We start from the raw sequence: 115,343 nt of genomic DNA, 5'->3' as shown, positions 1-115,343 counted from the left end.
ACCCCCACCGGGCTCGCCGCCCACCTCCTCGCCGAACTCCTCGACGAGAACGGCGACGTACGCCTGCCGGCCGCCGTGGCCACCGGAGCGGCCGACGACCCGATCGCGATCGTCGGCATGGCCTGCCGCCTGCCCGGCGGCATCGACTCGCCCGAAGACCTGTGGGACCTCGTCCTCGAAGGCCGGGAAGGAATCGCCGACTTCCCCACCGACCGCGGCTGGGACCTGGACACGCTCCTCGGCGCCGGCAGCGGCCCGGACGGCCGGGGCCGCAGTGCCACCGCCAAGGGCGGATTCCTCCACGGGGTCGCCGAGTTCGACGCCGGATTCTTCGGGATCTCGCCGCGCGAGGCCCTCGCCATGGACCCCCAGCAGCGGCTCCTGCTGGAAACCTCCTGGGAGGCCGTCGAGCGCGCCGCCATCGACCCGGGCACCCTGCGCGGCAGCGCGACCGGCGTGTTCGTCGGCACCGGCGGCCAGGACTACCTCACCCTCGTGATGAACTCCCCCGAGGACATCGAGGGCCACGCCGGCACCGGCCTCGCGGCCAGCGTCGTCTCCGGCCGCGTCTCCTACACCCTCGGCCTCGAGGGCCCGGCCGTCACCGTGGACACCGCCTGCTCCTCCTCCCTCGTGGCCATCCACCTGGCCGCCCAGTCCCTGCGCACCGGCGAGTCCTCCCTCGCCCTCGCCGGCGGCGTCACCGTGATGTCCTCCTCCCTGGGATTCCCCGGCTTCACCCGGCAGGGCGGCCTCGCCACCGACGGGCGCTGCAAGGCGTACGCGGACGCCGCCGACGGCACCGGCTGGTCCGAGGGCGTGGGCGTCCTCGTCCTGGAACGGCTCTCGGACGCCCGCCGCAACGGGCACCGGGTGCTGGCTCTCGTACGCGGCTCCGCCGTCAACCAGGACGGCGCCTCGAACGGCCTCACCGCCCCCAACGGGCCGGCCCAGCAGCGGGTCATCCGTCAGGCCCTCGCCAACGCGGGCCTGACGGCCGCAGACGTCGACGTGGTCGAAGGGCACGGCACCGGTACGACCCTCGGCGACCCCATCGAGGCGCAGGCGCTGCTGGCCACCTACGGCCGGGAGCGCGGCGAGGGCGGCCGGCCGCTCCTCCTCGGCTCGCTCAAGTCGAACATCGGGCACACCCAGGCCGCCGCCGGTGTGGCCGGAGTGATCAAGATGGTCATGGCCATGCGGCACGAGACCGCCCCTCGGACCCTGCACGTGGACGCACCCTCCACCCACGTCGACTGGTCCGCCGGAGACGTGCGGCTGCTCACGGAGGCCACGCCGTGGCCATCCGTCGGCAGGCCGCGCCGGGCCGCCGTATCGGCGTTCGGCATCAGCGGCACCAACGCCCACACGATCATCGAGCAGGCGCCGCCGACAGACGCGCCGGACGCGGACGCCTCCGCGCTGCCCGCGGTCGCGCCCTGGGTGGTGTCCGGCACGTCCGAGACCGCCCTCGACGCGCAGATCGACCGGCTGACCGCCCACGCCGGCGCCCTGCCCGCCCTGGACGTCGCGTACTCGCTGGCGGCGGGGCGCCGCGTGTTCGAGCACCGGGCCGTCCTCGTGGACGGAGCCGAGATCGCCCGCGCAGCAGCCGTGGACGGTCGTCTTACGGCCGTGCTCTTCTCGGGACAGGGCTCCCAGCGGCTCGGCATGGGCCGCGAGCTGTACGGCCGCTTCCCGGTGTTCGCCGAGGCCTTCGACGCCGTGTGCGCGGCCCTCGACGAGCACCTCGACCGTCCCGTCCGCACGGTCGTGTGGGGTGAGGACGAGGACGCGCTGAACGGCACCGCGTACGCGCAGGCGGGCTTGTTCGCCACCGAGGTGGCGCTGTACCGGCTGGTCGAATCGCTGGGTGTGGAACCCGAGTTCGTCGCGGGGCACTCGGTCGGCGAGATCGCCGCCGCGCACGTCGCCGGGGTCTTCGGCCTCGCCGACGCCTGCGCGCTCGTCGCGGCGCGCGGCCGGCTGATGCAGGCCCTCCCCGACGGCGGAGCCATGATGGCCGTGCAGGCCACGGAGGAGGAGCTGCGGGCGCTGCTCGACGCGGACACGCTGCCGGACACGGTGTCGATCGCGGCCGTCAACGGGCCGTCCTCGGTGGTCGTCTCCGGCGCCGCCGACGCGGTCGCGCGGATCGGGGCGCACTTCGAGGCCGCGGGCCGCAAGGTCACCCGGCTGCGGGTGTCGCACGCCTTCCACTCCCCGCTGATGGACCCGATGCTGGACGGGTTCCGGGCGGTGGCGGCCCGGATCGCCTACGCCGAGCCGCAGCCGGCACTCGTGTCGAACCTGACGGGTGCGGTGGCCGGCCCGGGCCTCGTCACCACCCCCGACTACTGGGTGCGGCACGTCCGCGAGACCGTCCGCTTCGCCGACGGGATCGGCGCGCTGCGCGAGGCCGGAGTCTCCGCGTTCCTGGAACTCGGCCCCGACGGCATCCTCACCGCAGCCACCCGGACCGCCCTCGGAGTCCAGGACGACGTCTGCGTCGCCGTGCCCGCGCTGCGGGCCGGCCGGCCGGAGGAGCGGGTGCTGGTCGAGGCGCTCGCCCGGCTGCACGTCAACGGCGTACGCGTCGACTGGACGCGGCTCTTCGACGGCACCGCCGCCCGGACCGTCGACCTGCCCACCTACGCCTTCCAGCGCACCCGCCACTGGCCGCAGACCGGCACCGCCGTCCCCACCGCCGACACCACCCGCGCCGATTCCGCCGACGCGGAGTTCTGGACCGCCGTCGAGAGCGGGGACCTGGCCGCCCTGGCCACCGACCTCCGCGTGGACGGCGACGCGCTCGGCGCCGTGCTGCCCGCCCTGTCGGACTGGCGCAGGCACCGCCGCGACCAGGCGCTGCTCGACGCCCTGCGGTTCCACGAGACGTGGCAGCCGCTGGGCGCCGTGGCGGACGGCACGCCCGCCGGGACCTGGCTCGTGGTCGCGCCCGCCGAGGGCGCGGACGACGGCTGGACCGCCGCCGTACGGGAAGCGGCCGGCCCCGACGCCCTGCACCTCACCGTGGAAGCGGGAACGGACCGGGCCTCGCTGGCCGCCACGCTGCGACGACTCACTCACCCCGCGGCGGGATTCGCGGGCGTGCTCGCGCTGCCCGCCCCGGCTCCGGCCGAGGCCGCCGCGGCGACGGCCGTGCTCTTCCAGGCCCTGGCCGACGCCGGGATCACCGCACCCCTGTGGTGCGCGACCCGCGGTGCGGTCGCCGTCGCCCGGACCGAGGACCTGCCGTCCCCGGCCCAGGCCGGCATCTGGGGACTCGGCCGGGTCGCCGCCCTGGAACACCCGCAGCGCTGGGGCGGGCTCATCGACCTGCCCGAAACGCTCGGCGCGCGGGCCGCCCGGCGGCTCAGCGCCGTCCTGGCCGGCCTGGACGGCGAGGACCAGATCGCGGTGCGCGACTCCGCCGTGTACGCACGACGGCTGGTGCCCGCGCCCGCCGGGTCGCCGGACGCGGGCTGGCAGCCCGCCGCCGCACACGCCGACGGCACCGTGCTGGTCACCGGCGGCACCGGCGGCCGGGGCAGCCGTACCGCCCGCTGGCTCGCTGCCGCGGGCGTACGCCACCTGCTGCTCGCCGGCCGGCGCGGCCCCGCCGCTCCCGGCAGCGCCGAACTCGTCGCCGAACTGCGCGCCCTGGGCGCCGAAGCCACCGTCGTGGCCTGTGACACCGCCGACCGGGACGCCCTGGCCGCCGTACTCGCGGCCGTCCCCGCCGAGCACCCGCTCACGGCCGTGGTCCACGCGGCCGGCATCGTCGACGACGGGGTGCTGGACGACCTGACCCCGCAGCGGCTGACCGCCGTACACCGGGCCAAGGCGCTGACGGCACTCCACCTGGACGAGCTGACGCAGGGCCTCGACCTGTCCGCGTTCGTGCTCTTCTCGTCCGTGGCCGGTGCCGTCGGCACCCCCGGCCGGGCGGCCGCCGCCGCCGCGAACGCCGTCCTCGACGCGCTCGCCCAGCAGCGCCACGCGCGCGGCCTGCCCGCCACCTCCCTGGCCTGGGGCGCCTGGATGGACGGCGAACCGGCCGCCGGTGAACCCGTGGAGCCCGGCACGGCCGACCGCGGCCCGGCCTCCGCCGAGGCCGGCGCGCCGGGTGCCCGCCGGGCGGCGGTTCCCGCCGTGCACCCCGAGCTGGCGCTCGCCGCCCTGCGGCAGGCCGTCACCCGGCCGGCCCCGACCCTGATCGTGCTCGACCTGCGCCAGCCGCAGATCCTCGACACCCTCGTGGGACTGCGCGGCAACCCGCTGCTGGCCGGACTCCCGGCCGCCCGGCAGGCCCTCGCCGCCGCCGAGACGGCCCGCGAGGACATCAGCTCGCAGGCACACGAACTCACCCTGCGCCTGCGGGCCCTGCCCTCCGCCGACCGCCCGACCCTCGTCACCGACCTGGTCCGCACCCACGTGGCGGCGGTCCTCGGCCACACCGGCAAGGCGGCTGTCGCCGCCGACCGCAAGTTCCGCGACCTCGGGTTCGACTCGCTCACCGCCGTCGACCTCTCCGCCCGCCTCGGCCTCGCCACCGGCGTCAAGCTGTCCGCCACGGCCGTCTACGACTACCCGACCGCCACCGCCCTCGCCCGGCACCTCCTCGGCGAACTGCTCGACGAGCAGCAGCCGGACGGCACGGACGCCGCCGCACCCCGCACCGCCGCCGACGACGACCCGATCGCCATCATCGGCATGGCCTGCCGCCTGCCCGGCGGGGTCCGCACCCCCGAGGACCTGTGGCAGCTGGTCGCCACCGGCGGAGACGGCATCGAACCCTTCCCCACCGACCGCGGCTGGGACCTGGCGACCCTCCGCTCCGGCGACCGCGACGGACGGGGCCGCAGCGCCACCCTGGAAGCCGGATTCGTCCCCGGCGTAGCCGACTTCGACGCCGGCTTCTTCGGGATCTCGCCCCGTGAGGCGATGGCGATGGACCCCCAGCAGCGCCTGCTGCTGGAAACCTCCTGGGAGGCCGTCGAGCGGGCCGGTATCGCACCCGACTCCCTGCACGGCAGCCGCACCGGCGTGTTCGTCGGCACCAGCGGCCTCGACTACGCGACGCTGATGATGAACTCCCGCGAGGACATCGGCGCCCACGCCGGCACCGGCCTCGCCTCCAGCGTGCTGTCCGGGCGCGTCTCCTACGTCCTCGGCCTCGAAGGCCCCGCCGTCACCGTCGACACCGCCTGCTCCTCCTCCCTGGTGGCCCTGCACTCGGCCGGACAGGCGCTGAGGGCCGGCGAATGCTCGCTGGCCCTCGCCGGCGGCGTCACCGTCATGGCGACGCCCGTCGGCTTCACGGGCATGACCGTCCAGGGCGGCATCGCCGCCGACGGCCGCTGCAAGGCGTACTCGGACGCCGCCGACGGCACCAACTGGTCCGAGGGCGTCGGCATGCTCGTCCTGGAACGCCTCTCCGACGCCCGGGCCAACGGGCACGAGGTCCTGGCGCTCGTACGCGGCTCCGCCGTCAACCAGGACGGCGCCTCCAACGGCATCACCGCCCCCAACGGCCCCTCCCAGCAGCGCGTCATCCGCCAGGCCCTCGCCGCGGCCGGACTGACCCCGGCCGACGTGGACGCCGTCGAGGGCCACGGCACCGGCACCGCCCTCGGCGACCCCATCGAGGCGCAGGCACTCCTGGCCACCTACGGCCAGGGCCGCGACCCCGAGCGGCCGCTGCTGCTCGGCTCGCTGAAGTCCAACATCGGGCACACCCAGGCCGCCGCCGGCGTGGCCGGCGTGATCAAGACCGTCCTCGCGCTGCGGCACGGCCTCCTGCCCAAGTCCCTCCACATCGACGAGCCCTCGACCCACGTCGACTGGACCGCCGGCGCCATCGACCTGCTCACCGAGGCCCGTCCGTGGCCCCGGACGGACCACCCCCGGCGGGCCGGCGTGTCCTCCTTCGGCATCAGCGGCACCAACGCCCACACGATCATCGAGCAGGCCCCGTCCGGCGCGACCCCGCCCGCCGGGACCCCGGCGGACGCACCGCCCGCGGCACCGCTCGTGCGGCCCTCCGCCGTGCCGTGGCCGGTGTCCGGCGCGACCCCCGCGGCCCTGGACGAGCAGCTCACCCGCCTCACGGCACACGCCGAAGGCCGTGACCCGCTCGACATCGGCCACTCCCTCGCCACCACCCGCAGCACCTTCGCGCACCGCGCCGTCCTCGTCGACGGCACGGAGGCCGCCCGGGGCGAGGCCGCCGCCCGCACCACCGCCTTCCTCTTCTCCGGGCAGGGCGCGCAGCGCCTCGGCATGGGCCGCGAACTGTACGGCCGGTTCCCGGTGTTCGCCGACGCCTTCGACGCCGTGTGCGCGGAACTCGACCCCCGCCTGGAACGGCCGCTGCGCGAGGTCGTCTGGGGAGGCGACGCCGACACGGCCGACCGGACGGAATACGCCCAGGCCGGGCTGTTCGCCGTGGAGGTCGCCCTGTTCCGGCTCCTCACCTCGCTCGGCGTACGCCCCGACTTCGTCGCCGGCCACTCCGTCGGCGAGATCGCCGCGGCCCACGTGGCCGGGGTGCTCACCCTCGCCGACGCGTGCACCCTGGTCGCCGCCCGCGGCCGGCTGATGCAGGCCCTGCCCGAAGGCGGCGCGATGGCCGCCCTCCAGGCCACCGAGGACGAAGTCCGCCCGCTGCTCACCGCGCGGGTGGCCGTCGCCGCCGTCAACGCGCCGTCCTCGGTCGTCGTCTCCGGCGCCGCGGACGCGGTGGAGGCCGTACGGGACCACATCGCGCGCATGGGCCGCAGGACCAAGCGGCTGCGGGTCTCCCACGCCTTCCACTCCCCGCTGATGGACCCGATGCTGGACGAGTTCCGGGCCGTCGTCACCGGCCTGGCCTTCGCCGAGCCGGCCGTCCCGCTCGTCTCCACCCTCACCGGCGCCCAGGCCGGAGCCGAACAGCTCCGCGACCCCGCCTACTGGGTCCGGCACGTGCGCGAAACGGTCCGCTTCGCCGACGCCGTGCGCGCCCTGCGCGACGCCGGAGCCTCCGCCTTCCTGGAGGTCGGACCCGACGGCACCCTCGCCGCCCTGGCCCCCCAGAGCCTCGGCGAGGACACCGGCCACTGCGTCTGCGTGTCCAGCCTGCGCGCGGACCAGCCCGAGGAGAGCGCCCTGGTCACCGCCCTGGCCCGGCTGTACGTCACCGGCGTGGCAGTCGACTGGCCGCGGATCTTCGACGGCACCGGCGCCCACACCACCGCCCTGCCCACGTACGCCTTCCGGCACGACCGGTACTGGCCGCGCCCCGCACCCCTGTCCGGGGACGTCACCTCGGCGGGCCTCGTCCCCGCCGCACACCCGCTGCTCGGCGCCGCCGTCCCGCTCGCCGGATCCGACGGCGTGCTCTTCACCAGCAGGCTCTCCCTCCGCGTCCACCCCTGGCTGCTCGACCACCGCACCGGCGGCGCCGCCCACTTCCCGGCCACCGCCTTCCTCGAGCTCGCCGTCCAGGCGGGCGACCAGGTCGGCTGCGGACACCTCAAGGAGTTCACCGTCACCGCACCGCTGCCGCTCGACGGCGGCGCCGAACCGGTCGTCCAGGTCTGGGTCGGCGCACCCGACGAGGACAGCGGGGACCGTTCCGTCGCCTGCTACGCGCGCCCCGGCGACGCGGCCCCCGAAGAACCCTGGACCCGGCACGCCACCGGCACCCTGACCGCCCAGCCCTTCACCCCGCCGCAGGCCCCGATGGTCTGGCCGCCCGCCGGCGCCGCGGCCGTCGACCTCGACGGCTTCTACGGCGACGGCACACCCGGACCCGTCTTCCAGGGCCTGCACGCCGCATGGCTGCACGGCGAGGAGGTGTTCGCCGAGGTGCGGCTGGCCGGTGAGACCGCCGACGACGCCCGCTGGTTCGGCCTGCACCCCGCCCTGTCCGCGGCGGCCCTGCACGGCGCCGCCCTGCTCGGCCTCGGCGACGAGGACCGGCTGCCGCAGCCCCGGGCCTGGCAGGGACTCACCCTGCACGCGGGCGGCGCCTCCGTGCTGCGCGTCCGCCTGACCCGCTCCGGCGAGGACACGGTCGCCATCGGCGCCTACGACGCCGAGGGCGCCCCCGTCCTGTCCGCCGCCTCGGTCACCCTGTCCGCCGCCGCCGAAGCCGGCACCGGCACCGCCCGCGCCACCGACCGCGAGCCGCTGTTCCACATCGAGTGGATCCCGGCCGACACGGACGGCACGTCCACCGCGGCACCCGACGCCCGCGCCCTCGGCGCGGACGACCCGTACGGCCTCGGCTCCCGCACCGCCACCCTCGCCGAACTCGCCGCGCCCGGCACGCACGTCCCGGACCTGGTCGTCGTACGCCTGCCCGAGTGCACCGGCGGCGACGTGCCCGCGGCCGTACACGCCCTGACCGGACAGGTCCTGGCCCTGGTGCGGGAGTGGCTGGACGGGGAGCGGTTCGCCGCCTCCCGGCTCGTCTTCGTCACCCGCCGGGCGGTCCGCGCCACCGGCGGGGACACCGTCACCGACCTCACGGGAGGCGCCGCCTGGGGCCTGGTGCGCTCGGCGAACTCCGAGCACCCCGACCGGTTCGTCCTCCTCGACACCGAACGGGACACCGACGTCACCGCCGCCCTCCGCCTGCTCGCCGGCCCGCTCGCCGCAGGCGAGGCCCAGTTCGCCGTACGCGACGGGGTGCTGCGCGTCGGCAGGCTCGCCCGGCTGGCCACCGCCCCGAGCCTGCTGCCGCCCGCCGGACAGGCATGGCGGCTGGCCCTGGCCGACGGCGGCGCGGCCGGCGACCTGCGGCTGGAGCCCTGCCCCGACGCGGCACGGCAGCTCGCCGACGACGAGGTACGCGTCGCCGTCGCGGCCGCCGGACTCACCGGCGAAGCCGCCGACGGCCCCGCCGCCCGGATCGCCGGCACCGTCATCGCCACCGGCCCCGGCGTGCGCGGTCTGCGGGCCGGCGACCGGGTGACGAGCCTGCGGGCGGTGCCCGCCGGACCCGTCGCCGTCCTGGAGGAGAGCGGGCTCGCCCCCGTCCCCCACGGCCGGACCTGGGAACAGGCCGCCGCCACCCCCGCCGGCCACGTCGTCTCGTACGACATCCGGCACGCCCGGGCGGCCCTGCGCGCCCGCACCCCGGAGGGCGGGCCCCTGGACGGCACGGTGCTCACCATGCCGCCCGTGTGGGACCCCGAGGGGACCGTCCTGGTCACCGGTGGCACCGGCGCGCTCGGCCGGCACCTCGCCCGCAGGCTGGCCGCCCGCGGCGTCCGGCACCTGCTCCTCACCAGCCGGCGCGGCCCCGCCGCACCCGGCGCCGCCGACCTGGCCGCCGAACTGGAGAGCCTCGGCGCAGACGTCACCGTCGCCGCCTGCGACACCGCCGACCGGGAGGCAACCGCCGCCCTGATCGCGGCCGTCCCGGCCGCCCACCCGCTCACCGCCGTGATCCACACGGCCGGTGTCCTGGACGACGGCGTCGTCACCTCGCTGACGCCCGCACGGCTGTCGGACGTCCTGCGCCCCAAGGTCGACGCGGCCTGGCACCTGCACGAACTGACCCGGGGGCTCGACCTGGCCGCCTTCGTGACGTTCTCGTCCATCGCCGGCGTCATGGGCAGCCCCGGCCAGGGCAACTACGCGGCCGCGAACTCCTTCCTCGACACCCTCGCCGACCACCGTGCCGCGCTCGGACTGCCCGGCACCTCGCTGGCCTGGGGCCCGTGGGTCCAGGACGACGGCATGACCAGCGAGCTCAGCGACACCGACATGCGGCGCATGCAGTCCGGCGGCATGCCCCCGCTCTCCATCGACCAGGGCCTCGCCCTGTTCGAGGCCGCCCTCGGCTCCGCCGAACCGCTCGTCATCCCGATCGGGCTGACCGGCGCCGGCATGCGCCCGCAGGGCGAGGTCCCCCCGCTGTTCCGCGGCCTGGTGCGCACCGCCCGGCGCACCGCAGCCAACAGCGCGGGCGGCAAGGACGCCGCCGCCGACCTCGCCCGCCGGCTCCTCGCGCTCGGCGAGAGGGACCGCCTCCGGTACCTCACCGATCTGGTGCGGACCGAAGCCGCGACCGTGCTCGGCCACGCATCCGCCGACGCCGTCGAGGCCGACCGGGACTTCTACGAGCTGGGCTTCGACTCGCTGACCGCCGTCGAACTGCGCAACAAGCTCGCCGCCTGCACGGGCATGCGGCTGTCCGCGACGGTCGTCTTCGACAACAAGACGCCCGCGGACCTGGCCGGCTGGCTGCGCGGCGAACTCGCCCAGCAGGCCAGGGCCGAGGACGGCACGGGTACCGGCGCCACCCTGGCCCTGCCCTCGGGCGAGGCGGACCCCGGATCCCTGGAGAACCTGTTCACCAGCGCCCTCGCCGACGGTAAGGAGGCCGAGGCCCAGCGCATGCTCGTCGCCGTCGCCGCGCTCCGCCCCAGCTTCGAGGCATCGGCCGAACTGGAGGACCTGCCCTACGCGTCCACCCTCGCCGAGGGCCCGGCCGCCCCCAAGCTGATCTGCATCAGCGCGCCCACCGCCAACGCCGGCGTCCACCAGTACGCCCGACTGGCCGCTCACTTCCGCGGCAAGCGGGAGGTGGCGGCGCTGCCCCTGGTCGGATTCGAGACCGGGGAACGACTGCCCGCCACCCCGGAGGTCGCCACCCGGGTGATCGCCGAGAGCGCCCTGCGGGCGGCCGAAGGCAAGCCGTTCGCCCTCGTCGGCCACTCCTCCGGCGGCTCCTTCGCCTACGCGGCGGCCGGACTGCTGGAACACACCTGGGGCATCAGGCCCGCCGCCGTGGTGCTGCTGGACACGTACAGCTTCCAGCACAAGGACGACGAAGGCATCGACTACCAGGGCATGATGCGGCTCAACTTCGGCGCCACCGGCCCGCAGGCCCGTGCGGACGAGGGCCCCGTCGTCCGGCTCAGCAGCGCCCGGCTGTCGGCCATGGGCCGCTGGATGGTCCTCCTCAGCCGGCTCCAGGTGCAGCACACCAGCGCCCCCGTGCTCCTGGTGAAGTGCGCCAAGCAGCTGTTCGGAGCCGATGACCGGCCGATCGAACAGCAGCCTTCGGCCGAGCGCGCCCCTCTCGTCGCGGGAGCGCACGAGCGGCCCGTGGACGCCGACCACCTGTCGGTGATCCGCGAGGACTCGGCGCAGACCGCACAGATCATGGAGGAGTGGCTCACCGCGCACGCGCGCACCGACCGCGGCTGACACGGGCCGACCTCCCCGGACCGGCGCACCGGACACCCCTACCCAGGGGTCCGGTGCGCCGCCGTGTCCCGCCGCCGCGGCACGCCTCTAGGGAAAACCGCAGTCGGTGCTGGTGAGACTGGGCGGGAAACCCCGGCATCTCACCTCGAGAGGTTGACACCCTGATGTCGAACGAGCAGAAGCTTCGCGACTATCTGAAGCGGGCCATCGCGGACCTTGACGAGACGCGCGAGCAGCTGCGAGAGGTGCAGGAGAAGAGCCGGGAGCCCATCGCCATCGTCGGCATGGCCTGCCGCTACCCCGGCGGCGCCGACACACCCGAGCAGCTCTGGGAGCTGGTACGCGGCGGAGTCGACGCCGTCTCCGCCTTCCCCGCCGACCGCGGCTGGAACCTCGAAGACCTCTGCGGAGGCGCCGAAGCCGAGGGCGGGGACGGCGCCGCGTACCCGCGCGAGAGCGGCTTCCTGCACGGCGCGGGCGATTTCGACGCCGACTTCTTCGGCATCTCCCCGCGCGAGGCCCTCGCCATGGACCCGCAGCAGCGGCTGATGCTCGAGACGGCCTGGGAGGCCGTCGAACGTGCCGGCATCTCGCCCCACGCCCTGCGCGGCACCCACACCGGCGTGTTCATCGGCGCCGGACACGGCGGCTACGACACCGCGGCCACCGCCGGTTCCGGCCGGATCCGCGAAGAGGTCGCCGGCCACGTACTCACCGGCAACACCGTCAGCGTCGCCTCCGGGCGCATCTCCTACGTCCTGGGCCTGGAAGGCCCGGCCGTCACCGTCGACACGGCCTGCTCCTCGTCCCTGGTCGCCCTGCACCTGGCCGTGCAGTCGCTGCGGCGCGGCGAGTGCACCCTCGCCCTGGCCGGCGGTGTCACCGTCATGTCCACCCCGCAGATGTTCGTGGAGTTCGGCCGCCAGCGCGGCCTGGCCGCCGACGGCCGCTGCAAGCCGTTCTCGGCCGCCGCCGACGGCACCGCGTGGAGCGAGGGCGCCGGCGTCATCCTGGTCGAGCGGCTGTCCGACGCGCTGCGGGCCGGGCACCCGGTACTGGCCGTCGTACGCGGCTCCGCCGTCAACCAGGACGGCGCCAGCAACGGCCTGACCGCACCGAACGGGCCTTCACAGCAGCGCGTCATCCGGCGGGCGCTGGCCGACGCCGGACTCGCCGCCACCGACGTGGACACGGTCGAGGCGCACGGCACCGGAACCCGGCTCGGCGACCCCATCGAGGCCACCGCCCTGCTCGCCACGTACGGCCAGGGGCGCCCGGCGGACCGGCCGCTGCTCCTCGGCTCGATGAAGTCCAACATCGGCCACACCCAGGCCGCGGCGGGTGTCGCCGGCGTCATCAAGACCGTGCTCGCCATGCGGCACGGCATCCTCCCCGCGACCCTGCACCTGGACGAGCCGTCCCCGCACGTGGACTGGACGGCAGGCAGCGTACGGCTGCTCACCGAGGAGGCCGCCTGGCCGGCGCACGAGGACCGGCCGCGACGGGCGGCCGTCTCCTCGTTCGGCGTCAGCGGCACCAACGCCCACGTGGTCCTCGAACAGCCGACGACTGCGCCGCCGGCCGCAACGGGCGGCGGGACCGACGCCTCCGGAGTGCTGCCGTGGGTGCTCTCGGCGAGGACCGCCGAGGCCCTGCGCGCGCAGGCGGCACGGCTTGCCGCACACGTACGTGACCACGCGGAGACGAACACAGCCGACATCGCCTTCTCACTCGCCACCACCCGCGCCGCGCTGGAACACCGGGCCGCCGTCGTGGGCGGGGACCGCGCCGACCTGCTGAGCGGCCTCGACGCACTCGCCGACGGCGAGGGCGCGACCGCACGCGCGGCCAAGGGGCCCCTGTCCGTGCTGTTCACGGGTCAGGGCTCGCAGCGGCTCGGCATGGGCCGGGAGCTGTATGCGCGTTTCCCGGTGTTCGCGCAAGCCTTCGACGCGGTGTGTGCGGAGCTGGACGTCCCGGTGCGGGACGTGGTCTGGGGTGAGGACGCGGAGGCGCTGAACCAGACGATGTTCGCGCAGGCGGCTCTGTTCGCCGTCGAGGTGGCGTTGTTCCGGCTGGTCAAGTCGTGGGGTGTGAAGGCTGATTTCGTGGCCGGTCACTCCATCGGTGAGGTGGCTGCGGCGCATGTGGCGGGGGTGTTCTCCCTCGCCGATGCGTGTGCGCTGGTGTCGGCGCGGGGCCGGCTGATGCAGGCGTTACCGGAGGGCGGTGCGATGCTCGCCGTCCAGGCGGCGGAGGACGAGGTCCTGCCGCTGCTGGGCGCGTCGGTGTCGATCGCGGCGGTCAACGGCCCCTCGGCCGTGGTCGTCTCGGGTGTCGAGGACGCGGTGGAGTCCGTCCGTGCGCATTTCGAGGGGCTGGGGCGCAAGACGACCCGTCTGCGGGTCTCGCACGCCTTCCACTCGCCGCTGATGGACCCCATGCTGGACGACTTCCGTGCGGTGGTGTCGGGGCTGTCCTTCGGCATACCCGCCATCCCGCTCGTCTCCAACCTCACCGGACAGCTCGCCTCCACCCGCGAACTGTGCACCCCGGACTACTGGGTGCGCCACGTCCGCGAAGCGGTCCGCTTCGGGGCCGGCATCCGTACCCTCGCCGACCTGGGCGTGACCGCCTACCTGGAACTCGGCCCGGACGGCGTGCTGTCCGCCCTGGCCGCCGACACCGCGGGCGGTGACGGCGCCGTCCTGGTACCCGCCCTGCGCAAGGGCACGGACGAGGAGACCTCGCTCGTCCGCGCGCTCGCCCGGCTCCACGTCCACGGCGCCGAGGTCGACTGGTCCGCGTTCTACGCCGACACCGACGCCCGTCCGGTCGAGCTGCCCACCTACGCCTTCCAGCACCAGCGCTACTGGCTCCCGAACAGCGGAACGGACCTGTTGCCCGGCGGCAGTTCCACGACCCCCGCCGACACGGTGGAGACCGCCTTCTGGGAGGCCGTCGAACGCGGTGACCTCGACGCCGCCTCTGCCGCACTCGGCATCGAGGGGGCTCCCGTCCAGGCGTCGCTCGACGACCTGCTCCCCGTCCTCGCAACCTGGCGCGCCCACCGTCGCACCCGCGCCGCCACCGACGCCTGGGCCTATCGGACCACCTGGACCGCCGCCCCCGACGGTTCCGCGACCGCGCTGCGCTCCGGCTCCGGCTGGCTGGCCGTCGTCCCCGACCACTCGGCGGACGACGAGGCACTCGCCGCGCTGCTCTCCGCCCTCACCGGTCTCGGCGCGCGCGTCGAGCGCCTCGTCGTGCCCGCCGCCGCAGGCGCCGACTCCCTGGCGGCGTCGGTCCGTACGGCCCTGGCCGACGCCACCGCCACCGGAGCGGTGTCCGGCGTCCTGTCGTTCCTCTCGTTCGACGAGCGCCCGCACCCCGCCCACCCGGCGGTCCCGCGGGGACTCCCCGCCACCGTCGACCTGCTGCGCGCACTGGAGGCGTCCGGATCGGGGGCGCGCCTGTGGTGCCTGACCCGCGGCGCCGTGTCCGTCGACGCGGCGCAGCCGCCCGCCGCCCCCGTCCAGGCCCAGACCTGGGGGCTGGGCCGGGTCGCGGCGCTGGAGTACCCGCAGCGCTGGGGCGGGCTGATCGACCTCCCCTCGGCCCTCGGCGGCCACGACCTCGCGGCCCGGGTCACCGGCGTGCTGGGCGCGGGCACGGCCGAGGACCAGATCGCCGTACGGCCCTCCGGCACGTACGTGCGGCGCCTCGCCCGCGTCGTGCCCGCCCACGACACGGAGCCGTGGACCGCCCCGCGCGGCACCGTCCTCGTCACCGGCGGTACGGGCGCCCTGGGCGGCCGTGTCGCCCGCTGGCTGGCCGGAGCCGGCGCCGAGCACCTGCTGCTGACCAGCCGGCGGGGCCCGGCGGCCGACGGCGCGGCCGAACTGGCCGCCGACCTGGAGGCATCGGGCGTCCGCGTCACCGTCGCGGCCTGCGACACCGCCGACCGCGACGCGCTCACCGACCTCCTCGCGGACCTCCCCGCCGAGCTCCCGCTGAGCGGTGTCGTGCACGCCGCCGGTGTCCTCGACGACGGCGTGCTGGACGCGCTGACCGGCGAGCGCTTCGAGACCGTACTGCGCGCCAAGGCGGAATCCGCCCGGCTGCTGGACGAACTCACCCGTGACCCGCAGGGCGGGTCGCAGCTGTCGATGTTCGTGCTGTTCTCCTCCGTCTCCGGCGTGCTCGGCAACGCCGGACAGGGCAACTACGCCGCCGCCAACGCCTACCTCGACGCCCTCGCCGAACAGCGCCGCGCCGCCGGGCTGCCCGCCACCTCCGTGGCCTGGGGCTCGTGGGCCGACGCCGGCATGGCCGCCGGCAGTGACGCCCTCGCCGACCGGATCCGCCGCAGCGGCATCGTCCCGATGGATCCCGAACTCGCCCTCGCCGCCCTCCAGCAGGCCCTGGCCCGCGGCGCCGCCTGCGTGACCGTCGCCGACATCGACTGGGACACCCTCGCCCCGGCCCTGACGGCCGCGCGGCCCAGCCCGCTCATCGGCGACCTGCCGGAGGTGCGCCGCGGGCCGGAACGGATCGCGGAGAAGGACGGCGGGAAGACCTCGCCGCTGCGTGAGCGCCTGCTCGGCCTGGCGACGCCCGCCGAACAGGAACGCGCCCTGACCGACCTGCTCCGCGAGGAGATCGCCCGCGTCCTCGGGCACGCCACCGCGGGCACCGTCGACGCCAACCGGGCGTTCCGCGAACTCGGCTTCGACTCCCTGACGGCCGTGGAGCTGCGCAACCGGCTCACCGCCGTCACGGGTGTGCCCCTGCCCGCCACGCTCCTCTTCGACCACCCGACCACGGCCGCCGTGGCCGCGCACCTGCGCGCCGAGCTGCTGGACGGGCACACCGCCGTCGCGGCCGACGCCGTCGCCGTACGGGCGGAGGCGGACGAACCCATCGCCATCGTGTCGATGGCCTGCCGCTTCCCCGGCGGCATCGGCTCACCGGAGGAGTTCTGGGAGCTGCTCGCCCGGGGCGGCGACGGCATCTCGGACCTGCCCACCGACCGGGGATGGGACACCGAAGGGCTCTACCACCCGGACCCGGAACACCAGGGCACCAGCTACGTCCGCGAAGGCGGCTTCCTCACCGGCCTGGCCGGCTTCGACGCCGACTTCTTCGGGATCTCGCCCCGCGAGGCCCTCGCCATGGACCCGCAGCAGCGGCTCCTGCTGGAGACCGCGTGGGAGACCGTCGAGCGGGCCGGCATCGCCCCCGACACCCTGCGCGGAACCGCGACCGGTGTGTTCGTCGGCTCCAACTTCCAGGACTACCAGCAGGTCCTCGGCACCGCCCCGGACGACGTCACCGGGCACCTGATGACCGGCAACGCGGCCAGCGTGGTCTCCGGCCGCGTGTCATACGCCTTCGGCTTCGAGGGCCCCGCCGTCACCGTCGACACCGCCTGCTCCTCCTCGCTGGTCTCCCTGCACCTGGCCGCGCAGGCACTGCGCCGGGGCGAATGCACCCTCGCCCTAGCCGGCGGCGTCACCGTCATGTCCACCCCGCAGGTGTTCGTCGAGTTCTCCCGGCAGCGCGGCCTCGCCCCCGACGGCCGCTGCAAGCCCTTCGCGGGAGCCGCCGACGGCACCGGCTGGGCCGAAGGCGCGGGCCTTCTGCTGGTGGAGCGCCTCTCCGACGCCCGCCGCAACGGCCACACCGTCCTCGCCGTGCTGCGCGGCTCCGCCGTCAACCAGGACGGCGCCTCCAACGGCCTGACCGCCCCCAACGGCCCCTCCCAGCAGCGCGTCATCCGCCAGGCCCTCGCCGACGCCGGACTCGGCGCCGACGAGGTCGACGCGGTCGAGGCACACGGCACCGGCACCCGCCTCGGCGACCCGATCGAGGCGCAGGCCCTGCTCGCCACATACGGGCAGGGGCGCCCGGCGGACCGGCCGCTGCTCCTCGGCTCCGTCAAGTCCAACATCGGCCACACCCAGGCCGCCGCCGGCGTCGCCGGTGTCATCAAGATGATCCTGGCCCTGCGCAACGGTCTGCTGCCGCAGTCCCTGCACATCGACGAACCGTCCCCGCAAGTGGACTGGTCGGCGGGCGCGGTCGAACTCCTCGCCGCCCCCGCCGCCTGGCCCGCCGTGGACCGCCCGCACCGGGCGGGCGTCTCCTCCTTCGGCATCAGCGGCACCAACGCCCACGTCATCCTCGAGGCGGCCGATCCGATGCCGCTCGCCGCCTCCACGGCGCCGGACGGGCAGGGCGCCGCCACGGCGGCCGACGCCGACGCCGCGACCGAAGCCGGGACCGCGCCCGCGGCCTCCGGTGAGGCCGGCCGGACGCAGCCGTCCCCCGCCCTGCCCTACGTACTGTCCGCCAAGTCCCCGCAGGCGCTGGCCGCGCAGGCCGCACGGCTGGCCGCGCACCTGCGGTGCGCGGGGGCCGCCGCCGAGCCGGCCGCTGTCGCGCACGCGCTGGCGACGACCCGCACCACCATGGAACACCGCGCCACCGTCGTCGCGGACGCCGACGCCGCCCTCCTCGCCGGCCTGGACGCCCTCGCCGAGGGCCGCGGCCAGGCATCGCCCGCCGTCCTCGAAGGCATCGCAGACAGCGACGGCGACACCGTCTTCGTCTTCCCCGGGCAGGGCTCCCAGTGGCCCGGCATGGCGCTCGAACTCCTCGACGCCGCACCGGTGTTCGCCGCCCGCATGGCGGAGTGCGCCGCAGCCCTCGACGCGTACACCGACTGGTCCCTCATGGACGTGCTGCGCGGAGCCGAAGGCGCACCCGGCCTCGACCGCGTCGACGTGGTGCAGCCCGTGCTGTTCGCCGTGATGGTGTCCCTCGCCGAGCTGTGGCAGGCGCACGGCGTCCGCCCGGCCGCGGTCGTCGGCCACTCACAGGGCGAGATCGCCGCCGCCTGCGTGGCCGGCGCCCTCACCCTGGACGACGCCGCCCGTGTCGTCGCCCTGCGCAGCCGGGCGCTGACCGCCCTGTCCGGGCAGGGCGGCATGGTCTCCGTGGCCCGGCCCGCCGACGAGGTCCGCGCGCTGCTGGCCCCCTGGGGCGAGCGGCTCTCCCTCGCCGCCGTCAACAGCCCGTCCTCCGTCGTGGTCTCCGGCGAGCCCGCCGCCCTGGACGCCCTCCTCGACGCCTGCGACCGGGACGGGATCCGCGCCAAGCGGATCCCCGTCGACTACGCCTCGCACTCCGCGCAGGTGGCCCGCATCGAGGCGGAGCTGGGCACCGTCCTCGCGCCCGTCGCACCCCGCGCGGCGCGCATCCCCCTCTACTCCACCGTCACGGGCGCCCCCGTCGACACGACTACGCTCGACGCCGCCTACTGGTACGCGAACCTGCGCGGAACCGTCGAGTTCGAGCAGGCCACCCGTGCCCTGCTCGACGCGGGCCACCGCGTGTTCATCGAGGTCAGCCCGCACCCCGTCGTCACCACCGGAGTCCAGGAGACCATCGAGGCCGCCGGCTCCGCCGCGGCCGCCACCGGCACCCTGCGCCGCGGCGAGGGCGGCCCCGCCCGGTTCATGCTCTCCCTCGCCGACGCCCGCAACCACGGCACCCGCATCGACTGGGACGCCTTCTTCGAGACCGTCGGGACCCCGCGCCCCGGTACCCCGGCACCCCTGCCCACGTACGCCTTCCAGCACCGCCGCTACTGGCCGCGCCCCGCCACCGGCGGCGCCGCGGACGTCGCCTCGGCCGGACTCGGCTCCTTCGACCACCCGCTCCTCGGAGCCGCGCTGCCGCTCGCCCTCGGCGACGAACTCGTCGCCACCGCCCGCTGGTCGCTGCGCAGCCACCCGTGGCTCGCCGACCACATGGTCGGCGGCGCCGTCATCGTGCCCGGCGCCGCACTCGTCGAGGTGGCCGTCAGGGCCGGTGACGAGCTCGGCTGCGGCCGGATCGAGGAGCTGACCCTGCACGCGCCCGTCCTGCTGCCCGAACACGGCGGCATCCGGGTGCAGATCGCGGTCGGCGCCGCCGACGCCTCCGGGCTGCGGACCGTCACCGTCCACACCCGCCCCGACGACGAGCCGGAAGCGGAGTGGACCCGCCACGCCGACGGCACGCTCGGCGCGCCCGGCGCGGAACCCGCCGGCGAGGTGTTCGCCGCCTGGCCCCCGCGCGGGGCCGAGCCCGCCCCGGAGATCGACGGCCACTACGCGTCGCTGCGCGCCGAGGGCTACGCGTACGGCCCGGTGTTCCAGGGCCTGCGGGCGGCCTGGCGGCTCGACGCGGACGTGTACGCGGAAGCCGCCCTGCCCGAGGCGGCCCTGGCAGACGCCGCCCGCTTCGGCATCCACCCCGCCCTGCTGGACGCCGCGCTGCACGCGGCCGGACTCGGCCCGCTCAGCAACGCCGAGGGCAGCACCGGCCTGCCCTTCTCCTGGACCGGGGTCACCCTCCACGCCACCGGGGCGACCGCCCTGCGGGTCCGCCTGAGCCCCGCCGGGCCGGGCGCGGTGTCGGTCCTGATGGCCGACCCGCTGGGCCGCCCGGTCGCCACCATCGACGCCCTGGCGGTACGGCCGATCGAGGCCGCCGCGCTCGGCGCTGCCGACGCTGACTCCCGTACGGTCCGCGAAGCCCTGTTCCACCTGGACTGGACCCCGCTGCAGGCGGCCTCCGCGCCCTCCACGGCGCAGACCGGCCCGGCCGGGATCGCCCGCTGGGCGCTCCTCGGCTCCGAGACCGGGCAGGCCGCCGCCCTCACCGAGGGCGGCGCGGCCCTGGCCCGCTGGGACAGCCTGGCCGACCTGGCGGCCGCGCTGCCCGCGACAGGCACCCCGGACGCGCTGCTGCTCACCGCCGAAGCCGGCGCGGGCCCCGCGGCCGATCCCGCCGCACGGGCCGCCGCCGTCCTGGAAACGGTGCTCGCCACCCTCCAGGACTGGCTGGCCGACGAACGGTTCGACACGACCCGGCTGGTCGTCGCCACCCGGGGCGCCGTCACCCCCGACCCCGGCGGTGACGTCACCGATCTGCCCGGCTCGGCCCTGTGGGGCCTGCTGCGTTCGGCCCAGTCCGAGAACCCCGGCCGGATCGTCCTCGCCGACCTCGACGACGACCCCGCCTCCTGGCGGGCCCTGCCCCAGGCGGTCGCCGCCACCGGCGAGCCGCAGCTGGCGCTGCGCCAGGGCGCCGCGTACGCACCCCGCCTGGCCCGCACCCACGCCTCGGGAGCACTCACCGCGCCCGAGGGCACGGCCGCCTGGCGGCTGGACATCCCCGAGAAGGGCAGCCTCGACCACCTGGCCCTGCTGCCCGCCCCGCAGGCGTCCGCGCCGCTGGCACCCGGGCAGGTCCGGATCGAGGTCCGGGCCGCCGGACTCAACTTCCGCGACGTCCTCAACGCCCTCGGCATGTACCCCGGAGGCGCCGAGTTCCTCGGCTCCGAGGCCGCCGGCGTCGTCGTCGAGACCGCCCCCGACGTCACCGGCCTGAACGTCGGCGACCGCGTCTTCGGCATGGTCGCGGGCGGCTTCGGCCCCCTCGCCGTCGCCGACGCCCGCGTCGTCACCCGGATGCCGGCCGGCTGGACCTTCGCCCAGGCCGCCGCCGCGCCCGTCGTGTTCCTCACCGCGTACTACGCGCTGCGCGACCTCGCAGGCCTCACCGAGGGCGAAACCGTCCTCGTCCACGCCGCGGCCGGCGGAGTCGGCATGGCCGCCACCCAGCTCGCCCGGCTGTGGGGCGCCGAGGTCTACGGCACCGCGAGCGAGCCCAAGCAGCGCCTGCTGCGGGCCGCGGCCGACGGCCTGCCCGCCGGCCGCCTCGCCTCCTCCCGCACCCTCGACTTCGAGGAGGCCTTCCGCGCGGCGAGCGGCGGCCGCGGAGTGGACGTGGTCCTCAACTCCCTCGCCGGCCAGTACGTCGACGCCTCACTGCGCCTCCTGGCGCCCGGCGGCCGACTCATCGAGATGGGGAAGACCGACATCCGCGACGCCGCCGACGTCGCCCGCGACCACGACGGCGCCTTCTACCGGGCCTTCGACCTGATCGAAGCCGGCCCCGAGCGGATCGGCGAGATGCTCACCGAACTCGTCACCCTCTTCGAACAGGGCGCCCTGCGCCCGCTCCCGGTCACCGCCTGGGACCTCACCCACGCCCCCGACGCCTTCCGGTACGTCTCCCAGGCCCGCCACACCGGCAAGGTGGTCCTCACCGTGCCCCGCCCGTGGAACCCCGACGGCACCGTCCTCATCACCGGCGGCACCGGCGAACTCGGCCGCGCGCTCGCCCGCCACCTCGTCACCGCACACGGCATGCGGCACCTGCTGCTCGCCGGCCGCCGCGGCCCCGACAGCCCCGGCGCCGCCGAACTCCGCTCCGAACTGGCCGAACTGGGCGCCGAGGTCACCCTCGCCGCCTGCGACACCGCCGACCGGGCGGCGCTCGCCGCGCTGCTCGCCTCCGTCGGCGCCGACCACCCGCTGACCGCCGTCGTCCACGCCGCCGGCGTGCTCGACGACGGCGTGGTCGCCTCCCTCACCCCCGAGCGGCTGGCGACCGTACTGCGCCCCAAGGCGGACGCGGCCTGGAACCTCCACGAACTGACCCGCCACCTGGACCTCGCCGACTTCGTGCTGTTCTCCTCGGCGGCGGGAACCTTCGGCAACGCCGGGCAGGGCAACTACGCGGCCGCCAACACCTTCCTGGACGGACTCGCCCGCCACCGCCAGACCGCCGGCCTGCCCGCCACCTCCCTCGCCTGGGGCCTGTGGGCCCAGGCCAGCGGGATGACCGGACACCTCGACGAGGGCGCCCGCAGCCGCGCCCGCTCCACCGGCGCGCTGCCGCTCGCCACCCGCGACGGGCTCACCCTGTTCGACGCGGCGCTCGCCGCCCGCCGGCCGCTTCTCGTACCCCTGCGCCTGGACGGCGCCGTCCTGCGCCGCCGCGCCCCCGAGTCCCTGCCGCCGATCCTGCGGACCCTGTTCCGGGGCACGGCCGCCCGGCGCGCCGCCGAGGCCGGACCGGGCACCGCCGTCCCCGGCGGAGGCCTGCGGCAGCGGCTGGCCGCACTGCCCTCCGCCGAACGGCAGACCGCACTGGTCGAGCTGGTCACCACGTACGCGGTCGCCGTGCTCGGCCACGCCGACCCCGGCCTGATCCACGCCGGGAAAGCCTTCCGCGACCTCGGCTTCGACTCGCTGACCGCCGTCGAGCTGCGCAACCGGCTGGGCACCGCCGCCGGGCTGCGGCTCCCCGCCACCCTCGTCTTCGACCACCCGACGCCCGTCGCGCTCGCAGAACACCTCGGCGGCCTGCTGGCGGACGCCGCACCCACGGCCGAAGCGGCCGCCGCACAGGTGACCGCCGCCCCGGACGAGGACCCGGTCGTCATCGTCGGCATGGCCTGCCGCTACCCGGGCGGCGTCCGCTCGCCCGAGGACCTGTGGACCCTGCTGGCCGACGGCACCGACGCCATCGGCGGCTTCCCCGCGGACCGGGGCTGGGACCTGGAGCACCTCTACGACTCCGTCCCCGAGCACCCGGACGCCTCCCGCACCCTCGAAGGCGGATTCCTGCACGACGCCGCCGAGTTCGACGCCGACTTCTTCGGCATCAGCCCCAACGAGGCCACCGCCATGGACCCGCAGCAGCGCCTGCTGCTGGAAACCGCGTGGGAGGCGGTGGAGCGGGCCGGCATCGACCCGAGGTCCCTGCGCGGCAGCCGCACCGGCGTCTTCGCCGGACTGTCCTCCAGCGACTACATGTCCCGCGGAGCCGACGTCCCCGAGGCGCTCGCCGGATACGTCAACACCGGCAACGCCGTCAGCGTCGTCTCCGGCCGCGTCTCCTACGCCCTCGGCCTGGAGGGACCGGCCGTCACCGTCGACACCGCCTGCTCCTCCTCCCTGGTGGCCCTGCACATGGCCGCCCAGGCGCTGCGGGCCGGTGAGTGCTCGCTCGCCCTGGCGGGCGGTGTGACCGTCATGTCCTCCCCGGCGATCATCGTGGACTTCTCGCGGCAGCGCGGGCTGGCCGCCAACGGCCGCTGCAAGCCCTTCTCGGCCGACGCCGACGGCACCGGCTTCTCCGAAGGCGCCGGCCTGCTCGTCCTCGAACGCCTCTCGGACGCCGTACGGGCCGGCCACCAGGTGCTGGCCGTCGTCCGCGGCTCGGCCGTCAACCAGGACGGCGCCTCCAACGGGCTGTCCGCCCCCAACGGGCCCTCCCAGCAGCGGGTCATCCGCCAGGCCCTCGCCAACGCCGGCCTGACCGGCGCCGACGTCGACGCGGTCGAGGCCCACGGCACCGGCACCCGGCTCGGCGACCCGATCGAGGCCCAGGCCCTGCTCGCCACCTACGGCCGGGAACGGGACGCGGACCGGCCGCTGCGGCTGGGCTCCGTCAAGTCCAACCTCGGGCACACCCAGGCCGCGGCCGGTGTCGCCGGCGTGATGAAGATGGTGCTCGCCATGCGCCACGGCACGCTGCCGAAGTCGCTGCACGCCGGCGAGCCGACCCCGCACGTGGACTGGCCGGCCGGCGCCGTACGCCTCCTGGACGAGGCGGCCGCCTGGCCCGCCTCGGACGACCGCCCGCGCCGGGCCGGAGTCTCCTCCTTCGGCATCAGCGGCACCAACGCCCACGTGATCCTGGAACAGGGCCCCGACGCGGCGAGCGGCTCGGCCGCCGCCGGCGGGTCCGGTGAGCTTGGGAAGGCGGAGCCGGCCGGCTCCGAGCCCCAAGCCCCGCCGGCCGCGGTGCCCGGCACACCGGAACCGGCCGCGGCCGCCGCTGCCGGCCCGGCCGCCCCGGCCGAAGCCGCCGACCGGCCCCTGCCCTGGCTGCTGTCCGCGCGGAGCGCACCCGCGCTGCGCGGGCAGGCCGCCGCCCTCCTCGCCCACCTGGACACCCCCGCCGGACGGCGCAGCGCACCGATCGACCTCGCCGCCTCCCTCGCCACCCGGCGGGCCCTCCTCGAACACCGCGCGGTCGTCACCGCGGCCGACCCCGCAACCCTGCGGAGCGCACTGGCCGGGCTCGCCGACGGCACCCCCGCTGCCGGACTCGTCCAGGGCCGGCACACCTCCGGCCGCGACCGCAAGACCGTCCTGGTCTTCCCCGGCCAGGGCTCCCAGTGGGCCGGCATGGGCGCCGGACTCCTCGACACCTCGCCGGAGTTCGCCGCCCGCATCGCCGCCTGCGAGCAGGCCCTCGCCCCGTACGCGGACTGGTCTCTGACCGCCGTACTGCGCGAGGAGCCGGGCGCCCCGCCGCTGGACCGCGTCGACGTGGCCCAGCCCGCCCTCTGGGCGGTCATGGTCGCGCTCGCCGAGGTCTGGCAGGCGCACGGCGTCCGCCCGGCCGCGGTCGTCGGCCACTCCCAGGGCGAGATCGCCGCCGCCTGCGTGGCCGGCGCCCTCTCCCTGGAGGACGGCGCCCGCGTGGCCGCCCTGCGCAGCCGCGCCATCGCCGCCCACCTCTCCGGCCGCGGCGGCATGGTCTCCGTCGCCGCGTCCCACGAGGACGTCCTCGCCCGCCTCACGGCCTGGGAAGAGCGGATCTCCGTCGCCGCGGTCAACGGCCCCGGCTCCGTCGTGGTCTCCGGCGAGCCGGACGCCCTCGACGCCCTCGTCGACGCCTGCGCCCGGGACGGCGTACGCGCCAGGAAGATCCCCGTCGACTACGCCTCCCATTCGGCGCAGGTCGAACGCATCCGCGAGACGGTCCTCGCCGACCTCGCCGGCATCGAGACCGGCGAACCCCGCATCCCCTTCCTCTCCACCCTCACCGGACAGTGGATCGGAGCCGGCACCGCGCTGGACGCCTCGTACTGGTACGAGAACCTGCGCCGCACCGTCCGCCTCGAGGACGCCCTGCGCACCCTCCTCGCCCAGGGCCACGACGTCTTCGTCGAGTCCAGCCCGCACCCGGTGCTGACCGCCGCCATCGAGGACACCATCGCCGCCGCCGGGGCGGACGCGCGGACCCTCGGCTCGCTGCGCCGCCAGGACGGCGGACCGGAGCGGATGCTGGCCTCGCTCGCCGAGGCGCACGTCCAGGGCGTACGCGTCGACTGGAGCGGCCTCCTGGGCGGCCGCCCGGCGGCCGACCTGCCCACGTACGCCTTCCAGCGCAGCCGCTACTGGCTCGACGCGGCCCCGGCCGCCGCGGCCGCCGGCCCGGCGGACCCCGCCGGCCTCGACGGCGTCGTCCGCCTCGCCGACGGGGACGGATCCCTCGTCCTCACCGGCCGGATCGGAGCCGCCACGCACCCGTGGCTGGCCGACCACACCGTGCACGGCTCCGCCGTCGTCCCCGCGACCGCGCTGCTCGACTGGGCGGTCCGGGCCGCCGACGAGGCCGGTTGCACGACGGTCGAGGACCTCACCGAACTGGTCCCGCTGGCCGTCCCCGAGGATGGCACCGCAGAAGTCCAGCTGACCGTGGCAGCCGCCGAGGCGGGCACCCGCCGGCTGACCCTCCACGCCCGGACCGGAGCCGACGAGGACTGGACCCGCCACGCCACCGGCACGCTCTCCCGGGCGGCCGTACCGGCCGGCGAGCCGTTCGACACGACGGACTGGCCGCCGCACGGCGCCCGCCCGGCCGACACCGAGGAGCTGTACGCCGTCCTCGCCGAAGGCGGCTACGACCCCGGACCGCTCCACCGCACCGTCCGCGCACTCTGGACGACCCCCGACGGCGACACCCTCGCCGAAGTGGCCCTGCCCCAGGAGCAGCACCCGGCCGCGTCCGCCTTCCGGATCCACCCGGCCCTGCTCCAGACCGTGCTGGCCATGGCCGCCGGCCGGTCCGGGCGAGCCGAACTGCCGACCGCCTGGCACGCGGTGAACCTCACGGCCACCGGCGCCGCCCACCTGCGCCTACGGATCACCCGTACCCGGGACGGCGCCCTGTCCCTGACCGCGGCGGACGCCACGGGCGCTCCCGTCCTCACCACGGGCGCCGTCACCACCGGCGCGCCCGCGGCCGCGGCCCGGCACCCCCAGGCACTGTTCGAAACCGCCTGGACGGAGCCGGACTGGGCCCCGGCCGCCGAAGCCCTCGCCGAACCGGCCACCGGCACCCGGTCCTTCACCGGCCTGCCCGCCCTGCTGGAGGCCCTCGGCACGGAAGGCGCGGACGCCTTCGCCGACACGGTGCTGCTGCGGCTGCCCGCGGCCGGCGACGCCGCAGACCCGGAGGGCCCCGCCGACAGCACCCCCGTACGGGAGATGCTGCACCTCGCCCAGACCTGGCTGGCCGATCCGCGCTGCGCGGACTCCCGGCTGGTCCTCGTCACCGCGGGCGGCGGCGCCGCGCTCACCGACGCCGCCGTCCACGGACTCATCCGGTCCGCGCAGGCCGAACACCCCGGCCGGTTCCTGCTCGTCGACACCGACGGCGACCCGGCTTCCGAGCGCGCACTGCCGGCAGCCGTCGCGGCCGCCGCAGCCGCCGACGAAGCCCACCTCTCCCTGCGCGCCGGCACGGTGACCGTACCCAGGCTCCGGCGCGCCGCACCCCCACAGGACCCCTCGGGCCTCCCCGCCTGGGAATGGGACGCGCACGGCGACGGCACCGTCCTCATCACCGGCGGCACCGGAACCCTCGGCGCGCTCGTCGCCCGGCACCTGGTCACCCGACACGGCGTCCGGCACCTGCTGCTCACCGGCCGCCGCGGCCCCGCCGCACCGGGCGCGGCCGAACTCCGCGACGAACTCACCCGCCTGGGTGCGACCGTCACCATCGCCGCCTGCGACGCGGCCGACCGCGACGCCCTCGCCGGAGTGCTCGCCGCAATCCCGGCCGGACACCCGCTCACTGCGGTCGTCCACGCGGCGGGCGTCCTCCGGGACGGCCTCCTGGAGAACCTCACCGCCGAGGACCTCGACCACGTGTGGCGCCCGAAGGCGGAAGCCGCCTGGCACCTGCACGAGCTGACCCGCGACACCGAACTGTCCGCCTTCGTGCTCTTCTCCTCCTTCGCCGGAGTCATCGGCGGCCCGGCCCAGGCCAACTACGCCGCCGCCAACTCCTTCCTCGACGCCCTCGCCCACCGGCGCCGGGCCGAGGGGCTCACCGCGGTCTCCCTCGCGTGGGGATACTGGGGAGATTCCAGTGAAATGACGTCCAAGCTGGGCCCCGTGGATGTCGCCCGTTTCGCCCGCTCAGGAATGCTGCCGCTCTCGGCAGGCCAAGGACTCGGCCTGCTCGACGCCGCCGCGGCCCTCGACCGCGCCCTCCTGGTCCCCGTACGCCTCGACCCGCGGGCCTGGTCGGCCGCCGGCCGTGCGCCGGCACTGCTCCGCGCGCTCGCCCCCGTACCGACCGTCGTACGGAGGTCCGCGAGCACGCCCGGAGCCACCGCCCCGGCGGACGGGACCCGGCACGACGGCGGCTTCACGGAGCGGCTGGCCGGACTCGGCGAGGCCAAGCGCGAAGAGCTGCTGCTCCAACTGGTCACCGGGCATGCCGCCACCGTCCTCGGCCACGGCTCGCCCGCCTCGATCGACGCCGAACGGGGCTTCCTCGACCTGGGCATGAGCTCCCTCACGGCCGTGGAACTGCGCAACCGCCTCAACGCCGAGACCGGCCTGCGGCTGCCGACGACAGCGGTCTTCGACCACCCGACCCCGCTGGCCCTCGCCCGGCACCTGCGCGCACAACTGGCATCCGCGGGCGGCACGGAGCCGGACGGCTCCCTCCTGCCCGGCCTCGACGAGCTGGAGCGGGCCCTGACGGCCGGCGCGGCCTCCGCACTCGACGCGGACAGCCGCGCCCGCCTGACCGCCCGCGTCAAGGCACTGCAATGGAAGCTCGACGACACCGTCCGCGGCGTGGCCGACCACACCGGCGAGGGCACCGGCGGGGACGCGGACGGCACCGGTGCCGACGCCGACCTGGAAGCGGCCTCGACGGACGACGAGATCTTCGACCTGATCGACAAGGAACTCGGCCTCGCCTGACCGAGCCGGCCGGCCGGGCGCACCGGGCAGGCCGATCACCGCACCACGCGTACCACCCTTTCCCGACTGCGAGGTTTTCCCACCCATGGCACCCAAGGCCGGCCCCTCTTCGGAAGACAAGCTCCGCGACTACCTCAAGAAGGTCACCGCAGACCTGCGGCGCACCAAGCAGAGGCTGGAGTCCGTCGAGGCCAGGGACAACGAGCCGATCGCCATCGTGGGCATGGCCTGCCGGTTCCCCGGCGGAGTCCGTTCCCCCGAGGACCTGTGGCGGATGGTCGCCGACGGCACCGACGCCGTCGGCGACCTGCCGGAAGACCGCGGGTGGGACACCGCAGCGCTCTACGACCCCACCCCCGGCACCCCGGGGAAGAGCTACGTACGCCACGGCGGCTTCCTCGACACCGCCGCCGAGTTCGACGCCGACCTCTTCGGCATCGCCCCCCGCGAGGCCCTCGCCATGGATCCACAGCAGCGGCTGCTGCTGGAAACCGCCTGGGAAGCCGTCGAACACGCCCGGATCAGCCCCGCCGCCCTGCGAGGCACCGAGACCGGCGTCTTCATCGGCGGCGCCGACACCGACTACGGCTCCCTCGCCAGGCAGACCGCCGAAACCGAAGGGCACCTGCTGACGGGCGGAGCGGTCAGCGTCCTCTCCGGCCGGATCTCCTACACGTTTGGCCTGGAGGGCCCGGCCGTCACCGTCGACACCGCCTGCTCCTCCTCCCTGGTCGCCCTGCACCTGGCCGTACGCGCCCTGCGGGCCGGCGAATGCACCATGGCCCTGGCCGGCGGCGTCGCGATCATGCCGACCCCCCGCCTCTTCACCGAGTTCTCCCGCCAGCGCGGTCTCGCCGCCGACGGCCGCTGCAAGCCCTTCGCCGAGGCCGCCGACGGCACCGGATGGGCCGAGGGCGTCGGCGTCCTCCTCGTGGAACGCCTGTCGGACGCCCGCCGCAACGGCCACCGGGTCCTTGCCGTCGTCCGGGGCACGGCCGTCAACCAGGACGGCGCCAGCAGCCGCCTCACCGCCCCGCACGGCCCCTCCCAGCAGCGCGTCATCCAGGCGGCCCTCGCCAACGCACAGCTGGCCGCCGACCAGGTCGACGCCGTCGAGGCCCACGGCACCGGCACCACGCTCGGCGACCCGATCGAGGCCCAGGCCCTGCTCGCCACCTACGGCCGGGGCAGGCCGGCGGACCGGCCGCTGCTGCTCGGCGGCATCAAGTCGAACATCGGGCACGCACAGGCCGCGGCCGGAGTCGCCGGCGTCATCAAGATGGTCATGGCGATGCGGCACGGCGTCCTGCCCCGGACCCTGCACGTGGACCAGCCGACCTCCCACGTGGACTGGAGCGCGGGCGCCGTCGAACTCCTCACCGAGCGCACCGACTGGCCCGCCACCGGCCGCCCGCGCCGCTCGGCGGTCTCCGCCTTCGGCATCAGCGGCACCAACGCCCACGTCGTGCTGGAACAGGCCGAACAGGCCCCGGCGGAGCCGGAGGCCGGGACGGACGGGCTCGCGGCGGCGCCGGGAGCGCTGCCGTGGGTCCTGACCGGCCGCACGGAACAGGCGCTGCGGGACCAGACCGCGCGCCTGCACGCGTACGTGGAGCAGCACGGGCCTCGCCCGCTCGACGTCGCCCTGACCCTGGCGGCCGGCCGGTCCGCCCTCGGTCACCGCGCGGTGCTGCTGGGCGGCACGCAGCCGGTGGCGGAGGGCGTGGCGCGGAGCGGCAAGACGGCGTTCCTGTTCACGGGTCAGGGCTCGCAGCGGCTGGGGATGGGCCGGGAGCTGTATGCCCGCTTCCCGGTGTTCGCTCAGGCTTTCGACGCGGTGTGTGCGGAGCTGGATGTTCCGGTGCGGGAGGTGGTCTGGGGTGAGGACGCGGAGGCGCTGAACCAGACGATGTTCGCGCAGGCGGCTCTGTTCGCGGTCGAGGTGGCGTTGTTCCGGCTGGTCGAGTCGTGGGGGGTGCGGCCGGACTTTGTGGCCGGTCACTCGATCGGTGAGGTGGCCGCTGCTCATGTGGCGGGGGTGTTCTCGCTCGCCGACGCGTGTGCGCTGGTGTCGGCGCGGGGTCGGCTGATGCAGGCGCTGCCGGAGGGCGGTGCGATGCTCGCGGTCGCCGCGACGGAGGACGAGGTCCTGCCGCTGTTGGGCGCGTCGGTGTCGGTCGCCGCGGTCAACGGTCCCTCGGCCGTGGTCGTCTCGGGTGCCGAGGACGCGGTGGAGTCTGTCCGAGCCCACTTCGAGGGGCTCGGGCGCAAGACGACCCGTCTGCGGGTCTCGCACGCCTTCCACTCGCCGCTGATGGATCCGATGCTGGACGGGTTCCGTGCGGTGGTGTCCGGTCTGTCGTTCTCCGCGCCGGTGATCCCGATGGTGGCGGGTGCCGAGCAGGTCTGCGACCCGGAGTTCTGGGTGCGGCATGTCCGCGACGCGGTGCGTTTCGCGGACGGTGTGACGGCCCTGCGCGAGCAGGGCGTGACGCGGTTCCTGGAGCTCGGCCCCGACGGGGTCCTGTCCGCCATGGCCGCCGCATGCCTGCCGGAGGACGGAGACGCCGTTCTCGCTCCCCTCCTGCGCAAGGGCGTCGACGAGGAGGCGGCCGCGCTGACGGCCGCGGCCCGCATGTTCGTCGACGGTGCGGCCGTCGACTGGACGGCGGTGCTCAGCGGTACGGGCGCCCGACTCATCGACCTTCCGACCTACGCCTTCCAGCATCAGCGCTACTGGCCGACGCCCGGTGCGGAACCGGCCGGTGATGTCGAGGCCGCCGGTTTCGACGCGGCCGGACACCCCCTCCTCAGCGCCTCCGTCGAACTGTCCGACGCCGAAGGCATGCTGTTCACGTCCCGCCTCTCCCTCCAGTCCCACCCCTGGCTCGCCGACCACGTCGTCCGCGGCTCGGCCCTCCTGCCCGGGACCGCCTTCCTGGAGCTCGCCATCCGCGCGGGCGACGAGGTGGGCTGCGGCACCGTCGAGGAACTGACCCTCGCCGCTCCGCTCGCCCTCCCCGAGGAGGGCGGCGTACAACTGCACCTGCGGGTGGCCGCCGCCGACGTCAACGGCCGCCGTGCGGTGACCATCCGCTCCCGCCGTGAGGGCGCCGAAGACCAGGCGTGGCTCCAGCACGCGACGGGCGTACTGACGACCGGCGAGCGGACCGTCGCCCTCGACGCCCCGGGCGCTGCGTGGCCCCCGGCCGGCGCCGAGCCCGTCGACCTGACGGGCCTCTACGAGCGCATGTCCGAGGCCGGATTCGACTACGGCCCGGTCTTCCAGGGCCTGCGGGCCGCCTGGCAGCGCGGCGAGGACGTGTACGCCGAAGTCGCCCTTCCCGAGGGCGTCGACGGCGGCTCCTACGGCCTGCACCCCGCACTGCTCGACGCCGCGCTGCACGTCACCGCGTTCAACGGGGTTCCGCAGGGCGTCGTGCCGTTCGCCTGGGAAGGCGTGTCACTCCACGCCTCCGGTGCTTCGTCGGTCCGGGTGCGGGTCACCCGGACCCGGGAGGAGGCGCTCACCGTGGCCGTGGCCGACACGGCCGGCGATCCGGTGGCATCGGTGGAATCGCTGGTGCTGCGTCCGGTCGATTCCGCCCGTACGGCGGACCCGGACGTGGTGTACGGCGTGGAGTGGACGCCGGTCCGGACGGCGGAGCCGGTGCGGGTCGCCCCGGACACGGTCATGGCGCGGTTCTCGGGCGACGAGGACGACGCGGACGTGGTGCGGTCGGCGCACGCGCTGTCGGCGCGGGCGCTGTCCCTGGTGCAGGAATGGCTGGCGGAGGAGCGGTCCGCCGACGCCCGGCTGGTGTTCGTCACCCGCGGCGCGACGTCCGGCGAGGACCTGGCCGCGGCTGCGGTCTGGGGTCTGGTGCGTTCGGCGCAGTCGGAGCACCCGGGCCGGTTCGTGCTGGTGGACCTGGCCGGGCAGGAGCCCGAGACCGGACTCCTGGAGACCGTGCTGGCCGTGGACGAGCCCCAGGTGCTCGTCCGCGACGGCAAGGTGCTGGCCGCCCGGCTGACACGGGCCGGCACGCTTCGGGAAACGGCTCCGGAGTGGGCCGGTGAGGGCACGGTCCTGGTCACCGGAGGTACCGGTGGCCTGGGCCGGGTGATCGCCCGGCACCTGGTGGTCGAGCACGCGGTGCGCAGCCTCCTCCTGGTCAGCCGGAGCGGCCCCGCCGCCGAAGGCTCCGCCGAGCTGGTCGCGGAACTGGCCGAGCTGGGCGCCGCAGCCGTCGTCGAGGCCTGCGATGTCGCCGATGCGACAGCGTTGACCGGGCTGCTGTCCCGTCACGCGGTACGCGCCGTGGTCCACACGGCGGGGGTGATCGACGACGGCGTGGTCGAGGCGCTGACGCCCGAGCGGCTGTCGGCGGTCCTGCGCCCCAAGGCGGACGCCGCATGGAACCTCCACGAGGCCACGCGCGAGCTGGATCTCGCCGCGTTCGTCCTGTTCTCCTCCGTCTCCGGACTCTTCGGCGGGCCCGGCCAGGCCAACTACGCCGCAGGGAACGCCTTCCTGGACGCCCTGGCGGCGCACCGGCGAGCCGCCGGACTGCCCGGCACCTCACTGGCCTGGGGCCCGTGGACCCAGGACGGAGGGATGACCGGCACCCTGTCCGAAGCCGACCTCCGGCGCATCTCCCGCACCGGCATGCCGGAACTCACCCCGGAACAAGGCGCCGAACTCTTCGACGCCGCGCTTCAGTCGGACGCGGCGCTGCTCGCCCCCGTACGTTTCGACTTCACGGCCCTGCGGGCGCAGGACGGCATCCCCTCCCTGCTCCGCGGGCTGGTCCGGACCCGCACCCGGAGCCGGCGTTCGGCGGCCGAGGGCGCATCCGATTCACCCGCCACGGCGGGCATTCTGCGCACCCTCTCCGCCCTCGGGGCCGACGAGCGGCGCGAGGTGCTCCTCGACCTCGTACGCGGACACATCGCCCTCGCCCTGGGGCACACCGACACCACCGCCGTCGAACCGGCGCGGGCCTTCCAGGACCTCGGCTTCGACTCCCTGATGGCCGTCGAACTGCGCAACCGGCTGGGCAAGGCAACAGGGCTGCGGCTTCCGGCGACTCTGGTCTTCGACCACCCGACGGCCGACGCACTGGTCGGCTTCCTGCTCGACGAGCTGTTCGGCGGCGACACGGCCGATGCGGCCGCACTGCTGCCGACGCGGGTCGCGGCGGACGAGGACGACCCGGTCGTGATCGTGGGCATGGCGTGCCGTTATCCGGGTGGGGTGGCGTCGCCGGAGGACTTGTGGCGGTTGGTGGCCGATGGTGTGGATGCCGTTGGTTCCTTCCCGGCGGACCGTGGTTGGGATGTGGAGGGCGAGTCGTTCGCGAGGGCGGGTGGTTTCCTCCACGAGGCGGCGGAGTTCGATCCTGAGTTCTTCGGGATGAGTCCGCGTGAGGCGCTCGCGACGGATGCCCAGCAGCGGCTGCTGCTGGAGACGTCGTGGGAGGCGATCGAGCGGGCGGGTATCGACCCGGTGTCGCTGCGGGGCTCGCAGACCGGCGTCTTCGCCGGTGTCATGTACACGGACTACCGAACCCTGCTGGACGGCAGGCGGTTCGACGGGTTCCGAGGCAACGGCAGCGCACCCAGCATCGCTTCCGGCCGCGTGTCGTACACGTTCGGCTTCGAAGGCCCCGCGGTGACCGTGGACACGGCCTGCTCGTCCTCCCTGGTGGCCCTCCACTGGGCCGCCCAGGCGCTGCGGTCGGGGGAGTGCTCCCTGGCGGTGGCGGGTGGTGTGACGGTGATGTCCACGCCGACGACGTTCGTTGAGTTCGCCCGTCAGGGTGGTCTCTCGTCGGATGGCCGGTGCCGGTCGTTCTCGGATTCGGCCGACGGTGTCGGCTGGGGCGAGGGTGTGGGCATGGTCGTCCTGGAGCGGCTGTCGGACGCGGTGCGCAACGGTCACCGCGTGCTGGCGGTGGTGCGGGGCTCGGCGGTCAACCAGGACGGTGCGAGCAACGGCCTGACGGCTCCGAACGGTCCTTCGCAGCAGCGGGTGATCCGCCAGGCGCTGGCCGGCGGTGGTCTGTCGACGTCCGACGTGGACGTGGTGGAGGCGCACGGCACCGGCACCACGCTCGGCGACCCCATCGAGGCGCAGGCCCTGCTCGCGACCTACGGCCGGGACCGCGACGCCGAGCGCCCGCTGCTGCTCGGCTCGGTGAAGTCCAACATCGGGCACGCGCAGGCGGCCGCCGGCGTGGCCGGTGTCATCAAGATGGTCATGGCGATGCGACATGGCATCGTGCCCAAGACGCTCAACGTCGACGCACCGTCCACGCATGTGGACTGGAGCGCGGGAGCGGTGGAGCTGGTGACCGACGGGACCGCCTGGCCGGAGTCGGGCCGGGTGCGGCGTGCGGGTGTGTCCTCGTTCGGTATCAGCGGGACGAACGCGCACGTGGTGCTGGAGCAGTTCGAGCCGGCCGAGGTGGAGGCGGCGGACGCGCAGCTCGTTCCGGGTGTGGTGCCGTGGCTGGTGTCCGGCAAGACGGAGGACGCGCTTGAGGCCCAGGTGGCGCGGCTGCGTGCGTACGTGGAGGAGTCGGGGCTGCGGCCGGTGGACGTGGGTCTGTCCACCCTTGACCGGTCGGTCTTCGCTCACCGTGCGGTGGTGCTGAACGGCGATGAGGTGATCCAGGGGCGGGCGCGGTCGGGTAAGACGGCGTTCCTGTTTACGGGTCAGGGCTCGCAGCGGCTCGGCATGGGCCGGGAGCTGTATGCGCGCTTCCCCGTGTTTGCTCAGGCCTTCGACGCGGTGTGCGCGGAGCTGGATGTTCCGGTGCAGGAGGTGGTCTGGGGTGAGGACGCGGAGGCGCTGAACCAGACGATGTTCGCGCAGGCGGCTCTGTTCGCCGTGGAAGTGGCGCTCTTCCGGCTGGTCGAGTCCTGGGGTGTCACGCCCGATTTCGTGGCCGGTCATTCGATCGGTGAGGTGGCTGCGGCGCATGTGGCGGGGGTGTTCTCGCTCGCCGACGCGTGTGCGCTGGTCTCGGCGCGCGGCCGGCTGATGCAGGCGCTGCCGGAGGGCGGCGCGATGCTCGCCGTCCAGACGACGGAGGAGGAAGTCCTTCCCCTGTTGGGCGAGTCGGTGTCGGTCGCCGCGGTCAACGGTCCCTCGGCCGTGGTCGTATCGGGTGCCGAGGACGCGGTGGAGTCTGTCCGCGCCCACTTCGAGGGGCTGGGGCGCAAGACGACCCGTCTGCGGGTCTCGCACGCCTTCCACTCGCCGCTGATGGACCCGATGCTGGACGACTTCCGTGCGGTGGTGTCCGGTCTGTCGTTCTCCGCGCCGGTGATCCCGATGGTGGCGGGTGCCGAGCAGGTCTGCGACCCGGAGTTCTGGGTGCGGCATGTCCGCGACGCGGTACGTTTCGCGGACGGTGTGACGGCCCTGCGCGAGCAGGGCGTGACGCGGTTCCTGGAGCTCGGCCCCGACGGGGTCCTGTCCGCCATGGCCGCCGCATGCCTGCCGGAGGACGCAGACGCCCTCCTCGTGCCCCTCCTGCGCAAGAACCGCGACGAGGAGAGCTCCGCCCTCCGCGCCCTCGCCGAGCTCCACGTGAGCGGCGCCGCCACGGACTGGCCGGCCCTGTTCACCGGTACCGGCGCCCGCGCGGTCGAGCTGCCCACCTACGCCTTCCAGCACCGGCGTTACTGGCCCGTGAGCACTGGTCTCGCGCGCGGTGGGGACGTACGGCTCGCCGGTCTGGAATCGGCCGAGCACCCGTTGCTCGGAGCCGCCGTGGAGCTGGCGGACTCGGACATCTTCCTCTTCACCGGACGGCTGTCGGCGGCCACCCACTCGTGGATCGCGGATCACACGGTCATGGGTGCGGTGCTGGTCCCGGGCACGGCCCTGGTTGAAATGGTCGTCCGCGCGGGCGACGAGGCCGGGTGCCCGGCAGTGGAGGAGCTGACGCTCGCCGCGCCGCTCGTCCTGCCCCCGGAGGGCGGCGTACGCGTGCAGGTGACAGTGGGCGCGCTCGACGAGTACGGCCGCCGGACGGTGACCGTGCACTCCCGCCCGGACGGCGCGGACGAGTCCCTCTGGATGCAGCACGCCACCGGCGTTCTCGCGCCCGCCACCGCTGCGGACCCGGCCTTCGACGCGGCGGCCTGGCCGCCGGCCGGCGCGGAGGCGCTGGACGTGTCGGAGGTGTACGAGCGGTTCACCGAGGCCGGGTTCGCGTACGGGCCGGTGTTTCAGGGCCTGCGCGCCGCCTGGAGGCAGGGAGACGAGGTCTACGCCGAGGTATCGCTGCCGGAGGACACGGAGCTGACCGGGTTCGGCCTGCACCCTGCACTTTTCGATGCAGGCCTGCACGCGGCCGTGCTCCTCGGTGACGGAGACCGAGGCGTGCCCTTCTCGTGGTCCGGCGTGTCGCTGCACGCCTCGGGAGCGTCGGCTCTGCGGGTACGGCTGTCCCGCACGCCCGACGGGGCGGTCTCGGTGGCACTGGCGGACACCGCGGGAGAGCCGGTCGCTTCGGTGGCGGCGCTCACGGTACGTCCGGTCTCCGCCGAGCAGCCGCACGACGGGCTGTACGGGGTGGAGTGGGTGCCGGTGCCGGTGCCGGTGCCGGTGGCGGTGTCGCCGGACGTGGTGGTGCACCGGTTGGACGGTGTCTCCGGAGACGATGTCGTGGCGTCGGTGCATGCGCTGTCGGCGCGGGTGCTGGCGTGGGTGCAGGAGCTGCCGGAGGCGTCGCGGCTGGTGTTGGTGACGCGCGGTGCGGTGGCGGGTGCGGACCTGGCCGCGGCCGCGGTGTGGGGTCTGGTGCGGTCGGCGCAGTCGGAACAGCCGGGCCGGTTCGTGCTGGTAGATGTGGAGGGCGAGGAGCCGGCCGGTCTGCTGGAGTCCGTACTGGCCCTCGACGAACCTCAGCTGCTGGTACGGGACGGCCTGTTCCTCGCCGCGCGGCTGGGCCGGGTCGAGCCCGTACAGGGGACCGATCCCGCATGGGCGGGTGACGGCGCCGTCCTGATCACCGGTGGCACGGGTGGCCTGGGTCGGGCCGTGGCCCGCCACCTGGTGGCGGAGCACGGTGTGCGCAGCCTGCTCCTCGTCAGCCGCAGCGGCCTCGCGGCGGACGGCGCGACGGACCTCGTCGCCGAGCTGGAGCGGCAGGACGTGCGGGTCGCGGTCGAGTCCTGCGACGTCGCCGAGCCCGCGGCCGTACACGACCTGTTCGCCCGGCACGACGTACGGGCTGTGATCCACACCGCCGGCGTGATCGACGACGGTGTGATCGGCTCGCTGACGGGCGAGCGGCTCTCGGCCGTGCTGCGGCCGAAGGCGGACGCGGCCTGGAACCTGCACGAGGCCACGAAGGAGCGCGAGCTTGCGGCGTTCGTCGTGTTCTCCTCCGTCGCCGCGGCATTCGGCAGCGCCGGGCAGGCGAACTACGCCGCAGGCAACGCCTTCCTGGACGCCCTGGCCGCGCACCGGCGGGCCGCGGGTCTGCCCGCCTCCTCACTCGCCTGGGGTCCCTGGGCCCGAACCGGCGGAATGACGGGTTCTCTCACCGACGCCGAGGTCGAGCGCATCGCCCGGCTGGGCATGCCGCCGTTGTCCGTGGAGGACGGACTGGGACTCTTCGACGCCGCGCTCTCGGCAGGGCGCCCCGCGATCCTGCCGGTCCACCTCGACCTGGCCGCGATGCGGGCACTGGGCGAGGTCCCGGCACTGCTCCGCGGACTGATCCGGACCCGGCCGCGTCGCAGCATACGTACGGGGTCGGCCGACGCGGCCGGCCTGCGGACGAGGCTGTCCTCCCTCACCGCCGCGGAGCGGCACGAGGCCGTGCTCGACCTGGTGCGCACAGAGGTCGCGAGGGTGCTCGGGCACGGAGGCGCGGCCGATGTCGATCCGGCACGGGCCTTCCAGGACCTGGGCTTCGACTCCCTGACGGCGGTCGAGCTGCGCAACCGCATGGGTTCGGTGACGGGGCTGCGGCTGCCCGCGACGGTGGTCTTCGACTACCCGACGGCGGACGCGCTCGCCGGATTCGTCCGCGACGAGATCCTCGGGGGAGAAGCCGAGTCCGCTCCCGCGGTCGTGCGGCAGGCCGCGACGGCTCACGACCCGGTCGTGATCGTGGGTATGGCGTGCCGTTATCCGGGTGGGGTGGCGTCGCCGGAGGACTTGTGGCGGCTGGTGGCCGACGGTGTGGATGCCGTTGGTTCCTTCCCGGCGGATCGTGGTTGGGATGTGGAGGGTGAGTCGTTCGCAAGGGCGGGTGGTTTCCTCCACGAGGCGGCGGAGTTCGATCCTGAGTTCTTCGGGATGAGTCCGCGTGAGGCCCTTGCGACGGATGCCCAGCAGCGGCTGCTGCTGGAGACGTCGTGGGAGGCTATCGAGCGGGCGGGTATCGACCCGGTGTCGCTGCGCGGCTCGCAGACCGGCGTGTTCGCCGGTGTCATGTACAGCGACTACGCCAGCCTGCTCGGTGGCCGTGAGTTCGAAGGCCAGCAGGGCAGCGGCAGCGCGGGCAGTATCGCCTCGGGTCGCGTCTCGTACGCGCTGGGCCTGGAGGGCCCGGCGGTGACGGTGGACACGGCGTGTTCGTCGTCGCTGGTGGCGATGCACCTCGCGGCGCAGGCGCTGCGGTCGGGGGAGTGCTCCCTGGCGGTGGCGGGTGGTGTGACGGTGATGTCCACGCCGACGACGTTCGTTGAGTTCGCCCGTCAGGGCGGCCTTTCGTCGGATGGCCGGTGCCGGTCGTTCTCGGATTCGGCCGATGGTGTCGGCTGGGGCGAGGGTGTGGGCATGGTCGTCCTGGAGCGGCTGTCGGATGCGGTGCGCAACGGTCACCGCGTGCTGGCGGTGGTGCGGGGCTCGGCGGTCAACCAGGACGGTGCGAGCAACGGCCTGACGGCTCCGAACGGTCCTTCGCAGCAGCGGGTGATCCGCCAGGCGCTGGCCGGCGGTGGTCTTTCGACGTCCGACGTGGACGTGGTGGAGGCGCACGGCACCGGCACCACACTCGGCGACCCGATCGAGGCGCAGGCCCTGCTCGCGACCTACGGCCAGGACCGTCCGGAGGGCCGGCCGTTGTGGCTGGGGTCGCTGAAGTCGAACATCGGGCACGCGCAGGCGGCCGCCGGCGTGGCCGGTGTGATCAAGATGGTCATGGCGATGCGGCACGGTGTGCTGCCGCGCACGCTGCACGTGGATGCTCCGTCCTCGCATGTGGACTGGGCGGCGGGTGCGGTGGAGCTCCTGTCGGAGCAGCGTGCCTGGCCGGAGTCGGGCCGGGTGCGGCGTGCGGGTGTGTCCTCGTTCGGTATCAGCGGGACGAACGCGCACGTGGTGCTGGAGCAGTTCGAGCCGGCCGAGGTGGTCCCGGACGCGCAGGTCGTTCCGGGCGTGGTGCCGTGGCTGGTGTCCGGCAAGACCGAGGAAGCCCTTCAGGCCCAGGTCGCGCGGCTGCGTGCGTACGTGGAGGAGTCGGGGTTGCGGCCGGTGGACGTAGGTCTGTCCACCCTTGACCGGTCCGTTTTCGCTCACCGTGCGGTGGTGCTGAACGGCGAGGAGGTGATCCAGGGGCAGGCGCGGTCGGGCAAGACGGCGTTCCTGTTCACCGGTCAGGGCTCGCAGCGCCTGGGGATGGGCCGGGAGCTGTATGCACGCTTCCCGGTGTTCGCGCAAGCCTTCGACGCGGTGTGTGCGGAGCTGGATGTTCCGGTGCGGGAGGTGGTCTGGGGTGAGGACGCGGAGGCGCTGAACCAGACGATGTTCGCGCAGGCGGCTCTGTTCGCCGTTGAGGTGGCGTTGTTCCGGCTGGTCGAGTCGTGGGGGGTGCGGCCGGACTTTGTGGCCGGTCATTCCATCGGTGAGGTGGCCGCTGCGCATGTGGCGGGGGTGTTCTCGCTCGCCGACGCGTGTGCGCTGGTGTTGGCGCGGGGCCGGCTGATGCAGGCGCTGCCCGAGGGCGGTGCGATGCTCGCGGTCGCCGCGACGGAGGACGAGGTCCTGCCGCTGCTGGGCGCGTCGGTGTCGGTCGCCGCGGTCAACGGTCCCTCGGCCGTGGTCGTCTCGGGTGCCGAGAACGCGGTCGAGGCCGTACGCGCCCACTTCGAGGGGTTGGGCCGCAAGACGACCCGTCTGCGGGTCTCGCACGCCTTCCACTCGCCGCTGATGGACCCGATGCTGGACGACTTCCGCGCGGTGGTGTCCGGTCTGTCGTTCTCCGCGCCGGTGATCCCGATGGTGGCGGGTGCCGAGCAGGTCTGCGACCCGGAGTTCTGGGTGCGGCATGTCCGCGACGCGGTGCGATTCGCCGACGGTGTGCGGGCCCTCGACGAGGCGGGCGTGACCCGCTTCCTGGAACTCGGCCCCGACAGCGTGCTCTCGGCCACGGGCCAGGAATCGGCCGCGCCCGATGCCCTGTTCGTCGCCGCCCTGCGCAAGGGCCGAGACGAGGAGGCGACCGTCGTCCGCGCCGTGGCCGAGTTGTACGTCGACGGCCTGAGCACGGACTGGAGCGCCCTGTTCGCAGGGACCGGCGCCCGCGCGGTCGAGCTGCCCACCTACGCCTTCCAGCGGCAGTGCTACTGGCCCGCCAGGGTGGTGCTGCGAGCGGGTGACGTGAGGTTCGCGGGGCTCGGCGCGGCCGAGCACCCGATGCTGAGCGCGTGCGTGGGCCTGGCCGACGAGGACGGGACGGTACTGACCGGCCGCCTCTCCCGCCAGACCCACCCGTGGCTGGCCGACCACACCGTGAAGGGCGCGGTACTGGTGCCCGGCACCGGACTGCTCGAACTCGCTCTGCGGGGAGGCGCCGAGGTCGGCTGTGAGGTCCTGGAGGAACTGAACCTCACCGCACCGCTCTCCCTCCCCGAGCAGGGCGGCGTACAGCTACAGGTGCGGGTGTCGGAGCCGGAGGAGACCGGCCGTCGCACGGTCGGTGTGTACTCGTGCACCGAAGGAACCGGCGACGGGATGTGGATCCGGCACGCCCACGGTGTGCTGCGCCCCGACGCAGTGGCCGCGGCCGTGTTCGACGCGGTGGCCTGGCCGCCCGCGGACGCGGAGGTCGTCCCGGTCGAAGGCGCCTACGAGCGGTTCGCGGAAGCCGGGTTCGGCTACGGGCCGGTGTTCCGTGGGTTGCGGGCGGTGTGGCGGCGTGGTGAGGAGCTGTTCGCCGAGGTCGCGCTCCCCGAGAAGGAGCGCGAGGCGGCGGGCCGGTTCGGCCTGCACCCCGCGCTGCTGGATGCCTCCCTGCATGCGGGGCTGCTGGAGGGCGACAGGGACGACACCGTCGTTCCCTTCGCCTGGAACGACGTGGTGTTGCACGCGGTGGGCGCGTCCGAGGTCCGGGTGCGTCTGACCCGTGTCGGCGACGAGGGCCTGTCCCTGCAGATGGCGGACACGGCCGGACAGCCCGTGCTGTCCGTGGGCGCGATGCTCAGCCGTCCGGTCTCGGCGGAGCAGCTGGGGACTTCCCGTCCTCCGTTGTTCGGTGTCGAGTGGTCGGTGGTTCCGGCGGCGGTGGCCGGTGGGGCGGATGTGCCGTGGGTTGGTTGGGAGGAGGTGCCTGCCGAGGGTCCGGTGCCGGGTGTGGTGGTGCTGGACTGTGGTGCCGGTGTTGCGTCGGATGATGTTCCGTCCGGTGTGCGTGCGGTGTCGTACCGGGTGCTGGATGTGGTGCGGTCGTGGCTGGCTGATGAGCGGTTCGCGGCGTCGCGACTGGTGGTGGTGACGCGTGGTGCGGTCGCGGTGTCGGAGGGTGCCGGGCTGGATGTGGTGCAGGCTCCGGTGTGGGGTCTGGTGCGTGCGGCGCAGGCGGAGAACCCGGGCCGGTTCGTGCTGGTCGATGTGGAGCCGGGTGCGGCCGTCGGCGAGGTGTCGCGGGCGCTGGTGTCCGGGGAGGCGGAGTCTGCGGTGCGGGCGGGTGGGGTGTGGGTGCCTCGCCTGGTCCGGTTGGAGACGTCCGGTGACCGTGTTCCCGTGTTTGCTGCGGGGGGTTCGGTGCTGGTCACCGGTGGTACGGGTGGTCTGGGTGCGGTGGTGGCCCGTCGTCTGGTGGCGGAGTACGGGGTGCGGCATCTGGTGTTGACCAGCCGGAGGGGTCTTGCGGCTCCCGGGGCTGAGGAGTTGGCGGCGGAGCTGGCCGGGCTGGGTGCCGGGGTCCGTGTCGCCGCGTGTGATGTGTCGGACCGGGAGGCGCTCGCGGAGCTGCTGGCCGAGACGGTCGCGGAGCGTCCGCTGACCGCCGTCTTCCACGCCGCCGGCATCAGCAGCAACGCGCTCGTCGGTGCCCTGACCGAAGACCGCTTCGACGCCGTCCTCGCTCCCAAGGCGGATGCCGCCTGGCATCTGCACGAGCTGACGGGCGGGATGGACCTGGCCGCGTTCGTGATGTTCTCCTCGGCGGGTGGTCTCGTGCTGACCGCCGGGCAGGGCAACTACGCGGCGGCGAACGTCTTTCTCGACGCCCTCGCCGCACACCGGGCGGCCGAAGGACTGCCCGCCACCTCCATGGCCTTCGCCCTCTGGGATGCGGGAGTCGGCATGGGTACGCACCTCGCCGACGTGGACCGCAAGCGGATGGCCGCCCAGGGCCTGCCCGTCCTGACGGCCGACACCGGCATGGAGCTCTTCCGCTCGGCGCTGTGCTCCGCCCGACCCGTCGTCGTGCCCGCCGTGGTCGACACCGCGGCCCTGCGCACGCGTACCGACGAGATACCCGCCCTGCTCCGCGGGCTCGCCCCCCGGCGCGCCCGCCGGGCGGCCGCCGGATCGGGCAGCGCCGCAGCCGCCTCGCTGACGCAGCGGCTGGCCGGCCTGTCGGCGGGGGAGCGCCGCCGCACGGTGCTGCACCTGGTGCGTTCGCAGGTCGCGTCCGTGCTCGGGCACGCCTCGGCCGAGGCGATCGGCGCGGACCGGGCCTTCCAGGAGCTGGGCTTCGACTCGCTCGCCGCGACCGAACTCCGCAACCACCTGAACCAGGCCACCGGCCTGCGCCTGCCCGCCACCCTCGCCTTCGACCACCCCAACGCCGAAGCCGTCACCGACCACGTCCTCACCCTCCTCGGCGCGTCCGACGAGGCATCCGACGCGGCGGTACGGGGAACCGGCCACCGGCGCCCCGTGGACGACGACCCGATCGCGATCGTCGGCATGGCCTGCCGCTACCCGGGCGGGGTGACCTCGCCCGAGGAACTGTGGCGACTGCTCATGGACGGCGGGGACACCGTCTCCGACCTTCCCGCCGACCGCGGCTGGAACATCGAGGACCTGTACGACCCGGAGCCCGGCAAGGAGGGCAAGAGCTACACGCGCCGCGGCAGCTTCCTCCACGACGCGGCGTACTTCGACCCGGCCTTCTTCGGCATCTCGCCCCGCGAGGCCCTCTACATGGACCCGCAGCAGCGGCTGCTGCTCGAAACCTCCTGGGAGGCCCTGGAGCGGGCCGGTATCGACCCCGCCACGCTCAAGGGCAGCCGCACCGGCGTCTTCGCGGGTGTGATGTACCACGACTACGCGCTCGGCGCGCACCCTTCCGGCACCAGCGGAGGCAGCGTCGTGTCCGGCCGGGTCTCGTACACGCTGGGCCTGGAGGGCCCGGCCGTCACGGTGGACACCGCCTGCTCGTCCTCCCTGGTGGCCCTGCACCTGGCCGTGCAGGCCCTTCGGGCGGGAGAGTGCACCCTGGCCCTGGCCGGCGGCGCGACCGTCATGTCCACCCCCGGCATGTTCATCGAGTTCAGCCGTCAGCGCGGCCTCTCCGTCGACGGCCGCTGCAAGGCGTTCGCGGCCGGAGCGGACGGCGTCGGCTGGTCAGAGGGCGTCGGTGTGCTGCTCGTCGAGCGGCTGTCCGACGCGCAGCGCAACGGGCACCAGGTCCTGGCCGTGATCCGCGGATCCGCGGTCAACCAGGACGGCGCCAGCAACGGCTTCACCGCCCCCAACGGGCCCTCCCAGCAGCGCGTCATCCGCCAGGCCCTGGCCTCCGCCGGCCTGTCGGCCGCCGAGGTGGACGCGGTCGAGGCACACGGCACCGGCACCACGCTCGGCGACCCGATCGAGGCGCAGGCGCTCATCGCCACGTACGGACAGGACCGGCCGGAGGACCGGCCGTTCCTCCTCGGCTCCATCAAGTCGAACATCGGGCACGCGCAGGCCGGGGCCGGCGTGGCCGGCGTCATCAAGATGGTGATGGCCTTGCGGGAGGGTGTCCTGCCGCGCACGCTGCACGTGGACGAGCCTTCGCCGCACGTGGAATGGACCGAGGGCGCGGTGGCCCTGCTCCGGGAAGCGGTGGAATGGCCCGAGACCGGTCGTCCCCGCCGCGCGAGCGTCTCGGCGTTCGGCATCAGCGGCACCAACGCGCACGTGATTCTGGAACAGGGAACCACGGAACGGCCGGTCCCGCAGACCGGAGCCGGAGCCGGAGCCGGGGACGTGGCGGGAACGGAGACCGGCGTCCTGCCGTGGCTGGTGTCCGCGGCGACTCCGGAAGCCCTGCGCGAGCAGGCCGCGCGCCTGCTCGCGTACATCGAGGCCCGGCCGGGCCAGGACCTGGCGCTGACCGCGGGCGCGCTGGCGACCACGCGGACCGCCCTGGAGCAGCGGGCGGCGGTCGTCGCCGCCGGACGCCAAGAACTGACCGAGGCACTGCGCGGACTGGCCGCGGGCGACCTGTCGCTTCCGGCCGGTGTCGTCACCGCGTCCGCCCGGGGGGCCGGAGCGTGTGCGTTCCTGTTCTCGGGGCAGGGTTCGCAGAGGCTGGGGATGGGCCGGGAGCTGTATGCGCGCTTCCCGGTGTTCGCGCAGGCTTTTGACGCGGTGTGTGCGGAGTTGGATGTTCCGGTGCGGGAGGTGGTCTGGGGTGAGGACGCGGAGGCGCTGAACCAGACGATGTTCGCGCAGGCGGCTCTGTTCGCCGTTGAGGTGGCGTTGTTCCGGCTGGTCGAGTCGTGGGGTGTCACGCCCGATTTTGTGGCCGGTCATTCGATCGGTGAGGTGGCTGCGGCGCATGTGGCGGGGGTGTTCTCGCTCGCCGACGCGTGTGCGCTGGTGTCGGCGCGGGGCCGGCTGATGCAGGCGCTGCCGGAGGGCGGTGCGATGCTCGCGGTCGTCGCGACGGAGGACGAGGTCCTGCCGCTGTTGGGCGCGTCGGTGTCGGTCGCCGCGGTCAACGGTCCCTCGGCCGTGGTGGTTTCCGGTGCCGAGGACGCGGTCGAGGCTGTCCGTGCGCACTTCGAGGGGCTCGGGCGCAAGACGACCCGTCTGCGGGTCTCGCACGCCTTCCACTCGCCGCTGATGGATCCGATGCTGGACGGGTTCCGTACGGTGGTGTCGGGGCTGTCCTTCTCCGCGCCCGCCCTGCCGGTCGTCTCCGACCTGACGGGCGCGATCGCCGACAGCGAGCGGCTGTGCACCCCGGAGTACTGGGTGAGCCATGTCCGCGAGGCGGTCCGCTTCGCCGACGGAATCCGCACCCTGACCGACCTGGGCGTGACCCGCTTCCTGGAACTCGGCCCCGACGCCGTGCTCTCCGGCATGGCCGCGGACTGCTCTGACGGTACGCCCGCCCTGCCCGTGCTGCGTGCGGGCCGGGACGAGGCCACCACCCTGGTGTCGGCGCTCGCCGACCTCCACTGCGGCGGAATCACCGTGGACTGGCGGGCGTTCTTCGCCGGTACGGGTTCGGGTGCGGGCGCCGGCCAGGCACACGTCGACCTGCCCACATACGCGTTCCAGCGCCGGCGGTACTGGCTGGACGCGACGCAGGGCGTGGCCGACCTGGACTCGGTCGGTGTCGCCTCCGCGGATCACCCGCTGCTGGGCACGGCGATGGAACTCGTCACGGCCGACGGCTACCTCTTCACCGGCCGCCTCTCGCTCCGGACACACCCCTGGCTCGCTGACCACACGGTGATGGGCGCGGTACTGGTGCCCGGCACCGGGCTGCTCGAACTCGCCCTGCGGGCAGGCGCCGAGGTCGGATGCGCCGGGGTGGAGGAGCTGACGCTCGCGGCGCCGCTGGTGCTGCCCCTGGAGGGCGGCGTACAGGTACAGGTGTGGGTCGGTGAGCCGGACGCGTCCGGCCGCCGCCCGGTCACCGTGCACTCCCGGCCGGACGGGGAACAGGACGGCGGATGGGTCCGGCACGCCGGCGGCGTGCTCGGCACGGCGAGTGCCGCGGACGCGGCCGCCGGGTTCGACGCGGCGGCCTGGCCGCCGGCCGGCGCCGAGCCGGTGTCCCTCGACGGTGCCTACGAAGGCTTCGCCGGAGCCGGGTTCGGCTACGGTCCCGTCTTCCGTGGCCTGCGGGCTGTGTGGCGGCGTGGTGAGGAGCTGTTCGCCGAGGTCGCGCTGCCGGTGGAGGAGCGGGACACCGCGGGCCGGTTCGGCCTGCACCCCGCCCTCCTGGACGCTGCGATGCACCCGGCGATCCTGACGAGCACGGGCGAGACGGCCATTCCGTTCGTCTGGAACGACGTGGCCCTGCACGCGGTCGGCGCCGCCGAGGCACGGGTGCGACTGACCCGTGTCGGCGAGGACGGCTGGGCGCTCGCCCTCGCCGACGTCACCGGCACGCCGGTGCTCTCGGTCGGCTCGATGGTCAGCCGGCCCGTCTCGGCGGAGCAGCTGGGGGCCTCCGGGAGCCCCTTGTTCGGTGTCGAGTGGTCGGTGGTTCCGGCGGCGGTTGCCGGTGGGGCGGATGTGCCGTGGGTTGGTTGGGAGGAGGTGCCTGCCGAGGGTCCGGTGCCGGGTGTGGTGGTGCTGGACTGTGGTGCCGGTGTTGCGTCGGATGATGTTCCGTCCGGTGTGCGTGCGGTGTCGTACCGGGTGCTGGATGTGGTGCGGTCGTGGCTGGCTGATGAGCGGTTCGCGGCGTCGCGCCTGGTGGTGGTGACGCGTGGTGCGGTCGCGGTGTCGGAGGGTGCCGGGCTGGATGTGGTGCAGGCTCCGGTGTGGGGTCTGGTGCGTGCGGCGCAGGCGGAGAACCCGGGCCGGTTCGTGCTGGTCGATGTGGAGCCGGGTGCGGCCGTCGGCGAGGTGTCGCGGGCGCTGGTGTCCGGGGAGGCGGAGTCTGCGGTGCGGGCGGGTGAGGTGTGGGTGCCTCGCCTGGTCCGGCTGGAGACGTCCGGTGACCGTGTTCCCGTGTTTGCTGCGGGGGGTTCGGTGCTGGTCACCGGTGGTACGGGTGGTCTGGGTGCGGTGGTGGCCCGTCGTCTGGTGGCGGAGTACGGGGTGCGGCATCTGGTGCTGACCAGCCGGAGGGGTCTTGCGGCTCCCGGGGCTGAGGAGTTGGCGGCGGAGCTGGCCGGGCTGGGTGCCGGGGTCCGTGTCGCCGCGTGCGATGTGTCGGACCGGGAGGCGCTCGCGGAGCTGCTGGCCGAGACGGTCGCGGAGCGTCCGCTGACCGCCGTCTTCCACGCCGCCGGCATCGGGGACAGCACCGTCATGGCCGCCCTCACGCACGAGCAGGTGGACACGGTCTACGCCCCCAAGGCGGATGCCGCCTGGTACCTGCACGAGCTGACGTGCGGGATGGACCTGGCCGCGTTCGTGATGTTCTCCTCGGCGGGTGGTCTCGTGCTGACCGCCGGCCAGGGCAACTACGCGGCGGCGAACGTCTTCCTCGACGCCCTCGCCGCACACCGGGCGGCCGAAGGACTGCCCGCCACCTCCATGGCCTTCGGCCTCTGGGAGGTCGGCGGCGGGCTCGGGGCGTACCTGAGGGACGTGGACCGCAAGCGGATGGCCGCGCAGGGCGTACCGCCGTTGACGCACGAGGCCGGCCTGGCCCTGTTCGACGCGGCCTTGCGGTCCGAGCGCGCCAACGTCGTCCCCGTACGGGTCGACACGGCCGCCCTGCGCAGCCGCAAGGACGAGGTACCCGCGCTCCTGCGCGGCCTCGCACCCGTCGTACGGAGGGGGAGGGCCGCGGCAGCCGGCAGCGGCACCGCCGCCGAGCCGGCCCTGAACGACCGGCTGGCCGGCCTGTCGGCAGGGGAGCGCCGCCGCACGGTGCTGCACCTGGTGCGTTCGCAGGTCGCGTCCGTGCTCGGGCACGCCTCGGCCGAGGCGATCGGCGCGGACCGGGCCTTCCAGGAGCTGGGCTTCGACTCGCTCGCCGCGACCGAACTCCGCAACCACCTGAACCAGGCCACCGGCCTGCGCCTGCCCGCCACCCTCGCCTTCGACCACCCCAACGCCGAAGCCGTCACCGACCACGTCCTCACCCTCCTCGGTGAGAACGGACCGGGCGGCGGGGTCTCGGGTGAGGACGAGGTCCGCGAGGCCCTCCGATCCATCCCGACCAGTCGGCTGCGCGACGCCGGCCTGATCGACAGCCTCCTGGAACTCGCGGAGGTCCGGGTCACTTCCGCGGACCTCGCCCACGAGCAGGAACAGGAACAGGAACGTGACGCCGCCGAGGACGCGGACGGCACGGCCCTCGCGGCCGCCCGCCGCGAGACCGCCCGCCTGCGCGCCGACAACCGCAGGCTCGCCGCCGACCGGCACGAGCCCATCGCGATCGTCGGCATGTCCTGCCGCTACCCGGGCGGGGTAACCAGCCCCGAGGACCTCTGGCAACTCGTCACCTCCGGCGGCGACGCGATCTCCGCGTTCCCCACCGACCGCGGCTGGGACCTGTCCACCCTGCGTGACCCGAAGGGCAGCGGCCCGGACGCGTACTACACGCGCACCGGCGGATTCCTCGACGGAGCAGCCGACTTCGATCCTGCCTTCTTCGGCATCTCGCCGCGCGAGGCCCTCGCCATGGACCCGCAGCAGCGGATCACCCTGGAACTGGCCTGGGAGGCACTGGAACGCGCGGGCATCGACCCGACCTCGCTCCGGGGCAGCCGGACCGGCGTGTTCGCCGGCGTGATGTACCACGACTACCCGGGCAGCGACGGCAACGGCAGCGTGGTCTCGGGCCGGGTCTCCTACAAGCTCGGCCTCGAAGGGCCCGCCGTCGCCGTCGACACCGCCTGCTCGTCCTCGCTCGTCGCGCTGCACCTCGCGGTGCAGGCGCTGCGGCAGGGGGACTGCTCGCTGGCGCTGACCGGCGGTGTGACGGTGATGGCGACTCCCGGGGTGTTCGTCGAGTTCGGCCGTCAGGGCGGACTCGCCTCCGACGGCCGCTGCAAGTCGTTCGCCTCGGCGGCCGACGGCACCGGATTCGCCGAGGGGGCGGGCTTCCTCGTGGTCGAGCGGCTCTCGGACGCGGTCCGCAACGGGCACCAGGTGCTCGCCGTGATCCGCGGCTCCGCCGTCAACCAGGACGGTGCCTCCAACGGCCTGACCGCGCCGAACGGCCCCTCCCAGCGCCGGGTGATCCGCCAGGCCCTCGCCAACGCGCGGCTCGCCGCCGACCAGATCGACGCCGTCGAGGCGCACGGCACCGGCACGACCCTCGGCGACCCGATCGAGGCGCAGGCACTGCTGGCCACGTACGGCCAGGGGCGGCCGGCGGACCGGCCGCTGTGGCTGGGCTCGGTCAAGTCCAACATCGGCCACTCGCAGGCCGCGGCCGGCGTGGCCGGCGTCATAAAGATGGTCATGGCCATGCGTCACGAGGCCCTCCCGGCGACCCTGCACGTGGACGAACCGAGCCACGAGGTCGACTGGAGCGCGGGTGACGTACGGCTGCTCACCGAGGCCCGCGGGTGGGCCGCGGACGGCCGGCGCACCCGCCGCGCGGGAGTCTCGTCCTTCGGTATCAGCGGCACCAACGCACACGTGATCGTCGAGGAGGCCCCGATGAACCCGGCAGCCCACGTCGCCGGGCCCCGGTCCGAGTCCAGGCCGGGCGACGGATCCGAGGCCCCCGCCTCGATCGTGGTGTCCGCCGCGACGCCCGACGCCCTGCGCGCCCAGGCCGGACGCCTGCTCGCGCTCGTCGGCGAGACCGAGGCGATCCGCCCCGTCGACCTCGGTTACTCGCTCGCCACGACACGGGCGGCGCTCCAACACCGCGCCGCGTTCGCGGCAGCGGACCGGAACCAGCTCCTGTCCGGCCTCGCAGCCGTGGCGCGCGGTGAGACGGCCGCGGCCGTCGCGACCGCCGCACCCCTCGCGTTCCTGTTCTCGGGGCAGGGTTCGCAGCGCCTGGGGATGGGGCGGGAGCTGTACGCGCGCTTCCCGGCCTTCGCGCGGGCCTTCGACGCGGTGTGCGCCGAGCTGGATGTTCCGGTGCGGCAGGTGGTCTGGGGTGAGGACGCGGCGGCGCTGAACCGTACGGTGTTCGCGCAGGCGGCTCTGTTCGCGGTCGAGGTGGCGCTGTTCCGGCTGGTCGAGTCGTGGGGGGTACGGCCGGACTTCGTGGCGGGTCACTCGATCGGCGAGGTGGCCGCGGCGCACGTGGCGGGGGTGTTCTCGCTGCGGGATGCGTGTGCGCTGGTCTCGGCGCGCGGCCGGCTGATGGACGCGCTGCCGGAGGGCGGTGCGATGCTCGCCGTCCAGGCGGCGGAGGAGGAAGTCCTGCCGCTGCTGGGCGAGTCGGTGTCGGTCGCCGCCGTCAACGGACCCTCGGCCGTGGTCGTCTCCGGCGCACAGGAGGGCGTGCAGGCGGTACGGGCCCACTTCGAGGCGCAGGGCCGGAAGGCGACCGCGCTGCGGGTCTCGCACGCCTTCCACTCGCCGCTGATGGACCCCATGCTGGACGACTTCCGTACGGCCCTGGCCGGGCTCTCCTTCGGCAAGCCCGCGATCCCCGTCGTCTCCAACCTGACCGGCCGCCTCGCCGACAGCGAGCGGCTGTGCACCCCGGAGTACTGGGTGAGCCATGTCCGCGAGGCGGTCCGCTTCGCCGATGGCATCCGCACCCTGACCGACCTGGGCGTGACCCGCTTCCTGGAACTCGGCCCCGACGGTGTCCTCACCGCCATGGCACAGGAGCCGGCCGCCGAAGGCGCCGCCCTGGTGCCCGCGCTCCGCAGGAACACCGCGGAGGAGTCCGCCGTACGGCAGGCCGTGTGCCGCCTCCACGCGCACGGTGTGAAGGTCGACTGGTCCGCCTTCTACGCGGACACGGCGGCCCGGCGCGTCGACCTGCCCACCTACCCCTTCCAGCACCGGCGGTTCTGGCCGGCGGTCATGGCGTACGCGGGCAGCGCGGAATCCGTGGGCCTCAAGCCGGCGGAACACCCCCTGCTGACCGGCACCGTCGAACTGGCCGGATCCGCAGGCCACTTGTTCACCGGCCGGCTGTCGGTGCAGTCGCACCCCTGGCTCGCGGACCACGCGGTCATGGGCGCCGTACTCGTACCCGGCACCGCGCTGGTCGAGCTGGTCGTACGGGCGGCGGACGAGGTCGGATGCGCGGCGGTGGACGAACTGACCCTGTCCGCACCGCTGGTGCTGCCCGCCGAAGGCGGCGTGCAGGTGCAGGTCTGGGTGGGCGAGCCGGACGACTCCGGCCGCAGGCCGGTCAGTGTCCACTCCCGCCCGGACACCGGATCCGACACCGGATGGGCGCGTCACGCGGACGGCTTCCTCGCCGTCTCCTCGGTCCCGGAGCCGGTGTTCGACGCGGCGGCCTGGCCGCCCGCAGGCGCCGAGGCGCTGGACGTGTCGGAGGTGTACGAGCGGTTCGCGGAGGCCGGGTTCGCGTACGGGCCGGTGTTCCAGGGCCTGCGCGCGGCCTGGCGGCGCGGCGACGAGGTGTACGCCGAGGCGGCGCTGCCCGAGGACGTGGACGGCGGGGCCTTCGGCCTGCACCCGGCCCTGTTCGATGCGAGCCTGCACGCCGCCGCGGCAGGAGACGGCGCGGCGGCGGGCGGCGGAGTGCCGTTCGCGTGGTCCGGCGTGTCCTTGTACGCGTCCGGTGCGTCGGCCGTGCGGGCCCGGCTCACCCCGAGCGGCGACGGTTCCCTGTCCGTGGCGCTCGCCGACGGGACGGGGGCACTCGTCGCCGCCGTCCGCTCGCTCGCCGTACGGCCCGTGTCCGCCCGGCAGGTGGGCGAAGCGGAGACGGCGGTGCGCGACGCGCTGTTCGCCGTGGAGTGGACGCCGGTCGACGTGTCCGGCACCGCGGCGCCGGACGCGGAGCTGATCCGGCTCGGTGCGGCGGCCGACTCCGGCGACGTCGTCGCATCGGTGCACGCGCTGACCGCGCGGGCCCTGGAGCTCGTCCAGGAGGAGCGGCAGCCCGCCGCCGGCACCCCGCTGGTCCTCGTCACCCGCGGCGCCGTGTCGGGCGGGGACCTGGCCGCCGCGGCGGTATGGGGCCTGCTGCGGTCCGCGCAGTCGGAACACCCGGACCGGTTCGTCCTCGTGGACGTGACCGGAGAGGAACCCGGCGACGAGGTGCTGAAGTCCCTGGCCACCCTCGGGGAACCCCAGCTCCTCGTCCGTGACGGCAGGGTGCTGGCGGCCCGGCTGGCCCGGGCCGCAGAGCCTGCCGCCCCGGCCGTGCCCGTGTGGGACGGCGACGGCCCGGTCCTGGTCACGGGCGGTACGGGCGGCCTGGGCCGGGCCGTGGCCCGCCACCTCGTGGCCGAGCACGGCGTACGCAGCCTGCTGCTCGTCAGCCGGCGCGGCCCCGGCGCGGAAGGCGTCGCGGAGTTCCTCGCACAGCTTGCCGAAGCGGGCGCGGACGCGGTAGTCGAGGCGTGCGACCTCACCGACCGGACCGCCGTCGACGGCCTGCTGTCCCGCCACCGCGTCCACGCCGTCGTCCACACCGCCGGCGTGCTCGACGACGCCCTGCTCGGCTCGCTCACACCGGACCGGCTGGCCGCCGTACTCCGTCCCAAGGTGGACGCGGCCTGGAACCTGCACGAAGCGACCAAGGGACACGACCTCGCGGCCTTCGTCCTGTTCTCCTCAGTGGCGGGGACCTTCGGCAACGCCGGCCAGGCCAACTACGCCGCCGGCAACTCCTTCCTGGATGCCCTCGCGCGCCACCGGGACGGCCTGGGGCTGCCCGGCACCTCCCTGGCCTGGGGGCCGTGGGCCGGTGCGGGCGGCGGAATGACCGGCGGCCTCACCGCGGCCGACACGGAACGCATGACCCGTGCGGGGATGCCCCCGCTGGCGCCGGAGCAGGGACTGGCCCTGTTCGACACGGCCCTCACCACCGAGCACCCCGTCGTCCTGCCGGTCCGCCTGGACCTGCCCGCCATCCGGGCGCGAGGTGAGGTCCCGGCGCTGCTGCGCGGCCTGATCCGCAAGCCCGCCCGCCGCGCGGCGACCGCGGCCGCGGCGGGCGCCGGACTCACCCGGCGGCTGGCGGGTCTCGACCCGCAGGCGCGCCACGAGGCGGTGCTCGACCTCGTACGGACGCAGATCGCGCTCGTCCTCGGGCACGCGGGCGTGGCGGAGGTCGACCCCGCACGGGCCTTCCAGGACCTGGGCTTCGACTCCCTGATGGCCGTCGAACTGCGCAACCGGCTCGACGCTGCCACCGGGCTGCGCCTGCCCGCCACCCTCGTCTTCGACCATCCGACCGCGGACGCGCTGGTGCGCTTCCTCCTCGACGAGGTGTTCGGGGACGAGTCCGCCGAGGCCGGGCACCTGCCCGCCACCCGCCCGGCAGCGGCGGCGGCGACCGGAGACGATCCGGTGGTGATCGTGGGCATGGCCTGCCGGTACCCGGGCGGGGTGGCCTCCCCCGAGGACCTGTGGCGGCTGGTCGCCGACGGCGTGGACGCCGTCGGCGCGTTCCCGGCCGACCGAGGCTGGGACGTGGACTCGCTCTACCACCCGGACCCGGAACACCCGGGCACCAGCTACACCCGCTCCGGCGGCTTCCTGGCCGCCGCGGCCGACTTCGACCACGACTTCTTCGGGATGAGTCCGCGCGAGGCCCTCGCCACGGACGCCCAGCAGCGGCTGCTGCTGGAGACGACCTGGGAGGCCGTGGAACGGTCCGGCATCGACCCGGTGTCGCTGCGCGGCTCGCAGACCGGCGTGTTCGCCGGTGTCATGTACAGCGACTACGCCAGCCTGCTCGGTGGCCGTGAGTTCGAAGGCCACCAGGGCAGCGGCAGTGCGGGCAGTATCGCCTCGGGTCGCGTCTCGTACGCGCTGGGTCTGGAGGGCCCGGCGGTGACGGTGGACACGGCGTGTTCGTCGTCGCTGGTGGCGATGCACCTCGCGGCGCAGGCGCTGCGGTCGGGGGAGTGCTCCCTGGCGGTGGCGGGTGGTGTGACGGTGATGTCCACGCCGACGACGTTCGTTGAGTTCTCCCGCCAGCGCGGCCTCGCGGCCGACGGCCGGTGCAAGGCGTTCGCCGAGGCCGCCGACGGTGTCGGCTGGGGCGAGGGCGTGGGCATGGTCGTCCTGGAGCGGCTGTCGGACGCGGTGCGCAACGGTCACCGCGTGCTGGCGGTGGTGCGGGGCTCGGCGGTCAACCAGGACGGTGCGAGCAATGGTCTGACGGCTCCGAACGGTCCTTCGCAGCAGCGGGTGATCCGCCAGGCGCTGGCCGGCGGTGGTCTGTCGACGTCCGACGTGGACGTGGTGGAGGCGCACGGCACCGGCACCACGCTCGGCGACCCGATCGAGGCGCAGGCCCTGCTCGCGACCTACGGCCGGGACCGCGACGCCGAGCGCCCGCTGCTGCTCGGCTCGGTGAAGTCCAACATCGGGCACGCGCAGGCGGCCGCCGGCGTGGCCGGTGTGATCAAGATGGTCATGGCGATGCGGCACGGCCTGGTACCGAAGACGCTGCACGTGGATGCCCCGTCCTCGCACGTGGACTGGGCGGCGGGTGCGGTGGAGCTCCTGTCGGAGCAGCGTGCCTGGCCGGAGTCGGGCCGGGTGCGGCGTGCGGGTGTGTCCTCGTTCGGTATCAGCGGGACGAACGCGCACGTGGTGCTGGAGCAGTTCGAGCCGGCCGAGGTGGAGGCGGCGGACGCGCAGCTCGTTCCGGGTGTGGTGCCGTGGCTGGTGTCCGGCAAGACGGAGGACGCGCTTGAGGCCCAGGTGGCGCGGCTGCGTGCGTACGTGGAGGAGTCGGGGCTGCGTCCGGTGGACGTGGGTCTGTCCACCCTTGACCGGTCGGTCTTCGCTCACCGTGCGGTGGTGCTGAACGGCGATGAGGTGATCCAGGGGCAGGCGCGGTCGGGCAAGACGGCGTTCCTGTTCACGGGTCAGGGCTCGCAGCGCCTGGGGATGGGCCGGGAGCTGTATGCACGCTTCCCGGTGTTCGCGCAAGCCTTCGACGCGGTGTGTGCGGAGCTGGATGTTCCGGTGCGGGAGGTGGTCTGGGGAGAGGACGCGGAGGCGCTGAACCAGACCATGTACGCCCAGGCGGCTCTGTTCGCCGTGGAAGTGGCGCTGTTCCGGCTGGTCGAGTCCTGGGGTGTCACGCCCGATTTCGTGGCCGGTCATTCCATCGGCGAGGTGGCCGCGGCGCATGTGGCGGGGGTGTTCTCGCTCGCCGACGCGTGTGCGCTGGTGTCGGCGCGGGGCCGGCTGATGCAGGCGCTGCCGGAGGGCGGTGCGATGCTCGCGGTCGCCGCGACGGAGGACGAGGTCCTGCCGCTGCTGGGCGCGTCGGTGTCGATCGCCGCGGTCAACGGTCCCTCGGCCGTGGTGGTTTCCGGTGCCGAGGACGCGGTGGAGTCCGTTCGTGCGCACTTCGAGGGGCTGGGGCGCAAGACGACCCTTCTGCGGGTCTCGCACGCCTTCCACTCCCCGCTGATGGACCCCATGCTGGACGCTTTCCGCGCCGTCGTGTCCGGTCTGTCGTTCGCGACTCCGAGGATCGCGATGACCGCGGGCCCGGACGTGGTCTGCGACCCGGAGTACTGGGTGCGCCACGTTCGCGAGGCGGTCCGTTTCGCCGACGACATCCGCGCCCTCACCGGCCTCGGCGTCACCCGGTACCTCGAACTCGGCCCGGACGCGGTCCTGTCCGCCCTGGTCGCCGGCTCCGTCACGGACGCCGAAACCACGGTGGTGCCCGTCCTGCGCAGGAACCGCGACGAGGAGGAGTCCGCTCTCCAAGCCCTCGCCCGGCTCCACGTGAGCGGTGTGCGGGTGGACTGGACCGCCGTCTTCGCCGGCACCGGGGCCCGGCCGGTGGACCTGCCGACGTACGCCTTCCAGCACCGCCGCTACTGGCCCACCGGCGCACCCGCCGGCCGGGGCGGTGCGGAGGCGCTCGGACTCCGGTCCGCCGAGCACCCGCTGCTCTCGGGCGCGGTGGAGCTGGCCGGATCCGACGGGTTCCTGTTCACCGGCCGGCTCTCGGCGGCCACCCACCCGTGGCTGGGCGACCACCTCGTCATGGGCTCGGTCGTGGTGCCCGGCACGGCGCTGCTCGAACTCGCCGTCCGGGCGGGCGACGAGCTCGGCTGCCCCACCGTCGAGGAACTGACCCTCGCCGCGCCGCTGGTCCTGCCCGAACAGGGCGCCGCCGTGCAACTCCAGGTGGCCGCGGCCGCTCCCGACGCATCGGGGCGGCGCGCGCTCACCGTGCACTCCCGGACCGCCGCGGCGGGCGCCCACGCACCGTGGACGCTCCACGCCAGTGGTGTGCTGGCCCATCGGCCCGCCGGCTCCGGCACGCCGTTCGAAGCGGCGGCCTGGCCGCCGGCAGGAGCGGAAGCCCTCGATGTGGCGGACGTGTACGAGCGTTTCGCCGACGCGGGGTTCGCGTACGGCCCGGTGTTCCAGGGCCTGCGCGCTGCCTGGCGGCTCGGTGAGGAGGTGTATGCGGACGTCGCCCTGCCCGAGGGCGTCGAAGGATCGGCGTTCGCGCTGCACCCGGCGCTGTTCGACGCCGCGCTGCACGCGTTCGCGCTCGGCGCGGACACCGGCGGCGCCGGGGAGCGGAGCAGCGGCGGGGTCCCGTTCTCCTGGAGCGGTGTCTCGCTGCACGCCGCGGGCGCCTCGGCGGTGCGGGCCCGGCTGAGCCGGTCCGGTACGGGCGGCGCGGTGTCCCTCGCCCTCGCGGACACCACGGGCGCACCGGTGGCCTCCGTCGAGTCCCTCGTCGTACGGCCCCTCAGCGCGGAACAGCTGGGCGCGGCGGACCGGGCCGGGCGGGACTCCCTGTTCCACCTGGACTGGACGCCCGTCGACGGCGAAGGCGACCCCGGCGGGAACCCGCGGACCGCGGTGATCGCCACGATGAGCACCACGGCCGCGGCCGCGGCGGCATTGGGCGACCACCCGGTGTACGCCGGGCTCGCCGAGCTGCTCGCCGAGGTCGCCGCCGACACGGCTCAGCCGGTCCCGGACGTGGTCCTCGTACCGCTGACGGACGGCAGTGCGGACGGGGGGGCGGACGGTGAAGCGGCCGCCGGTACGCCGGAGGCCGTGCACGCGCGCACCGCCCAGGCCCTGGACATCGCTCAGGCCTGGCTGGCCGAGGACCGCTTCGCCGACGCACGCCTGGTGTTCGTCACCCGGGGCGCGACCTCCGGCGCGGACCTCGCGGCCGCGGCCGTCCGGGGCCTGGTGCGCTCGGCGATCTCGGAGAACCCGGGCCGCTTCGGCCTCGTGGACCTCGACGACGCCGGCGCGGCGGCTCTGCTGCCGCAGGCCCTCGCCGGCGGGGAGCCGCAGCTCCTGCTGCGCGGCGGTGCCGTACTGGCCGCCCGCATTGCCCGGATCTCCGACCCGGCCCCGGCCGCCCCGGTATGGGCGGGCGAGGGCGCGGTCCTGATCACCGGCGGCACCGGCGGCCTGGGCCGGCTGCTGGCCCGCCACCTGGTCGCCGAACACGGCGTGCGCGAGCTGGTGCTGGTCAGCCGGCGGGGCCCCGACGCCGAAGGAGCGGCCGCACTCGCCGCCGAACTCGCCGAGTCCGGCGCCCGTGCAGTGATCGAGGCCTGCGACGTCGCGGATCCGGAGGCGGTGGCGGCACTGGTCGCCCGCCACCCGCTGCGCGCGGTGGTCCACACCGCGGGCGCGCTGGCAGACGGGGTCCTCGGATCCCTGACCCCGGACCGGCTCGCGGAGGTGCTGCGTCCCAAGGCGGACGCGGCCTGGAACCTGCACGAGGCAACCCGGGGCCTGCCCCTGGAGGCGTTCGTCCTGTTCTCCTCCGCGGCGGGCACACTGGGCAACGCCGGCCAGGCCAACTACGCCGCCGCCAACGCCTACCTCGACGCCCTGGCCCGGCACCGCCGCGCCCACGGCCTGCCCGGCACCTCCCTGGCCTGGGGCCCCTGGGCGGGCACCGGCGGCGGCATGACCGGAGAACTGACCGCGGCCGAGGCCGAACGCCTGGCCCGCGCCGGACTCCCGCCGCTCACCCCTGAGCAGGGACTGGAGCTGTTCGACACCGCAGCGGGCGGCGCCGAGCCGGCCGTACTGCCCGTCCGGCTCGACCTCGCGGCGCTCCGCGCCCGCGGGGAGGTGCCCGCACTGCTGCGCGGCCTGGTCCGGACGCCCGTACGCCGCACCTCCGCGGCGGACGGGACGGGTGGCGGGCTCGCCGAAAGGCTCGTGTCCCTTCCGCAGGCGGAGCGGTACGACGCCCTGCTCGCCGAGGTACGCGGCCAGGCTGCGGCGGTCCTCGGGCACTCGGGAGCCGCGGACGTGGACCCGCACCGCTCCTTCCAGGACCTCGGACTCGACTCGCTGACCGCGATCGAGCTCCGGAACCGGCTCAGCGCGCTGACCGGCACCCGGCTGCCGGCCACGCTGGTCTTCGACTACCCGACGACCGCGGAGCTGGTGGACCACCTGTACGCGCTGCTCGACGTGGCGCCGCCGGCCCAGCCCGACGCCGCCGGCGCCCTCCTGGCCGAACTGGCCAGACTGGAGCAGGCCTTCACCGCGGCAGAGGTCAGCGACGAGGTGTTCGCGCAGGTGGCGGGACGGCTCGACGTCCTGAAGGAGAAGTGGGGCGCGCTGCGCGGGACGGGCTCGGACGAGAGCACCGACACCGAGGGCGGATTCGACTTCGAGACGGCCTCCGACGAGGAGGTTTTCGACCTGCTGGACAAGCAGCTCGGCCTGTAGCCGCCGGGCAGGAGAAAGCCCCTGGGCCCGGACTTCCGAGGAAGTCCGGGCCCAGGGGCTTTGTGCCGTCCCGCGTGCGGGACTACTGCAACGGCCGGCGGAAGCCGAGCACCGCGAGGGCGGCACCCGCGGCGGCGATCACCCCGCCGATGACCAGGGCCGGGACGATCGCATCGGAGCCCGGGATGCCCAGGGCGAGCGCGCGGGTCGCGTCGATCGCGTACGTGAGCGGGTTGACCCCGGCGACCGCGGCCAGCCAGTCGGGCAGGTCCTTGACCGGAATGTAGGCGCTGGACGCGAACATCAGTGGCAGGATCGCGATCACGGCGAGGTTCTGCATCGGCTCGGCCCGGCGCAGCCACGCCCCGGCCGCGATGAACGCCCAGCCCAGGGACCAGCTCATGAACAGGGTCAGCCCGACCGAGGCGGCCACATCGACCGCCCCGCCGTGCGGTGCGTAACCGAGCACGCCGAAGGCCAGCACCAGGATGACCGCGGCCTGCACCGCGCTGCGCACCAGACTGGCGAGGCTGCGTGCGATCAGCAGCGAGGACGGCGTGATGGGCAGGGACCGCAGCCGGGCCACCACCCCGTTCTTCAGGTCGTCGACGAGCCCGACGCCCGACTGGACCGCCGACTGCAGGGCGTTGTCGACCAGCACGGCCGACAGCACGAAGTCGAGGTACGTGATTCCGGCGGGGAAGTGCGGCGGCGCCCCCATCTTGCTGAACACCTGCGTCAGCACGAACAGGATGATCACCGGCTGGAGCAGCCCGAACAGCACCACGCCCGGGTCCGTCGCCATCTGGCGCAGCGAACGCGCGGTGAGCACGCGGATCTGGAGGAACACCGAGCTGTCCGGCCAGGGCTGCCGCAGCGGCGCCGCGGCGCGGGTGGCCGCGGTGGCAGGGGTGGTTGCGGTGGCGGTCATGCGGAAGGTCCTCCGGACAGGGCGGGCACGGGGGAGGCGGCCGGCTGGGGGTTCCGCCCGGCGAGGGCGAGGTAGACGTCGTCCAGGGTGGGTTCGCCGAAGGACAGCTCGGTGGCCTCGGCCCCCGCCTGGTCCAGGGCGCGGATCACCGTCGCCACGTCCTTCGACGCGTCGATGGGGATGACGAGGCAGGCGCTCTGCGGGGCCACCACCGGGTCCAAGGAGGCCCGGCGCAGGGCCCCGACCGCGCTCTCCCGGTCCGCCGACGCATCCAGCGTGACGGTCACGGTGCGGCGGCCCACGGCCGCCTTCAGCTCCGCCGCCGTACCGCTCGCGACGACCCGGCCGCCGGACAGCACGGTGATGGAATCCGCGAGCCGGTCGGCCTCCTCCAGGTACTGCGTCGTGAGCAGCACGGTGGCGCCTTCGGCCACCAGACCCTCGACGATCTCCCACAGGACCAGCCGGGCCTCCGGGTCCAGGCCCGTGGTCGGCTCGTCCAGGAAGACCACCTCGGGACGGCCGACCAGGCTCGCGGCGAGGTCGAGCCGGCGTCGCAGCCCGCCGGAGTACGTGCGGGCGCGGCGCCCGGCCACGTCGTGGAGCGCGAACAGCTCCAGCAGCTCATCGGCGCGCACCCGGGCCGCCCGGCGTCCGGCCCCCAGCAGCCGGGCGATCAGCACCAGGTTGTCCCGGCCGCTCAGCTGGCCGTCCACCGAGGCGAACTGCCCGGTCAGCCCGATGCGCCGGCGTACCTCGCGCGGCCGGCGTGTCACGTCGTGGCCGGCGACGGAGGCCGTGCCGGAGGTGGGCGGCAGCGCCGCGGTGAGGATGCCCACCAGGGTGGTCTTGCCGGCGCCGTTGTGGCCCAGCAGGCCGAGGACGGATCCCCGGGGGACGCGGAGGTCCACCGAGTCCAGTGCGCGCAGCGTGCCGAAGGTCTTGGTGAGGTCCCGCGCCTCGATCACGGTGTCGGGAGGCTCGATGGGGAGCCCGTTCATGGGAGTTCTCCAGGTTCGTCGGGGGTGGGAAAGGCAGACAGCCGACCGGCGGGTGCGCCGGTCGGCTGTGGAGGGGGGACCGAGGCGGTCCGTCAGCGGCCGACGCCGTCCAGGCGCCGGAAGAGGTCCTCGTCGGACGCGGTGTCGACGTCGAAGGGGATGTCGGCCGCGCGGTCGCCGGTCCGTGCCGGGCCCCGGTCCCGTACGAGGGCCCCCAGGCGGGCGGCGGTGTCCGGGTCGAGTTCCGAGCCCGCGGACAGCAGGGCGTCCAGGTCGGCCACGAGATCGGACACGGTACGGCCGGCCGTACCGGCGAGGCGCCCCGCCAGGTCCTGCCGTACCAGGTCGACCACGGCCGCCGGGGTCGGGTGGTCGAACACCAGGGTGGCCGGCAGCCGCGCCCCGGTGGCCGCCCGCAGCCGGTTGCGCAGCTCGACCGCGCTGACCGAGGTGAGGCCCATGTCGGAGAACGACTCCTCGGCGTCGGCGGCGGTCAGGGTGCGGCCGCCGAGCACGGCCCCCGTCTCGTCCAGGACCAGCCGCAGCAGCAGCGCCTGCTGTTCGGCCCCGCCCAGCCCGGCGAGCCGGCCGGCGAGCACCGGGGGCGCCGGGGCGGGGACTTCCGCGGGAGCCCCGCCCGCCGCCCAGTAGGTGCGGTGCTGGAAGGGGTACGTGGGCAGCGGGACGACCGCCGCACCGGGCAGCACCGACCGCCAGGCCACCGGCACCCCCAGCAGGTGCAGCCGGGCCAGGGCCGCGAGCACCGCGCGCTCCTCGGCGGCGCCGCCGGCCGGGACGGCGGACCCTCGGGCGGGGCCCGCGGCCAGGCACTCCTCCAGCATCGGTGAAAGCGCCGGCTCGGGGCCCAGCTCCAGGAACACCCCGGTCCCGTCGGCCCGCAGGCCGGCGACCGCGTCGCGGAACCGGACCGGCTCCCGGACGTGCCGCACCCAGTAGCCGGGATCGCACGCCTCGGCTGCCGTGAGCGGGGCCCCGGTCAGGCAGGACGTGACCGGTACGGCCGGGGCGGCGAAGGCGAGCCCCGTGACGACCTCACGGAACGCGTCCAGCATCGGATCCATCAGCGGGGAGTGGAAGGCGTGGCCGACGGCGAGCCGCTTGGTCCGGACACCGGCGGCGGCGAGCCTCCCCGCGAGTTCCTCCAGGGGCCCGGCGGCACCGGAGAGCACCACCGAACGCGGCCCGTTGACGGCGGCCACCGCGACCGGACCACCCCGCAGGCCCTCCAGCCACGGACCCAGTCCGGCCTCCGGGAGCCGTACGGCAAGCATGGCGCCGCCCTCCGGCAGGCCTTGCATCAGCCGTCCCCGGGCCGCGACGAGCCGGGCCGCGTCCGGAAGGGAGAGCACCCCCGCGACGTGGGCGGCGGTGATCTCGCCCACCGAATGCCCCACCAGCCGCGCGGGCACCACCCCCCACGACTCGAACAGCCGGTACAGGGCGACCCCGTGGGCGAAGAGCGCCGGCTGCGTGTACTCCGTACGCTCCAGCAGCACGGCGTCCGGGCCGTCGGCCGCCCACATCACCTCGGCCAGCGGCCGGTCCAGCAGCGGATCGAGTGCGTCGCACACCTCCCGCAGCGCATCCGCGAACACCGGGTACACGCGGGCCAGTTCGCGTCCCATGCCGGGCCGCTGGCTGCCCTGCCCGGCGAAGACGTACGCCAGCTCACCGTCGCGCGGCTCGTCGGCCGGACCGTCGAGCTCGGCCAAGGCCCGTACCGACGCGAGAAGCTCATGCCGATCCGCGCCCACGGCGAACGCCTGGTGCCCGGCGTGCACGGTACGGCTGAGGGCCAGCGAACAGGCCACGTCCCGCACCGACAGCCCGGGCCGGGCGTCCACGTGCTCCGCCAGCCGGCGGGCCTGGTCGCGCAGAGCGGGCGCACTGCGCGCGGACAGCACCCAGGCCACCGGAGCGCTGCCTTCCGACGGCCGTTCGGCGACGGCGTCCTGCGCGGCCTCGTCCGGAGCCTCCTCCAGGATCACGTGGGCGTTGGTCCCGCTGATCCCGAACGAGGACACCCCCGCCCGGCGGGCCCGCCCGGCCTCCCGGGGCCAGGGCCGGGCCTCGGTGAGCAGCCGCACGGTGCCCGCCGACCAGTCCACACGCGACGTCGGAGTGTCCGCGTGGAGGGTCTTGGGCAGTACGCCGCCCCGCAGCGCCAGTACGGACTTGATCACGCCCGCCACGCCCGCGGCCGCCTGCGCGTGCCCGATGTTCGACTTCACCGATCCGAGCCACAGGGGGCGGTCCGCCTCGCGCGCGGCGCCGTACGTGCCGAGCAGCGCCTGCGCCTCGATCGGGTCGCCGAGCGTGGTCCCGGTGCCGTGCGCCTCCACCGCGTCCACGTCGGCGGCGGACAGTCCGGCGTCGGCCAGTGCCTGCCGGATCACCCGCCGCTGCGCGGGCCCGTGCGGAGCGGTGATCCCGTTGGAGGCGCCGTCCTGGTTCACGGCGGACCCGCGCACCAGGGCGAGGACCGGATGGCCGTTGCGCCGGGCTTCGGAGAGGCGCTCCAGCACCAGCAGGCCGACCCCCTCCGACCAGGCCGCGCCGTCGGCGGTGTCCGCGAAGGACTTGCAGCGGCCGTCGGGGGCCAGCCCGCGCAGCCGGGAGAACTCCGTGAACGAGGCCGGTGTGGCCATCACGGCGACGCCGCCCGCCAGGGCCAGGGAGGATTCGCCGGACCGCAGCGAGCGGCACGCCAGATGGAGCGCGACCAGCGAGGACGAGCAGGCCGTGTCCACGGTCAGCGCGGGGCCCTGGAGCCCGAAGGTGTACGCGATCCGGCCCGCCAGGGCGCTGCCGGCGGTGCCGAGGGCGAGCAGCCCTTCCAGTTCCGGCCGACCGTCGCCGGAGGCCGAGGGCGCGTAGTCGTGGTACATGGCGCCCGCGAACACCCCGGTCTGCGAGCCGTGCAGCGAGGCCGGGTCGATCCCGGCCCGCTCCAGCGCCTCCCAGGCGGTCTCCAGCAGCAGCCGCTGCTGCGGGTCGGCGGCCAGTGCCTCCCGGTCGGAGAAGCAGAAGAACCCCGCGTCGAACGCGCCCGCGCCGGACAGGAATCCGCCCTCGCGGGCGTACGAGGTGCCGGGGTGCTCGGGGTCCTCGTCGAAGAGGTGCTCCAGGTCCCAGCCGCGGTCCTCGGGGAAGGCCCCGATCGCGTCCCGGCCCTCCGTCACCAGGGCCCACAGGTCCTCGGGGCCGCGTACGCCACCGGGCAGCCGGCAGGCCATGCCCACGACGGCCACGGGATCGTCGTCCGCCGTGCCGGAAGGTGACTCGGGGAGGGAGGGCACGGTGTCCTCGGCCGTCTCGCCCCGCAGATGGCGGGCCACGGCCTCGGGTGTCGGGAAGTCGAAGGCGAGGGACGCGGGCAGCGGGAGACCGGTCGCCTCGGCCAGCAGGTTGCGCAGCCGGATGCTGCGGACGGAGTCCAGGCCGTGGCCGCGGAACGTGGTGCGCGCCCCGATGGGGGCGGCTTCGGCGGCCGGCGCGAGTGCCTCGGTGACGCACGCGCGGACCAGCTCGAGGGCAGCCGCGTACGACGCGGGCGCGGAGCCGCCGCCGGACCCGTCGGCAGGTCCCTGCTCGGCCAGCAGGCTCTCCAGGGCCCGCCGGTGCAGCTTGCCGGCCGGGGTGCGGGGCAGCTCCCCGACCACCGCGAGTTCCAGCGGCAGCTTGTAGTCGGCGACCCCGCGCTCCAGCAGGAAGTCGGTCACCCGGGCCAGCGTGACCTGCCGCTCGGCCCGACCGGTGACCACCAGGCACGGGTACTCGCCGAGCCGCCGGTCGGGGCGGGCGACCACGGCCGCAGGCCCGAGGCCCGGCATGTCCGCCAGCAGCCCCTGGATCTCCGTCGCGTCGAACTTCCGGCCGCCCACGTTGATCAGCTCGGCCGAGCGGCCCAGGAAGCGGACCCGGCCGTCGCCGTCCACGCTCGCACGGTCCCCGGTGCGCAGCCAGCCGTCCTCGGTGACCGCCGCCGCGGTCAGCCCGGGATCGCCGTGGTAGCCGCGGAACATGCCGGGGCTGCGGTAGTACAGCTCGCCCGGCTCGCCGGGCGCGCACTCGGAGCCGTCCTCGCGCAGGACGCGCACGCTCGCTCCGAAGGTCGGCCGGCCCACGCTGCGGGCGGCCACGTCGGCGGGGTCGGCGGCGGTCGTGCAGGTGCCGGTGCCGAGTTCGGACATGCCCCACACGACGACGAGCGGACTGCCGAGCACCTCGCGCACCTGCGCCACCAGTGCCGCGGGGATGGCCGCTCCGGCCGTCCGCACCTCGCGCGGCCGGAATCCGGCCCGCGCCCCGGTGTCCGCGAGCCGGGCGGCCACGTCGTGGAGCTGGGCGGGCACGGCGAAGACCACGGCGGGCCGCGCCGCGCGGGCCAGTTCCAGGAACCGGTCCGGGTCCCAGCCGCGCAGCAGTACCTGGCGGCAGCGGGCGAACAGGGCCGAGTGCAGGGACTGGAGGCCGAACAGGTGGGTGAGGGGACAGGCGGTGAGCACCGGGCCGTCGAACGAGCCGGCCGCGTCCTCCGTCACGGCTGCCGTGTTCGACATCAGCCCGTCGTGGCTGTGCAGACAGATCTTCGGCCGGTCGGAGGTCGTACCGGAGGAGGGCAGCAGCACGAAGGGCATCTCCGGCCGCACCTCGGCCGGGTGCGGGGCCGCGCCGGCCCACCGCTCCAGCAGCCCGTCGATGCCCACGAGGCCCCCCGTGGCGGATCCGGATCCCGCCACCAGGACCGACCGCAGCGAGGGAACGGCCGCCCGCAGGGCGGACAGGGCCGGTGCGTCCGCCGCGTGCGCGGAGTCCGCGGGCAGCACCAGTGCCACCGGCGCCACCCGTTCCGCCAGCGCCAGCACGTCGGCGCTGCCATGGCCCTGGTGGACGGGCATCATGACAGCGCCGATCGCCGCGACGGCGAGGTGCAGGGTTTCGTACTCCCAGCAGTTGGGCAGCTGGATCGCGACCACGTCGCCGACCCCGACGCCCAGCTCCTGGAGGCCGCGGGCGAGCGCGTCGACATCCGCCTCCCACTGCCGCCAGGTCCGGTGCCGGTCCCCGTCGCTCAGGGCCACCGCCTCCGGATCCGTCTGCGCGGCGGCCCGGAAGACGGCCGGCAGGGTCAGGCCGCGCAGCGCTCCGTGCGGCCCGGCGGCCGGTTCGACCGCGTAGTCATCGACATGGACGGACACCAATTACTCCCGAGAAGGCCGGCCGCTGGGCGTGTTGCCGCTCCATGCTGGGCCCGCGCCACCGGGAAAAGCCCTAGACGTGGAGCAGCGCCCGCAGAGGCGCCGACTTGACCCGTGTCTCCTCGTACTCGGCCGTGGGGTCCGACAGGGCGATGACCGCGCCGCCGACCCCGTAGCGCAGGGTGCCGCCGCTGAGCACCACCGTGCGGATGACGATGCTGAGATCGGCCGCGCCGGTCAGCGAGAAGTAGCCGATGGCACCCGAGTAGATGCCGCGCGGGCCGCCTTCGAGCCGGTCGATGATCTCCATGGTGCGGATCTTGGGCGCCCCGGTCATGGACCCGCCGGGGAAGGCCGCGCGGACGCCCGCCACCGCGCTGGTGCCGGTGCGCAGCTGCGCCCGTACGGTGCTGACGAGCTGGTGCACGGTGGCGTAGGACTCGACCTGGAAGACCGGGTCGGCGACGACCGTGCCCACCTCGGCGCACCGGCCGAGGTCGTGCCGGACCAGGTCGACGATCATCAGGTTCTCGGCACGGTCCTTCTCGCTGCCCGCGAGATCGGCGGCGAGCCGGGCGTCCTCGACCGGGTCGGCGTGCCGCGGCCGGGTGCCCTTGATGGGCTTGGACTCCATCGTGCCCTGCCGGTCGATGCGCAGGAAGCGCTCGGGCGAGGTGCTCAGCACCGAGAGGGGGCCGAAGCCGAGGAACGCGGCGAACGGGGCCGGACTCGCCCGGCGCAGGTGGCGGTAGGCCTGCCAGGGGTCGAGGGCGGTCTCCGCCTCGATCATGTTCGTCAGGCACACCTCGTACGTCTCGCCGGCGCGTATCTCCTCGTGGCAGACGTCGATGAGCTTGAGGTATGCCTCGCGGTCGTGGCGCGCGCGCAGGTCCGGCCCGGTGAGCCCGGCCGGGGCGGGGCAGGGCCCGGGCGCCTGGCCCGCGAGCCCTGCCAGTTCGGCCGCCGTGCCGCGAAGCCAGGCCCGGGCGGCGGCCTCGTCACCGTCCTCGGCAAGCGCCAGCAGGTACGTGGTGTCCGTCCTGTGGTCCAGGACGACGGCCCGGTCCGCGAAGACCATCACGGCGTCCGGGTCGGGGGAGCGGTGGGCCGCCTCCCCGCCGCACTCGGCCTTCAGCTCGTAGCCCAGGCAGCCCACCCAGCCCAGCGCGAACTCGAAGGGAAGCTCGGGGACTTCGGTCCGCAGCGCGGCCAGGTCGCGTTCCAGCCAGTCGAAGAACGGGCTGTGGACGGTGTGGTCCCGGCCGTTCCCGGTGACGGTAACGGTGGCGCCGGACACGTCCGCGGTGGCGGTGCGGGCCAGCGGCCCGGAGGCGTTGCCCATGACCGAGATCTGTCCGAGCCGGGCGTCGGCGCGGCTGCTGTCCAGCCAGAAGGGGTACGCGCCGGCGCGGAACAGCCGGTCGAAGACCGGTTCGGCCTCCCAGCGGGTGGAGAGCTGCTCGGCCAGTACCCGCAGGCGCCGGACCGGTGCTTCCTGAGGGGCCGGTGCCGCTGCCGGGGCCGGCGCCGTTGCGCGGGCCGGGTGCCGCCTGCGCCGGCCGTGCGCGTACGCCAGGTCGCGGAAGTTGGCCAGCAGGTGGTGCCCGCTGCCCGTGCCGATCGACTCGGGGTGGAACTGCACGCCCCACAGCGGCAGGGTGCGGTGGCGCAGCGCCATGACCACGCCGTCGTCGGCGCTGTGGGCGATCGCCTCCAGCGCGGGCGGCAGCGAGGCGACGGCCAGCGAGTGGTAGCGCACCACCTCCAGGGGGTCGGGGATGCCCTCGAAGAGTCCGTGGCCGCCGTGCCGGACCAGGGAGGTCCGCCCGTGGCGCGGGGACGGGGCCGGGCCGACCTCGGCGCCGTGGGCGAGGGCCATGCCCTGGTGGCCGAGGCACACGCCGAGAACGGGGAGCCGGCCCTCCTCGGCGATCCGCGCGCACAGGCCGAAGTCGGCCGGGCGGTGCGGCGTGCCGGGGCCGGGCGACAGCACCACGCTGTCGAACCCGTCGAGGAGTCCCTCCCGCCAGGCCGGGTCGTCGTTGCGGATCACCTCGGGCTCCTCGCCGTTCACCTCGGCCAGGTAGTGGAAGAGGTTGTAGGTGAAGGAGTCGTAGTTGTCGACGAGGAGAGTCCGCATCACAGGATCCCGAGTTCGCGCGCCATCTCGTCGCCCACGGCCTGGATGTGCTCGGTGAGGAAGAAGTGGCCGCCGGGGTACACCTTCATCCGGAAGACCCCTTCGGTGTGCTCCTGCCACGCCAGGGCTTCGCCCTCCGAGGTGCGCGGGTCGGCGTCGCCGGTGAGCACGGTGATCGGGCAGCGGAGCGTGCGGCCGGGCGGGCAGCCGTACTTCTCGATGGCTTCGTAGTCCCCGCGGATGGCCGGGAGGGCCATGCGCAGGATCTCCTCGTCGCCGAGGAGGTCCGGGTTGGTGCCGTTCAGCAGCCGGAGTTCGGCGATGATGCCGTCGTCGTCGCGGCGGTGCACGGTTTCGGTGCGCACCGTGGACGGGCCGCGGCGGCCGGAGGCGATCACGGACTTCGGCTCGCGGGTGCCCTTCTGCTCCAGCCGCCAGGCGGTCTCGAAGGCGAGCACGGCACCCATGCTGTGCCCGAAGAACACGGTGGGCTTCTCGTCGAGGGTCAGCAGCTCGTCGACGATCAGGTCGGCCAGGGTCTCGATGTCCTGGACGCAGGGCTCCTTGCGGCGGTCCTGACGGCCCGGGTACTGCAGCGAGACGACGTCGGCCGCGGGGGAGAACCGCCTTGACACCGGGTGGAAGAAGCTGGCGGATCCGCCGGCGTGCGGGAAGCAGACCAGCCGGACGGGGCTTTCGGGGGCGGGGTGGAAGCGGCGCAGCCACAGGGCCGACGAGTGGTCCGTGCTGTTCAAGGTGCGGTTCCTTTCCGGGGAACGAGGCGGGAACGGGATCGGGCGGGAACGGGTTGGGTCGCGGGATCAGTCCCCGTAGACGGTGATGGTGTGGGCGGGGCACAGGTCGCCCGCCTGCCACACGGCCTCGTGATCCGCGGGTGCCGGGCTGGGGTCGAGGACGAGGACCACCCCGTCGGCGTCCTGATCGAAGACGCCGGGCGCGGACAGCACGCACTGTCCGGCGCCGACGCAGCGATCGGTGTCCACGGTGATGCGCATGGCTTCTCTTTCGGGAGGAACGGAAGGAGGGAAGGAGGGAAGAGCGGAAGGACGGGAAGGCGGAGGGAGCGGGAGCCGGCGGCGGGGAAGGGGCGCCGGACACCCCCGGGGGCTACCAGCGGACGGGCAGTTCGTGCAGCCCGCACAGCACGCCGTCGTACTTGAGCGGGAGTTCCTCCACCGGCACCGCGAGGGCGAGGGTCGGGATCCGCTCGAACAGCCGCCGGTAGACGATCTCCATTTCGGCCCGTACGAGGTTCTGCCCCAGGCACTGGTGCACGCCGTAGCCGAAGGCCACGTGGTGGCGCTCGGTGCGGCCCGGGTCGAAGAGGTGCGGGCAGGCGAACGCCTCCTCGTCGTGGTTGGCGGCCGCGGCCAGCGGGATGACGCCCTCGCCGGCGCGGATCAGCCGGCCGCCGATCTCCACGTCCTCGACGGCGACGCGCAGGGCCACCAGGTCGGCGACCGAGTGGAAGCGCAGCGTCTCCTCGACCGCCCGCTGGTCCCCGATCCACTGCGGGTTGAGGAGCAGGGTCACCACGCCGAGCGCGATGTTGTTCGCCGTGGTCTCGTGCCCCGCGATGAGCAGCAGCATCAGCACCCCGGTCATCTCCTGGGTGCTGATCGAGCCTGTGGCCAGCAGCCTGCTGACCAGGTCGTCGCCCGGCCACATCGCCTTGATGCCGACGAGCCGGTTGATGTACCGCAGCAGCTCCTTGGCGGCGGTGTCGCGCTGCCGCTCGGTGGACGTGCGGATGGCGACCAGGGTGCGGGTGCGGGACTCGAAGAAGTCGCGGTCCACCGGCGGTACCCCGAGGAGCGAGGAGATCACCAGAGAGGGCACGGGCAGCGCGAAGTCGGCCACCAGGTCGGCGGAGTTCCCGGCGGCCAGCATGCTGTCGATCACGCCGTCCACGGTGCGTTCGATCGCCGGGCGCATCTCGCGTACGCGGCGCACGGTGAACTCCGGGATCAGGGCCTTGCGGAACCGGTCGTGCTCGGGCGAGTCGAGGCCGACGAACCACCCCGGGATCTGCTCCTGCCGGGGGACGCCCATGGTGTCGCTGATGTGCGGGAAGCCCTCGCGGTCGGGGTTCGCGCTGATCTTCTTGCTGGTGAGGACGGCACGCACCTCCGCGTGCCGGGTCACCAGCCAGACCCGGCTGCCGTTCGGCAGATGGGTCAGCACCAGTCCCTCGCTGCGGCGGTACTCCTCGTAGCGGGGCGGCGGGAAGGGCTCGCCAGGGACCCGTAGCGGGAAGGGGACAACTTTCGGTTCGGCGGTGCCGGCCATGGTCTTCGTCCTCCGTCGGTCGGTGCGGGCTCAGGCCACGCCGTAGAAGGCGCGGATCTTCCCGGTCACGTAGTCCTGGTCTGCGGCGGTCAGTTCGGTGTACGTGGGCAGGTAGAGCCCGTCCTCGCTGAAGCGGCTGGCGTTGAGGTACGGCCAGACGGGGTCGTGGTAGCCGGGCTGGCGGCTCATCGGCTTGAAGAAGACGCGGGTCTCGATGCCCTCGGTGCGCAGGAAGGCGCGCAACTCGTCCCGGCGCTCGGCCCGTACGTCGTACATCCAGAGCACGTCGCGCTGCGGCATCAGGGTGACGCCGGGGATGTCCTTGAGGCCCTGGTCGTAGCGGCGTTCGATCTCCCGGCGCAGGGCGAGGAAGTCGTCGAGCTGCTCCACCTGGGCGAGCGCCATGGCCCCCTGCATGGCGGTCATCCGGAAGTTGTAGGCCAGTTTCTTGTGCAGGAAGCTGTGGTCCTTGGTGAAGGCCATCGCCCGCAGGTGGGCCATCTGCTCGGCCAGCCGCGGGTCGTCGGTGAGGCAGATGCCGCCCTCGCCCGCCGTGATGATCTTGTTGGCGAAGAGTGAGTAGCAGGCGATGTCGCCCACGACGGGAATGCCGTGCGCTTCGGAGGAGTCCTCCACCACGCGCAGGTTGTAGTCGTACGCGATATTCATGATCGCGTCCATGGCGCAGCGGCGGCCGTAGACGTGGACGGGCATGATGGCCTTGGTCCGGGAGGTGATCTTTTCCTCGATCTTGCCCGGATCGATGTTGAGGTCGTCGGCGCAGTCGACGAACACCGGTGTCGCGCCGGTGTAGCTGACGGCCCAGGCGGAGGCCACCATGGTGAATTCCGGGACGATCACTTCGTCGCCCGGGCCGATGCCCAGCGCGCGGAGCGCCAGGGTGAGTGCGGTGGTCCCGGAGGAGCAGGCGACGCCGTGCGCGATTCCGGTGTACTCGGCGAATGCCTGCTCGAAGCGCCGGACGTACGGCCCTTGTGAGGAAATCCAGCCGTCGTTGATCGTCTCGGTGACGTAGGCGAGTTCCCGGCCCTTCAGACTGGGCCGGGAAACAGGGTATTTGAGGGACATGTCATCCTCGTTCGGAGTGGGGCGGGGGAGAGGGTGCCCCGCGGGGCCGGTCAGGAGAGGGCGGGCAGCCCGAGGAGGAGGTCGGCCGCGGCGCGCCGCCCGCCGGCCGCACGGTGGAGACCCGCGATCCGCTCCGCGCGCTCGCGGAACCGCGGGTCGTCCAGGACCCGGGTGAGCTTGTCGACGACGTCGTCGGGGTCGACGTCCCGCGGGCGGTCCAGGGTCAGGCTCAGGCCGAGGTCCTGGCCGCGCACCGCCTGGTCATAGCAGTCCACCCAGAGGGGTCGGACCACCATCGGCTTGCCGAAGTACATGCCCTCGTTGAACCCGTTGCCGCCGCCGTGGGTGAAGAACAGCCGCACGCTCGGGTGGGCGAGCACGTCGAGCTGGGAGGGGAGCCAGCTCTCGATCCGCAGGTTGCCGGGCAGCGTCCCGGCGGCCGGCAGCAGGTGCTGCTGCTCCTTGGGAAGCCGCCACAGGAAGTGGTGCCGGTCCTGCATCCGGCGGGCCACCTCGACCAGGGAGGCGACCTCCTCCCGCGTCAGCCGGGTGATGGTCCCGAAGCCCATGTAGACCACCGAGTCCCGGGCGTCGAGCCAGTCGGCGAGGCCGCCGTCGTCCCCGCCGCGCGGCGCCTCCGGCAGCGGCGGCACCATGGCCCCGACCAGCTTCATCCGGTCCGGCACGGTGAAGGGGTAGTCCAGTTCGGCGACCGAATTGCACAGGACCACCTCGGCCCGGTCGATCCTGGTCATCGGATTGGGCCTGGGCAAACCCAGCTCCTTGCGCAGGCGCGCGTCCTCGGACAGGACCCTGCCCATCGCCGGGTGGAAGAACATCCCCAGGGTGCGGTACTTGAAAAGCTCGTTCCGGACCCGCTGGGAGAAATTCATCGGATAGGGCAGGCCCGAATGCGGGACCGGGAAGTCCCGCGGTGTTCCGGACGGCCCGAAGGGATTGAGGGAAGTGAGTACGTTGCTCGGCAGGAACGGCACGCTGAGGGCGAACGGAATGTTCCGGGCGAGTGCCACGTCGACCCCGAAGGAGGCGACGCAGTCGATCACCATGAGGGCCGGGTTGATTTTCCCTACGAGGGAATCCAGGCGCCGGAATTTCTCCGCCTGGAGTTCGGGGCGGTAGGACTGCCGGATCACGGCTCGGTGCGCCTTGAAGCGGGAGGACTGGGTCACCTCGCGGTAGACCTCGTCCGGCCAGCTGACCGCCGAGAGTTCCGGGAACACCTCGCCCAGCGAGGCGAACTCGACCGCGGAGCCCTCCCCCAGGCGTTCCACATCGGCACGCCGGGGCTCGTCCGTCGCGAACCAGAGGTCGGGCACGCGCCGCCGCGAGAGCTCGGCCGCGAGGACGAGAAGCGGGTTGACCAGGCCGCTTTCCGGAAGGCTGACAAAGAGGACGGGCCGCTGCGTGGTACTCATCGCACTCCTGGAGGCAAGGCCCGGTGGGGTTGGCTGCACCCCTCCTTGGTCTCACGGGCTGTGCCGGGAAATCCTTAGAGTCGGCGGGCCGGGCGCCCGCGAGGTGCTGCGCGCCTCCCCCCGGCGAGCCGAATGCCCGGCATGTGGCGGCCACTGCCTGTTAAAGGCGGCGTAAGCTTTTCGCCCCCCGTGACGGACTTCATACTGAGAGCGCTCTCTGGCTCCGGTACGCTGCCACCGTTCGGCGACCGTAGGTAATGGTGCGCAAAGGTGACGGGTGGGGGACCCGGCCCTTTCCGTTCAATGAGGGGGATTCATTGTCTGGCCAGTCCGGCCCGTCGTGTGCGAGAAGAGCCATATTCGGCCGCGATGGCGAAATGCGTACCATCTTCGGGCGGGCCGCGGCGGCCTGCGCCGGCCGTTCGGGGATCGTGGTCCTCACCGGACCGGTCGGTATCGGAAAGAGCAGCCTCGTCCGGGCGTTCCTCGACGGCTCAGGTGACCCGGAGCGCGGCGCGACGGGCGGCGCACGGGGCATGATGTCCCTTCACGGAGTGTGCCGGCCGGACACCGCGACCGCTCCCTACGGCGGTGCCCGGTCCCTGCTGCACCCGCTCGGCCTGACCGGCGAGAGCGCCGCGCGCCACCCGCTGATGCGCGGAGCCGCACGCCGCGCCCTGCCCGCGCTGATCCCCGGGACGGACCGCCGCCCCTTCGCCTTCGACGCCGACTACCCGGTCTTCCAGGGGCTGTTCGGCATCGTCTCCCGCCTGGTCGCCCACCAGCCCCTCGCGCTCGTGCTCGACGACGCCCACCTGTGCGACGAACACACCCTGCGCTGGCTCGACTTCCTGCTGCGCCGCGCGGACGGGCTGCCCCTGCTGCTGGTCCTGGCCCGCAGCACCGAGACCGAGCCCGCCGACGGCACCCCGTGGTCGGGGTTCGCCGCCCACCCCTCGTGCACCACCGTGCCCCTGCGCCCGCTGAGCACGTCCGCCGTCGGCGAGATGGCACGCCACGCCTTCGCGCGCCCGGTCGCGCCCGCGTTCGCCGCCCGGGTCGCCGACGCCTGCGGCGGCAACCCGGGCCGGGCCTCCCGGCTCCTGGCGGAACTGCGGCGCGCGGGAGCCCTGCCCGACAGCGAAGGCGCCCGGCAGGCCGGCGAGCTCGGCGGCCGCCTGACCGCGCGTTCCCTCCGCGACCTCTTCGACCGAAAACCGGGCTGGGTGGAGGCCGTCGCCACGGCGGTGGCCGTGCTCGGCGACGACCTGCCCGACGTGATCGCCGCGCTGGCCGGCGTCTCCACCGTCCAGGCCGAGGACGCCCTCTCCGTGCTCCGGCAGGCCGAGGTACTGGCGCCCGGCCGCACCGGCCTCGCCAGCGGCGAGATACGCACCGCGGTCCTCGAACCACTCGCCGCCGGCCACCTCGCCCGGCTGCGCGCCCGTGCCGCCCTGCTGCTCAGCGACGCCGGCCGACCGGCCGAGGAAGTCGCGGGACACCTGCTGGCCATGCCCGGCGCCCCCCGGCCCTGGATGGCCTCGATGCTGCGCGACGCCGCCGTCGCGGCCGAGGACCGCGGCGCCCCCGGCACCGCCGCGCGCTACCTGCGCCGCGTGCTCGACGCCGCGCCCGAGGACGACACCCTGCGGCTCCGGCTGGCCGGCCTCCTGGCGCACACCGACCCGGACGCCGCCATCGCCCTGCTGGGGGACGCCCTCCACCGTGCCCCCGACCTGCGCGCCCGCGCCGCGGCCGCCGTGCAGTACACCACCACCTGCCTGGCCGCCGGCCGTGCCGTACCCGGTGACCGCGGCCCCGCGGAGGTCCTGGCCGAACTGCGCACCGCAACGGGTCTGCGGGACTCGGCCCTGGCCCTGGAATCGGCTCTGCTCCTCATGGGCTCCGCCGACCGCACCGGCACCGCGGTACCGCCCGAGCGCACCGACCGCACTCCCGAGCCGGTGCCCGCCCACAGCGGCGCCGTGACCGCCCTGGTCACCGCGCTCTACGACAACGCGCGCCAGGCGGCGCGCACCCACGCCCGCAAGGTGCTGGACGCTCCGGGACCGCGCGCCTCCTGGCCCGTGCTCGCCTCCTGCACCGTGCTCGCCCTGGCCGACGAGACCTCCGACGCGCTCGCCGCCCTGAACGACGCGGTGGCCCAGGCGCAGACCGAGGAACCGGACACGGGCTGGACCCGTGTCCTCGCCCACTCCGCCCGCGCCTTCGTCCTGTACGGCACCGGCGCACTCACCGAGGCGATGGACGACGCCCACGCGGCCCTCGCAGCGGCCGGCCGCACGGCAACGCACCCGGCCCTGCCCCGCCTGGTCCTCGCCGCGGCCCTCGGCGACCGCGGTGAAGCCGCCCGCGCCGAGGACCTGATCGCCGGGATCAACGCCCCGCTGTCCCCTGCCGGCCCCGTCATCGACCAGCAGCTCTACCTGATGGTCCGCGCCCGCGTCCGCCGCGCGCGCGGCGACCGCGAAGGGGCCCTGCGGCTGCTGCTCGCCGCCGGCCGGGCCCAGCGGGAAGCCGGCCTCGCCAACCCGGTGTTCGCTCCCTGGTGGGCGGAGGCGTGCCACACCCTCGCCGCCCTGCACCGCCCCCAGGAAGCCGCAGCCCACGCCGAATACGGCACCGAGCTGGCCGAGCGCTGGGGCACCGCGCACGCCCTGGGTACCGCCGCCCTGGCCCGCGGTGTCATCACCCCGGGCCGGGCCGGCACCGAACTGCTGGCGGAGGCCGCGGACACCCTGGCGGCCTCACCCGCCAGGACCGAACAGGCCCGGGCCGCCTTCGCACTCGGCCGCCGCCTGCTGGCCCACGGCGACCACGCCAAGGCCCGCCCGTTCCTGCGCTCCGCCGCCGACCTCGCCCACTCCTGCGGAGCGCTGTCCCGCGCACGCAGCGCCCGCCGGCTGCTCATCGCCGCGGGCGGACGCATGCCGGAGCTCACCGGAGCGCGCGAGGACCTCCTCACCGGAGCCGAACGCAAGGTCGTGGGCCTGGTCCTGGACGGGGCCAGCAACCGGGAGATCGCCCGGTCCCTGTGTGTCACCCTGCGCACGGTCGAGACCCACCTCACCAGCGTCTACCGCAAGCTGGGCGTCAGCTGCCGCGCGGACCTCGCCACCACCCTGCGCACACCCGCCGATGTCGCGGCCCGCACGCCGGCATGGAGCGGCTGAGCCCGGAGCCGGCCTCCGTGCCCGTACCGACCACGCTGTCCACCCGCCGCCGACCCCGGAACCCGATCAGATCCATGTCGCCCTCGGCACCGCCGTACCCCACTCGCCCGGACGCCCCGCCGGTCCCCGAACCGCAAGGCGCGGGTGGCCCGCTGACACACCACAGTCGAGAGCAGGACACTCTCGGCCTCCTGCTCGACGGTCTCGCCGCCGGACGGTCCGCCGTCGTCACCGTCACCGGACGCCCCGGCTACGGCCAGAACGCCCTCGCCCGCCGCACCGCCCGCATCGGCCGGTACCGCGGCCTGCGGGTGCTCAGCGCCCGGGCCGTCCCCTCCGAGTCCGTGCTGCGCCACGGCGTGGCAGCACAGCTGCTGACCCCCCTCGGCGCCGCCCCCGGCCGGCTCGCCCCGATACTCCGTGCCGCCCGGCAGCACCCCCTCCTGCTGGTCCTCGAGGACGCCCAGTGGACCGACCCCGAATCGCTGCACTGGCTCCACGCCCTGGTGCGGCGCTCCGCCACCGCCCCGCTGGCCGTCCTGGCCAGTGGCACCGACGCCGGCGCGCTCGGCCCCGACTGGCGGTGCCTGGCCGCCTCGGCGCCGGAACCGGCGAGCGCCCACCGACTGCTGTTGGGCCCCCCGTCCCACGCCGACACCGCCCTCACCGTGCGCACGGTGTGCGGAGCCGAGGGCGAAGCGGAGTTCACCGCCGCCGCCCGGCGGATCTCGGCGGCGACCCCTGCCGTACTCCACGCCGCTTTACGGCAGTTCACCCGCCACGGACACCTGCCGGTCACCGAGCGGATCCCCGAGCTCGAAGCCATCGGCCGTGCGGTGCTGGACGACCACATCGGCCGGGTCCTGCGGGGGCTGCCGGACGAGACCGTCGCCGTGCTGCGCGCCTTAGCCGTCGGCGGCGAGGTCCTCGGCTTCCCCGCGGTCTGCGCCCTCGCGGGACTCGGCCACCTGCGGGAAGCCCGGTTGCGCGCCGTCCTCGATGCCACGGGCTTCGTCCGTACCACCGACACCGACACCGACACCGACACCGACACCGACACCGGCTCCGGCATGCGCGTCAGCGCCGAGGCCGGCCTGCGGATCCTGGCCGGGATGGAACCGGCCGACCGAGCCGACCTGCACGCGGCCGCCGCCCGTCTCGCCCACCACGGCGGCGCCGCCGACCAGGAGGTCGCCGGCCTCCTGCTCCACGCGCGCCCCGTGGGCACCCCCTGGGCCGTCCCGGCCCTGCGCCGCAGCTGTGCGGCGGCCCAGCGGGCGGGCGACCACGCCCGGGCGGCGGCGTTCCTGGCCCGCGCCCTGCGCGAACCGCTCGACGAGCAGAGCCACGCCGGGCTCACCCTCGATCTTGCCGCCGCCGAACTCATCACCGCACCCGAGGCGGGCATCCGACGGCTAGGCGGCCTCACCCGCACCCGCGACGCCGCCCGGTCGGCCCTGCGCGTCCGCGCCCTGGACCTCGGACTCGCCGCGGGGGACACCGACGGAATGCGCCGCGCCGCGGCCGAAGCCCGACCGGCCGTCACCGCCGAAGAGCAGGAAGCCCTCGTCGCCCTGTTCTGGGCGGCCGACCCGGCCGACCGGGAATACGCCGAGCGCGTCGTCCCCGGAATGCCCGCACTGCCCGCCCGCCCGGCGTCCGCTCTCCAGGCCGGCCCCCGGGCCTGGCAGCTCGCCCTGGCCGGGGACGGCCTGACCGCGGCGCGCGAGCTCGCCCGAGCGGCCCTTGCCCGACCCGCACGGGGCGCCCTCGTCCTGCCCCGCCTCGCCGCCTGCAAGGCGCTGTGCCTGACCGGGGACCACGACGAGGCCGATGCCGGGCTGACCGCCCTGCTCGCCGGCCTACGGGCCGACGGCAGGCAGGTCGCCGCACCCCACGTCCTCGCCGCGCGGGCCGAACTCAACCTGCGCCGCGGCCGGCTCGCCGCAGCCGAACACGACATCGGCGCCGCCGAACGGGCGCTGCCCCACCCCGGCCGGCACCCCGCCGCGACGGCACAGCTGCGAGCTGTGCGGATCCTCGTCGACCTCGAACGCGGGGACACCGTACGGGCCGGGACGCTCGCCGCCGAACCGGTGCCGAACGCCGCCCGCCGCAGTCCGTACTGGCCGCACCTGCTCTTCGCGCAGGCCCTGGTGGCGGCCGCCGGCCAGGACGCCGTCGAGGCCGTGCACCTGCTGCGCGAATGCGGCCGCCTGCTCCTGCACCGGGCCCACCTCAATCCCGCACTACTGCCCTGGCGTTCGGTCGCGGCCCGGGTCCTGCGCGCGGCCGGACACGAAGCCGAGGCGCACCTGCTGGGCTCCGAGGAGCTGCGGCTGGCCCGCAGATGGGGTGCGGTCGGCCCGGTCGGATGGGCCGAGCTGAACGCCGGACCGGCCGCCGCCCACGAGGATCCGGCCCGGGCCCGCTACGCGGCCGACCTGCTCCGCCGGGGCCCGGCCGGTCCCGGCTACCAGCGGGCGCTCGCCGACCTCGCTGCCGCGGAACTCGCCACGGCAGGCAGCCGGCAGGCCGCCGCCGCGGCCGTCGCCGAACTCAAGGTGCTCACCGCCACCCACCCCGCGGGCCCGATGGCCCGCCGCGCCCGGCGGCTCGCCGCAGAGCTCGCGCCCCAGCGGAGCCCCGGCCCCGACCGGCCCCCTTCCTGGGCCGAGCTGACCCCGCCGGAGGCCCGTACGGCGACGCTCGCCGCCCACGGGCACAGCAACACCCAGATCTCCGGAATGCTGTCGCTGTCGCGGCGCGCCGTGGAGCTCCGGCTGAGCCGGGTCTACCGCAAGCTGCGGATCAGCAGCCGGGAAGAACTCCGCGCGCTCGTGCGCGACATGGAAGGAAACTGAGCCGATGCTGCTCGAACGGACATCCGAGACGGCGTTGGTGCAGGACGCCCTGCGCGCTGCGGCCGACGGGCGGTCCTCGCTCCTGCTGTTCGCCGGGCCCCTCGGCATCGGCAGATCCGCCTGGCTGCGGGAGCTCCCGGCACGCTTCACCGGCCACGACGTGTGCGTCATGCGGGCCAACGCGGCCGTCATGGAACAGGACTTCGCCTACGGCGTCGTACGCCAGCTCTTCGACAGCCTGGCCCTCGCCGCGGCGACGGCGGGGGCCGACGGCTTCCCGCCCTTCGGGGACACCTTCTCCGAAGACCTCCTGCCGGCCGCCGCGGACGACCCGGCGGCCCCCCTCGACGCGGTCCTGCCGGACCTGCGCGAGATGCTCGCCCGGCTCGGGCGCGAACGCCCCCTGCTGATCCTCGTCGACGACCTCCAGTGGGCCGACACCTGGTCGCTGCGCTGCCTGGCCTACCTCGCGGGCCGCCCGCAGGGGTTGCGCGCCGTTCTCATCTGCACCCTGCGCGACGGTGACCCGCGCGCCCGGCACCCGCTGGTGTGCGAGGTGACCGATGCCGCCACACAAGTGATGCGGCCGGCCCCGCTCTCGCCCGCCGCGACCGGACAGCTGATCCGGGAGCGGTTCGGCGAGAGCGGCGAGGACGAGTTCGTCCTGGCCTGCCACCGGGCGTCGGGCGGCAACCCGATGTTCCTGATCCACGTCCTGGCGGCCCTGGCCGACACCGGGCTGCGGCCGTCCGCCGCGCACGCCGGCACCGCCGGCACGCTGCGGCCCGGGCCCCTGCGGGAACGGCTCGCCGGATGCCTGAGCACCCAGACCCGACCGGTCCGCGACCTGGCCGCCGCGATCGCGGTCCTCGGCGAGCAGGACACCCCCGGGCTGGCCGCGCGCCTGGCCCGCCTGGACGCCATCGGGGAGTCCGACGCCCTGCGCGTCCTGCACCGGCTCGGACTGCTCAGGGCCGAGGGCGTTCGGGCGTTCGTTCACCCGGTCGTCCGGGACGCGGCCGAGGCGTCCATGGCCATGGACGAGCGCGGCAGTTGGCACGAGCGGGCGGCCGCCCTGCTGCACGAGGCCGGGCACTCCTGCGAAGAGGTCGCGGCCCAGCTGATGGCGGCCGCCACCCCCGGCAACAGCTGGTCCGCGGCCGTCCTGCGCACCGCCGCGGAAGCGGCCCTGCGCCGCGGCGCCCCCCAGGAGGCGGCCCGGTTCCTGCGCCGTGCCCTGATCGGCAGCCCCGAACAGGGCGAGGAGCGGGCGCGCCTGCTGATCGACCTCGCGGCGGCGGAGAGCGCCTACGACAGCGCCGCCTGCGAACGCCACACCGCCCAGGCCATCGCCCTGCTGGACGCGCCGCACGACCGGGCCGCGGCCGCGCTGCGCCTCTCGCCGGGCTTCCTCACCCCCGTCAGCCCCTCCGCCGCGGACATCCTCCGGCAGGCCGCCGCCGACCTCGGATCCCCGGAACGGCTGACCGGATCGGCGCGCGACCTGGCCCTGCGGCTGGAGGCCCGGGTGAGCCACGGCGCCCGCCAGGACCCCGCCGAACTCGCCCGGGCCGTACGCCGGCTGCGGGAGCGGCCCGAGGATCCGGCCGTCTTCTCCGGCGCCGAACGTGAACTGCTCGCCGTACTCCTGCACGCGGCCGCGCTCAGCGGCCGGCTGCCTGCGGACGAGGTGGCCCGGCAGGCCGGGCGGATCCTCGCGAGCGTACCGGCCGGCGGACCGGGATCGCCGATCGTCCTGCCGCTGCTGGCACCGGTGTTCACCGGTGCCGACGACGTGGACGCCCTCGCCGGCTGGCTGGCCGACCGAGTGCGGCACCGCGGCCGGACCGGCGGCGGGCCGGAGCCCCTCGTCCAGGTCGAGGAGGCGATGGTCCTCCTGGCCCGAGGCCGGCTCGCACACGCCCGCGAGCATGCCGAGCGTGCCTTCGAGAGGGAGGGGGACGGCTGTCCGGACGACGCCGCGATGGCCGCCACCGTGCTGGCCGCCATCGCCCTGGAGGCCGGCGACCCGGTGCTCGGCGAGCGCGTGAGGGCCGGAACCCGGGGGCTGTTGGCGGCAGGGAACCTCGCCTGCACCACCATGCTGCGGCTGACGGAGGCACAGGCAGAGGCCCGGCGCGGCGACCTGGACCGGGCCCTGGACACCGTACTCGCCTGCGGTCGCCGACTGGAGGCGTCCGGATGGCGCAATCCCGTCCTCTTCCCCTGGCGGCCCTGGGCGATCCGCCTGCTGCACCGCAGCGGTGACCCGGAGTCGGCCCGGGCGCTTGCCGAGGAGGAGTACGCGCAGGCCAGGATCTGGGGAGCGCCGGTCGCGATCGGGCGGGCGCAGCGGCTGCGCGGTCGCCTCCGCGGAGGCAGCGAGGGCACGGCCCTGCTGCGCGACGCGGTGGACGTCCTGCGCGGCTCGGCCAACGGGCTCGAACTGGCCCGGGCGCTGCGCACGCTGGCCCGCGCGGTACGCGAGGGCGCCGAGGCGCGGGAGCTGCAGCGCGAGTCGGCGGCCCTCGCCCTCGCCTGCGGCGTGCCCTGGAAGGCCGAGCGGGACGTGCCGCGCCCGCCCGGGCCGGCCGGGCCCCCGCCCGAACCGGCCCTGACCCCCACCGAATCGCGTGTCGCGGCCCTCGCCGTCAGCGGCCTCACCAACCAGGAGATCGCGGCGGAACTCGGTGTCGGCTCACGGGTGGTGGAAAAACATCTGACGAATTCCTATCGAAAACTGGGGATATCGGGACGGGCGCAACTCGCGGAACTTCTGGGCGGTGCGCGAAAGGGGGCGGCGGGCTCCTGAGGCCATCCGCCACTTCGGTCGAGGGCGGATGGTTCGGTGTCTCGGCGGATGGCTTCGGTGGTCCGCCCCGCTCCGTCCGCCAAGGCCCCATCAGACCCCGTCCACCAGCTTGACCTGCGAGGAAGACCGACCGCACCGTACCGAACCACCGAAGCGGAAGAGCCTGACCGAACCTCTGGATCCGATGACCACGGTATTCGCCTCAAGCGTCGCTCGAGCGTTGACCGGCGCGAAGCCGACTACCTAGTGTTCACGGCGGAGTCCAGTCCGGATAAGGCGCTTTCATGCAGGCGCCGGCTGGTCTCACGGGGGCTCGCAGCAGCCGTTCGCACCACCTCACGCCATGAAAGGACAGAGAATTCCATGGCGACTTCCGTGTCCGCGCCGGCGGACTTGACGCAGACCGTTTCCCGGAATCCCGCGACCCATCCGACGAGTTCCCTCGAGCAGCACCCGCTGTTCGGCCGGCCGGGTCTCACCATGGCCTGCCTCGACCGCAGCCTGACCGTGCAGCAGGCGAACCAGGAGTTCTTCGGACGCTTCGGCGGGGACGCGGCGCAGCCCTGCGGCAGACCGTTCGCCGACCTGGTGCACCCCAGCGTCAAGCAGCCGCTGCTGCGCCAGTTCGCCGGGCTCACCGAGGGCAAGCGGGACCGCTTCACCAGTGAGGTGCTCGCCGTCGGGCCCGACGGACGGGCCTTCACGGCCTCCCTCTCGGCCTGCGCCGTGCGCAGCAGCACCCCCGACGTGTCGGCGATCTGGGTGATGATGGCCTCCGGCGACGAGCCGGTGGACGGCGAGGTCATGCCCAGCCGGAAGAAGATCCTGAGCGAGATCGACGCCCGGATACTCGAAGGCATAGCCTCCGGAGTCTCGACCGTTCCGCTCGCCGCGAGGCTCTACCTGAGCCGGCAGGGCGTCGAGTACCACGTGACCTGTCTGTTCCGGAAGCTACGCGTTCCCAACCGGGCGGCGCTGGTCTCGCGGGCCTACTCGATGGGCGTGCTCAAGGTCGGTGTGTGGCCGCCGAAGGTCGTCGAGGACTTCGTCAAGTAAGCGGCACCCGGGCGGGCCGGGGCACGGCCGGAAGGTCCGGGCCGGAAGCCCCGGCCGCCGCGCCCTCGGCCGGAACCACGAGGGCCGACACCAGGAGGCCGCCGCTGACCAGCCACCGCCCGCTCAGCCGGTCGAGCGGCCGGCCGGAGCGCCGCAACGGCGAGGGCACCAGGACCTGTGCGCAGAACGAGCCCGCCGACAGGTCGATCGTGATCCGCGCGTCCTCGAACTCCAGCCGGCGGCGTGTCGCCGGGTACCAGGCCTTGTAGACGGTCTCCTTCAGGCTGAACAGCAGCCGGTCCCAGTGGATGCCGGGGGAGGCGATCCCCAGCTCGCGCGCCATTGCCAGTTCCTCGGACAGCGCGATGCTCTCCAACACTCCCGCCGGGAGGGGCGCATGGGGCTCGGCGTCCACGCTGAGCATGCACACGTCCGTGCTGCGCGCCACGGCGGCCGCCCGGTATCCGGCGCAGTGCGTGATGCTCCCGACCACGCCCTCCGGCCAGAGCGGGGCGTGGTGCGGGCCGGACAGCAACGGCGCCTCCGGGACGCGCAATCCGGCGAGCGCCTGCCTGGCGCACCACCGCCCGGTGGCGAACTCCCGCCGGCGGGCGCCGACCGCATGCCGGACGACCAGGGCCTCCAGGGGGTGCAGGGAGGCCTGAGGGTGATCACCGAAGACGTCCACGCCCACCACAGACCTCGGGAGGATGCGCTCGATCACACGGAGTCCGTCTCCGGACGGGTGGCCGTCGGAGCGGCCAGCCGGGACCACACGGCGACCAGATGGGTCGCCCACTGCAGGCCGTCCGCCGTCGGCTCGGGGTCCGGTGCGGGCTGCGGCCCGGGCCCCGCCGGCGGACACGGCACGGGCCCGGCCGCAGTCGCCGACGCCAGGACGGAGTTCAGCGAGTGCAGATCGCACACCCAGTCCAGCAGCCCGTGCCCGCCCGTTTCCCCGACCGACACCATGACACCACCCCTCACCCCGTCACCAGGGTTTCGAGGCTACGGACGACGGGCTAGTGAAACTCGTAGGGACGGGCCGGACGGCCCTACAGCCGTTCCGGCTGCACGCCCGCGTACGCCTCCCGCAAGGCGGTGACCACCGGGTCCTCGGTGCGGAAGACGATGTCGTCCACCGACGCCACCGACCGCACACCGACGGCCGTGTTCGTGGCGAACGCGGCCCGCATCGACCGCAGCAGGCCGTCCGTCACCGGAGCGGTGACGTGCCCGCCGTGCACCGACCGCAGCAGACGCATGGTGACCCCCGGCAGGACGTCGGCCTCCGGCCACACCACGGTCCCGGCCGCGTCCACGAAGCCGATGTTCCACGTGCAGCCTTCGGAAACCAGCCCGTCCGCGCCGGCGAACAGCACGTCGTCGAACCCGGCGAGCCGGGCCGCACGCCGCAGTCGCAGCTGCCCGAAGAGCGCCACGTGCTTCACCGCCGGCGCGTCACGGTGATAGGTGACCCGCTGTACCCGCAGCGGTCCGGCCGTGCCGCCCGCGGGCCGCGTGGTCACCAGCACGCCCGGCCGGACCTCCCGGTCCGGGGCCGCCAGGTCCAGCGCCGGAGCGAACACCGTGACGCGCACGGTGTGCCTTCCGGCCCGCCCGCCCACGTCCCGGCGTACGCACTCCCGCACCCACTCGGGATCCAGCTCCGCCCCGAACACCGCCCGGCAGTCGTCGACGAGCCGGTCGAGGTGGAGGGCGAGCCCCCGCACCCCGCCGTCCTCCACGACCATGGTGGTGAAGTGCCCGTAGTTGGTGAGCGCCAGGGCCTGCATGTCGGCGAGGCCGGCGGGGAATCCGTTGAAGGTAGCCACCCCCGCAGTCTGCCCCGGCCGGCCTGGTGATTCGCCCACGCCCGGACCGCGCAGCGCCCCTGAGCCGCGCCGATGGCGCCAGGGACGCTGCCGGGGCAGGGATGGGCCGTCCCCGTGCGTTCGCGCGGTTAGGCTCGCCTTGACGACACGGTGTTCCCGCTGTGTTCCCACGCCGTCCCGGGAATCAGCCGCGACTCCGCCATCCACGCACGTCGGAGGCCCACAGGATGACAACCGTAGAGCTCACCAAGGAGAACTTCGACCGTACGGTCAGCGACAACCCGTTCGTGCTCATCGACTTCTGGGCCGGCTGGTGCCGGCCGTGCCTGCAGTTCGCCCCGGTGTACGAGAAGGCCGCCGAGGCCAACCCCGACATCGTCTTCGGCAAGGTCGACACCGAGGCGCAGCAGGAGCTCGCCGCGGCCTTCGGGATCACCTCCATCCCCACCCTGATGATCGTCCGGGACCAGGTGGCGGTGTTCGCGCAGCCCGGCGCCCTGCCGGAGGCCGCCCTCACCGACCTCATCACGCAGGCCCGCGCCCTCGACATGGACGAGGTCCGCGCGAAGATCGCCGCCGCGGGCGAGGAGCGTGGCTAAGGTGGCGGGGACGCAGGGCCCGGCGGGGGCCCGAGCCCCGGGCTGACCCTCCTCGTCCCGCCGTGCTCCCCGGATCCCCTGGAGGCGCGTGTGACGCAAGCGGTGGAGTACGACGTCGTGGTCCTGGGCGGCGGCCCGGCCGGCGAGAACGTCGTCGACCGGACCCGCGCCGCCGGGCTGAGCACGGCCCTGGTCGAAGCGGAACTCGTCGGCGGCGAATGCTCGTACTGGGCGTGCATCCCCAGCAAGGCCCTGCTGCGCCCGGCGCTGGCCAGGGCCGACGCGCGGCGGGTGCCGGGCCTCGCGGGCGCCGTCGGCGGCCCGCTCGACGTGCGGGCCGTCTTCGAACACCGCGACCACTGGACCGGCGGCTGGAAGGACGGCGGCCAGCACGACTGGCTGGCCTCCATCGGCGCGCACCTCCACCGCGGCCACGGCCGGCTCGCCGGGGAGCGCCGGGTCGCCGTCGAGGGGCCCGAGGGAGAGCACCTCCTCCTCGCCGCCCGGCACGCGGTGGTCGTCGCCACCGGCTCGCGCGCCGTCGTGCCCCCGCTGCCCGGGATCGCGGGAGCCCGGCCGTGGACCAGCCGCGAGGCGACGTCCGCGCACCGCGTTCCGCCGCGGCTGCTCGTCGTGGGCGGCTCCGTCGTCGCCGCCGAGATGGCCACCGCCTGGCAGGCGCTGGGCTCGCAGGTCACGGTGCTGGCGCGGGGCGAGCGGCTGCTGCCGCGCATGGAGCCCTTCGCCGGCGAACTGGTCGCCGCTGCGCTGCGGGAGGCCGGCGCGGTCGTCCGTACGGGGGTGTCCGTCGAAGCGGTCGTGCGGGAGGACGCGGACGGGCCCGTACGGGTGGTGCTGGAGGGGGGCGAGATCCTGGAGGGGGACGAGCTGCTGATGGCGACCGGGCGGGCGCCGCGGACCGAGGACATCGGGCTGGAGACCGTCGGCCTGGAGCCGGGGGACTGGATCGCCGTGGACGACGGCCTGCGCGTGCCGGGGCACGACTGGCTGTACGCGGTCGGCGACGTCAACCACCGGGCGCTCCTCACCCACCAGGGCAAGTACCAGGCGAGGATCGCGGGCGCCGCGATCGCGGCGCGCGCCGCCGGGCCGGGCGGGGACGCCGCTGCCGAGCCGTGGAGCGCGTACGCGGCGACCGCCGACACCCGGGCCCTGCCGCAGGCGGTCTTCACCGACCCGGAGGCCGCGGCGGTGGGCCTGACGCTGGCGGCGGCCGAGCGGGCCGGGTACCGGGCCCGGGCCGTTGACCACGACCTGGGCGCCGTCTCCGGCGCCGGCCTGTACGCGGACGGGTACCGGGGGCGGGCGCGCATGGTGGTCGACCTGGACCGGGAGGTGCTGCTCGGGGCGACGTTCGTCGGGCCGGGCGCCGCCGAGCTGGTGCACGCGGCGACGATCGCGGTCGCCGGGGAGGTCCCGATCGCCCGTCTGTGGCACGCCGTCCCCGCTTTCCCGACGATCAGCGAGGTGTGGCTGCGGCTGCTGGAGGCGTACCGGGGTCCGGGCGCCTGACCGCCGCGCCGCCGACCCGGAGCGGCGACGCCGGGGGGGGGGGGGGGGGGGGGGGGGGGGGGGGGGGGGGGGGGGGGGGGGGGGGGGGGGGGGGAGGGGGGGGGGGGGGGGGGGGGGTGGGGGGGGCTCGAGGGGCCCGAGACCCACCCCCCCCAACAACAAAAACAGGACCTCTCCCCTACCCGCTGGGGCTGGGGTCCTCCCCCCCCCCCCCCCCCCGGGCCTGCGGCGTGCCGGGACCGGACCCGGGCCCGGCCGGTGCCTTCAGGGGCCGACGGTGATCTGCTGCGCCGGATCGGTGGTGTCGGTGACCTTGTACACGGCGCTGAACGTGGACGTGGTCGCGCTCGTCGGGCAGCCGAACCCGCCGGTGACGCTCACGGGGACGGTGGCGTTGGTGAACGTCAGGCTGGGCGGGGCGCCGTTGGTCCAGGTGCCGGCGACGTTCGCCGGAGCGGAGGGGGCGGTGGTGACGGTGCAGGTGGCGAGGCCCGTCGTCTGCACGACCAGGCCGCCCGCCGGCACCGTCATGACGGCCGTGATCGGCGAGCCGTGCTGCATGGAGACGGACCAGGCGCCGCTGGTCGTGACCGTCGGGGTGACGCCGGGGATGCTCGAGGTGCACGAGCTGTACGTGGGCGGGGTGATCGGCGAGGAGACCGGCCCGGCGGGGTTGTGGTTGCCGGGGGCGGCGGGGACGGTGCCGGTGGAGACGGAGACCGAGCAGGTGACGGTCACCGACCCGGCTTTCAGGGTGGCCTTGCCGCTCAGGGCGGCCCTGAAGGCGTGCCCCGCCGGGGTGACGGTGGTCGACCCGGCGGCCGGCCGGGGCGAGGGGGCGGCTGCGGTGGAGGCGGTGGAGGCGGTGGCGGTGGCGGAGGCCGCCGCCAGGACGCCGGCTGCCGCCAGCCCGAGGGCGGCCGCGGTGCGCGTACGGCTCATGGCTGTGCTCCTTGGGGATCGGGGTGCCGTGTGGAGCGGGAGGGAGCGGTGTCGTGCGGTGGTGCGGGCGTGGCGTCCGTGGGGGAGGGACGCGGCGGAGCGGACGGGGCGGCGTGCGGCTGCCAGGCGAACATCAGCCCGCCGCCGAGGATCCCGAGCAGGGTGCCGATCAGGAACCCGCCGAGGTTGGACAGCACCAGCGCGGCCGTCGCCACGAGCGTGGTCAGGACCCCTGCCAGGCCGCGCTGCGCGGGCGCGAACCAGGCGGTGAGGCCGAGCACGACCATGACGGCGCCCATGAGGACGGACGGGATGCCCGCGACGCCCTGGTGGAGCATGACCTTCAGCGGTGCCAGCGGCAGGGCGCAGATCTCGGCCCCCGCGAGGACGGCCAGGAGCCCTCCCCAGAAGGGCCTGCTGCGCCGCCACCGCCGCCAGCGCTTCAGAAGCATTCCTTCTTGCCCTTGCTGATGTTCATGCTGAGGCCGGAGAGCTTGAAGGTGCCGGCGTTGGTGGCCCAGGCGGTCTGCTGGAGATCGGTGATGCGGACGGTGTCCGCCTGCTGGGCGAACATGTCCTGCATGCCGACGGCCTCGGCGGGACCCTTGTCGAGGGTGGAGGCGTCGCGTCCGATCTCGATGTTGGTGAAGACGGCGTTGCCGGAGAGCTGGGTGGCGTCGACGAAGAGGTTCGAGGCCTCGACGGGCGTCTTCTTGCCGGCGGTGAGGTTCAGCGAGATGTCGCCCACCACGGGGAGCGTGGTGACCACCGACTGGCAGAGGTTGTTGAGCCTGGCCTCCCTGATGGCGGTGACCGCCACGGGGATCAGCTCCTGGCGGGCGTTGGTGTCGATGCCGCCGTACTGGGCGAAGCCCTCGCCCTCCAGGCTGGTGGCGGAGACCTTGAACTGCTGCCCCGAGACGGCGAAGGAGGCGGCGAGCGCGCCCTGGGCGAGGGCGATGCCGAGGCCCGCGGTGACGGCGACGGCGGGGATGGTGAGGACGGCGAAGCGGCGCCAGCGGACGGAGCCGGTGCCCGGTTCCGGCCCGTCAGCGGCGTCTCTGCCGGGCGGCTCGGCTGCGTCCGGTAAGTGCGGGGAGTCCGTCATGAGATCGTCCCTTGTCTTCGGTTGTGCACCGTTGTTACCGACGAGTTGAATGTAAGAGTGCCAATGGGGGTTGGCAAGGTTGCTCGAGCGTACCTTTCCGGCCGAGTCCTACTCGTCGGTCCCGCCCCGGCTACCGCTCCCGCCCCAGGAGTTCCGCGACCTCGGCCTCCATCCGCAGGGCCATCGCCCGGGCGAACTCCGCGGCCACGACCTCGCCCGCGACCGGGCGCAGATCCGCGGCCGCGCCGGCGATGTGATCCAGTTGGCCGGCCGAAAGGCGCAGGCCGTCCGGGCCGATCACGTGCCGGCGGAACAGCCCGACGAACCGGTCGGCGAGCGCGGCCGCCTGCGCCTGCAGGAGGTCTGCCGCGTCCAGGATCTCCGCCAGCGGAACCCCCTGGCGCACCAGCGCGAGCGTCGCCTCCAGCAGCCGGCGGCTGCGGTGCGTGACCAGGTCGCCGTCGATGCTCACATAGCCCAGCCGGGCCGCCCGCCGCGTGTCCTCCGCGGTCGCCGCCGGGCCGAACAGCTCGACCAGTTCGGCCGTGCTCATGGTGACCGGCTCCTCCTGCACCCAGTCCCGGACCATCGCCCGCTCCAGGCCCAGGAGTTGGGTCAGCCCGCCGCCGTCCTCCCAGGCCCGCAGCAGCTCCCCGATGCCGTTGACCGTGTAGCCGCGGCCCAGCAGGTCGCTGATCAGCCGCAGCCGCACCAGGTGGTCCTCCGAGTACCAGCCGATACGGCCCTCACGGCGCGGCGGCGGCAGCAGGCCGCGCTCCTGGTAGTAGCGCAGGTTGCGCTCCTTCACGCCGGCAGCCCGCGCCAGGTCCTCCCGGCGGTAGCGCCCGCACGCGGACCCGTCCCCCGGGCGCGCCGCACCGCCCGTACCGCCGCCGGGCGCGCCGCCCCCGGTCGTGCCGTCCCCGTCCGCTTCGTCCCGCACCAGGCTGCTCACGCGCCGAGTGTAGGACGTACCGGCAGGTCACATGGGGCGCGGACGCTTCTCCCGCTTCACGGCCCGCAGCACCACGAACCGCGGTTCGCTCGCGACGACTTCGCTGTTGCCGAAGAGGCGGCGCAGGTGCGTGTGGTAGCCGAGGTGCCGGTTGGCGACGATCCACAGCTCGCCGCCCGGGCGCAGCGCACGCCGCGACTGCGCGAACATCCGCAGCGCGGTCGCGTCCGTCGTCGCCTGGTGCGAGTGGAACGGCGGATTGCTGAGGACGAGGTCCGCGGAGGCGGCAGGCAGCATCGCGAGCCCGTCCCCGACGAGGAACTCCGCCCGGCCCCGCCGGGAGCCGCTGCGCACGTTGGCCTCGTACGTGGCCCGGGCCGAGGCGACCGCCTGGTACGACTCGTCCGCGAAGACGACCTCGGCGTCCGGGTCGGCGACCGCGACGGCCGTGCCGACGATGCCGTTGCCGCAGCCCAGGTCGACGACGCGGGCGCCGTCGGTGTTGGTGGGGATGCTCTGCAGGAAGAAGCGGGTGCCGACGTCGAGGCGGTCCGCGCAGAAGATCCCCGCGTGGTTGACGGCGGTCAGGCCGGCGCCCGAGCCGGCGTCCCGGTCCAGCGTGTACGCCAGCGGCCACGCCGAGCCGTCACCGGGCGCCGCCTGGGCAGCGGCCGCCGGGTCCGGCGTACAGAAGATCAGCCGCGCCTTCTTCTCCGCAAGGGAGGTGCGCGTCGGCCCGAGGATCCGTTCGAAGAGGTTCAGGGTGGAGGTGTGGATCTCCTTGACCATGCCGGCTCCGACGACGACGGTGCCCGCGTGGACGTGCGGCGCGAGCCGCTGCAACTGGTCCTCCAGCAGCGCCAGGCTCTTCGGCACCCGCACCAGCAGTACGTCGATCCGCTCCGGCGGGGCGTCCTGCGTCGTCAGCAGCGTCACCGCGCCCTCGGGCACGCCGGCCCGCCGCAGGTTGGCCTCGGTGGCCGCCCGGGTCAGGTAGGAGTCGGTGATCTGCACCGGCCGGTGCGCGGCCAGGGCCGTCGCCAGCGCACCCCACCGGTCCCCGAAGACGGTGATCCGCCCGGCGGCGGCGGACAGGTCCACCGGGCCCCGCTCGCCGGTACCGGCGTGCAGGTGGCGCAGCAGGTACTCGTCGGCGGCGTCCCAGGCGCGGAGCCGGTCGCGCGGGTCCTCGGGGAAGCGGGTGAGCTCGTGGGAGCCGAAAGGCGTGGTCAGGCGGTTCATCGTGCCCCCAGGCTATCCGAGCGCGCCGCCCCGCCCCGCACCGGCGAGCCGGGACGGCGGCCGGCTACTCCGGGAACTCGCCGGCCATCGCCGCGGCCAGCCGCAGGTGGGGCGCCGCCTCGGCGGAGCGGCCCTGCCGCTCCAGGGTCCGGCCGAGCAGCAGCCGGGCGTAGTCCTCCACCGGCCAGCGCTCCAGGATCGCGCGCAGCTCCTCCTCGGCGCGGCCCAGGCGCGCGGAGTGGTAGCAGGCGCGCGCCAGCAGCAGCCTCGGCGCGAGCTGCTCGGACGCCTCGACGGCCAGCCCCTCCAGGATCTCCACGGCCGGCCCGTACTCCTTCGCGTCGAAGAAGAGCCGGGCGCGCGCCCAGCGCTCGGCCGCCGTCCCGTGCTCGAAGTACGTGCTGCGCGCGTCCATCGCGTCCCTTCCGCTGTCCGGATGCTTCCGACGCCCCCTCCAACGCAGGGGTGGACCCGCGCATTCCATGGGGTGCGGCGGGCCCGCCGGTACTAGGTTGGGGGCATGAGCAATCTCGAGCGCCAGCCGGCCCTCTCCGCCTGCGGCGGCCGCGGATTCGTCGTGGCCGAACCGGTCCGCGAGCTCCTCAGCCCCCGGACGGTCAAGCTGGGCGAGTCCTCGGAGGTCCGCCGCCTCCTGCCCAACCTGGGCCGCCGCATGGTGGGCGCCTGGTGCTTCGTCGACCACTACGGGCCCGACGACATCGCGGGCGAGCCCGGCATGCAGGTCGCACCCCACCCGCACACGGGGCTCCAGACGGTGAGCTGGCTCCACGACGGCGAGGTCCTGCACCGCGACAGCACCGGCAGCCTGCAGACGATCCGGCCGCGCGAGCTGGGTCTGATGACCTCCGGCCGCGGCATCAGCCACTCCGAGGAGAGCCCCCGCTCCCACAGCCGCCTCCTGCACGGAGCGCAGCTGTGGGTCGCCCTCCCCGACGCCCACCGGCACGTCGAACCGCACTTCCAGCACCACGCGGCCCTGCCGCGCGTCACCGCGTCCGGCGTGGACGCCACGGTCATCCTGGGCACCCTGGACACGGCGACCTCGCCGGGGGCGGCGTACAGCCCGATCGTCGGCGCCGACATCGCCCTCGCGGAGGGCACCGAGGCGAAGCTGCCGCTGGAGCCCGACTTCGAGTACGCGGTCCTGTCGATGTCGGGCGAGGCCCACGTCGACGGCGTCCCGGTCCTGCCCGGCTCGATGCTCTACCTCGGCTGCGGCCGCACCGAACTCCCCCTCCGGGCCGCTTCGGACGCCGGCCTGATGCTCCTCGGCGGCGAACCGTTCGAGGAGGAGATCGTGATGTTCTGGAACTGGATCGGACGGTCACACGATGATATCGCGCAGGCCCGCGAGGACTGGATGACCGGCACCCGATTCGGCGAGGTCAAGGGCTACGACGGCGCCCCGATCCCGGCCCCGCAGCTGCCTCCCACCCACCTGAAGCCGCGGGGCAGGGTCCGCTGACCTGCCGTGCCCGCCGGGCGCACCCCGGGGACCACGTGCGCATGCTGCCTCGCTGTCCGCCTTCTCGCCAAGGGCGGCTACGAGGCAAGCCCGATTCCGGTGTCCGGCGGCTGCGAGCCGGTGGGCCCCCGGGCAGCCGTGTCCGCTCGCTCGGCACTCGGCGGGTTCGGCAGGGAGCGGGCCGCGTCGACGTGCCGGTGTGTACCCCTCAGCCAAGGCCTACGGTCCGTACCTGAGAGCGGAGGGATCGTGCCACGTCCACCTCGAAGGATTCGGTACTGGGGGTGAGCATCGCGGCAGCGGCTGTGGCCACCCCCAGCGCGCAGGCGCTCACAGGATCGTCGCCGGCGGCCAGCTGTGTGGCGAGGGCGGCGACCATGCTGTCTCCGGCCCCTGCATCGCTCAGGGATTCCCCGGGCAGCGGCGGGACGTGGAGCTCGGTGTGGCCACGGCTGGTCGAGCACAGCGCGCCCAGCGCTCCGAGGGTGGTGACGGCGATCTCGGCGGCCCCCGTGGTGAGCAGGTGTTCGTTGAGTGCCCGGGCGTCGTCGAAGCCGTTGACGGGGTGGCCGGTCAGGCTCTCCGCCTCCGTCCGGTTGCACCTGAACAGGAAGACACCCTCAGCGAGCGCCGCCGGCAGTGCCGGCCCGGAGGTGTCCAGGATCAGCCTGGCTCCCGTGTCCCTGACACGGCGGGCGACGGCCGCGTAGTAGTCGTCGGGCAGGCCGCCTGGCAGGCTGCCACTGGCCACCACGTAAGGAGAACCGCCGACGGACTGCTCCAGCACTTGCAGGCACCGCTCTCCTTCGCCTTCGTGCAGCTGCGGGCCGGCTGGCACGACGTGGTAACTGAGCCGTGATCGGGTCTCGAACAGCACGAGTGCTTCACGGGTGTCCTCGGTGATGCCGACGGCGACGTGGTCGATCCCCTCTTCGTCCAACAGCCGGTTCAGACGCAGGCCGACCTCGCCTCCGGCGGTGTGGACGGCGGTGGCGCGCGCTCCGAACCGCGCGACATGACGGGCAACGTTGATGCCTCCGCCCCCGGCAGCAACCGACCTGACCCGCGCACGGTTCTTGCCGATGCCCTCCAGATGGTCAACCTCCCAGCAGAGGTCGATCGTCGGATTCATCGTCAGGGTGACGACCTCCGGACTGGCGGTTCGCTCGGGTACGAGGATGCTGTGCATGGTGCTCATGGGGTGCCTTCCAGTCCTTCCCCTCACCCTGGCCCGGTTCCCCGGGGGCGGCAGGGCCGCGCGGGGCAGGCAAGCGGGACCGTCCGGCCCGCCTCAGCGGACCGGTAAGGCCTCGCTCGGCTTGGGGACGACGGCCGTCCAGCCCAGTTCGCGCTCGATGGCGGTTGCGCAGGCTCTCGGCGGCCGTCTCCTCGACGTGCACGAGGTAGGTCGTGTGCGGGGGCGGCGCAGTTCGCAGCCAGTCGATGATCCGGCCGGCGTCGGCGTGGGCGGAGAAGTGCGGCACGTCGGCTACCTCGGCGCGGACGGGGACGTACTCGCCGAACATCTTCAGCACCCGTGCGCCGTCCACCAGGTCCCGGGTGCAGGTTTCCACCGTGGCCTCCGTCCGGGCGCGCCTACGAGGCCCGACCGGGCCCCTCTGCGGGGGCCGACCGGCCCAAGCCGCCTTGAAGGACGGCCAGGCCAGGGCAGTAGGACTGAAGGGAGCAGTCGGCCGCGAAGGACACCGCAACACCGGCGTTGCCGGGCTCGCAGCGTTCCGCCTGCCGGGGCCACGCGCGCACCCTCGGACCGGTTCTGCGGGCCGATCGGCCCGTGCACGAGCGGACCACTCGGCCCCTTGCGACTGGCCCCCTCGGCACTGCGGACCGTCGCCGTCGCGGCGTGATCGTGGAACCCGGACGCCATACCGGCGCCGCTTTTCCCACAGCCAGACCCGGCCGAAGCAGCCTGGCAAGCCGGCTCCGCTGGATAGGCGCCCGCCGCCCGGCCCCACCCTGCCGTACTGGACCGCGGCCGGCACACAGGCCCAGGAGGACGTCATGGGACTCATGCCACGCGTCATACCGTTCACCCGGCTCGGCCGCGGCGATGTCGGCCGCGTCGGGGGGAAGAACGCCTCGCTGGGCGAGCTCACCGTTCAGCTGGCCTCGGCCGGCGTGCTCGTACCGCCCGGTTTCGCCACGACCGCCGACGCCTACGGGGAGCTGCTCGACCGGCATGAACTGCGCACCCGCGTCCAGGAACAGTTCGAGCGGTACCGCGACGGCGTCGCGCTCGAGGACATCGGCGCTGCCATTCGTTCGCTGGTCATGGCCGAGCCCCTGCCAGAGGCACTGCGCAACGAGATCACCGCCGCGTACGAGGCCCTCGCGCAGCAGCTGGGGAGGGCCGACCCCGAGGTCGCCGTCCGCAGTTCGGCCACGGCCGAGGACCTGCCGGAGGCCAGCTTCGCCGGGCAGCAGGAGACGTACCTGAACGTACGCGGCACCGAGCAGCTGCTGCGGTCCGTACACCGGTGCTTCGCGTCCCTCTACACAGACCGGGCCATCGACTACCGCGAGCGCATGGGCTTCGACCAGCTGGGTGTCGCCCTCTCCGTCGGGGTCCAGGCCATGGTCCGCTCCGACCTCGCCGGCGCCGGGGTGATCTTCACTCTCGACCCGGAGACCGGTTTCCCCCAGGTCGTCGTGATCAGCGCCGCCTGGGGGCTGGGGGAGACGGTCGTCAGCGGGCAGACCGACCCCGACGAGTACACCGTCTTCAAGCCGTCCCTGCAGGACCCGGCCCTGACCCCCCTCATCGACGTGCGTGTCGGGGCCAAGCACCGCAAGGCCGTCTACGCCGACGGCGGGCTCACCGACACTGTCGACACCACGCCCGAGGATCGGGCGCGTCGGGTCCTGAACGACACCGAGGCCCGGCAGCTCGCCGCCTGGGCCGTTGCCGTCGAGGAGCACTACGGGTGCCCGATGGACCTGGAGTGGGCCAAGGACGGCATCACCGGCGAGCTGGCGATCGTCCAGGCCCGCCCCGAGACCGTGCAGTCCCGCCGCAGGACCACGACCCTGCGCCGGTGCCGCCTCACCGGGACGCCCGGCGAGCCGCTCGCCGAGGGCACCGCGGTCGGCGAGGCCATCGGCGCCGGCCCCGTGTGCCGCCTGCACACCCCCGTCGAGCTGGACCGCTTCCCCACCGGCGCCGTGCTCGTCACCTCGATCACGGACCCCGACTGGGAACCGATCATGAAGCGTGCCGCCGCGATCGTCACCGACCACGGGGGCCGCACCTCCCACGCGGCGATCGTCAGCCGGGAACTCGGCGTCCCCGCCGTCGTCGGCACCGGCAACGCCACCGAAGCCCTTCCGGACGGCCGCCCGGTCACCGTCTCGTGCACCGAGGGCAGCCGCGGCCGCGTGTACGCGGGCCTGGTGCCCTACGAAGAGACCGAGACGGACCTCTCCGCCCTGCCCGTCACCCGAACCCGGGTGATGCTCAACCTCGCCGACCCGTCGGCGGCGTTCCGCTGGTGGCGGCTGCCGGCCGACGGAGTGGGACTGGCCCGCCTGGAGTTCATCGTCGCCCACCAGGTCAAGGTCCACCCCATGGCGCTGGTCCACCCTGAGCGCATGGACGCGGCTGACCGCCGTGCCGTCGACCGGCTCACCGAGGGCTATCCCGACCGCACCGGCTACTTCACCGACCGCCTCGCGTACGGCATCGCCCGGATCGCCGCTTCCCGGTGGCCGGACCCGGTGATCGTCCGCACCAGCGACTTCAAGACCAACGAGTACGCCAAGCTCCTCGGCGGCCGGCCCTTCGAGCCGGTGGAGGCCAACCCGATGATCGGGTGGCGGGGCGCCAGCCGCTACTACAGCGACGGCTACCGCGAAGGCTTCGCCCTCGAATGCCGGGCCCTGCGCCGGGTCCGTGACGAGATGGGCCTGACCAACGTCACCATCATGATCCCCTTCTGCCGCACTCTGCAGGAGGCCGACAAGGTCCTCGAGGTCATGGCCGACGAAGGGCTGCGGCGGGGCGAGAACGGGCTCAAGGTCTACGTGATGGCCGAGATCCCCGCCAACGTGCTGCTCGCCCGGGAGTTCGCCGAGCGCTTCGACGGCTTCTCCATCGGCAGCAACGACCTCACCCAGCTCACCCTGGGCGTCGACCGGGACTCCGAAGCCCTCGCCGATGTCTTCGACGAGAACGACCCGGCCGTCACCGGCCTGATCCGGATCCTCGTCCCGAAGGCTCACGCCGCCGGACGGCCCGTGGGCCTGTGCGGGCAGCGCCCCAGCGACGACCCGGCCTTCGCCGCCTTCCTCGTCGGCATCGGGATCGACTCCCTCTCGATCGCCCCGGACAGCTTCCCTGCCGTCAAGCAGCACGTCGCCGCGGGCGAGGAACGGCGCCAAGGCTACTCGGAGGACCGAACGGCCCCCGCCGGGAACCGCCCGGCCCATGCGGAACCTCCGCCGGCCGAGTGACAGTGACACCACGGCGCCACAGGAAGCGGCCCTTTCCGTAGGCGGCGTACATGTCGAGGAGCGCCGGTGCGCAGCACACTGCGGCGACCCAGCCGCTCGAGGAGGGCTGACAGCATGACCACCGAGCTGGGGCGGCGGCTCGCCGCCCGTCGAACCGCGGCCGGAATGAGCCGCGACGAGCTGGGGGAGCGCTCCGGGGTCGATGCGCACCACATCGCCTCCCTGGAGGACGACGTCGCCCTCCCGACGGTCGGAGTACTCGTCCGACTCGCGGAAGCTCTCGGCACCACCGTCGACGCGCTGGCCGGCACCCGCACACCCCGCGATCCGGTACGTCCGGCCAGGCCGCCCAACACCGACGCCCAGCCGGTCGTACTGGACGAGGAGGAGTGCCGACGGCTCCTCGGGGTCCGGGGCATCGGCCGCATCGCCGTCTTCACCGTGGACGGCCCCGCCGTCCATCCCGTGAACTACCTCGTGGCCGGCGGGGACATCGTCTTCCGGACCGCCGCCGAAACGGTCCTGGCACGGGCCGCGAGCACCGAGGCCGCCTTCGAGGTCGAGAAGATCGACGAGGTGGCGGCGAGGGGGTGGAGCGTCCTGGCCGTGGGAGTGCTCGAGGCGGTTTCCCGTCCCGACGCGCTGGAGCGCCTGGCCGGGGCCGCCCATGCCGCGCCCTGGGCAGGCGGAGAGCGCACCCACTGGATGAAGCTCGCCCCGCAGCGCCTCACGGGCCGCCGGGTGGAGTACCGTCCGTGACGCGGACGGTACTCGAACCCCCCATGTCCCTGAGCAGGCGTCCTCGCACTTCCTCCGTGAGTCGCGACAGCCCATCCGAAGCGGTCGGGGCCGGAGGCTGCGGGCCACGGATCCGCCGGGCTTCTTGCGGCAGGGCGTCGAGGTCGGCCTCGAAGCGGGAGCGCGCGACGGTGAGGGAGTCCGACGGACCTGTCCTGCGGCCGTTCAGCATCACCGTGGCCAGCAGCGGTTCCGAGCGCGGTGGAGGTGCTTCGTCACGCAGGGCGATCACGTCCGGTCTTCCGGGCCGGCGGTACACCTGTTTTGCTGCCGGGGCGGTGACCTTCGCCGAGGACAGCTTCATCACCGGTCGCCCGTCGTAGGCCACCAACTTGTACGCGGCGTCCAGATACGGGGCGTCCGCGGCGACGCCGACGCGGGTCCCGACAGCGTAGACGTCGATCGGAGCCCCGGAACGTACGAGCTCGTCGATCGCGTATTCGTCCAGGCCGCCGCTGGCGATGATCCGTACGTCGGTCAGGCCGACGGCGTCCAACATTACGCGGGAGCGCCGGGCCAGCTCTCCGAGGTCGCCGCTGTCGAGGCGGATCGCGCAGCCCGGTCCACGCCGCAGGTCGGTCAGGACGCGGGCGGCGGCCGCCACACCGCGGTCGGTGTCGTAGGTGTCCACGAGCAGGGTGACCGGCCCGGGATGGGTGCGTGCGAAGGCCCGGAACGCCTCCTCTTCGGACGGGAAGGACTCGATGTACGAGTGCGCCATGGTGCCGGAGGCCTCCAGGCCCAGACGGACCGCCGCGTCGACGTTGCTGGTACCCGCGAACCCGACGATCCCCCCGAGACGAGCTGTCTGGAAGCCGGCCTGGGGGCCGTGGCAGCGGCGCAGCGAGAAGTCGACCACCGGCCGGCCGCGCGCGGCCAGGACGCAGCGCGCAGCCTTGGAGGCGACGGCCGTCTGGTGGCAGAGTTGACTGAGCAGGTACGTTTCGGCCAACTGGGCCTGGGGAAGCGGCGCAGTCACTTCCAGCAGCGGTTCACCGGCGAACACAAGGCGTCCCTCAGGGACCGCGCGGACCTCGCCCCCGAACCGCAGACCGGCCAGCTGTGCCAGGTCCGCCGTCGGCCGGTGCAGCGCCTCGGCGAACACACGGACATCGTCCGCCGCCACCTCGAAGCGGGTCAGGTAGTCGAGGGCCGGCTCCAGGCCCGCAGCGACCAGGAAGCCCCGCCCGGGTGGCAGGTCCCGGACGAACAGGCTGAAGGTCGCCTCGGCACACATGCCTTCCGTGAGGTACGACATCGCCATCGTGACCTCGTACAGATCTGTTGTGGTCACCTGGGACATGGTCCCAGCGTGCCACCGCCCGGCGGCCCCGCCACCGGGGCCGAATGGTCCCGTAGCTGCCCCGATAGGCCCAAGCGGACTGTGAACCGACTGGTCGACAGTGGTGGCAGCAACCGCCCGAAGGCGCCCGTCACAGGCGTCGGAGATCCAGGAGCACGCCATGTCAGGCACGCAGATGGAGCGAAGGCGCAGCCTCTTCCCCGACCTCACCGACTGGTTCGCAGGCGACTTCCCGCGCTTCCCGATGTGGAGGCCACCCCTCGACACTCACCTCATCCCGATCGAGGTGACGAGCAGCGACGGCACGTACACGCTCCGCGCCGAAATGCCCGGGCTGGACCCCGAGAAGGACGTCGAGATCACCGTGGACGGCGACACCCTCACCGTCAGCGCCGAGCACACCGAGAGCACGGAGGACAAGGACCACTCGGAGTTCCGTTACGGATCCTTCCGCCGGAGCGTCCGGCTGCCCGGCCAGATCCCCACCGAAGGGGTCGAGGCCTCCTACGAGGACGGCATCCTCACGGTCCGCGTCCCCATGGAGACCGAGCCTCCGGCGGGCCGTCGCAGCATTCCCGTCAAGCGTCCCCAGGTCCAGCAGACGGGCGAGCCGTCGTGACCGCCAATGTTCACGACGGGGCCTGCCCCGTGCCCCGGGTGTGGGCGGCCACGTAGTCCGCGCAGCTGTCGAGGGTGGTGAGCGACGGGTAGTCCTGTTCCGGCAGGGCGAGCCCCGTGCGACCGCTGAGAACCTCGACGAAGTTGAGGAAATCCAGCGAGTCCATCTCCAGGGGTGTGCGGAAGTTCGCGTGGGGTGACACGGAGGAGAGATCGGCGCCGGGCACGACCTCTTCGATCACGGCTTTGATCGTCTCGAGGGCTTCGTCGCGGGTCACAGGTCCTCCGGGTGCTGGAGCAGGCGGTCGAGCGCGGTGAGGAAGCGGGAGCCGGTCGCACCGTCGCTGGCCCGGTGGTCGGCGGACAGGGTGGCGGTGACGGTCGGGTGGACGGCGAGCATGCCGTTCACCGCGACGGGGCGGTCGGTCACCCGTCCGAGGCCGACCATCGCGACCTGGGGCGGGTAGATCACGCCGAAGACCGCCTCGGCGCCCTGATCACCCAGATTGGTCACGGTGAGCGTCGGGTCGGCCGTCTCCGAGGCGCGGAGCCTGCCGTGCCTAGCCCGGGCGACGAGGTCCTTCAGCGTGGCCATCAGCTCCGGCAGGGGCAAACGGTCGGCGTCCGCCAGGGCGGGTGCCACGAGCCCGCCCCCGCGTAGCGAAACGGCCGTGCCGAGGCGGACGCCGGTGGCGGACACGAACCGGTCGTCGCTCCAGTGGCCGTTCAGCTCGGGCACCTCACAGGCGGCCAGCGCGACGGCTTTGAGGAGGAGTGCGGCCGGGACGAGGCGGTCGGCGACCGGTCGTGCGCTGTTCTCGGTGCGCATCCATTCCAGGGCGGCGGCGAGGTCGATGACCGTCGACAGGTAGTAGTGAGGGATCTCCCGCTTGGCGCGGGTCATCAGCCGGGCGATGGCGACGCGGTCGCCGGCGGACGGTGCTGCGCGGGCGCCGGTGGCCGGGGGAGGAGGTCCGGCCGGGGCGGCCCGCTCGGTCGGGGCGGCAGGCGCGGGTTCTTTGCCTGCTCCTCCAGCGGCGGCGCGGACGTCGTCGGCCTTGATCGCGCCGCGGCTGCCGGTGCCCCTGACGGAGGCGAGGTCGACGCCCAGGGACTGTGCGAGGCGCCGGGCGAGGGGTGATGCCGCGATCCGCGTCGGCGTCGGGTGCGCGGCCCGGGACACGTCCTCGCGGGTGATCCGCCCGCCCCTGCCGCTGCCGTGTACGGCATGGAGGTCCACTCCTTCCTCGGCCGCCTGGTGGCGTACGAAGGGTGTGGTCAGGGTGGGCTCGGCGAGGACCGGCGCGGGCGCCGTGCTCGCGGCCCCGGAGGCTGTGGGGCCGATGAAGGCCAGAGGGGTTCCCACGGGCACCGTGGTGCCCGGCTCGACCAGAAGCTCCGTGATGGTGCCGGACTCGAAGCACTCGACCTCGATCGTTGACTTGGCCGTCTCCACGACGGCGACGACGTCACCCCGCGCGACCTCGGCCCCTTCGGCGACCAGCCACTCGACGAGGGTGCCCTCGTCCATGTCGGCTCCGAGGGACGGCATGGTGAACTCGCCCATGTCAGGCCACCGCCTGGCGGACCGCCGCCACGATGGAGGCGGACTGGGGCAGGGCGGCCTCCTCCAGCTGCCGGGCGTAGGGGATCGGCACCTCTTGGCTGCACACCCGCTGGACCGGCGCGTCGAGGTCGTAGAAGGACTGCTCGGTGATGCGGGCCGCGATCTCCGCGGAGATGCTGCCGCTGCGCCAGCCCTCGTCGACGATGACGGCCCGGTGGGTGCGCCCGACGGACTCCATCACCGTGGCGTCGTCCAGGGGGCGCAGGGACCGCAGGTCCACGACCTCCGCGTCGATGCCGTCCCCCGCGAGCTCCTCCGCCGCGGCCATGGCCTTGGGCAGTGACCCGCCGTAAGTGATCACGGATACGTCCTTGCCGGTCCGGCGCACGGCCGCCGAATCGAGGCCGACCGAGCCGATCGCGGTGTCCAGCACACCCTCCTCGTTGTAGAGGCTCCCGTGCTCGAAGAGCACGACGGGGTCGGGGTCGTCGAGAGCTGCGGCCAGCATGTGCCGCGCGTCGTCCACGGTGGCGGGGGTGATCACCCGGATGCCGGGGATGTGGGCGTACCAGCTCTCCAGGCTGTGGGAATGCTGGGCGGCGAGCTGCCGGCCCGCCCCCGTGGTCATGCGGATCACGATCGGTACGTTCAGCTGCCCGCCGGACATGTGCAGCAGGGTGGCCGCGTTGTTCATGATCTGGTCGAGGGCCAGCAGGCTGAAATTGACGGTCATGATTTCGACGACGGGACGGAGTCCGCCCAGCGCGGCACCGATGCCGGCCCCCACGAAAGCGGACTCCGACAGCGGGGTGTCGCGAATCCGGTCGGGTCCGAACTCCTCCAGCAGCCCCAGGCTCACCCCGAAGCAGCCGCCGTACCGGCCGACGTCCTCGCCCATGAGGAAGACCCGGTCGTCGTCGCGCAGGGCCTCACGCAGCCCCTCTCTCAGGGCTTCCCGGTACGTCGTGCGTGCGTTCTCGACGCCCTTGGCCGGCCGGTGCCCACTCATCACGTCCTCCCCGGGGGGCTCGTCACGAACCGCAGCAGATCGGTGACGGGTTCGCAGGGGGCGGCTTCCGCAGCGTGTACGGATGCGTCGATCTCGGTGGCCACGTCCTCCTCCAGTCGCTTGATCACCCCGTCGTCCACGGCTCCGGCGGTGCGCATGATGTTCTCCAGGCCGTCCAGCGGGTCACGCGTCTTCCACTGGGCTATCTCGTCCCTGTTCCGGTAGCGGTCCGGGTCGTACATGGAGTGGGCGCGGAAGCGGTACGTCCGTGCCTCCAGGAAATGCGGGCCTCCACCCGCCCGGACGGACTCTGCCGCCCGCCGTGCGGCGGCCTCGACGGCCAGCACGTCCATGCCGTCGACGGTCCAGGCGGGCATACCGTACGACGCGGCGCGCATCGACAGGTTCGTTTGCGCGTGTTCCCGCGCCAGACTGGTCCCCATGGCGTACAGGTTGTTCTCGCAGACCAGCAGGAGGGGCAGCTGCCACAGGGCGGCGAGGTTCGCCGTCTCGTGGAACTCGCCCTCGGCGTAGGCGCCGTCGCCGAAGAAGCAGCACGTCACCCGTTCGGTACCGCGCATCCGGTCCGCCAGCGCCAGGCCGGCTGCCAGCGGCAGGCCGCCGGCGACAATGGCGTTGCCCCCGTAGAACCGCCGTCCGGCGTCGAACAAGTGCATGGATCCGCCGCGGCCGCGACTGCACCCCGTGGCCTTGCCGAACATCTCCGCCATCACGGCCTCGGTCGGCACGCCCCGTGCGAGCGCGTGACCGTGCTCGCGATACGTGGACACGACGGCGTCCTCCTCACGGAGGGACTGGCCGACTCCGACGGCGACCGCCTCCTCCCCGATGTACAGGTGTACGAACCCGCGGATCTTCGCCGCACTGTAGAGCTCGACGCAGCGTTCCTCGAACCGTCGGATCAGCAGCATCTGCCGCAGCAGCACCAGTTGGTGGTCACTACCCGTGTAGGGCTCGCCGCCCTGAGCCGGATGACGCTGACGACGACCGCCGGGACGCTGCGGACCGGAGGGGATCCTCGTGGTGGCATTCATGGCCGGGCCTTTCCTCCGAGCTGCTCAGGCAGGGCTTTCCAGGGTTGACAGATCACCTTCGGGCAGGCCGAGTTCGCGGGCCCGCAACAGGCGGCGCATCACCTTTCCGCTGCGGGTCTTCGGGAGGTTCTGATCGAAATCGATCTCACGCGGGGCCACCGCGGGCCCGAGCCGCTGTCGGGCGAACGCGAGCAGTTCGCGCTTCAGCGTGTCCGCCGCCTCGTAGCCGGGCCGCAGCGAGACGAAAGCCTTGACCACGGCCCCCACGACGGGGTCGGGGCGGCCGATCACCCCCGCCTCCGCCACGGCCGGATGCTCCATCAGAGCACTTTCGACCTCGAACGGCCCGATGAGGTGGCCGGCGGATTTGATGACGTCGTCGGCGCGACCCACGAACCAGAACCATCCGTCTTCGTCCCGTTTCGCCAGATCGCCGGTGAGGTACCAGCCGTCGGCGAAGCAGGCCTCGTAGCGAGGGCGGTCGTCCAGGTAGCCGCGGAACATCGAGGGCCATCCCGGCCGGAGCGCCAGCTCGCCCTCCACGCCAGGCCGGGCGACCTGCCGTACGTTTCCGTCGATGACCGCCGCGCGTCCGTCCTGCCCGCGCTCCAGGATCGCCGCGTCCACGCCGGGCAGGGGACGCCCCATGGAGCCGGGACGGATGTCGCTGGAGGCGAAGTTGGCGATCATGATGGCGCCGGTTTCCGTCTGCCACCAGTTGTCGTGCACGGGGAGACCGAGGACCTCCTGTCCCCACACCACGGCTTCGGGGTTCAGCGGCTCGCCGACGCTGGCGATGAAGCGGAGTGCGGAGAGGTCGTACGGGCCGGGGAGGCCGGTGCCGCTGCCTCGTGGTGTCGCTCGCATCAGCATCCGGATCGCCGTGGGAGCCGTGTACCAGACCGCGATGTGCTGCGTGTCGAGGATCCGGTACCAGCGGTGCACATCGAAGTCGCCCTCGTCCACCACCAGGGTGGCGCCGTGTGTGAGCGGGGCGATGATCCCGTACGAGGTGCCCGTCACCCAGCCCGGGTCCGCCGTACACCAGTACACGTCCCGCGGTCCCAGGTCCAGGGCGAAGGACGCCGTGGCGTGGTGGGCCACGACCGCGTCGTGGACGTGCACCGCGCCCTTGGGCGCGCCGGTGGTCCCACTGGTGAAATGGAGCAGGGCCATGTCCTCCGGGTCGGTCGGCGGCACCGTGAAATCCGGCGAGGCCTGCGCCATGAGGTGTTCGAGTACATGAGTGCCCGCGGGAGGGTCCTTGACGGCGCCGACCAGCAGTATGTGTGTCAGGCCGGGAAGCAGCGGTCGGATCGCCTCGACCTTGCGCCGGTACAGGTCCTGTGTGGTCACCAGGACCCGGGCGTCGCCCAGCGCGAGCCGCTGCCGCACCGGCTCCGGGCCGAACGCCGAGAACAGCGGGCACACCACACGTCCGGCACGGAGCGTGCCCAGTACGGCGGTGTACAGCTCCCGTCGCCGGCCCAGCAAGGTGAAGATCCGCTCCTGCGGGGCCGTCCCCAAGTCGGTGAGGACGTTGGCGAAACGAGAGGTGTCGGCGGCGAGGTCCGCGTAGCTCACGCTGGTGACGGAATCGTCGACGGCGATGCACCGCAGCGCCTCCCACTCGCCGTGGCCCGCCTCGACGTGCCGGTCGACCGCCTCGAACCCCATGTTCAGGCCGCCGTCCGGCAGCCCGCTCAGCCACGTCCGGGCCTCGTCCCAGGTGAACGTCGCGCGGGCCTGTTCGTAGTCCACGAGCCGCCCGATGTCGTGCGGGTGGCGCTCTTTGGTGATGATCGGGTACGTCATGACGGCTCCTCGTCCACCAGGAGGCCTGATGGTGGTGCGACACCACCCTCCGCCAAACGCGGGGCGTGGGGGGAGGGCCGAACGGGCCCGGGCGGGGACCGCTCGGCCCCGTGCCTGCCGGCTTCGTGCCGCGCCCGGCACCACCCGGCCTGACCGGTCAGCGCTCCGTGTGCGAAACGACGACGCCCGCAGGATCGCCGGGCACGGTCGAGGATCCGGGCAGGGAGGTGCGCCCGGCGTCCATCGGGCCATGTCGCCCGTCTCCGCCGGCCCGGACCCACCCCAGGTCCCGGGCTGGTCCGACCGGCTGTGTGCCGGTCCGCGCCGCAGCGGTCAGCAGCGCTGAGACCTCTTCGTCACCGGGGCTCCGGCTGGAACGGCACCCCGAGGTCGCGGACCACGACCACATCCACGGAGGGCTGCAGGTGCGGCGTTGGCCCCGCCCGTTCGCCCGCCGGGTGGCGGGCGCCATGCACCTCTCGGGACAGGCGTCAGCCGTGCTTGACGCCGTGGCCCGTGTGGTCGGCCGTCAGGCCGAGTCGAAACGCCGGCGGGCCGACTCGATCTCGCCCAGGTGGCGCTGGGTCCAGGCGCACATGGCGTCGACCGTCGAGCGCAGCGCGCGGCCGGGTTCCGTGAGCGTGTACTCCACGCGCGGCGGCACGGTGGGGTGCACCGTGCGCACGACCAGGCCGTTGCGCTCCAGCAGGCGCAGGTTCTGCGTGAGCATCTTGTGGCTGATGCCCTCCACCTCGCTCCGCACTTCCGTGAAGCGCAGGGTGCGGTCGCCCACCGCCTCGATGATGAGCAGCGCCCACTTGTTGGCGATGTCCGCGAAGATCTCCCGCGCGAGGGAGTCCGCCCGTGACACATCGGCACCATCCTTGGCCGAGCCTCTGACCTGCTTGGTCACCATGAGGTTCCCCCGTCACCCAAAAGTGCGTTCTTCCACGTCAGCGCTCACTCTCCTACGGTTTCCGGGTAACCACAAGAGAGCGCAAGGAGCGTACGGACATGGCTGTCACCCTGATCAACCCTGACGGACTGCCCCAGGTCGATGTCTACCACCACGTGGCGGTCGCGTCCGGGACGAGGACGGTCTTCATTGCCGGCCAAGTGGCCTGGAATGCCGACGGGGTCACGGTCGGCGAGGGGGACCTCGCCGCCCAGGTCGTGCAGTGCTACCGGAACATCGCCACCGCCCTTGCCGGGGCGGGCGGCTCCTTCGACGATGTCGCGAGGCTCACCGTCTACGTCGTCGACTGGAACCCCGGCAAGATGCCCCTGCTCCTGGACGGGATCTCAAGGGCAGCCGCGGAGCTCGGTGTCACTCCTGTGCCTCCTGCCACCCTGATCGGCGTCGCGGCGCTCGACGTGCCCGAGCACCTGGTCGAGGTCGAGGCCACCGCGGTCCTGGCCTGACGCGTACGACACCGGCTGATCGAAACAGTTTCTAGGTCGGATGACCTATATTGGGTACGTGATCATTCAATCGATGGACGAACTGCGCCTGGACCCGTCCGGTCCCGTGCTCATCACCGGCGGGTACGGGACCGTGGGAGCCGAGATCGCCCGCCTGGTCGCCGCAGACTCCCCGGTCGTGCTGACGGGGCGCTCTCCCGACCGGGGCCGTGCCCTGGCGGCCGAAGTGGGCGGCGAGGTGCGTGCCTGGGACCTCGCCGACCCCTCCCCCTTCCGGGCCGAGGCGCGGGCCGTCATCAGCTCGGTCAACGACCCTCAGGACCGGGTGCTGCGCGCCGCCGTGGCCGGTGGCATCCCCTATGTCGACATCACCAGGTGGACGAGCCGGTTGCAGCGCGCCGCCGCACTCACCGCCCTGCTCGCGCCCACCGCGCCGGTCCTGCTGTCCTCGGCCTGGATGGGCGGGGTCAGCAGCCTGGCCGCGGCGGCGCTGGCGGCGGACCTGGGCGGCGCCGAGCGGGTCGAGATCGCCGTGCGCTGGGACATGGCCGACCAAGCCGGTGCGGATTCCGTCGAGTTCATGGACCGGCTGGGCGTGGAGTTCGAGGTGATCGAGGACGGGACGCGAAGGCTCGCCTCGCCGCTGACCGACGCCCGGACCGTCGCGATCGGCGACACGCCGGTACGGGTGGCACGCATCGACACCCCGGAGCAGTTCACCCTCCCCCTGACCCTCGGCACCGCCACCGCGTCCACCCGTATCGGATTCAGCTCGCCGGCCGCGAACCGCGCGCTCCTCGCGCTGCGGGGTACCGGGTTCTTCCGCTGGGCCGGCGGAGAGCGCTGGGCACCACTGCGCCGTGCCGTCCTCCACGCACCCGGTGAGGGCGGCACGGCCCGCATGCGCATCGACGTGTCCCACCGGGGGACCACCCGCACCGCGACCGTCACCGACCCCCGCGGACAGCACCACCTGACCGCCGTCGGAGCGGTCCTGGGGCTGCGCCGAGTCCTCGGTACCGACGGCTTCCCCGCGCCCAGCGGCCTCGTCTTCCCCGAGCAGCATCCGGCTCCTGCCCGAGCGGCCGAGTCGCTCGCTGCGCACGGTGTCGACCTCTCCGTCGGCGGAGACGCCGCCCCGGAGCCGGGAAGGGCCGCCGCGTGAGCCCCGGGCCGACGGCCAAGGGCACGCAGAGACGGGCGGCGGTACTGGACGCGGCCGAGCGCGTCCTGACGTCATCCGGCGGCTCCGACCTGACGTTGCGCACCGTCGCCGACGAGGCGGGTGTGCGGCTGGGCCATCTCCAGTACTACTTCCCCTCGCGTTCCGCCCTGCTGTCCGCACTCCTCGACCGCATCCTCGCCACCGCCCTGGACCGGGTCGTCCGCCTCACCGGTGAGCGCCAGGACGGCGACAGCCTCACCGCGCTCGTCGACGGCGTCCTCGCGGACCACGACGACCCCGCCCTCGTGCGGCTGTTCACCGAGGTCTGGGCGATGGCCGCACATGACGAGGAGGCCGCCGCGGCCGTCCGCGCGTTCTACGACACGTACGCGTCCCATGTGGCCGCCGCCCTCCGCGACCGCGAGCCCGGACTTCCCGCGGCCGCCGCTCGTCACCGGGCGGAGGTCTTCGTGATGCTCATGGAAGGAGCCTCCCTGTTCCGCTCCGGCGTCACCGGCCGGCGCACTCCCGGCACCGACGCCCATATGCGTCGCGTTCTCCTCGCCTTGCTGACGGAAGGGGGCCGGGACTGACAGCGCCGATTCCCCGCCCGCTCGTCGCCGTCCTGCGCGCGTAGGGCCGGTATCCCCCCGCCTCGGGAGTCCGGTGATCCTCCACGTCAAACGGCCTGTTAGGCGATCAGTCCGCGAAGGTCCGCCTGCGCGGGGACCAGGTCGTGACGGATGAAGTACTCGGTGCCGAGGACCTCCTCCCGTTCCTGCGCCGACAGTCCGCTCAACAGGGCCGGGAGCGAGCGGGCTCGGGCCGCCTCCGAGCGGTGTGCGCGGACGGCGGCCCACTTGAGGTCCAGCCAGGGGCGGACGTCCACAGCTGCGGTGACCACCTCGTCCGGGACCGTGTGCAGGCGCTTGCCGACCCCGGAGACCAGACCGGCGAGGCGGCAGCCGCCGGCCTCCGGGTGTACGGAGAAGTACAGGGCGCTGGGCTGCCACGGGGGCCCGGCCTCGGGGAAGACGCCCGGGACGCCGGCGGCCTGCGCGGCGAGCAGGGTGACGCGGTGCGTGTGGATGTGGTCGGGATGCCCGGAGGACCCTTGGGCGTCGTGGGTGACGATCAGGTCGGGGCGGAACTCCCGCACGTGGGCCACCAGGCTCCCCACCGTCTCGTCCAGCGGGGCGTCTCGGAACGGGGGTCGTCCGGGGGCGGAGCCGGGGACGCGGAGGTCGGCGTATCCGAGCATGCGGGGCGCTCCCGCGCCGAGGTGCGTGAGGGCGTCGGCGAGTTCGGCGGCGCGGTGACTGTCGGCGGCCCAGGTGGCCGTGACGACGGCGGTCCGGGCGCTGGCCGCTGCGTGCTGGGCGAGGACGCCCCCGGCGACGAGGGACTCGTCGTCGGGGTGGGCGTAGACCGCGAGGATGCCGGGAGCGGACACGGGACTCCGTTCTGTGGGCACAGGGCCGGTGCGTGCGGCCACCGGTCGAGCCGGGGGCGGGGCTGTGAAGGTTGCCGGCGAGGCACGGGGTTCCTTCCGGGAACGGGCCGGCAGGCCGGTGGGGCCGGGTTCAGGGGCGGTGGACGGTGTGGAGGCGGCGCAGGGTGCGGTGGCCGCGCTCCGTGACCTCGGGGTCGCCGTGGCGGGTGCCGTAGGCGATGCCGGAGACGGCGTCGAAGGCGGCCTCGCAGTCCATGCGGAGGTCCTCGGCGGGGGTGAGGGGCCGGCCGTAGCCGTCGAGGAACGCGGTGCGCAGGTCGGGGCGGCCGGTCCAGGTGTCGCTCAGCCGCACCAGGTCGCGGGTCGCCGTGTGGTACTCGGAGCGCTCGAAGTCGAACAGCAGCGGTTCGCCCCCGTCTCCGATCAGGACGTTGCGGTACTGCAGGTCCCCGTGCGTGGGCACGAGCGAAGGCAGCGGCAGGTCCGCGTGGACTCGGGCGAGGACGCGAACCAGGTCCTCGTCGCCGTCCGCCAGGTACGGCCGGGCACCCTCCAGGTGGCGTTCGATCCTGTCGGCGGCCGTGGCGGCCGTGGCGGCCTCGGCGGGCCGCTCGGGCGCGCTGCCGTGCAGGGCGCGGACGAGGCGGCCCAGAGCATGCTGGATGCGCGCTTCGCCGGCCGGGGCGAGGACCATGCCGTGCAGCGGGCGGCCGTGCAGCGCCGTGACCACGACGGCCCGGGCCCCGGTGTCGGCCGCGACGAGACGGGGGGCCCGCGGCCCCAGCGCCAACACCCACGACCGGTACGCCGACACCTCCCGGCCGTGGAACTTCGGCCCGCGGTGGCGCTTCAGGTACCAGGTGCCGCCGCCGGTCCCGGTGAGCCTCCAGACCCGGCTGCCGGTGCGGATCCAGGACACCTCCGATGCCTGCGCGACCCTGCCGATGGCCCGCTCGGCGAACACCCGCAGCCGGCACGGCAGCTCTGCCTCGCCGGCGGGCGGCCCGGCCAGGAGGCGGGTGCGGTCGGCGTGGTCCGGGCCGTACGCGACGGCGTCACCCGGCTGTTGGAAGTGAACGGCGGCCGGCAGGCCCGCGCGGTAGGCGTCCAGACCGGCCCGGCAGTACGCCACCATCGGGTCGGGCAGGGCGCCCAGCGGGTGCCAGTCCATGCCGTCGCACCGGTCCGGCTCCATGATCCGGGGCCGCCCCGTCCAGTGGCGTACCTCGAAGAACACCCCGAGTCGGGAGCAGGAGCCGGTCGGTGGGCGGTGGTGGACGGTGACGGCCGCCGTGACATCCTCCGTCGCGATGCGCACGCCCGTCTCCTCGCGGGCCTCCCGGATGACGGCCTCGACCATGTCCTCGCCGGGGTCGAGGTGCCCGGAGGGGAGGTGCCACAGACCCGACGCGTACACCGGACCGGCCCGCCGGGACAGCAGCACCTCCGGGCCGCTGCCACCGTCTCGGCGCAGGACGAGGTGGACGTCGACCGGCACCGTGTGCCGGGCCCCGCCGCTCACCGCGACACCCCCGGCCGGCAGGCGCCGAGCATGGTGAACATGCCTTCCCGCGCTGCGCGTCCGAGGAGGAGGTGCGCGGTGGCGGCGGTCATGCGGGGTCCTCGGCGTGCAGGGTGTCGTGGTCTCCGGCGGACTGGGCGGGGATCGCGGGGTCGAAGGCGGCGGCCTGGACGAGGTAGGCGTCGCGGAAGTCCCCCGTGCCCGTGGCCGGGTCCATCAGGTCCTCGAAGGTGCCGGACTCGGCGACCCGGCCGTCCTTCAGGACGTGGATGAGGTCCGCGTGGCGCACTGAGTGCAGGCGGTGGGTGATGAGCACGATCGTCTGCCCGGTGGTCGCGGCCAGGGTCCTGATCCGGTCGAAGACCCGCTGTTCCGCGACCGCGTCCAGGGCGCTGGTGGGCTCGTCCACGATCAGGATCTCGGCCTTGCGGTACTTGGCCCGCGCGATGCCGATGCGCTGCCACTGGCCGCCGGAGATCTGGTGGCCGCCCCGGTAGCCGCGGGCCAGGAGCGTGCCGAGCCCGCGCGGCAGGCCGTCGAGGACCTCGTCGGCACCGGAGAAGCCGGAGGCCTCCTCGACCGCCCTGTCGTCGATGGCCTGACCGGGCTGTCCGATACCGACGTTCACCCGGAATGTGAAAGGCCAGTGGTAGAAGTCCTGCGACATCAGCGCGACGCGGCCGAAGACCTGGTCGCGGTCGGCGGTACGGGCATCGACGTCGTCCCACCAGATCGTGCCGCTGCCCTCGTCCGGCAAGTAGAGGCCGGCGAGGAGCCTGACCAGGGTGGACTTGCCGGAGCCGTTCTCGCCCACCAGCGCGATGATTTTCCCCGTCGGGAACGAGAGGCTCACCTCGCGCAGTGTGGGTTCCGGCTCGCCGCCACCGCCGCTGCCGGGGTACGTGAAGGTGACCTTCTCGAACCGGACCTCCCGCAGCCGCTCGGGCAGCGGGTTGCCGCCCATGGGGATGGCCCGGGTCTTCGCCTCCCGGCACAGCCGCTCGAAGTCGGCGACGAACAGGGACTCCTGGTGCAGCTCGGTGATCTGGAGCACCAGGCTGTCGAGGCTGGTCGCGCCGGTGCGGATGGCCAGTACCGCCGTCCCGGCGACGGAGAGCTCCATCGCCCCGCCCCAGAGGAGGGCGCCCAGGGCGCCGTAGGTGAGGAGGGTGGCGAGGCCGCCGGCGCCGTCGGCGGCGAGCCCGATCCGGGCGGCGCGGCGGGCCAGCCGGGTCTGCTCGCGTTCGCTGGTCTCGGCCATGGTGCGGAAGTGGCCCAGCAGGAAGGGCCCGACGCCGTGGACGCGGACCTCGGCCGCCGCTTCCTTCTGGGTCAGCAGCTGGCCGAGCAGGTGTCCGGCGCGGGCGTGCTGGACGAAGGCGTGGAAGGAGATGTACCGCTGGCGGGAGATCATCAGCGAACTCCACGCGCTCGGCAGCGTCATCAGGACCAGGAGCGGCAGCAGTACCGGGTGCAGGACGGTGAGCACGCCGGCCGCGGCGATCAGCGACACCGCCGAGTTCAGGGTGTTGGTGCAGTAGCCGACCATCCGCCGGGCCGAGTCGGCGCCGTAGCGGGCCGCGTCCAGCAGCCGGTGGAACTCGTCGTCCTCGATCGCCGACAGCTCCGTGCGGTGCACCAGCCCGAGGTACTGCTCGGTGGCGACCCGCTGCACCTTCGGCTCCAGGGCCCCGGTGGCCGCCGTCGAGGCCGAGCGCAGCAGCGACCCGAGGAACGCCGTGACGGCCACGACCGTGAGCGCCGGGAGCGCCTGGGTCAGGCGCTCGTTGGTGCTGCCGGCCGCGAGGACGTGGCCGAGCACGCCGTTGACCGCGACCAGGCCGACCGCCTGCGCGACGCCCCGTCCCGCCTCCGAGGCCAGCACCACCCGCAGGGCCCGTGCGTCGGCGAGGTGGGCGAGCCGCAGCCCGGTCCCCGCCAGCCGGGGGAGCTGCCGTGCCATCGTCCACAGCCCGAGCCGGAGCCAGGCGCCCTCGTGCTGGTCCCAGCCGATGTCGTACGCCAGCTCGCCGCCGAAGAGGAGCCGCTCGGAGTCCGACACCGCAGCGGAGCCGGATCCGCTTGCCGAGTCCTTGCTCACGCAGCCCTCCCGACATTCGGTCGTGAGCCGCGGCAGCAGGCGGGTGAGGCGTCAACACGACTCCCACCCGCCGAGCACGGGCACGGGGCCGGCTCGCCATGTTCGATTAAGGGGAGGGTGCCGAGGTGTTTCGACGGGAGATTCACGGGGTCCTCCGGATGGGCGCACGACTGGTACTGGTGCTCCAAGAACGGTTCCGAGGCGGGTGCGTCACGGCCCGATCGGAGGCAAAAGGGGAACGGATGTTCCCGTCCGGCCGGGTGGGCTTGGCGGGCCTGCGGTCGTGGCGTTGAAACTCGCTCGAACAGGGGCGTGTCAGCCGGGCGGGGTATTGCCGACCGCAGGCGACGCCGGGCTTCCGCGACCCGTGGCGCCTCGGGGGCCGGGCCGACAGGCCGTCTCCGGGGACCGTTCGGCGGGTGGCGCTGTGTGCGGCGGGTTCCAGCCACCTGGCGGGAATGCACCCGAGGCCTGCCGGATGGCCGGCGGAAGGCCCGGGCCTCCAGGGTGGTGGCACCGGCCCGCTGGTACGGGGCCGCGAACGCCGCTGACGGGGTGCGGGGCGGACCGCGTGCGAAAGGAATCCCGTGAACACCGCATCCGCCCCCGAGGCGACGGGTGCAGAGTCCCTGCGCGTCCGTGAGACGCTCAAGGCGCTGTACGGGTGCGTCCGCCCCCACCGGGGGGCCGTCGTGCTCGGGCTGCTGCTGGCGCTGGCAGGCGCCGGCGGCGGCTGCTCCAGCCGCTGGCGACGAAGGCGCTGGTCGATCGGCTCCCGTCCGGCGGCACGATCGCCGCCATCCTGCTGGCCCTGACCGCGCTGGTGCTTGTCGGCACGGTGGCCGAGGCGCTCGGCGCCCATGTGCCGGAGCGGACCGCGGAGTCGGTGGTCCTGGCCGCCCGCCGGAGCCTCATCGGCCGGCTGCTGCGGCTGCGGCTCTCGGCGGTGGACCGGATGCAGCCGGGCGATCCGATGTCACGGGTGACCTCCGACACCACACTGCTGCGGGCCGTCACCACCCCGGGCGGTGGTCAACGCCGCGACCGGGACGCCGACGCTGGCCGCCGCGGTCGCGGCGGCAGGGACCCTTTCCTGGCCCCTGTCCGACACGTTCTCCGGCGACCGCACCTGGACGCTCGTCCAGTTCGTCTACACCCTGGCCACGGCGCTCGCCCCCGTGCTGTTCGGCCCACTCGTCCAGGCCAGACACGACGCGGCTCCGGCTTCCGCCCTCCGGCTCGCCGAGGTCGAGGAGGCCCGCGAGCACGAACGCGCCCGGCACGCCCAGACCGTCCTCGCGCGCGAACGGGCCCAACCGGCCCGCGAGATGCACGACGTCGTCTCGCACCAGGTCAGCCTCATCGCCGTACAGGCCGGAGCCCTGCAGGTCGCCGCCAGGGATCCCGACGCCCGGGAGGCCGCCCGCACCATCCGGTCCCTGAGCGCGGACACCCTCGACGAACTCCGCCACATGGTCACCCTGCTGCGCGCTCCGGCGGCAGGGAGACCGAACTCACCCCCCAGCCCACCCTCGCCGGCCTCCGGCAGCTCCTCGCCAACAGCGGCATCGAGACCACCCTGGCCGGCGAGCTGCCGCCGGGCATCAGCACGACCGCCCAGCGCACCGTCCACCGCACGGTCCAAGAGGCCCTCACCAACGTGCGCAAGCACGCTCCCGGCGCGCGCGCCGAGGTCCGCCTGCGGCACGACCCGCAGCACTTCGGCGTCACCGTCACCAACACCGCGCCCACCCGCCCGTCCGTCGCCCTGCCCAGCGCCCGGCACGGACTCGTGGGCCCCAAGGAGCGCGCCGAACTGCTCGACGGCACACTCACCGCCGAACGCACCCCGCAGGGCGGCTACCGGATCGAACTGCGCGCACCCACCCAGCCCTCCTGATCCCCCACCGGGCCCACCTGCCTGCCGGGACCCCGATCCGGCGTCCGCGGCACGGGCTTTGGCCGCACGCCTCGGCGGAGGCTAGGGTCTGACGCCGTACCGAGGAGGGTGGGAATGGGGATCACGGACGCGGACCACGCGGGGCTGGTCGTCGCGGCGCAGGCCGGGGACGACCGGGCGCGCGAACAACTGATCGCCGCCCACCTGCCGCTGATCTACAACATCGTCCGACGGGCCCTGAGCGGACACGCCGACGCCGACGACGTCGTCCAGGAGACGCTGCTGCGGGTGGTGCGCGATCTGCCCGCCCTGCGCAC

General features: G+C 74.2%; 47 protein-coding genes and 3 pseudogenes (2 of these 50 cut by a window edge). 20 read left to right on the top strand and 30 right to left on the bottom strand.

Features of this window, described 5'->3' with window-relative positions; genetic code table 11:
* The 3 genes and pseudogenes from ACZ462_RS05150 to ACZ462_RS05140 all read left to right on the top strand — a co-directional run.
* A pseudogene (locus tag ACZ462_RS05150) lies at positions 1-11,211 on the top strand (type I polyketide synthase) (its annotated part extends 4,815 nt beyond the left edge of the window); the annotation flags it as partial.
* A 161-nt stretch (positions 11,212-11,372) separates the two neighbouring features.
* Positions 11,373-28,136, top strand: coding sequence for a type I polyketide synthase (locus ACZ462_RS05145; RefSeq protein ID WP_467802903.1), 16,764 nt, complete (start codon positions 11,373-11,375; stop codon positions 28,134-28,136).
* Between the two features lie 85 nt (positions 28,137-28,221).
* Positions 28,222-59,073, top strand: a complete 30,852-nt coding sequence (locus ACZ462_RS05140) for an SDR family NAD(P)-dependent oxidoreductase (RefSeq protein ID WP_467802808.1) — start codon at positions 28,222-28,224, stop codon at positions 59,071-59,073.
* Between the two features lie 82 nt (positions 59,074-59,155).
* Here ACZ462_RS05140 and ACZ462_RS05135 read toward each other — a convergent pair whose 3' ends face one another.
* The 9 genes from ACZ462_RS05135 to ACZ462_RS05095 all read right to left on the bottom strand — a co-directional run bounded on the left by ACZ462_RS05135 (position 59,156) and on the right by ACZ462_RS05095 (position 73,202).
* Positions 59,156-60,004: an ABC transporter permease gene (locus ACZ462_RS05135; protein WP_467802810.1), complete on the bottom strand. Its 849-nt coding sequence runs from the start codon at positions 60,002-60,004 to the stop codon at positions 59,156-59,158.
* The gene (locus ACZ462_RS05130; RefSeq protein ID WP_467802811.1) at positions 60,001-61,005 is read right to left on the bottom strand and encodes an ATP-binding cassette domain-containing protein; all 1,005 of its coding nucleotides are present in this window, start codon (positions 61,003-61,005) and stop codon (positions 60,001-60,003) included. Before ACZ462_RS05130 ends, ACZ462_RS05135 begins: the two co-directional genes overlap by 4 nt.
* A gap of 92 nt (positions 61,006-61,097) precedes the next feature.
* Entirely contained in the window at positions 61,098-66,230 is a 5,133-nt protein-coding gene (locus tag ACZ462_RS05125) for a type I polyketide synthase (RefSeq protein ID WP_467802812.1), read from the bottom strand.
* Between the two features lie 70 nt (positions 66,231-66,300).
* Positions 66,301-68,367, bottom strand: coding sequence for an aminodeoxychorismate synthase component I (gene pabB, locus ACZ462_RS05120; RefSeq protein ID WP_467802813.1), 2,067 nt, complete (start codon positions 68,365-68,367; stop codon positions 66,301-66,303).
* Entirely contained in the window at positions 68,367-69,122 is a 756-nt protein-coding gene (locus ACZ462_RS05115) for a thioesterase II family protein (RefSeq protein WP_467802815.1), read from the bottom strand. The genes pabB and ACZ462_RS05115 overlap by 1 nt, the downstream gene beginning before the upstream one ends.
* Before the next feature lie 66 nt (positions 69,123-69,188).
* Positions 69,189-69,383, bottom strand: coding sequence for a ferredoxin (locus ACZ462_RS05110; protein WP_114055385.1), 195 nt, complete (start codon positions 69,381-69,383; stop codon positions 69,189-69,191).
* 112 nt (positions 69,384-69,495) lie between these two features.
* The gene (locus ACZ462_RS05105; protein WP_467802816.1) at positions 69,496-70,677 is read right to left on the bottom strand and encodes a cytochrome P450; all 1,182 of its coding nucleotides are present in this window, start codon (positions 70,675-70,677) and stop codon (positions 69,496-69,498) included.
* Between the two features lie 30 nt (positions 70,678-70,707).
* The gene (locus tag ACZ462_RS05100; protein ID WP_467802818.1) at positions 70,708-71,766 is read right to left on the bottom strand and encodes a DegT/DnrJ/EryC1/StrS family aminotransferase; all 1,059 of its coding nucleotides are present in this window, start codon (positions 71,764-71,766) and stop codon (positions 70,708-70,710) included.
* 50 nt (positions 71,767-71,816) lie between these two features.
* Entirely contained in the window at positions 71,817-73,202 is a 1,386-nt protein-coding gene (locus ACZ462_RS05095) for a glycosyltransferase (RefSeq protein ID WP_467802819.1), read from the bottom strand.
* Positions 73,203-73,459: 257 nt separating this feature from the next.
* On the opposite strand from ACZ462_RS05095, the gene ACZ462_RS05090 reads away from it, so the two are divergent.
* From ACZ462_RS05090 to ACZ462_RS05075, 4 genes are all read left to right on the top strand, one after another.
* Complete coding sequence (locus ACZ462_RS05090; RefSeq protein WP_467802820.1) at positions 73,460-76,396, top strand: helix-turn-helix transcriptional regulator; 2,937 nt, start codon at positions 73,460-73,462, stop codon at positions 76,394-76,396.
* Between the two features lie 74 nt (positions 76,397-76,470).
* Positions 76,471-79,260 carry an ATP-binding protein gene (locus ACZ462_RS05085; protein ID WP_467802822.1) on the top strand — a complete coding sequence of 930 codons (2,790 nt, stop codon included), beginning with the start codon at positions 76,471-76,473 and terminating at the stop codon, positions 79,258-79,260.
* A 4-nt stretch (positions 79,261-79,264) separates the two neighbouring features.
* The gene (locus ACZ462_RS05080) at positions 79,265-82,072 is read left to right on the top strand and encodes an ATP-binding protein (protein WP_467802824.1); all 2,808 of its coding nucleotides are present in this window, start codon (positions 79,265-79,267) and stop codon (positions 82,070-82,072) included.
* Positions 82,073-82,435: 363 nt separating this feature from the next.
* On the top strand, positions 82,436-83,128 hold the full coding sequence (locus ACZ462_RS05075; RefSeq protein ID WP_467802825.1) for a LuxR C-terminal-related transcriptional regulator: 693 nt from the start codon (positions 82,436-82,438) through the stop codon (positions 83,126-83,128).
* Here the strand turns inward: ACZ462_RS05075 and ACZ462_RS05070 are convergent.
* The 3 genes from ACZ462_RS05070 to ACZ462_RS05060 form a co-directional block, all read right to left on the bottom strand.
* Positions 83,121-83,852, bottom strand: coding sequence for a 4'-phosphopantetheinyl transferase family protein (locus tag ACZ462_RS05070; protein WP_467802826.1), 732 nt, complete (start codon positions 83,850-83,852; stop codon positions 83,121-83,123). The genes ACZ462_RS05075 and ACZ462_RS05070 overlap by 8 nt on opposite strands.
* Positions 83,849-84,100, bottom strand: a complete 252-nt coding sequence (locus ACZ462_RS05065) for a hypothetical protein (RefSeq protein ID WP_467802827.1) — start codon at positions 84,098-84,100, stop codon at positions 83,849-83,851. Before ACZ462_RS05065 ends, ACZ462_RS05070 begins: the two co-directional genes overlap by 4 nt.
* A gap of 83 nt (positions 84,101-84,183) precedes the next feature.
* Complete coding sequence (locus ACZ462_RS05060; RefSeq protein ID WP_467802828.1) at positions 84,184-84,963, bottom strand: aminotransferase class IV; 780 nt, start codon at positions 84,961-84,963, stop codon at positions 84,184-84,186.
* Between the two features lie 227 nt (positions 84,964-85,190).
* On the opposite strand from ACZ462_RS05060, the gene ACZ462_RS05055 reads away from it, so the two are divergent.
* Together ACZ462_RS05055 and ACZ462_RS05050 are read left to right on the top strand one after the other, a co-directional pair.
* Positions 85,191-85,562: a thioredoxin family protein gene (locus ACZ462_RS05055; RefSeq protein ID WP_467802830.1), complete on the top strand. Its 372-nt coding sequence runs from the start codon at positions 85,191-85,193 to the stop codon at positions 85,560-85,562.
* A gap of 90 nt (positions 85,563-85,652) precedes the next feature.
* A complete protein-coding gene (locus ACZ462_RS05050) occupies positions 85,653-87,095 on the top strand; it encodes a dihydrolipoyl dehydrogenase family protein (RefSeq protein ID WP_467802831.1) in 1,443 nt (480 codons plus the stop codon).
* 264 nt (positions 87,096-87,359) lie between these two features.
* Here the strand turns inward: ACZ462_RS05050 and ACZ462_RS05045 are convergent, their stop codons facing one another.
* The 6 genes from ACZ462_RS05045 to ACZ462_RS05020 form a co-directional block, all read right to left on the bottom strand.
* Positions 87,360-88,037 carry a hypothetical protein gene (locus tag ACZ462_RS05045; RefSeq protein WP_467802832.1) on the bottom strand — a complete coding sequence of 226 codons (678 nt, stop codon included), beginning with the start codon at positions 88,035-88,037 and terminating at the stop codon, positions 87,360-87,362.
* Entirely contained in the window at positions 88,034-88,489 is a 456-nt protein-coding gene (locus ACZ462_RS05040) for a DUF6114 domain-containing protein (protein WP_467802834.1), read from the bottom strand. The genes ACZ462_RS05045 and ACZ462_RS05040 overlap by 4 nt, the downstream gene beginning before the upstream one ends.
* Positions 88,480-89,145 carry a DUF6230 family protein gene (locus tag ACZ462_RS05035; protein WP_467802836.1) on the bottom strand — a complete coding sequence of 222 codons (666 nt, stop codon included), beginning with the start codon at positions 89,143-89,145 and terminating at the stop codon, positions 88,480-88,482. Before ACZ462_RS05035 ends, ACZ462_RS05040 begins: the two co-directional genes overlap by 10 nt.
* Positions 89,146-89,275: 130 nt before the next feature.
* Complete coding sequence (locus tag ACZ462_RS05030; protein WP_467802838.1) at positions 89,276-90,100, bottom strand: MerR family transcriptional regulator; 825 nt, start codon at positions 90,098-90,100, stop codon at positions 89,276-89,278.
* Between the two features lie 27 nt (positions 90,101-90,127).
* Positions 90,128-91,333 carry a methyltransferase gene (locus tag ACZ462_RS05025; RefSeq protein ID WP_467802904.1) on the bottom strand — a complete coding sequence of 402 codons (1,206 nt, stop codon included), beginning with the start codon at positions 91,331-91,333 and terminating at the stop codon, positions 90,128-90,130.
* Positions 91,334-91,406: 73 nt separating this feature from the next.
* Positions 91,407-91,757 (bottom strand): tetratricopeptide repeat protein, encoded by a 351-nt coding sequence (locus ACZ462_RS05020; protein WP_467802839.1) that lies wholly within the window; start codon positions 91,755-91,757, stop codon positions 91,407-91,409.
* A 105-nt stretch (positions 91,758-91,862) separates the two neighbouring features.
* Between ACZ462_RS05020 and ACZ462_RS05015 the strand changes: the two genes are divergently transcribed.
* Positions 91,863-92,828, top strand: coding sequence for a pirin family protein (locus ACZ462_RS05015; RefSeq protein ID WP_467802841.1), 966 nt, complete (start codon positions 91,863-91,865; stop codon positions 92,826-92,828).
* A gap of 208 nt (positions 92,829-93,036) precedes the next feature.
* On the opposite strand, the gene ACZ462_RS05010 is transcribed toward ACZ462_RS05015, so the two are convergent.
* Positions 93,037-94,026, bottom strand: coding sequence for a 1-phosphofructokinase family hexose kinase (locus ACZ462_RS05010; RefSeq protein WP_467802842.1), 990 nt, complete (start codon positions 94,024-94,026; stop codon positions 93,037-93,039).
* Positions 93,926-94,354: an MBL fold metallo-hydrolase RNA specificity domain-containing protein gene (locus ACZ462_RS05005; protein ID WP_468140933.1), complete on the bottom strand. Its 429-nt coding sequence runs from the start codon at positions 94,352-94,354 to the stop codon at positions 93,926-93,928. The genes ACZ462_RS05010 and ACZ462_RS05005 overlap by 101 nt, the downstream gene beginning before the upstream one ends.
* Before the next feature lie 496 nt (positions 94,355-94,850).
* Between ACZ462_RS05005 and ppsA the strand changes: the two genes are divergently transcribed.
* Positions 94,851-97,298 carry a phosphoenolpyruvate synthase gene (gene ppsA, locus ACZ462_RS05000; protein WP_467802844.1) on the top strand — a complete coding sequence of 816 codons (2,448 nt, stop codon included), beginning with the start codon at positions 94,851-94,853 and terminating at the stop codon, positions 97,296-97,298.
* Positions 97,299-97,412: 114 nt separating this feature from the next.
* Complete coding sequence (locus tag ACZ462_RS04995) at positions 97,413-98,057, top strand: helix-turn-helix domain-containing protein (RefSeq protein ID WP_467802846.1); 645 nt, start codon at positions 97,413-97,415, stop codon at positions 98,055-98,057.
* On the opposite strand, the gene ACZ462_RS04990 is transcribed toward ACZ462_RS04995, so the two are convergent.
* Positions 98,026-99,399, bottom strand: coding sequence for a nicotinate phosphoribosyltransferase (locus ACZ462_RS04990; RefSeq protein ID WP_467802847.1), 1,374 nt, complete (start codon positions 99,397-99,399; stop codon positions 98,026-98,028). The genes ACZ462_RS04995 and ACZ462_RS04990 overlap by 32 nt on opposite strands.
* Before the next feature lie 160 nt (positions 99,400-99,559).
* Between ACZ462_RS04990 and ACZ462_RS04985 the strand changes: the two genes are divergently transcribed.
* Positions 99,560-100,018, top strand: coding sequence for an Hsp20/alpha crystallin family protein (locus ACZ462_RS04985; RefSeq protein ID WP_467802848.1), 459 nt, complete (start codon positions 99,560-99,562; stop codon positions 100,016-100,018).
* A 10-nt stretch (positions 100,019-100,028) separates the two neighbouring features.
* On the opposite strand, the gene ACZ462_RS04980 is transcribed toward ACZ462_RS04985, so the two are convergent.
* The 6 genes from ACZ462_RS04980 to ACZ462_RS04955 form a co-directional block, all read right to left on the bottom strand.
* Positions 100,029-100,295: an acyl carrier protein gene (locus ACZ462_RS04980; RefSeq protein WP_467802849.1), complete on the bottom strand. Its 267-nt coding sequence runs from the start codon at positions 100,293-100,295 to the stop codon at positions 100,029-100,031.
* Positions 100,292-101,584 (bottom strand): dihydrolipoamide acetyltransferase family protein, encoded by a 1,293-nt coding sequence (locus ACZ462_RS04975; protein WP_467802851.1) that lies wholly within the window; start codon positions 101,582-101,584, stop codon positions 100,292-100,294. Before ACZ462_RS04975 ends, ACZ462_RS04980 begins: the two co-directional genes overlap by 4 nt.
* A gap of 1 nt (position 101,585) precedes the next feature.
* Entirely contained in the window at positions 101,586-102,593 is a 1,008-nt protein-coding gene (locus tag ACZ462_RS04970; protein ID WP_467802853.1) for an alpha-ketoacid dehydrogenase subunit beta, read from the bottom strand.
* Positions 102,593-103,648 (bottom strand): pyruvate dehydrogenase (acetyl-transferring) E1 component subunit alpha, encoded by a 1,056-nt coding sequence (pdhA, locus tag ACZ462_RS04965; RefSeq protein WP_467802855.1) that lies wholly within the window; start codon positions 103,646-103,648, stop codon positions 102,593-102,595. Before pdhA ends, ACZ462_RS04970 begins: the two co-directional genes overlap by 1 nt.
* Positions 103,649-103,672: 24 nt before the next feature.
* Positions 103,673-105,463, bottom strand: a complete 1,791-nt coding sequence (gene acsA, locus ACZ462_RS04960) for an acetate--CoA ligase (RefSeq protein WP_467802856.1) — start codon at positions 105,461-105,463, stop codon at positions 103,673-103,675.
* A 529-nt stretch (positions 105,464-105,992) separates the two neighbouring features.
* A complete protein-coding gene (locus tag ACZ462_RS04955) occupies positions 105,993-106,379 on the bottom strand; it encodes a winged helix-turn-helix transcriptional regulator (protein WP_467802857.1) in 387 nt (128 codons plus the stop codon).
* Positions 106,380-106,477: 98 nt separating this feature from the next.
* Between ACZ462_RS04955 and ACZ462_RS04950 the strand changes: the two genes are divergently transcribed.
* The 3 genes from ACZ462_RS04950 to ACZ462_RS04940 all read left to right on the top strand — a co-directional run bounded on the left by ACZ462_RS04950 (position 106,478) and on the right by ACZ462_RS04940 (position 108,643).
* Positions 106,478-106,885, top strand: a complete 408-nt coding sequence (locus tag ACZ462_RS04950; protein ID WP_467802858.1) for a RidA family protein — start codon at positions 106,478-106,480, stop codon at positions 106,883-106,885.
* A 73-nt stretch (positions 106,886-106,958) separates the two neighbouring features.
* Positions 106,959-108,050, top strand: a complete 1,092-nt coding sequence (locus ACZ462_RS04945; protein ID WP_467802905.1) for a saccharopine dehydrogenase family protein — start codon at positions 106,959-106,961, stop codon at positions 108,048-108,050.
* A complete protein-coding gene (locus ACZ462_RS04940; protein ID WP_467802859.1) occupies positions 108,047-108,643 on the top strand; it encodes a TetR/AcrR family transcriptional regulator in 597 nt (198 codons plus the stop codon). Before ACZ462_RS04945 ends, ACZ462_RS04940 begins: the two co-directional genes overlap by 4 nt.
* Positions 108,644-108,741: 98 nt before the next feature.
* Here the strand turns inward: ACZ462_RS04940 and ACZ462_RS04935 are convergent, their stop codons facing one another.
* From ACZ462_RS04935 to ACZ462_RS04925, 3 genes are all read right to left on the bottom strand, one after another.
* Positions 108,742-109,503, bottom strand: coding sequence for a PIG-L deacetylase family protein (locus ACZ462_RS04935; RefSeq protein ID WP_467802860.1), 762 nt, complete (start codon positions 109,501-109,503; stop codon positions 108,742-108,744).
* 130 nt (positions 109,504-109,633) lie between these two features.
* Complete coding sequence (locus tag ACZ462_RS04930) at positions 109,634-111,025, bottom strand: phosphotransferase (RefSeq protein ID WP_467802862.1); 1,392 nt, start codon at positions 111,023-111,025, stop codon at positions 109,634-109,636.
* 88 nt (positions 111,026-111,113) lie between these two features.
* Positions 111,114-113,126 (bottom strand): ATP-binding cassette domain-containing protein, encoded by a 2,013-nt coding sequence (locus ACZ462_RS04925; RefSeq protein WP_467802864.1) that lies wholly within the window; start codon positions 113,124-113,126, stop codon positions 111,114-111,116.
* A gap of 587 nt (positions 113,127-113,713) precedes the next feature.
* Between ACZ462_RS04925 and ACZ462_RS04920 the strand changes: the two genes are divergently transcribed.
* From ACZ462_RS04920 to ACZ462_RS04905, 4 genes and pseudogenes are all read left to right on the top strand, one after another.
* Complete coding sequence (locus tag ACZ462_RS04920; protein WP_467802866.1) at positions 113,714-113,941, top strand: hypothetical protein; 228 nt, start codon at positions 113,714-113,716, stop codon at positions 113,939-113,941.
* A pseudogene (locus ACZ462_RS04915) lies at positions 113,860-114,087 on the top strand (ABC transporter ATP-binding protein); the annotation flags it as partial. The gene ACZ462_RS04920 and the pseudogene ACZ462_RS04915, both read left to right, overlap by 82 nt.
* A gap of 100 nt (positions 114,088-114,187) precedes the next feature.
* Positions 114,188-115,026 (top strand): annotated as a pseudogene (locus ACZ462_RS04910) (sensor histidine kinase); the annotation flags it as partial.
* A gap of 114 nt (positions 115,027-115,140) precedes the next feature.
* A protein-coding gene (locus ACZ462_RS04905) for a sigma-70 family RNA polymerase sigma factor (protein WP_467802868.1) crosses the window boundary here: on the top strand, positions 115,141-115,343 show its beginning. 1,342 nt of this gene lie beyond the right edge of the window; only the first 203 of its 1,545 coding nucleotides appear in the window; it begins with the start codon at positions 115,141-115,143; its stop codon lies beyond the right edge, outside the window.

The organism is Streptomyces sp. NPDC031121 (assembly GCF_055570615.1).
This window is presented reverse-complemented; position numbering and strand designations above follow the sequence as displayed.

Coding starts and splice junctions, on each gene's coding strand:
- ACZ462_RS05010 (WP_467802842.1), bottom strand. CDS start 94,026: ATGAGCACCATGCACAGCATCCTCGTACCCGAGCGAACCGCCAGTCCG.
- ACZ462_RS05045 (WP_467802832.1), bottom strand. CDS start 88,037: ATGAGCCGTACGCGCACCGCGGCCGCCCTCGGGCTGGCGGCAGCCGGC.
- pabB (WP_467802813.1), bottom strand. CDS start 68,367: ATGCGGACTCTCCTCGTCGACAACTACGACTCCTTCACCTACAACCTC.
- ACZ462_RS05075 (WP_467802825.1), top strand. CDS start 82,436: ATGGCGACTTCCGTGTCCGCGCCGGCGGACTTGACGCAGACCGTTTCC.
- acsA (WP_467802856.1), bottom strand. CDS start 105,463: ATGACGTACCCGATCATCACCAAAGAGCGCCACCCGCACGACATCGGG.
- ACZ462_RS05090 (WP_467802820.1), top strand. CDS start 73,460: ATGGTGCGCAAAGGTGACGGGTGGGGGACCCGGCCCTTTCCGTTCAAT.
- ACZ462_RS04990 (WP_467802847.1), bottom strand. CDS start 99,399: ATGTCCCAGGTGACCACAACAGATCTGTACGAGGTCACGATGGCGATG.
- ACZ462_RS04945 (WP_467802905.1), top strand. CDS start 106,959: ATGGACGAACTGCGCCTGGACCCGTCCGGTCCCGTGCTCATCACCGGC.
- ACZ462_RS05080 (WP_467802824.1), top strand. CDS start 79,265: ATGCTGCTCGAACGGACATCCGAGACGGCGTTGGTGCAGGACGCCCTG.
- ACZ462_RS04975 (WP_467802851.1), bottom strand. CDS start 101,584: ATGGGCGAGTTCACCATGCCGTCCCTCGGAGCCGACATGGACGAGGGC.
- ACZ462_RS05100 (WP_467802818.1), bottom strand. CDS start 71,766: ATGTCCCTCAAATACCCTGTTTCCCGGCCCAGTCTGAAGGGCCGGGAA.
- ACZ462_RS04985 (WP_467802848.1), top strand. CDS start 99,560: ATGTCAGGCACGCAGATGGAGCGAAGGCGCAGCCTCTTCCCCGACCTC.
- ACZ462_RS05065 (WP_467802827.1), bottom strand. CDS start 84,100: ATGGTGTCGGTCGGGGAAACGGGCGGGCACGGGCTGCTGGACTGGGTG.
- ACZ462_RS04950 (WP_467802858.1), top strand. CDS start 106,478: ATGGCTGTCACCCTGATCAACCCTGACGGACTGCCCCAGGTCGATGTC.
- ACZ462_RS05140 (WP_467802808.1), top strand. CDS start 28,222: ATGGCACCCAAGGCCGGCCCCTCTTCGGAAGACAAGCTCCGCGACTAC.
- ACZ462_RS05015 (WP_467802841.1), top strand. CDS start 91,863: ATGAGCAATCTCGAGCGCCAGCCGGCCCTCTCCGCCTGCGGCGGCCGC.
- ACZ462_RS05055 (WP_467802830.1), top strand. CDS start 85,191: ATGACAACCGTAGAGCTCACCAAGGAGAACTTCGACCGTACGGTCAGC.
- ACZ462_RS05135 (WP_467802810.1), bottom strand. CDS start 60,004: ATGACCGCCACCGCAACCACCCCTGCCACCGCGGCCACCCGCGCCGCG.
- ACZ462_RS05130 (WP_467802811.1), bottom strand. CDS start 61,005: ATGAACGGGCTCCCCATCGAGCCTCCCGACACCGTGATCGAGGCGCGG.
- ACZ462_RS05005 (WP_468140933.1), bottom strand. CDS start 94,354: ATGTTCGGCGAGTACGTCCCCGTCCGCGCCGAGGTAGCCGACGTGCCG.
- ACZ462_RS05040 (WP_467802834.1), bottom strand. CDS start 88,489: ATGCTTCTGAAGCGCTGGCGGCGGTGGCGGCGCAGCAGGCCCTTCTGG.
- ppsA (WP_467802844.1), top strand. CDS start 94,851: ATGGGACTCATGCCACGCGTCATACCGTTCACCCGGCTCGGCCGCGGC.
- ACZ462_RS05085 (WP_467802822.1), top strand. CDS start 76,471: ATGTCGCCCTCGGCACCGCCGTACCCCACTCGCCCGGACGCCCCGCCG.
- ACZ462_RS04955 (WP_467802857.1), bottom strand. CDS start 106,379: ATGGTGACCAAGCAGGTCAGAGGCTCGGCCAAGGATGGTGCCGATGTG.
- ACZ462_RS05095 (WP_467802819.1), bottom strand. CDS start 73,202: ATGAGTACCACGCAGCGGCCCGTCCTCTTTGTCAGCCTTCCGGAAAGC.
- ACZ462_RS05110 (WP_114055385.1), bottom strand. CDS start 69,383: ATGCGCATCACCGTGGACACCGATCGCTGCGTCGGCGCCGGACAGTGC.
- ACZ462_RS04970 (WP_467802853.1), bottom strand. CDS start 102,593: ATGAGTGGGCACCGGCCGGCCAAGGGCGTCGAGAACGCACGCACGACG.
- ACZ462_RS05020 (WP_467802839.1), bottom strand. CDS start 91,757: ATGGACGCGCGCAGCACGTACTTCGAGCACGGGACGGCGGCCGAGCGC.
- ACZ462_RS04995 (WP_467802846.1), top strand. CDS start 97,413: ATGACCACCGAGCTGGGGCGGCGGCTCGCCGCCCGTCGAACCGCGGCC.
- ACZ462_RS05035 (WP_467802836.1), bottom strand. CDS start 89,145: ATGACGGACTCCCCGCACTTACCGGACGCAGCCGAGCCGCCCGGCAGA.
- ACZ462_RS05105 (WP_467802816.1), bottom strand. CDS start 70,677: ATGGCCGGCACCGCCGAACCGAAAGTTGTCCCCTTCCCGCTACGGGTC.
- pdhA (WP_467802855.1), bottom strand. CDS start 103,648: ATGAATGCCACCACGAGGATCCCCTCCGGTCCGCAGCGTCCCGGCGGT.